This is a genomic window from Anoxybacillus suryakundensis (genome assembly GCF_001418025.1).
In the GTDB taxonomy this organism is placed as follows: Bacteria; Bacillota; Bacilli; order Bacillales; family Anoxybacillaceae; genus Anoxybacillus; species Anoxybacillus tengchongensis.
On record NZ_LIOK01000007.1, the window covers coordinates 57,672 to 169,221 of the forward strand.

General features: G+C 42.5%; 118 protein-coding genes and 2 pseudogenes (1 of these 120 running past the window's edge). 3 read left to right on the forward strand and 117 right to left on the reverse strand.

The window, feature by feature from the left end; translation table 11 throughout:
• The 99 genes and pseudogenes from dapA to ASC42_RS07195 all read right to left on the reverse strand — a co-directional run.
• A protein-coding gene (gene dapA, locus ASC42_RS06705; RefSeq protein WP_055441104.1) for a 4-hydroxy-tetrahydrodipicolinate synthase crosses the window boundary here: on the reverse strand, positions 1–80 show its 5' end (the start). 790 nt of this gene lie to the left of the window's left edge; the window shows 80 of its 870 coding nt (coding positions 1–80); the start codon lies at positions 78–80; its stop codon lies beyond the left edge, outside the window.
• Positions 81–92: 12 nt separating this feature from the next.
• Positions 93–1,322, reverse strand: coding sequence for an aspartate kinase (dapG, locus tag ASC42_RS06710; protein WP_055441105.1), 1,230 nt, complete (start codon positions 1,320–1,322; stop codon positions 93–95).
• A gap of 22 nt (positions 1,323–1,344) precedes the next feature.
• A complete protein-coding gene (asd, locus tag ASC42_RS06715) occupies positions 1,345–2,394 on the reverse strand; it encodes an aspartate-semialdehyde dehydrogenase (protein ID WP_055441106.1) in 1,050 nt (349 codons plus the stop codon).
• A gap of 105 nt (positions 2,395–2,499) precedes the next feature.
• Positions 2,500–3,093 carry a dipicolinate synthase subunit B gene (gene dpaB / locus ASC42_RS06720; protein WP_055441107.1) on the reverse strand — a complete coding sequence of 198 codons (594 nt, stop codon included), beginning with the start codon at positions 3,091–3,093 and terminating at the stop codon, positions 2,500–2,502.
• Positions 3,090–3,992, reverse strand: a complete 903-nt coding sequence (gene dpaA, locus ASC42_RS06725; protein ID WP_245191153.1) for a dipicolinic acid synthetase subunit A — start codon at positions 3,990–3,992, stop codon at positions 3,090–3,092. Before dpaA ends, dpaB begins: the two co-directional genes overlap by 4 nt.
• A 114-nt stretch (positions 3,993–4,106) precedes the next feature.
• A complete protein-coding gene (locus tag ASC42_RS06730; protein WP_004891000.1) occupies positions 4,107–4,343 on the reverse strand; it encodes a YlmC/YmxH family sporulation protein in 237 nt (78 codons plus the stop codon).
• 59 nt (positions 4,344–4,402) lie between these two features.
• A complete protein-coding gene (locus ASC42_RS06735) occupies positions 4,403–5,644 on the reverse strand; it encodes a M16 family metallopeptidase (protein ID WP_055441109.1) in 1,242 nt (413 codons plus the stop codon).
• Positions 5,637–6,599 (reverse strand): polysaccharide deacetylase family protein, encoded by a 963-nt coding sequence (locus ASC42_RS06740; protein WP_055441110.1) that lies wholly within the window; start codon positions 6,597–6,599, stop codon positions 5,637–5,639. The genes ASC42_RS06735 and ASC42_RS06740 overlap by 8 nt, the downstream gene beginning before the upstream one ends.
• Positions 6,600–6,719: 120 nt before the next feature.
• Positions 6,720–8,828, reverse strand: coding sequence for a polyribonucleotide nucleotidyltransferase (gene pnp / locus ASC42_RS06745; RefSeq protein ID WP_055441111.1), 2,109 nt, complete (start codon positions 8,826–8,828; stop codon positions 6,720–6,722).
• Between the two features lie 109 nt (positions 8,829–8,937).
• Positions 8,938–9,207, reverse strand: a complete 270-nt coding sequence (gene rpsO / locus ASC42_RS06750; protein ID WP_004891005.1) for a 30S ribosomal protein S15 — start codon at positions 9,205–9,207, stop codon at positions 8,938–8,940.
• 82 nt (positions 9,208–9,289) lie between these two features.
• Entirely contained in the window at positions 9,290–10,261 is a 972-nt protein-coding gene (ribF, locus tag ASC42_RS06755; RefSeq protein ID WP_055441112.1) for a bifunctional riboflavin kinase/FAD synthetase, read from the reverse strand.
• A 9-nt stretch (positions 10,262–10,270) separates the two neighbouring features.
• Complete coding sequence (gene truB / locus ASC42_RS06760) at positions 10,271–11,167, reverse strand: tRNA pseudouridine(55) synthase TruB (RefSeq protein ID WP_055441113.1); 897 nt, start codon at positions 11,165–11,167, stop codon at positions 10,271–10,273.
• 47 nt (positions 11,168–11,214) lie between these two features.
• Complete coding sequence (gene rbfA / locus ASC42_RS06765) at positions 11,215–11,574, reverse strand: 30S ribosome-binding factor RbfA (RefSeq protein ID WP_003394813.1); 360 nt, start codon at positions 11,572–11,574, stop codon at positions 11,215–11,217.
• Positions 11,575–11,588: 14 nt separating this feature from the next.
• Positions 11,589–11,867 (reverse strand): DUF503 domain-containing protein, encoded by a 279-nt coding sequence (locus tag ASC42_RS06770; protein ID WP_032099683.1) that lies wholly within the window; start codon positions 11,865–11,867, stop codon positions 11,589–11,591.
• Positions 11,864–14,050: a translation initiation factor IF-2 gene (gene infB, locus ASC42_RS06775; protein WP_055441114.1), complete on the reverse strand. Its 2,187-nt coding sequence runs from the start codon at positions 14,048–14,050 to the stop codon at positions 11,864–11,866. The genes ASC42_RS06770 and infB overlap by 4 nt, the downstream gene beginning before the upstream one ends.
• An 18-nt stretch (positions 14,051–14,068) precedes the next feature.
• Entirely contained in the window at positions 14,069–14,368 is a 300-nt protein-coding gene (locus ASC42_RS06780) for a YlxQ family RNA-binding protein (protein WP_055441115.1), read from the reverse strand.
• Positions 14,358–14,642: an RNase P modulator RnpM gene (gene rnpM / locus ASC42_RS06785; RefSeq protein ID WP_009732926.1), complete on the reverse strand. Its 285-nt coding sequence runs from the start codon at positions 14,640–14,642 to the stop codon at positions 14,358–14,360. The genes ASC42_RS06780 and rnpM overlap by 11 nt, the downstream gene beginning before the upstream one ends.
• A 1-nt stretch (position 14,643) precedes the next feature.
• On the reverse strand, positions 14,644–15,747 hold the full coding sequence (nusA, locus tag ASC42_RS06790; protein ID WP_006322329.1) for a transcription termination factor NusA: 1,104 nt from the start codon (positions 15,745–15,747) through the stop codon (positions 14,644–14,646).
• 27 nt (positions 15,748–15,774) lie between these two features.
• The gene (rimP, locus tag ASC42_RS06795; RefSeq protein ID WP_032099687.1) at positions 15,775–16,245 is read right to left on the reverse strand and encodes a ribosome maturation factor RimP; all 471 of its coding nucleotides are present in this window, start codon (positions 16,243–16,245) and stop codon (positions 15,775–15,777) included.
• A gap of 148 nt (positions 16,246–16,393) precedes the next feature.
• Positions 16,394–20,686: a PolC-type DNA polymerase III gene (locus ASC42_RS06800; protein WP_055441116.1), complete on the reverse strand. Its 4,293-nt coding sequence runs from the start codon at positions 20,684–20,686 to the stop codon at positions 16,394–16,396.
• A gap of 104 nt (positions 20,687–20,790) precedes the next feature.
• Complete coding sequence (locus tag ASC42_RS06805) at positions 20,791–22,485, reverse strand: proline--tRNA ligase (RefSeq protein WP_055441117.1); 1,695 nt, start codon at positions 22,483–22,485, stop codon at positions 20,791–20,793.
• 29 nt (positions 22,486–22,514) lie between these two features.
• On the reverse strand, positions 22,515–23,771 hold the full coding sequence (gene rseP, locus ASC42_RS06810; RefSeq protein ID WP_055441118.1) for an RIP metalloprotease RseP: 1,257 nt from the start codon (positions 23,769–23,771) through the stop codon (positions 22,515–22,517).
• A 15-nt stretch (positions 23,772–23,786) separates the two neighbouring features.
• The gene (dxr, locus tag ASC42_RS06815; RefSeq protein ID WP_072242691.1) at positions 23,787–24,932 is read right to left on the reverse strand and encodes a 1-deoxy-D-xylulose-5-phosphate reductoisomerase; all 1,146 of its coding nucleotides are present in this window, start codon (positions 24,930–24,932) and stop codon (positions 23,787–23,789) included.
• Between the two features lie 15 nt (positions 24,933–24,947).
• Positions 24,948–25,715: a phosphatidate cytidylyltransferase gene (locus tag ASC42_RS06820; RefSeq protein ID WP_055441119.1), complete on the reverse strand. Its 768-nt coding sequence runs from the start codon at positions 25,713–25,715 to the stop codon at positions 24,948–24,950.
• 6 nt (positions 25,716–25,721) lie between these two features.
• Entirely contained in the window at positions 25,722–26,486 is a 765-nt protein-coding gene (locus ASC42_RS06825) for an undecaprenyl pyrophosphate synthase (RefSeq protein ID WP_055441120.1), read from the reverse strand.
• 93 nt (positions 26,487–26,579) lie between these two features.
• A complete protein-coding gene (gene frr / locus ASC42_RS06830; RefSeq protein ID WP_055441121.1) occupies positions 26,580–27,131 on the reverse strand; it encodes a ribosome recycling factor in 552 nt (183 codons plus the stop codon).
• A gap of 1 nt (position 27,132) precedes the next feature.
• Positions 27,133–27,855 (reverse strand): UMP kinase, encoded by a 723-nt coding sequence (gene pyrH / locus ASC42_RS06835; RefSeq protein WP_004891026.1) that lies wholly within the window; start codon positions 27,853–27,855, stop codon positions 27,133–27,135.
• Between the two features lie 62 nt (positions 27,856–27,917).
• On the reverse strand, positions 27,918–28,799 hold the full coding sequence (gene tsf / locus ASC42_RS06840; RefSeq protein WP_032099696.1) for a translation elongation factor Ts: 882 nt from the start codon (positions 28,797–28,799) through the stop codon (positions 27,918–27,920).
• Between the two features lie 130 nt (positions 28,800–28,929).
• Positions 28,930–29,637: a 30S ribosomal protein S2 gene (rpsB, locus tag ASC42_RS06845; RefSeq protein WP_032099697.1), complete on the reverse strand. Its 708-nt coding sequence runs from the start codon at positions 29,635–29,637 to the stop codon at positions 28,930–28,932.
• Between the two features lie 139 nt (positions 29,638–29,776).
• The gene (locus tag ASC42_RS06850; RefSeq protein ID WP_032099798.1) at positions 29,777–30,220 is read right to left on the reverse strand and encodes a DUF6115 domain-containing protein; all 444 of its coding nucleotides are present in this window, start codon (positions 30,218–30,220) and stop codon (positions 29,777–29,779) included.
• A 10-nt stretch (positions 30,221–30,230) separates the two neighbouring features.
• The gene (locus tag ASC42_RS06855) at positions 30,231–30,488 is read right to left on the reverse strand and encodes a hypothetical protein (protein ID WP_055441122.1); all 258 of its coding nucleotides are present in this window, start codon (positions 30,486–30,488) and stop codon (positions 30,231–30,233) included.
• Positions 30,489–30,528: 40 nt separating this feature from the next.
• Entirely contained in the window at positions 30,529–31,260 is a 732-nt protein-coding gene (locus ASC42_RS06860) for a FliA/WhiG family RNA polymerase sigma factor (RefSeq protein ID WP_425339070.1), read from the reverse strand.
• Between the two features lie 21 nt (positions 31,261–31,281).
• A complete protein-coding gene (locus tag ASC42_RS06865; RefSeq protein ID WP_055441124.1) occupies positions 31,282–31,596 on the reverse strand; it encodes a hypothetical protein in 315 nt (104 codons plus the stop codon).
• Positions 31,596–32,096, reverse strand: a complete 501-nt coding sequence (locus ASC42_RS06870) for a chemotaxis protein CheD (protein ID WP_055441195.1) — start codon at positions 32,094–32,096, stop codon at positions 31,596–31,598. The genes ASC42_RS06865 and ASC42_RS06870 overlap by 1 nt, the downstream gene beginning before the upstream one ends.
• Entirely contained in the window at positions 32,089–32,724 is a 636-nt protein-coding gene (locus tag ASC42_RS06875; RefSeq protein ID WP_055441125.1) for a chemotaxis protein CheC, read from the reverse strand. Before ASC42_RS06875 ends, ASC42_RS06870 begins: the two co-directional genes overlap by 8 nt.
• A 7-nt stretch (positions 32,725–32,731) precedes the next feature.
• Positions 32,732–33,163 carry a chemotaxis protein CheW gene (locus tag ASC42_RS06880; RefSeq protein WP_055441126.1) on the reverse strand — a complete coding sequence of 144 codons (432 nt, stop codon included), beginning with the start codon at positions 33,161–33,163 and terminating at the stop codon, positions 32,732–32,734.
• Between the two features lie 25 nt (positions 33,164–33,188).
• Positions 33,189–35,195: a chemotaxis protein CheA gene (locus ASC42_RS06885; protein ID WP_055441127.1), complete on the reverse strand. Its 2,007-nt coding sequence runs from the start codon at positions 35,193–35,195 to the stop codon at positions 33,189–33,191.
• 14 nt (positions 35,196–35,209) lie between these two features.
• Positions 35,210–36,280, reverse strand: coding sequence for a protein-glutamate methylesterase/protein-glutamine glutaminase (locus ASC42_RS06890; protein WP_055441128.1), 1,071 nt, complete (start codon positions 36,278–36,280; stop codon positions 35,210–35,212).
• A 12-nt stretch (positions 36,281–36,292) separates the two neighbouring features.
• Positions 36,293–37,162 (reverse strand): MinD/ParA family protein, encoded by an 870-nt coding sequence (locus tag ASC42_RS06895; protein ID WP_055441129.1) that lies wholly within the window; start codon positions 37,160–37,162, stop codon positions 36,293–36,295.
• Positions 37,159–38,259, reverse strand: a complete 1,101-nt coding sequence (gene flhF / locus ASC42_RS06900; RefSeq protein WP_055441130.1) for a flagellar biosynthesis GTPase FlhF — start codon at positions 38,257–38,259, stop codon at positions 37,159–37,161. Before flhF ends, ASC42_RS06895 begins: the two co-directional genes overlap by 4 nt.
• A pseudogene (gene flhA / locus ASC42_RS06905) lies at positions 38,256–40,293 on the reverse strand (flagellar biosynthesis protein FlhA). Before flhA ends, flhF begins: the two are co-directional and overlap by 4 nt.
• Positions 40,294–40,323: 30 nt before the next feature.
• The gene (flhB, locus tag ASC42_RS06910) at positions 40,324–41,406 is read right to left on the reverse strand and encodes a flagellar biosynthesis protein FlhB (RefSeq protein WP_055441131.1); all 1,083 of its coding nucleotides are present in this window, start codon (positions 41,404–41,406) and stop codon (positions 40,324–40,326) included.
• Position 41,407: 1 nt separating this feature from the next.
• The gene (gene fliR / locus ASC42_RS06915) at positions 41,408–42,187 is read right to left on the reverse strand and encodes a flagellar biosynthetic protein FliR (RefSeq protein WP_055441132.1); all 780 of its coding nucleotides are present in this window, start codon (positions 42,185–42,187) and stop codon (positions 41,408–41,410) included.
• The gene (gene fliQ, locus ASC42_RS06920) at positions 42,184–42,453 is read right to left on the reverse strand and encodes a flagellar biosynthesis protein FliQ (protein WP_032099709.1); all 270 of its coding nucleotides are present in this window, start codon (positions 42,451–42,453) and stop codon (positions 42,184–42,186) included. Before fliQ ends, fliR begins: the two co-directional genes overlap by 4 nt.
• Before the next feature lie 14 nt (positions 42,454–42,467).
• A complete protein-coding gene (gene fliP / locus ASC42_RS06925; RefSeq protein ID WP_006323082.1) occupies positions 42,468–43,133 on the reverse strand; it encodes a flagellar type III secretion system pore protein FliP in 666 nt (221 codons plus the stop codon).
• Positions 43,126–43,752 (reverse strand): flagella biosynthesis regulatory protein FliZ, encoded by a 627-nt coding sequence (fliZ, locus tag ASC42_RS06930; RefSeq protein ID WP_055441133.1) that lies wholly within the window; start codon positions 43,750–43,752, stop codon positions 43,126–43,128. The genes fliP and fliZ overlap by 8 nt, the downstream gene beginning before the upstream one ends.
• Positions 43,753–43,764: 12 nt before the next feature.
• On the reverse strand, positions 43,765–44,124 hold the full coding sequence (gene cheY / locus ASC42_RS06935) for a chemotaxis protein CheY (protein WP_003394872.1): 360 nt from the start codon (positions 44,122–44,124) through the stop codon (positions 43,765–43,767).
• A gap of 19 nt (positions 44,125–44,143) precedes the next feature.
• The gene (gene fliY, locus ASC42_RS06940; protein ID WP_055441134.1) at positions 44,144–45,295 is read right to left on the reverse strand and encodes a flagellar motor switch phosphatase FliY; all 1,152 of its coding nucleotides are present in this window, start codon (positions 45,293–45,295) and stop codon (positions 44,144–44,146) included.
• Positions 45,285–46,283 (reverse strand): flagellar motor switch protein FliM, encoded by a 999-nt coding sequence (gene fliM / locus ASC42_RS06945; RefSeq protein WP_055441135.1) that lies wholly within the window; start codon positions 46,281–46,283, stop codon positions 45,285–45,287. The genes fliY and fliM overlap by 11 nt, the downstream gene beginning before the upstream one ends.
• Positions 46,284–46,314: 31 nt before the next feature.
• On the reverse strand, positions 46,315–46,728 hold the full coding sequence (fliL, locus tag ASC42_RS06950) for a flagellar basal body-associated protein FliL (RefSeq protein ID WP_082435701.1): 414 nt from the start codon (positions 46,726–46,728) through the stop codon (positions 46,315–46,317).
• A gap of 1 nt (position 46,729) precedes the next feature.
• Complete coding sequence (locus tag ASC42_RS06955) at positions 46,730–46,957, reverse strand: flagellar FlbD family protein (protein ID WP_009732894.1); 228 nt, start codon at positions 46,955–46,957, stop codon at positions 46,730–46,732.
• Positions 46,958–46,997: 40 nt separating this feature from the next.
• Complete coding sequence (locus ASC42_RS06960) at positions 46,998–48,386, reverse strand: flagellar hook-basal body complex protein (RefSeq protein ID WP_055441137.1); 1,389 nt, start codon at positions 48,384–48,386, stop codon at positions 46,998–47,000.
• Between the two features lie 77 nt (positions 48,387–48,463).
• Positions 48,464–48,826 carry a TIGR02530 family flagellar biosynthesis protein gene (locus ASC42_RS06965; RefSeq protein ID WP_055441138.1) on the reverse strand — a complete coding sequence of 121 codons (363 nt, stop codon included), beginning with the start codon at positions 48,824–48,826 and terminating at the stop codon, positions 48,464–48,466.
• Positions 48,827–48,839: 13 nt separating this feature from the next.
• A complete protein-coding gene (flgD, locus tag ASC42_RS06970; RefSeq protein ID WP_141653504.1) occupies positions 48,840–49,307 on the reverse strand; it encodes a flagellar hook assembly protein FlgD in 468 nt (155 codons plus the stop codon).
• 11 nt (positions 49,308–49,318) lie between these two features.
• The gene (locus ASC42_RS06975; RefSeq protein WP_055441196.1) at positions 49,319–50,563 is read right to left on the reverse strand and encodes a flagellar hook-length control protein FliK; all 1,245 of its coding nucleotides are present in this window, start codon (positions 50,561–50,563) and stop codon (positions 49,319–49,321) included.
• 14 nt (positions 50,564–50,577) lie between these two features.
• The gene (locus tag ASC42_RS06980; RefSeq protein WP_055441140.1) at positions 50,578–51,189 is read right to left on the reverse strand and encodes a MotE family protein; all 612 of its coding nucleotides are present in this window, start codon (positions 51,187–51,189) and stop codon (positions 50,578–50,580) included.
• 6 nt (positions 51,190–51,195) lie between these two features.
• Complete coding sequence (fliJ, locus tag ASC42_RS06985) at positions 51,196–51,639, reverse strand: flagellar export protein FliJ (protein WP_055441141.1); 444 nt, start codon at positions 51,637–51,639, stop codon at positions 51,196–51,198.
• A 7-nt stretch (positions 51,640–51,646) separates the two neighbouring features.
• Entirely contained in the window at positions 51,647–52,960 is a 1,314-nt protein-coding gene (gene fliI / locus ASC42_RS06990; protein WP_055441142.1) for a flagellar protein export ATPase FliI, read from the reverse strand.
• Positions 52,957–53,736 carry a flagellar assembly protein FliH gene (fliH, locus tag ASC42_RS06995; RefSeq protein ID WP_055441143.1) on the reverse strand — a complete coding sequence of 260 codons (780 nt, stop codon included), beginning with the start codon at positions 53,734–53,736 and terminating at the stop codon, positions 52,957–52,959. Before fliH ends, fliI begins: the two co-directional genes overlap by 4 nt.
• Entirely contained in the window at positions 53,720–54,739 is a 1,020-nt protein-coding gene (fliG, locus tag ASC42_RS07000; protein ID WP_055441144.1) for a flagellar motor switch protein FliG, read from the reverse strand. The genes fliH and fliG overlap by 17 nt, the downstream gene beginning before the upstream one ends.
• A gap of 12 nt (positions 54,740–54,751) precedes the next feature.
• On the reverse strand, positions 54,752–56,338 hold the full coding sequence (gene fliF, locus ASC42_RS07005) for a flagellar basal-body MS-ring/collar protein FliF (protein WP_055441145.1): 1,587 nt from the start codon (positions 56,336–56,338) through the stop codon (positions 54,752–54,754).
• A gap of 29 nt (positions 56,339–56,367) precedes the next feature.
• Positions 56,368–56,661 (reverse strand): flagellar hook-basal body complex protein FliE, encoded by a 294-nt coding sequence (fliE, locus tag ASC42_RS07010; RefSeq protein WP_055441146.1) that lies wholly within the window; start codon positions 56,659–56,661, stop codon positions 56,368–56,370.
• A gap of 11 nt (positions 56,662–56,672) precedes the next feature.
• Positions 56,673–57,110: a flagellar basal body rod protein FlgC gene (flgC, locus tag ASC42_RS07015; RefSeq protein ID WP_055441147.1), complete on the reverse strand. Its 438-nt coding sequence runs from the start codon at positions 57,108–57,110 to the stop codon at positions 56,673–56,675.
• A 3-nt stretch (positions 57,111–57,113) separates the two neighbouring features.
• Positions 57,114–57,494: a flagellar basal body rod protein FlgB gene (flgB, locus tag ASC42_RS07020; protein WP_032099727.1), complete on the reverse strand. Its 381-nt coding sequence runs from the start codon at positions 57,492–57,494 to the stop codon at positions 57,114–57,116.
• 141 nt (positions 57,495–57,635) lie between these two features.
• Entirely contained in the window at positions 57,636–58,415 is a 780-nt protein-coding gene (codY, locus tag ASC42_RS07025) for a GTP-sensing pleiotropic transcriptional regulator CodY (protein WP_055441148.1), read from the reverse strand.
• A gap of 12 nt (positions 58,416–58,427) precedes the next feature.
• The gene (hslU, locus tag ASC42_RS07030; RefSeq protein WP_055441149.1) at positions 58,428–59,810 is read right to left on the reverse strand and encodes an ATP-dependent protease ATPase subunit HslU; all 1,383 of its coding nucleotides are present in this window, start codon (positions 59,808–59,810) and stop codon (positions 58,428–58,430) included.
• 13 nt (positions 59,811–59,823) lie between these two features.
• Complete coding sequence (hslV, locus tag ASC42_RS07035; RefSeq protein WP_280790525.1) at positions 59,824–60,372, reverse strand: ATP-dependent protease subunit HslV; 549 nt, start codon at positions 60,370–60,372, stop codon at positions 59,824–59,826.
• A gap of 8 nt (positions 60,373–60,380) precedes the next feature.
• Positions 60,381–61,283, reverse strand: a complete 903-nt coding sequence (gene xerC / locus ASC42_RS07040; RefSeq protein WP_055441151.1) for a tyrosine recombinase XerC — start codon at positions 61,281–61,283, stop codon at positions 60,381–60,383.
• 60 nt (positions 61,284–61,343) lie between these two features.
• Entirely contained in the window at positions 61,344–62,642 is a 1,299-nt protein-coding gene (gene trmFO, locus ASC42_RS07045) for an FADH(2)-oxidizing methylenetetrahydrofolate--tRNA-(uracil(54)-C(5))-methyltransferase TrmFO (RefSeq protein WP_055441152.1), read from the reverse strand.
• A 46-nt stretch (positions 62,643–62,688) separates the two neighbouring features.
• On the reverse strand, positions 62,689–64,758 hold the full coding sequence (gene topA, locus ASC42_RS07050; protein ID WP_055441153.1) for a type I DNA topoisomerase: 2,070 nt from the start codon (positions 64,756–64,758) through the stop codon (positions 62,689–62,691).
• A 104-nt stretch (positions 64,759–64,862) separates the two neighbouring features.
• A complete protein-coding gene (dprA, locus tag ASC42_RS07055) occupies positions 64,863–65,750 on the reverse strand; it encodes a DNA-processing protein DprA (RefSeq protein ID WP_055441154.1) in 888 nt (295 codons plus the stop codon).
• 60 nt (positions 65,751–65,810) lie between these two features.
• Positions 65,811–66,713: a succinate--CoA ligase subunit alpha gene (gene sucD / locus ASC42_RS07060; protein ID WP_055441155.1), complete on the reverse strand. Its 903-nt coding sequence runs from the start codon at positions 66,711–66,713 to the stop codon at positions 65,811–65,813.
• 19 nt (positions 66,714–66,732) lie between these two features.
• The gene (gene sucC / locus ASC42_RS07065) at positions 66,733–67,893 is read right to left on the reverse strand and encodes an ADP-forming succinate--CoA ligase subunit beta (RefSeq protein ID WP_009732872.1); all 1,161 of its coding nucleotides are present in this window, start codon (positions 67,891–67,893) and stop codon (positions 66,733–66,735) included.
• Positions 67,894–68,011: 118 nt separating this feature from the next.
• Positions 68,012–68,278 (reverse strand): EscU/YscU/HrcU family type III secretion system export apparatus switch protein, encoded by a 267-nt coding sequence (locus ASC42_RS07070; protein ID WP_055441156.1) that lies wholly within the window; start codon positions 68,276–68,278, stop codon positions 68,012–68,014.
• On the reverse strand, positions 68,275–69,441 hold the full coding sequence (locus tag ASC42_RS07075) for a hypothetical protein (RefSeq protein WP_055441157.1): 1,167 nt from the start codon (positions 69,439–69,441) through the stop codon (positions 68,275–68,277). The genes ASC42_RS07070 and ASC42_RS07075 overlap by 4 nt, the downstream gene beginning before the upstream one ends.
• A 1-nt stretch (position 69,442) precedes the next feature.
• The gene (locus ASC42_RS07080) at positions 69,443–70,219 is read right to left on the reverse strand and encodes a ribonuclease HII (protein ID WP_280790526.1); all 777 of its coding nucleotides are present in this window, start codon (positions 70,217–70,219) and stop codon (positions 69,443–69,445) included.
• 60 nt (positions 70,220–70,279) lie between these two features.
• Entirely contained in the window at positions 70,280–71,134 is an 855-nt protein-coding gene (gene ylqF / locus ASC42_RS07085; RefSeq protein ID WP_209424230.1) for a ribosome biogenesis GTPase YlqF, read from the reverse strand.
• Between the two features lie 14 nt (positions 71,135–71,148).
• Positions 71,149–71,700 carry a signal peptidase I gene (gene lepB / locus ASC42_RS07090; RefSeq protein WP_055441159.1) on the reverse strand — a complete coding sequence of 184 codons (552 nt, stop codon included), beginning with the start codon at positions 71,698–71,700 and terminating at the stop codon, positions 71,149–71,151.
• 72 nt (positions 71,701–71,772) lie between these two features.
• Positions 71,773–72,117 (reverse strand): 50S ribosomal protein L19, encoded by a 345-nt coding sequence (gene rplS / locus ASC42_RS07095; protein ID WP_003394943.1) that lies wholly within the window; start codon positions 72,115–72,117, stop codon positions 71,773–71,775.
• A gap of 125 nt (positions 72,118–72,242) precedes the next feature.
• Positions 72,243–72,980 carry a tRNA (guanosine(37)-N1)-methyltransferase TrmD gene (trmD, locus tag ASC42_RS07100; RefSeq protein ID WP_055441160.1) on the reverse strand — a complete coding sequence of 246 codons (738 nt, stop codon included), beginning with the start codon at positions 72,978–72,980 and terminating at the stop codon, positions 72,243–72,245.
• The gene (rimM, locus tag ASC42_RS07105) at positions 72,977–73,498 is read right to left on the reverse strand and encodes a ribosome maturation factor RimM (RefSeq protein ID WP_280790527.1); all 522 of its coding nucleotides are present in this window, start codon (positions 73,496–73,498) and stop codon (positions 72,977–72,979) included. The genes trmD and rimM overlap by 4 nt, the downstream gene beginning before the upstream one ends.
• Complete coding sequence (locus ASC42_RS07110) at positions 73,498–73,881, reverse strand: YlqD family protein (protein ID WP_055441162.1); 384 nt, start codon at positions 73,879–73,881, stop codon at positions 73,498–73,500. The genes rimM and ASC42_RS07110 overlap by 1 nt, the downstream gene beginning before the upstream one ends.
• A 48-nt stretch (positions 73,882–73,929) precedes the next feature.
• A complete protein-coding gene (locus tag ASC42_RS07115) occupies positions 73,930–74,157 on the reverse strand; it encodes a KH domain-containing protein (protein ID WP_032099744.1) in 228 nt (75 codons plus the stop codon).
• Positions 74,158–74,160: 3 nt separating this feature from the next.
• Complete coding sequence (gene rpsP / locus ASC42_RS07120) at positions 74,161–74,433, reverse strand: 30S ribosomal protein S16 (RefSeq protein WP_004891099.1); 273 nt, start codon at positions 74,431–74,433, stop codon at positions 74,161–74,163.
• Between the two features lie 95 nt (positions 74,434–74,528).
• Positions 74,529–75,869, reverse strand: a complete 1,341-nt coding sequence (ffh, locus tag ASC42_RS07125) for a signal recognition particle protein (RefSeq protein ID WP_055441163.1) — start codon at positions 75,867–75,869, stop codon at positions 74,529–74,531.
• Between the two features lie 12 nt (positions 75,870–75,881).
• Complete coding sequence (locus tag ASC42_RS07130; RefSeq protein WP_055441164.1) at positions 75,882–76,214, reverse strand: putative DNA-binding protein; 333 nt, start codon at positions 76,212–76,214, stop codon at positions 75,882–75,884.
• Positions 76,215–76,285: 71 nt separating this feature from the next.
• The gene (gene ftsY / locus ASC42_RS07135) at positions 76,286–77,284 is read right to left on the reverse strand and encodes a signal recognition particle-docking protein FtsY (protein WP_055441165.1); all 999 of its coding nucleotides are present in this window, start codon (positions 77,282–77,284) and stop codon (positions 76,286–76,288) included.
• A gap of 6 nt (positions 77,285–77,290) precedes the next feature.
• Positions 77,291–80,851, reverse strand: coding sequence for a chromosome segregation protein SMC (smc, locus tag ASC42_RS07140; RefSeq protein WP_055441166.1), 3,561 nt, complete (start codon positions 80,849–80,851; stop codon positions 77,291–77,293).
• Between the two features lie 58 nt (positions 80,852–80,909).
• Entirely contained in the window at positions 80,910–81,626 is a 717-nt protein-coding gene (gene rnc / locus ASC42_RS07145; RefSeq protein WP_032099748.1) for a ribonuclease III, read from the reverse strand.
• A gap of 69 nt (positions 81,627–81,695) precedes the next feature.
• A complete protein-coding gene (gene acpP, locus ASC42_RS07150) occupies positions 81,696–81,932 on the reverse strand; it encodes an acyl carrier protein (protein WP_055441167.1) in 237 nt (78 codons plus the stop codon).
• A gap of 58 nt (positions 81,933–81,990) precedes the next feature.
• Positions 81,991–82,728 (reverse strand): 3-oxoacyl-[acyl-carrier-protein] reductase, encoded by a 738-nt coding sequence (fabG, locus tag ASC42_RS07155; protein WP_032099749.1) that lies wholly within the window; start codon positions 82,726–82,728, stop codon positions 81,991–81,993.
• Positions 82,729–82,730: 2 nt separating this feature from the next.
• The gene (gene fabD, locus ASC42_RS07160; RefSeq protein ID WP_055441168.1) at positions 82,731–83,672 is read right to left on the reverse strand and encodes an ACP S-malonyltransferase; all 942 of its coding nucleotides are present in this window, start codon (positions 83,670–83,672) and stop codon (positions 82,731–82,733) included.
• 11 nt (positions 83,673–83,683) lie between these two features.
• Positions 83,684–84,673 carry a phosphate acyltransferase PlsX gene (gene plsX, locus ASC42_RS07165; RefSeq protein WP_055441169.1) on the reverse strand — a complete coding sequence of 330 codons (990 nt, stop codon included), beginning with the start codon at positions 84,671–84,673 and terminating at the stop codon, positions 83,684–83,686.
• Positions 84,670–85,254, reverse strand: coding sequence for a transcription factor FapR (gene fapR, locus ASC42_RS07170; protein ID WP_055441170.1), 585 nt, complete (start codon positions 85,252–85,254; stop codon positions 84,670–84,672). Before fapR ends, plsX begins: the two co-directional genes overlap by 4 nt.
• A gap of 75 nt (positions 85,255–85,329) precedes the next feature.
• A complete protein-coding gene (gene recG, locus ASC42_RS07175; protein WP_055441171.1) occupies positions 85,330–87,378 on the reverse strand; it encodes an ATP-dependent DNA helicase RecG in 2,049 nt (682 codons plus the stop codon).
• Positions 87,371–88,258, reverse strand: a complete 888-nt coding sequence (gene sdaAA / locus ASC42_RS07180; protein ID WP_055441172.1) for an L-serine ammonia-lyase, iron-sulfur-dependent, subunit alpha — start codon at positions 88,256–88,258, stop codon at positions 87,371–87,373. The genes recG and sdaAA overlap by 8 nt, the downstream gene beginning before the upstream one ends.
• Positions 88,259–88,282: 24 nt before the next feature.
• Positions 88,283–88,945 (reverse strand): L-serine ammonia-lyase, iron-sulfur-dependent subunit beta, encoded by a 663-nt coding sequence (gene sdaAB, locus ASC42_RS07185; RefSeq protein ID WP_055441173.1) that lies wholly within the window; start codon positions 88,943–88,945, stop codon positions 88,283–88,285.
• 86 nt (positions 88,946–89,031) lie between these two features.
• Positions 89,032–90,690 (reverse strand): DAK2 domain-containing protein, encoded by a 1,659-nt coding sequence (locus ASC42_RS07190; RefSeq protein WP_055441174.1) that lies wholly within the window; start codon positions 90,688–90,690, stop codon positions 89,032–89,034.
• Between the two features lie 17 nt (positions 90,691–90,707).
• On the reverse strand, positions 90,708–91,070 hold the full coding sequence (locus ASC42_RS07195; protein ID WP_055441175.1) for an Asp23/Gls24 family envelope stress response protein: 363 nt from the start codon (positions 91,068–91,070) through the stop codon (positions 90,708–90,710).
• A gap of 220 nt (positions 91,071–91,290) precedes the next feature.
• Here ASC42_RS07195 and rpmB point away from each other — a divergent pair, with 220 nt between their 5' ends.
• The gene (gene rpmB, locus ASC42_RS07200) at positions 91,291–91,476 is read left to right on the forward strand and encodes a 50S ribosomal protein L28 (RefSeq protein ID WP_003394988.1); all 186 of its coding nucleotides are present in this window, start codon (positions 91,291–91,293) and stop codon (positions 91,474–91,476) included.
• 30 nt (positions 91,477–91,506) lie between these two features.
• Here the strand turns inward: rpmB and spoVM are convergent, their stop codons facing one another.
• From spoVM to ASC42_RS07280, 16 genes are all read right to left on the reverse strand, one after another.
• On the reverse strand, positions 91,507–91,587 hold the full coding sequence (spoVM, locus tag ASC42_RS07205) for a stage V sporulation protein SpoVM (RefSeq protein WP_003394991.1): 81 nt from the start codon (positions 91,585–91,587) through the stop codon (positions 91,507–91,509).
• 73 nt (positions 91,588–91,660) lie between these two features.
• Positions 91,661–92,299 (reverse strand): thiamine diphosphokinase, encoded by a 639-nt coding sequence (locus ASC42_RS07210; protein WP_055441176.1) that lies wholly within the window; start codon positions 92,297–92,299, stop codon positions 91,661–91,663.
• A gap of 30 nt (positions 92,300–92,329) precedes the next feature.
• The gene (rpe, locus tag ASC42_RS07215; protein ID WP_055441177.1) at positions 92,330–92,986 is read right to left on the reverse strand and encodes a ribulose-phosphate 3-epimerase; all 657 of its coding nucleotides are present in this window, start codon (positions 92,984–92,986) and stop codon (positions 92,330–92,332) included.
• Between the two features lie 2 nt (positions 92,987–92,988).
• A complete protein-coding gene (rsgA, locus tag ASC42_RS07220) occupies positions 92,989–93,870 on the reverse strand; it encodes a ribosome small subunit-dependent GTPase A (protein WP_055441178.1) in 882 nt (293 codons plus the stop codon).
• 11 nt (positions 93,871–93,881) lie between these two features.
• Positions 93,882–95,807, reverse strand: coding sequence for a Stk1 family PASTA domain-containing Ser/Thr kinase (gene pknB / locus ASC42_RS07225; protein ID WP_055441179.1), 1,926 nt, complete (start codon positions 95,805–95,807; stop codon positions 93,882–93,884).
• Positions 95,808–95,813: 6 nt separating this feature from the next.
• The gene (locus tag ASC42_RS07230; RefSeq protein ID WP_055441180.1) at positions 95,814–96,563 is read right to left on the reverse strand and encodes a Stp1/IreP family PP2C-type Ser/Thr phosphatase; all 750 of its coding nucleotides are present in this window, start codon (positions 96,561–96,563) and stop codon (positions 95,814–95,816) included.
• Between the two features lie 50 nt (positions 96,564–96,613).
• The gene (rlmN, locus tag ASC42_RS07235) at positions 96,614–97,663 is read right to left on the reverse strand and encodes a dual-specificity RNA methyltransferase RlmN (RefSeq protein ID WP_055441181.1); all 1,050 of its coding nucleotides are present in this window, start codon (positions 97,661–97,663) and stop codon (positions 96,614–96,616) included.
• Positions 97,660–99,006 (reverse strand): 16S rRNA (cytosine(967)-C(5))-methyltransferase RsmB, encoded by a 1,347-nt coding sequence (gene rsmB, locus ASC42_RS07240; RefSeq protein ID WP_055441182.1) that lies wholly within the window; start codon positions 99,004–99,006, stop codon positions 97,660–97,662. The genes rlmN and rsmB overlap by 4 nt, the downstream gene beginning before the upstream one ends.
• Positions 98,999–99,943: a methionyl-tRNA formyltransferase gene (gene fmt / locus ASC42_RS07245; protein ID WP_055441183.1), complete on the reverse strand. Its 945-nt coding sequence runs from the start codon at positions 99,941–99,943 to the stop codon at positions 98,999–99,001. Before fmt ends, rsmB begins: the two co-directional genes overlap by 8 nt.
• Positions 99,940–100,413: a peptide deformylase gene (def, locus tag ASC42_RS07250; RefSeq protein WP_055441184.1), complete on the reverse strand. Its 474-nt coding sequence runs from the start codon at positions 100,411–100,413 to the stop codon at positions 99,940–99,942. The genes fmt and def overlap by 4 nt, the downstream gene beginning before the upstream one ends.
• Before the next feature lie 17 nt (positions 100,414–100,430).
• Positions 100,431–102,845 (reverse strand): primosomal protein N', encoded by a 2,415-nt coding sequence (gene priA / locus ASC42_RS07255; protein WP_055441185.1) that lies wholly within the window; start codon positions 102,843–102,845, stop codon positions 100,431–100,433.
• Complete coding sequence (gene coaBC, locus ASC42_RS07260; RefSeq protein ID WP_055441186.1) at positions 102,842–104,044, reverse strand: bifunctional phosphopantothenoylcysteine decarboxylase/phosphopantothenate--cysteine ligase CoaBC; 1,203 nt, start codon at positions 104,042–104,044, stop codon at positions 102,842–102,844. The genes priA and coaBC overlap by 4 nt, the downstream gene beginning before the upstream one ends.
• Positions 104,045–104,112: 68 nt before the next feature.
• Complete coding sequence (gene rpoZ, locus ASC42_RS07265; RefSeq protein ID WP_003395016.1) at positions 104,113–104,322, reverse strand: DNA-directed RNA polymerase subunit omega; 210 nt, start codon at positions 104,320–104,322, stop codon at positions 104,113–104,115.
• A gap of 1 nt (position 104,323) precedes the next feature.
• On the reverse strand, positions 104,324–104,944 hold the full coding sequence (gmk, locus tag ASC42_RS07270) for a guanylate kinase (RefSeq protein WP_209424231.1): 621 nt from the start codon (positions 104,942–104,944) through the stop codon (positions 104,324–104,326).
• A gap of 24 nt (positions 104,945–104,968) precedes the next feature.
• The gene (locus ASC42_RS07275) at positions 104,969–105,847 is read right to left on the reverse strand and encodes a YicC/YloC family endoribonuclease (RefSeq protein WP_055441187.1); all 879 of its coding nucleotides are present in this window, start codon (positions 105,845–105,847) and stop codon (positions 104,969–104,971) included.
• 102 nt (positions 105,848–105,949) lie between these two features.
• On the reverse strand, positions 105,950–108,619 hold the full coding sequence (locus ASC42_RS07280; protein ID WP_055441188.1) for a calcium-transporting P-type ATPase, PMR1-type: 2,670 nt from the start codon (positions 108,617–108,619) through the stop codon (positions 105,950–105,952).
• Between the two features lie 101 nt (positions 108,620–108,720).
• Between ASC42_RS07280 and ASC42_RS07285 the strand changes: the two genes are divergently transcribed.
• Positions 108,721–110,433: an Rqc2 family fibronectin-binding protein gene (locus ASC42_RS07285; RefSeq protein WP_055441189.1), complete on the forward strand. Its 1,713-nt coding sequence runs from the start codon at positions 108,721–108,723 to the stop codon at positions 110,431–110,433.
• Between the two features lie 92 nt (positions 110,434–110,525).
• On the opposite strand, the gene ASC42_RS14040 is transcribed toward ASC42_RS07285, so the two are convergent.
• Both ASC42_RS14040 and ASC42_RS07290 read right to left on the reverse strand, forming a co-directional pair.
• A complete protein-coding gene (locus tag ASC42_RS14040) occupies positions 110,526–110,669 on the reverse strand; it encodes a hypothetical protein (protein WP_167338099.1) in 144 nt (47 codons plus the stop codon).
• 10 nt (positions 110,670–110,679) lie between these two features.
• Positions 110,680–111,093: a hypothetical protein gene (locus ASC42_RS07290; RefSeq protein WP_055441190.1), complete on the reverse strand. Its 414-nt coding sequence runs from the start codon at positions 111,091–111,093 to the stop codon at positions 110,680–110,682.
• Between the two features lie 223 nt (positions 111,094–111,316).
• Between ASC42_RS07290 and ASC42_RS07295 the strand changes: the two are divergent.
• Positions 111,317–111,550, forward strand: a pseudogene (locus tag ASC42_RS07295) (hypothetical protein); the annotation flags it as partial.

Below are 111,550 nucleotides of genomic sequence, written 5' to 3' on the forward strand. Positions count from 1 at the left end.
GTCGTTTTCGCAAAATCGATGTTCCCTTTATTGTCAAATGGGGTGACCATCGCTGTGGCAATTTGACCAAATTGAACCACAATTTTTCACTCCTAACTAAAATCGTATTGTTTCTGTTCGGCAAGTTGAAATGCATCGTGCAATGCATTCACCGCTTCTTTTAAATGTTCTTCTTTCACCAGTACCCAAATGGTTGTATGGCTATCAGCTGATTGTAAAATTTGAATGCCACGTTCGGATAACGCAGTAACAATTTTCGCTGTTACCCCCGGAACACCGGCAATACCTGCCCCAACAGTCGATACTTTCGCGCAACCGCGCGTGACAGTTGGTTCATAGCCAAGCTTTTGCAACGTCGCAATGGCGCGATCTGCCACCTCGCTCGATACGGTATATACGACCCCGTTCGGTGAAATGTTAATGAAGTCGACACTAATTCCTTCGTTCGCCATTGCTTTAAATACTTCCGCTTGTAAATCGTAATGTCCCTCTTTTGCTGGCACTTTAATTTGCGTAATGTTTGAAACGTGAGCAATTCCTGTCACTAATCGCTCTTTCACATCGCTTCCTTTTTTCCCAATCGATGTGACAAGTGTCCCTGGGGCATCAGAATACGTCGAACGAATGCGCAGAGGTACTTTCGCTTGCATCGCAATTTCGACCGCACGTGGATGAATGACTTTCGCCCCTTGATATGCCATATTGCAAATTTCTGTATATGTCACGACATCAAGTGGTCGTGCATTTTCTACAATACGTGGGTCTGCTGTCATCACACCTTCAACGTCGGTAAAAATGTCAATCCATTCCGCACCTAGTGCAGCGCCGAGTGCGGCTGCTGACGTGTCGCTCCCACCGCGTCCAATCGTTGTCACATCTCCGTTTTCAGCAGCACCTTGGAAACCTGCGACAACGACCACATCATGCTCTTTTAGCGCACGCAACAACCGCTCACAACGCATATCGATAATTTTCGCATTCGTATGATCATTGTTCGTGCGAAAGCCTGCTTGTGCTCCGGTAAAGGCTGTCGCTTTGATCCCATGTTTATTTAACATGTTTGTAAAAACGACGCTTGAAATAATTTCCCCACACGCCATTAATAAATCTTTTTCACGGTTTGTCACATATGCATTGGCTCCGTCAATGAGGCTAAGGAGCGTATCCGTTGCATACGGATCCCCTTTTCGCCCCATCGCTGAAACGACGACAACAACTTTATATCCGTCTTCCAACGCTTTTTCAATATGTTTACGCGCTAAATTTCGGCCGTGTTCATCACGAACAGACGTACCGCCAAACTTTTGAACGATAATTTTCAACGTCAACACCTCGATGCTGATTTTACGCTTTCACAATCCCTAATTTTAAAAGACTTTCAGCAATTTGAACAGAGTTCCATGCCGCTCCTTTTAACAAGTTATCAGAAACGATCCATAAATGGAACCCCGTATCGCGATGTAAATCTTTGCGAATACGACCAACGAATACGTCATTTTGTCCTGTTGCATACAACGGCATTGGATAAAGTTGTTCGCTTGGATCGTCTTGCAAGACAACGCCCGGTGCTTCTTTTAGGAGCGACTGGATTTGCTCGACCGTTACTCCTTCTTTTTCTACTTCAATGTAAACGGATTCTGAATGCCCTACCATCACCGGAATGCGTACGCACGTTGCTGCTACTTCCAACTCAGGCATATGCATAATTTTTTTCGTTTCATTAATCATTTTCATTTCTTCAAATGTAAACCCATTATCTTGAAACTTATCAATTTGTGGAATGGCGTTAAATGCAATCGGATAATGTTTACGATCCGATTTCACCGGTAAAATTTCTGGTGTCACTTCTTCTCCATTTAACATATGCGCAGTTTGCGTTTTTAACTCTTCTACCGCTTGTGCTCCTGCTCCTGACACTGCTTGATATGTCGAGACGATCACGCGTTTTAATCCAAATGCTTGACGAATCGGCTCAAGCGCAACGACCATTTGAATCGTTGAGCAGTTCGGATTCGCGATAATGCCGTTATGCCAATGTAAATCGTTTTCATTGACTTCTGGAACGACGAGCGGAACGTTTTCGTCCATGCGAAATGCGCTCGTATTATCAACAACAATTGCCCCTCGTTTTACCGCTTCAGGAGCAAGTTGCTTCGATACCGCTCCTCCTGCACTAAATAATGCGATATGCACGCCTTCAAAGCTTTCTGGCTTTGCTGCTTGCACTTCAATTTCTTCACCTTTAAACATGACTTTTTTTCCAGCTGAACGCTCTGATGAAAGTAAAGATAATTTAGCAATGGGGAAGTTTCTTTTTTCTAACGTTTGCATCATTTGCTGTCCGACAGCTCCTGTCGCGCCAACGACAGCGACATGTAATCCTTTTTGCTCCATCTCTTCTTCTCCTTCCAACTGATAGACAATTTTAATATCATTTATTTTAGCACATTCATTCATAAAGGAGAGACGTTTTTTATAAATTTTCTTGCAACTGTTTATTTATGAGCGACGATATTCAACGATGACGGGCTGAATTTGCCGACCTTCTAGCGCTGCTTCTACTGTATCGAGCAATAAAGACATATGAGCCACCATCGAATTTGGTTTTTTAAATGGATCATCTTGCCCAAATGGAATAAAGTAAATATTTTTTGCCGCCATCAATCGCATTAAATTCACTCCATTTAAACCGAGCGCGTCGTTTGTCGAAATGCCGATCACAACGGGACGATGGTTGCGCATCGTCGCTTTCGCAGCCATTAGTACAGGAGAATCTGTCATTGCGTTCGCTAATTTGCTCATCGAATTTCCAGTTAATGGTGCAATAACCATACAATCAAGCGGTAATTTCGGTCCTAACGGCTCCGCCTTTACAATTGTATCAATGACTTGATGACCTGTCATCTCTTCAAGTTTTTTCACCCATTCTTCTCCTCTGCCAAATCGTGTATTTGTCGATTGTACAGTATAGGAAACGATCGGAATGACGTCTGCCCCTCTAGCAATTAGTTTTTCAATTTCCGGCATCACCGCATCATATGTGCAATGTGATCCCGTTAACCCGAAGCCAATACGCTTTCCTTGTACGTTCATTTTTTATTCTCCTTTCTTTTTTTCAAATCTGCTGAAAGAAGTTGTGCTAATACGTTCGCGACAATTTGTCCCGCTGTTTTCGGGGCGACAATACCAGGAAGCCCTGGAGCTAATAATGCTTGAATGCCGCGTTTTTCCGCATATCGAAAATCCGTTCCGCCCGGTTTTGACGCTAAATCGATAATGAGCGTATGAGCAGGCATTTTCGCAATGACGCTTGCGGTTACAATGGGATGTGGGATCGTATTAATACAAACGTCAATATCTTTCACGTGTTGTTCTAAATCGTTTAAATGAAACGGTTCGAGCGCCATCTCTGCAATGCGCGCTAAATGTTCGGAGCGGCGGGCCCCCACTTTTACTTTCGCTCCTAAAGCCGCAAACGTTCGGGCAACGGTCATACCTACACGACCTAACCCTAAAACAGCAACGCGTGATCCATGAATTGTCACATCTGTATGTTGAATGACCATCATGATCGTTCCTTCTGCCGTAGGAATCGAGTTATAAATAGCGACATCATCCCTTTCGAATAGTTGAACATGTTTTCGTCCGACCGACTTAACGACACGATCTAAATAGTCGTTGGTAATCCCTGAGTAAACGGTACAATGCATCGGGGTCTGGCGGAGTAATTCTTCTGTAAACGTCATTTTTTCGTTTGAAAATACCGTTTGAATTTCACCATCCATACTCGTTCCGTGAACAGGTAAAATGATAGCATCCACTTCGTGGAAATCGACTTCGTGAATTTTCATTTTCGTTACCCCAGCAAAGCCATGGTCTAATTGATCGAAGCCAACAAGTGACAATCTCGCGTCAAGTTCCATCAATTTCCGAATGACTTCAAGCTGCCGAGCGTCCCCACCGATGATCGCAACGTGCATTCCTGTCAGCATGAGTTCATTCACCCTCTTATACATCTAGTTTTTTGCCCATCGTTACTTTCACATCTTATGATATCGGTCATAAAACGGTGAGCGGAAAATGAAAAAAGACACCCCTTCAGGTGTCTAGTCATCGACATCAATTAAAATCATATCAGAGCCGATCTTTTTTACACGACTCCACGGCACGCGTATATCTGTCCCATCTTTCCGAAAACCGAACCATTTTGTTGTCGGAATTAAAAGTGCTTGAATTTGCCCCGTTCGCTCATTGATTTCTAAATCTGTTTGTCCTAGAATACCGAGGCGCTCTGCTCGCTTCATATCGACAATTTCTTTCCCGCTTAATTCACTTAATCGCATACGACGTCCCCCTTTCTTTATCATTGTAGAAAAAAGAGCATAAAAAAATGCCTGCAAGTTTATTGTTGCAGGCTTTTTGGTAATGTTCCTTCCGGACTAATGAGGGCAACGGAAAAGTCGTCTGTAAAAATCGTTTGCGCCATGCGATCAACGCTTTCTTTTGTCACGCGATCAATGCTTTCAATGATTTCATCAAGCGAGCGATGACGACCGAGCAACAGCTCATTTTTTCCATTTCGGCTCATACGACTATTTGTACTTTCTAAACTTAACATTAAGTTCCCTTTCATTTGCTCTTTGCTATTTTCTAACTCTTTTTCGGTAATGCCATCTTGTTTTAGTTGTTCAATCGTTTGTTGAATCGTATCGAATAAAAGATCAAGCTGGTGGCTTCCTGTCCCTCCATAAATCGTGATCATTCCTCCGTCGCGATAGGCGGAATGGTAAGAGAAAACAGAATAAGCTAATCCACGTTGCTCACGAACTTCTTGGAAAAGACGGCTACTCATACTTCCACCTAAAATGTTGTTTAAAATAATTAAACTATAAATATCTTCATGCCCAATTGGCAATCCATTAAATCCAATACATACGTGCGCTTGTTCTGTCTCTTTTTTACGCGCGATTTTATGCGGGTAAAACGTTGGTGCGATATGCGCATCGTTACCTTTTTGTCTCGTAAATGAGCCGAAGTAAGCTTCAACTTGTTGAATGAACGACTCATCGACATTTCCTGCGATTGAAATGACAACACGATCGGGCGTATACGATTCATGCATATATTGTCGTAACGTATCCCCCGTAAACGTCGCTAACGTTTGCTCCGTTCCTAAAATCGGATAGCCGAGCGGATGATTTCCATAACTTGCCTTACTTAATAAGTCATGGACGAGATCATCTGGCGTATCTTCATACATTTTAATTTCTTCGAATACGACATTTTTTTCTTTTTGTAACTCTTCATCTACAAACGTAGAGTGGAAAAACATATCGGCTAGTATATCTAACGCAAATGATGCATGTGTATCTAATACTTTAGCATAGTAGCACGTATATTCTTTTGACGTAAACGCATTGACTTGACCGCCGATGCGATCAAACGATTCCGCAATATCACGAGCTGAACGCGTTTTCGTTCCTTTGAAAAACATATGTTCAAGAAAATGCGAAATGCCATTGTTTTGTTCGTTTTCATTGCGTGATCCTGTGCCGATCCAAATTCCGATCGCTACAGAGCGAACAGTTGGAATATGCTCGAGTACAACTCTTACCCCGTTTTGACACGTATATGTTTTAATCAAGTCCCTTCCTCCTACTTTTTACAATTCTTTCCTCACTTAATAATGTAGACACATTGTCAATTGCGTATTCTTGTTTTTGTAATGATTGAATTAACGGCTCTAACGCCTTTACCGTTGATACAGTCGGATGCATTAAAATCATCGCTCCGTTATGCACTTTTGATGTTACTCGTTCCACTATAACAGAAGGCGATGGTTTTTGCCAATCAATTGTATCGACCGTCCATAAAATCGTGTACATCCCAAGCTCATGGGCGATATATACAACATCATCTCGATAGCTACCGCTTGGTGGAGCGAATAGACGAGGTTGAATACCTGTTGCTGCTTCAATTGCATCGTTCGTTTTGACGATTTGTTCCCGAATCGCTTGTTTACTCATCGTTTTCATATCTGGATGGTTGTACGAATGATTGCCAATTTCATGACCGGCATCAGCAATCATTTTTGCCAGTTGAGGGTTTTCTTTTACCCAACGCCCTTCTAAAAAAAATGTGGCACGTACGTTGTATTTTTCAAGAATATGTAACATGCTCGGGATATGTTCGCTTCCCCAAGCAACGTTAATTAGAAAAGAGACCATCGGTTTATCTGGATGTCCCCGATAAATAGGTGATGGAGGTAAATCCGACAAATGAATAGATGGTGATACTTGTTTATATACAAGCTGTTGTTCAGAAAATGTTCCATTTTGTTTCATTTGCTTATATGATGCCTCAATATCTACTTCTAATCCGTTGTAGCCAGGGATTGCTTTCCATACACGATCAACTTTCGCATTTTGCGCAGGAATGTTATATTGTTTTGCCCGTTCGATAACTTGAATATATAACGGATCACCTTGTTTTGCCACCGTCATATGCCGTAAATCATGGATGTACGTTGTCGTCCACGGATTTTGTACAATTATGGCCGACACACATATGATGATCGTTAAAAAAAACGCTCGCCGCACGCTTCGTCCCCTCCTTTTCTAATAAAGAGGGTATGAGTAAGAGGGACAAGGTAGAACGAGCGCACAAAAATTTTACACACAGCAAAGAAGCCAAGGGGATGCGAACCCAAGGCTCCGGTTTTATTGCTCGGCTTCTTTTTGATCGCGTAACACGGCCTTGCGTGATAAGTTTACACGACCTTGTTTATCAATTTCTGTTACCTTTACTAAAATTTCATCACCGATGGAAACGACATCTTCTACTTTTCCGACGCGTTCCTCCGCTAATTCTGAAATGTGCACAAGACCGTCTTTTCCGCTAAACAATTCGACAAACGCTCCGAATTTTTCAATTCGCTTGACTTTTCCTAAATATACTTGTCCAACTTCCACTTCACGAACGATATCTTCTATGATCTTTTTCGCTTTTTTGTTCATGTCTTCATTTACTGATGAGATGAAAATAGTTCCATCTTGTTCAATATCAATTTTCACGCCAGTTTCTTCAATAATTTTGTTAATTTGTTTTCCGCTTGGACCGATGACGTCACGAATTTTATCCGGATTAATTTGCATCGTTAAAATTTTTGGTGCATATGGTGACAACTCTTTACGCGGTTCACTAATCGTTTGCATCATATGTTTTAAAATTTCGAGGCGACCTTTACGCGCTTGTTGCAACGCTTCTTCTAAAATTTCACGCGACAATCCTTTAATTTTAATATCCATCTGCAAGGCGGTAACTCCCTTTTCCGTACCAGCCACTTTAAAGTCCATGTCACCAAGGTGGTCTTCCATGCCTTGAATGTCCGTTAAAATCGTATAATGTTCGCCACTTTTCACAAGTCCCATCGCAATACCAGCAACCGGTGCTTTAATTGGCACTCCCGCATCCATCATAGCAAGCGTGCTCGCACAAATGCTCGCTTGAGACGTTGAACCGTTTGACTCTAACACTTCGGATACAAGGCGAATCGTATATGGAAACTCTTTTTCAGACGGAATGACTGGTTCAAGCGCGCGTTCACCAAGCGCTCCATGCCCAATTTCCCGACGACCTGGTCCACGCATTGCTCCTGTTTCTCCAACGGAGAATGGCGGGAAGTTGTAGTGATGCATAAACCGTTTCGTTTCTTCAATGCCAAGCCCATCTAAAATTTGCACATCGCCAAGTGCTCCAAGCGTACATACGCTAAGCGCTTGTGTTTGGCCGCGTGTAAACAAGCCGGATCCGTGCGTGCGTGGTAAAAGTCCAACAGCTGACGAAAGTGGGCGAATTTCATCGACTTTTCGTCCGTCTGGGCGTACTTTTTCTTCTGTAATTAAGCGGCGCACTTCTTCTTTCACAAGTTTATATAAAATTTCTTTTACTTGCTTAATCGTTTCTTCGTCTGCTTCTTGCTCTTCATATGAAGCAACAACTTCCGCTTTTAATTGTTCAATCGCTGCTTCACGGGCCAATTTTTCAGGCACTTGAACTGCACGTTTCACTTCGCCTTCGACACGAGCGCGAATATGTGCTTCGAGCTGAGGGTCGAGTTCATAAAGGATCACTTCCATTTTTTCTTTGCCCACTTTTGCCGCGATGTCTTCTTGGAAGGCGATGAGACGCTTAATCTCTTCATGTCCAAACATGATTGCTTCAAGCATGACTTCCTCTGGTACTTCGTTTGCTCCGGCTTCAACCATGTTGATCGCATCTTTTGTCCCTGCAACAACAAGATGCATATCGCTTTGTTCCATTTGTGCGACAGATGGGTTAATGACAAACTCCCCGTTGACGCGACCAACTGTCACTCCTGCAATGGGTCCTTCAAAAGGAATATCAGAAATCGTTAACGCTAACGAAGAACCAAACATGGCTGCCATTTCTGGTGAGCAGTCTTGATCAACGCTCATCACCATGCTGACAACTTGCACTTCATTACGAAATCCTTCTGCAAATAGCGGACGAATCGGGCGGTCGATGAGACGGCTCGCTAAAATCGCTTTTTCGCTTGGACGCCCTTCTCGTTTAATAAATCCCCCCGGAATTTTACCGACAGCGTATAAACGTTCTTCATAATTAACCGTTAACGGAAAAAAATCCACGCTTTTTGGTTCTTTCGACGCTGTGGCTGTGCTCAATACGACCGTATCACCGTAGCGAACTAATACAGCGCCGTTTGCTTGTTTGGCTAATTCGCCAATTTCAACGGTTAACGGCCGACCCGCCCAGTCGATCGAAAACACATGTTTTTCTTGTTCCATATAAACCGAGTACCCCTCTCTATGTACAAATGAAAAATCGTATTTGTTTTAGTATAATCAAATATCGGTGCAAATACTAATAAAAAGCGGGAATGCTCCCGCTTTTTACTTATCGGCGTAATCCGAGTTTGTTAATCAATTCACGATAACGGTTGATGTCTTTGTTTCGTAAGTACGTAAGTAAGTTACGACGACGACCAACCATTTTCAAAAGACCACGACGAGAATGATGGTCTTTACGATGAACGCGTAAATGATCGTTCAAGTTGTTAATTTGCTCTGTAAGGATAGCAACTTGTACTTCAGGAGAACCTGTGTCAGTTTCGTGAATTTTGAACTGGTTGATGATCTCGTTTTTACGCTCTTGTGTTAATGCCATCCTTGTTCACCTCCTCTTTTTTCAGCCCCAATTACCGAGCAAACGGCGGTGACTCGTATTGCCCAGCAATGGTTAACATACATTAAATAGAATACATGTTTTTCCGATAAAATGCAAGGGGATTTTGAAAATATTCGCGTGCCGCTTCAACATCGCGATGAATTTGTTCGATCAGTTCATGTACAGAAGAAAACGCCCGTTCGTCACGCAATCGTTTATGCCATTGGATTGATACGCTCATACCGTAAATGTCTGCTGAAAAATCGAATAAATGCACTTCAATCGTTGGCTCTTTCGGCTGTTCCGTCTGAAATGTCGGCTTATATCCAACGTTACATACTCCCGTCCACATTTGATCGTCGATCGTGACCGTTACCGCATACACCCCGATACGCGGAATGATGTAATCATCGTCAAGCGCAACATTTGCTGTTGGAAATCCGATTGTACGCCCACGTTTATCCCCATGAACTACTGTGCCTGTCACTTCATATAATCGCCCAAGCAAATGTGGCAGTTGCTCCACATCCCCTTTAGCTAAACATTGGCGAATATATGTCGAGCTAATTTTCTCTTCACCAAACATTTGTTTTGGAATGACCGTTTGCGTAAATTGTTCACGGGAATGAAACGGCAATGTTTCCATCGTTCCTTTCCCTAAACGACCGTACGTAAAGTCAAAGCCAGCTACCACATGTTTGACACCAAGCCCAATAATATATTCGTCAACAAATTGTTGCGGTAATAAATGGGCAAATTCAGGCGTAAATTGAACGATGTATAAATAATCTACCCCAAGTTTTGCAATTTGTTTTTCTTTTTCTTTTAAAGGTGTAATAAAACGGACATGTTGTTGTGAGCGTCCAAGTACGACAGACGGATGCGGATGAAACGTCATGACCGCACTTTTGTATTGATGATCATCGGCAATTCGCTTCGCCGTCTGAATAACTTTTTGATGTCCAAGATGAACACCGTCAAAATACCCGAGTGCCATGACGAGCGGATCATCGTTTTTTTGATTTAACGGATGGGACAGCCAAATCGTTTTCATCGTTTTCACCTACAATATTTTTAAAGGTTTCATATAGCTTTGCTTTGTCGGATGAGGCATGTAAATTGCTAACGCTTCGCCTTGCTTGTTTATCATCAATAAATGTGCAGGCATAGAAGAGAGGGCAGGTAAAACCGACCCGTTTTTTACTTTTTTCTCTTCCTCATCGCTCAGTACGTATGTCGGCAAATGGGCTAACGCTCGGTCAATCGGCAAAAGCAACGTATGCGCTGTACCATTTTCTATATGTTGTTCAATGTCAGCAAACGTCACACATTGATCGAGCGTAAACGATCCAGACGCTGTGCGAACGAGATGGGACATATGTGCTGGATATCCAAGCTGTTCGCCTATTTGAACGGCAAGCGTGCGCACATATGTCCCTTTACTACACGTCACTCGAAAACGAAACGATATACGCCCACCTGCAAATACTTGTCTGTTATCGAGAAGTTGCAACTCGTAAATATAGACGTTTCGTTTCGGCCGTTCAACGTCAATCCCTGCCCGTGCGTACTCATACAATTTTTTCCCATTTACTTTTACTGCAGAATACATCGGTGGGATTTGCTCAATTTCCCCTGTCAGTTTATTAAATACATGTTCAATTTCATGACGAGCGATCGGCCGCTCCACCGATTTTATTGAAACAACATCACCCGATGCATCTTCTGTTGTTGTTGCTATCCCCAGCGTCACTTCCCCTTCATACGTTTTTTTCTCTGCTGTTAATAGTTCAACAATTTTCGTCGCTTTGCCGATACAAATCGGCAATACGCCACATACGTCGGGATCGAGCGTTCCTGTATGACCAACTTTTTTCGTTTGGAATAGTTTACGAATACGCATGACACAATCGTGCGACGTCATGCCAGCAGGTTTATGTAACAATAACACTCCGTCCATCACTTCACCTCTAAAATAGCGGAAATGGATAGACCCACGTCTATCCATTATTCTTCTTTATGTTCTTTTTCTTCGGAAATTTGTTTAATTAAACTTTCAATGCGTTGTCCGTAATCGATTGTTTCATCAATTTCAAAGTAAATTTCCGGCGTCTTGCGTAAACGAATACGCTGACCAATTTCTGAACGGATAAATCCCGTTGCTTTTGCTAATCCTTTGAGCGTATTTTTCTTTTGTTCTTCATCTCCAAGAACAGAAATATACACTTTTGCTTGTTGTAAATCGCCCGTTACTCGAACATCCGTTACAGTAACGAAACCGATACGTGGATCTTTCAGTTTGCGTCCGATAATATCACTTAATTCTTTTTTCATTTGTTCGCCTACACGTGTGGCTCGCAAACTCATCATCATCACCTCGATTAAAACCACTCAAATGTTGTAACCGTTCGCTCGATTTCTGGAAACGAATCGATCAATTGCAACGCACGTTGAAGTTCTTGTTCTGTCGCTGTCCGCTCAGCTGTAATAGCTACAATTCCAAGCTTCGTTCGTTGCCATACGTTTTGATAATCTACTTCGGCTACGGATATATTATATTTTTGTTTGAGCCGTGTGACAATGCGTTGCAACACGGCTCGCTTTTGTTTCAATGATTGAACGTCGTAAATGATACATTCACATTCGACGTACCCGATCATTTTCGTGCCACTTCTTGCATGACATATGCTTCAATAATGTCGCCTTCTTTAATATCATTAAAGTTTTTAATCGTTATACCACACTCGTATCCTTGTGCCACTTCTTTCACATCGTCTTTGTAACGTTTTAATGTATCGATTTGTCCTTCATAAACAACGATGCCTTGACGAATGAGGCGAACGCTACTATCGCGCGTAATTTTTCCATCTGTCACATAGCATCCTGCGATCGTGCCGACTTTCGATACTTTAAACGTTTGACGAACTTCTGCTTGACCGATCACTTTTTCTTCGTACTCTGGATCAAGCATACCTTTCATCGCTGCTTCAATTTCTTCGATAACTTTGTAAATGATACGATGGAGACGAATGTCTACTTTTTCTGTTTCTGCTACGCGTTTAGCATTCGCATCCGGACGAACATTAAAGCCGATAACAATCGCATTCGATGCAGATGCAAGCATAATGTCGTACTCTGTTACAGCGCCAACACCAGAGTGAATAATTTTAACGCGTACACCTTCTACTTCAATTTTTTGCAATGCGGCAACAAGCGCCTCAACAGAACCTTGAACATCAGCTTTGACGATAATGTTTAATTCTTTCATTTCGCCTTGTTTAATTTTTTCAAACAAGTCATCTAGGCTCACGCGCGCTTTGACGCTTCGTTGTTGCACAATTTGTTTTTGGGCACGTGCTTCGCCAATTTGACGCGCTTTTTTCTCATCTTCAAATACCATAAAGCGATCGCCCGCTTGCGGTACTTCGTTTAATCCGGTAATTTCGACAGGTGTCGATGGACCTGCTTCTTTCACACGGCGACCGAGATCATTCGTCATCGCCCGCACACGGCCATACGTATAGCCGACAACAATTGGGTCACCGACACGTAACGTACCAGATTGAACGAGAAGGGTAGCAACTGGTCCGCGACCTTTATCTAATTTTGCTTCAATGACCGTTCCTGTCGCACGGCGATTTGGATTTGCTTTTAATTCTTCCATTTCGCTAACAAGCAAAATCATTTCAAGTAAGTTGTCAATTCCTTCTCCTGTTAACGCTGATAATTTACAATAAATTGTATCTCCGCCCCATTCTTCTGGAACGAGTTCGTACTCCATTAATTCTTGCATGACGCGGTCTGGGTTTGCCGTTGGCTTGTCGATTTTATTGACTGCGACGATGATTGGAACTTTTGCGGCTTTCGCATGGTTAATCGCTTCAACTGTTTGTGGCATCACTCCGTCATCTGCTGCGACAACAAGAATGACGATGTCGGTTACTTGCGCTCCGCGTGCACGCATCGTTGTGAACGCTTCGTGACCAGGCGTATCTAAAAACGTAATTTTTTTGCCGTTAACAACGACTTGATATGCACCGATATGTTGCGTAATGCCGCCCGCCTCTTGTTCCGTTACTTTCGTATGACGAATTGAGTCAAGCAACGTTGTTTTTCCGTGGTCAACGTGCCCCATAATCGTGACGACAGGTGGACGCTCGACTAAATCTTCTGGGTTATCAACAATTTCAATCGTCTCAAATTCTGTTTCGTCAACGGTTACTTTTTCTTCGACTTCTACACCGTAATCTGAGCAAATGAGCTCAATCGCATCTTTGTCTAAATCTTTGTTAATTGTTGCAATAATGCCGAGCATAAATAGCTTTTTAATAATTTCAGAAGGTTCTTTACCTAGTTTTTTCGCTAGTTCAGCAACCGTTAATGATCCTTCAAATGTAATTTTTTTCGGAAGCTCTTTTTCCTTTTTCTTTTGCACGTCTTGTTGTTGTGGAGCTTGCTGAGGTTTTTGTTTTTTATTTTTTTTGTTATTAAAAATTTTCTTTTCTTTTTGTTGAATTTGCAAGTCGTGTTTTTTCCCTTCGCGATTTTTTACTACTGCTTTTTTAATTGGCACTTTCGTTTGAATGACTTCATCTTCATCTTCTTCAAACTGTTCTAAAACAGGCTTTTTGACTGGTGCCTTCTTTTCTTCTTTTTTCGCTTCTTGCTTTTGTTCTTGTTTTTGCCCGTTTTTAAATGAACGATCTAATTGCTCAACAACATCTGCTTCAATCATCGTCATATGGTTTGACACATCGATGTTCATTTCTTTTAGTTTATGGATTACGTCTTTACTTGACACATTATGTTTTTTGGCATACTCGTATACACGCATTTTTGACATACATTCACCCCCAAAATGTTAGAGCATCGTTTTCAACTTTTGTGCGAATCCTTCATCCGTAATCGCTACAACAACACGTGCTCCTTTTCCAATCGCCCCACCTAATTCATGACGACTGTCCACGTAATAAAGCGGAACGCGATAAAACGAACATTTATCGGAAATTTTTTTTCTCGTGTTTTCTGACGCATCTTCCGATAAAATGACAAGCTTCACGCGTTTACGCTGAATTTCTTTTACAACAAGCTCTTCTCCCGAAATGACTTTACGCGCCCGATTCGCTAGTCCGAGAAAAGAAGCCCACGGTTTATGATTCATTTGTTTCTCCGTTCTCCTTCTCAGCAAGCTGCAACAACTGTTCGTAAATGGAATCGTCAATGGTCGCTTTTAAATGATGCGCAAGCGTATTTTTCTTTTTGGCAAGTAAAATACATTCTTTACTCAACGTGATGTACGCACCACGCCCTGCTTTTTTTCCCGTCGGGTCAATCGACACATCTCCTTCTTTCGAACGAACGATGCGAATAAGCTCTTTCTTTGGCTTCATTTCCCCTGTAACAACACATTTGCGCATCGGGATTTTTTTCGGCATATTATTCCACCTCACTAATCTCCTCTTCGTCAACTTGGAACGATGATGAAGAACGAGGGTAAATACCTAGTTGCTCCGCTTCAGATTGACTTTTAATATCAATTTTCCAATTTGTTAATTTCGCCGCTAAACGAGCATTTTGCCCACGTTTTCCAATAGCAAGCGATAGTTGATAATCCGGTACAATGACCGTTGTCGCTTTTTCTTCTTCGTTAACGATGACGTCAAGCACTTTAGATGGACTTAGCGCATTGGCTACAAATTCAACCGGATCCGCAGACCAACGAACGATATCGATTTTTTCGCCTTTTAGCTCGTTTACAATCGCTTGTACTCGTTGTCCTTTTGGTCCAACGCATGCACCAACCGGATCGACCTCTGGATTATCAGAATGAACAGAGATTTTTGAGCGATCTCCCGCTTCGCGTGCAACGGACTTAATTTCGACTGTCCCGTCATAAATTTCCGGCACTTCTAATTCAAACAATCGTTTTAATAGTCCTGGATGCGTGCGCGATACGTAAATTTGTGGCCCTTTTGTCGTTTTTTCTACCTTTGTAATGTACACTTTAATGCGATCATGTGGTTTATATGTCTCATTCGGCATTTGTTCGCTGACCGGAAGCAACGCTTCAATTTTACCAAGACTGACGTAAATAAATTTTGAGTCTGTCCGCTGTACAATGCCTGTCATAATGTCTTCTTCACGATCAACAAATTCAGCATAAATGACACCTCGTTCTGCTTCGCGGACGCGCTGCGTGACGACTTGCTTCGCTGTTTGGGCAGCGATGCGTCCGAAATTTTTCGGTGTCACTTCAATTTCAACAACATCTCCTACTTGATAGTTCGGATTGATTCGCTTCGCTTCGTCAAGCGAAATTTCTAAACGTGAATCATACACCTCATCTACGACTTCTTTACGAGCAAATACGCGAATGGTTCCCGTTTCTTGATTAAAGTCAACACGAACGTTTTGCGCTTGATTAAAGTTGCGCTTATAAGCGGACACAATCGCTGCCTCTATCGCTTCAATTAACACTTCTTTACTAATGCCTTTATCGCGCTCAAGCGCCGTTAAAGCATCTAACAACTCTGTATTCATGAACCGGTCGTCCCCCTTTAATGTGAATTAAGAAAAAATGACAGCTAGCCGTGCACTAGCTATTTTTTCATATGGAATCGTGATTGTTTTTTTCTTTGTTTTCACTTTCACTTCTACCGTCACGGTTTGCCCATCAAATGCAGTTAACAATCCTTCAAACTCTTTTTGACCGTCGACTGGCTCATACGTTTTGACGTAAACGTTTTTTCCGACGGCGCGTTCGAAGTCTTTCGCCTTTTTAAGTGGACGCTCTGCCCCTGGTGATGATACTTCTAAAAAGTAATTGTGCGGTATAGGATCAATTTCATCGAGTTTTTCACTTAACTGTTCACTTACGACACCGCATTGATCGATATCAACACCTGTTGGTGAATCAATAAAAATACGCAAAAACCAATTTTTACCCTCTTTCACGTATTCAATATCGACAAGTTCTAATCCCATATGTGTGACAATCGGGGTGACGAGCTCCTCGACGATGTGTGTGACTTTTTTCATATTGGTCCTCCTAACTGCAAGAAAATCCCTTGCAACGGCAAGGAATCTCAAATCAATACGAAAGAGTGGGTCTCCCCACTCTTTGTGTGCATTATCTTTACCATTTCCACTAGAACTATAACATATTGGCAAAAAAATTGCAACTCATTCAAAATAGCGACAATTGATTGTGATCGGGTAGCGACTGTAAGCAACCCCGACTTTCAAGATATTCTAAAATCGTTTTCGATACTTTGCCACGTTGTTGTAAATCTTCTTTCGATAAAAACTCGCCTTCCTCACGAGCACGCACAATGCTGAGGGCAACGTTTGTCCCAAGTCCCGGAATCGCATTAAACGGTGGAATAAGGGAATTGCCGTCAATAATGAACTCCGTTGCTTGTGAACGGTACAAATCAATATTTTTAAATGAAAAGCCCCGTTCGCACATTTCTAGCGCGATTTCAAGTACGGTTAACAAGTTTTTCTCTTTCGCAGACGCATCAAGCCCTTTTGACTGAATTTCCTCAATGCGTTTACGAATCGCCGCAGATCCTTGAATCATGGCGTCTAAATCAAAGTCTTCTGCACGTACGGTAAAATACGATGCGTAATAAAGAAGCGGGTGATGTACTTTAAAGTACGCAATGCGTACCGCCATAAGAACATAGGCCGCTGCGTGCGCTTTCGGGAACATGTATTTAATTTTTTTACATGATTCGATATACCATTCTGGCACATCATGTTTGCGCATTTCTTCTTCAAATTCTGGCGTCAATCCTTTTCCTTTACGAACGGACTCCATAATTTTAAATGCTAATGACGGCTCTAAACCGCGGTAAATTAAATACACCATAATGTCGTCGCGACAGCCGATCACTTCTGATAGCGTACACGTTCCGCTTTGAATAAGCTCTTGCGCATTGCCGAGCCAAACGTCCGTTCCGTGCGATAAGCCTGAAATTTGCACGAGCTCTGAAAACGTTTTTGGCTTTGTTTCTTCTAACATTTGGCGAACGAAGCGCGTACCAAACTCTGGGATACCGAGCGTTCCTGTATTACACATAATTTGTTCAGGTGTCACCCCAAGCGACTCCGTACTACTAAAAATTTTCATCACTTCGGGATCATCGGTCGGAATCGTCTTTGGATCAATTCCACTTAAATCTTGTAACATCCGGATGACTGTCGGATCATCGTGTCCGAGAATATCGAGTTTTAATAAATTGTCGTGAATAGAGTGGAAGTCAAAGTGCGTCGTCCGCCATTCCGCTTCTATATCGTCAGCTGGATATTGAATCGGTGTAAAATCATAAATATCCATGTAATCTGGAACAACGATAATGCCTCCGGGATGTTGCCCTGTCGTTCGTTTCACTCCCGTACATCCGGCTGCTAAACGATCTATTTCTGCTGCACGTACATGAAGGTTTTTATCACTTATATACCCTTTGACAAATCCGTACGCCGTTTTGTCAGCAACAGTACCAATCGTTCCAGCACGATATACGTTATCTTCGCCAAATAGCACTTTCGTATAGTTATGCGCCCGCGGTTGATACTCGCCCGAAAAGTTTAAGTCAATATCTGGAACTTTATCACCTTTAAACCCTAAAAACGTCTCGAACGGAATATCGTGACCATCTTTATTATACCGCGTACCACATTTTGGACAGTCTTTATCTGGTAAGTCAAATCCCGAGCCGACCGAACCATCATCGAAAAACTCGGAATGTTTACAGTTCGGGCAAACGTAATGCGGTGGGAGCGGATTCACCTCTGTGATCTCAGTCATCGTCGCAACAAATGATGAGCCAACTGAACCGCGCGAACCGACAAGATAACCGTCATCAAGCGATTTTTTTACGAGTTTATGAGAGATTAAATAAATGACCGCAAAGCCGTGACCAATGATGCTCTTCAATTCTTTTTCTAACCGTTTTTCAACGATGTCTGGAAGTGGGTCACCATAAATGCTCTTTGCCCGTTCGTAACTCATTCGACGAATTTCTTCGTCCGCTCCCTCAATTCTCGGTGTGTATAACTCATCTTTAATTGGTTTCACGTCTCCAATGAGATCGGCAATTTTTCTTGTATTTGTAATAACAATGTCTTTTGCTTTTTGTTCACCGAGAAACGAAAATGCTTCTAACATTTCGTTTGTTGTACGGAAGTGAACATTTGGGAGTTCATGACGATTTAACGGATTACTACCAGATTGTGAGTGAATTAAAATTTTGCGATAAATTTTATCTTCTTTATTGATATAATGCACGTTTCCTGTGGCGACAACCGGAATGCCGAGCCGTTCGCCAAGCTGCACAATGTTTGTAATAATTTCTTTTAGCGCTTCTTCATCGCGTACATATTCCATTTCAATAAGCGGGGCGTACACTTCTGGCGGATGCACTTCAAGGAAATCATAAAACGGGGCAATCGCCTCTGCTTCTTCGATTCCTTTTTGCATCATCGCCTCAAATAACTCACCTTTCTCGCACCCTGATCCGACTAAAATACCTTCGCGATGTTGTTGTAACACTGAACGAGGAATGCGTGGAACGCGATAAAAATAGTTCACGTGTGAAAATGATACGAGCTTAAATAAATTTTTTAACCCGACTTCATTTTGTACAAGCAACGTAGCATGAAACGGGCGAGATCGTTGAAACGCTCCTTGCTCTTTTGATGCTTCGTTTAGCTGATCAAGATATTGGATTCCTTTTTCATCAAGTTCTTTTAATAAATGAATAAGCAAATACCCTGTCGCTTCTGCATCATAAATAGCACGATGGTGTTGGGTTAATTCAATATTAAACTTTTTACAAAGCGTATTTAAGCGATGGTTTTTTAGCTCGGGATATAGGTAGCGAGCAAGCTCTAATGTATCAATGACCGGATTTGTTACTTTGCCACGATTGATTTTTTTAAATCCTGCATTTAAAAAACCAATATCAAACGTCGCATTATGAGCAACAAGCACACAATTGTCGACCCAATGGTAAAACTTTTCCAATACTTCTTCAACGTCTGGTGCGTCCTTTAACATATCATCTGTAATCTTCGTTAGTTCAATTGTCGTCGCTGAAAGCGGATGATGCGGGTTAGCAAACGATTCAAAACGGTCGATAATTTCTCCGTTTTTCACTTTTACTGCTGCTAACTCAATGATCGTGTCATATACAGCGGAAAGCCCTGTCGTTTCCACGTCAAATACGACAAACGTATCGTCCATGAGCCGGCGATGCGCTTCATTATAAGCAATCGGTACGCCATCATCGACAATATTTGCCTCTAGTCCATATAAAATTTTTACACCGTATTTTTTTCCTGCACTATACGCTTCTGGGAAAGATTGAACAACAGCATGATCCGTAACGGCAATTGCTTCATGTCCCCATTTTTTTGCTTGTTCGACGAGCGTTGTAATCGAAGCAACCGCATCCATTTGACTCATTTGTGTGTGAACGTGCAACTCTACACGCTTTTCTTCGGCTGTATCTTGACGCTCTTTTGGTTTCACTTCATTTAAGTCATTTGCAATAAGCACAAGATCGCGAACGAATGTGTCGTTTTGTACGCTGCCGCGTACTTTCACCCACATACCTTTTTTTACACGTTGCATTAATTCTGCATCTTCTTTATCGCGTGAAAACATTTTTACAAGAATAGAGTTTGTATAGTCTGTCATTTTTAACGTCAATAATGTTCGTCCGCTTTTTAGCTCTTTTGCTTCAGCATCAAACACGTATCCTTGCACAACGACACGACGTTCTTCTTCTACAATTTGATCGAGCGAACGAATATGTTCCTCATCTTTAATTTGATAGCCAATCACAAGCGGACCGCTTTCTTCGGTTACGTTAGCCTGTTCTTGTTTCGGCATCGCTTCGATAAACGCAGCTAGCGCTCGCTCCTCATCTTCTTTTTGTTTTTGTGCTAAAAATTGTTCAAACTGTTGTTCATCGTGTTTCACGTCTGCTTCTAATTGTAAATATGGGAAGCCAAACGAAGCGTACGTCTCAGCAAATATTTCTGCAAATCGCTTTTTTAAAGCAATCGCTTCTGCTTCATTGCGTGCTTGGACAATTACTTTCGTTCCTTTGACGTGCGGTTGCTGCTGTGTCATTAGTGAAAGAAGAGGCGAGCTTTGTTGAATCGTTTCCACAAACATCGGCCAATACGATATGACGTCTTCGTCGGTAAACGTTTGATCTTCCGCTTCAATCGTGCATTGCACATGAGCGATGTGACGAAACTGTTCGATTAATCGTTTACGAAATTCCGCATATACATCCGCCCGTAAAATCGCTGGAAATTGAAAATAAAAATGCCAACATTTCGTTCTTTTATCGACAACTACTTTGTTAATCTGTCCATGTGCTAAGTCATTCGCAATATTAGACGAAGACAGTTGTAGCTGTTGCAACAAAATAGAAAATCTTTCTTTTTGTTCTTCTCTCATCGTTGTTCGTTACAAAAAGATGTAACGGTGCACCTCCCTTTCTTTATTTCTCCATCGTTTGGGGGTGATAGACGACAGAAAGAGGGGAAGACCCCTCTTATCGCTTATAAGTAACGGCGCAACGTTTCAACTAATTGCGACACATGTACTTCTTCTGTTTCGCCTGTTTTGCGAACTTTTACTTCAACTATTCCTTCGCTCGCCCGCTTTCCAATCGTGACGCGTACAGGTAAACCGATTAAATCGCTGTCAGCGAATTTCACACCTGGGCGCTCGGCACGATCATCATACAACACTTCAAACCCTTCTTGTTGCAAACGGATGTACCATTCATCTGCGAGTTTTCGTTGCTCGTCCACTTTCGGATTGACAGAAATAAGATGCACATGGAACGGGGCAACAGCTGTTGGCCAAATAAGCCCATGCTCATCGTTATATTGTTCAGCGATGGCTGCAAGCGTACGAGATACGCCGATGCCATAACATCCCATAATCATCGGTTGCATGCGTCCATTTTCATCTAAATACGTTGCATTCATCGCTTCGCTATAACGTGTTCCTAGTTTAAATACGTGACCAACTTCAATGCCACGCGCAAAACGAATCGCTCCTTTTCCATCTGGCGACGGATCCCCTTCTTGAATGAAACGAACGTCCGCATATTGCGCAACAAAATCACGATCTGGGTTAACCCCTTTATAATGATAGTGTGCTTCATTGGCTCCGCATACACCGTTGACAATCGCTTTTACTGCATGATCCGCTAAAACAAGTACGTCGTCGCTCACACCAATTGGACCAAGCGAACCAACTTCACAGTTCATCACTTGTTTTGTTTCTTCTGGCGTTGCTAATTCCGCAACCGTTGCTTCTAATATATTTTTTACTTTCACATCATTCACTTCATGGTCGCCACGTGCAAGAACAAGTACATAGCGATCGTCTACTTTAAATAATAACGACTTGATACATTTTTCTTTTGGTACTTGCAGAAATTGACTTACTTCTTCAATCGAACGTTGTTCCGGTGTATGCACTTTTTCAAGCGGGGCATGCGGTTCATCGCTTCGCTCATACGTCGTAATGACTGGCGCCATTTCGATATTCGCTGCATAATCAGAACAATCTGAGTATGCAATTGTATCTTCTCCGACATCGGATAAAACCATAAATTCATGCGTATCTTTTCCGCCCATGGCGCCAGAATCAGCAATGACAGCGCGGAAATTTAATCCGCAACGACGGAACACATTGGCATAAGCTTCGTACATTTTATTGTATACTTCATCTAAACTTTCTTGTGAAGCATGGAACGAATACGCATCTTTCATAATAAACTCACGGCCACGAAGCAAACCGAAACGCGGGCGTTTTTCATCACGAAACTTTGTTTGAATTTGGTAAAGCGTAAGTGGCAAACGTTTGTACGATTTCACTTCATCGCGAACAAGTGCCGTAATAACTTCTTCATGTGTTGCACCGAGCGCAAAGTCGCGATCATGGCGATCTTTTAAACGCATTAATTCTGGTCCATATGAATACCAGCGACCTGACTCTTGCCATAGCTCTGCTTGTTGTAGCGCTGGCATGAACAGTTCGATAGCACCTGCACGATCCATTTCTTCACGAATGATCGCTTCAATTTTTTGTAATACACGTTTACCAAGTGGTAAAAAGCTATATACTCCACTCGCGTTTTGGCGAATGAAACCAGCGCGAAGCAGCAGTTGATGACTTTTAATTTCTGCATCTGCTGGCACTTCACGCAATGTAGGAATAAACGACATACTTTGTTTCATCTTTTTTTAGCACCTCTTACTTCATTGATTTATAGGAAAAATTTTTGAATATCATTCCACGTAACAACAAGCATAAGCAACATTAGAAGGGCAAAACCGATAAAATGCACAATTCCTTCTTTTTGGCGATCAATTGGCTTTCCACGCAACGCCTCAATCGCAAAAAACGTTAAGCGTCCCCCATCAAGCGCCGGAAGCGGAAGTAAGTTGATAATCCCTAGGTTAATGCTTAAAATAGCTCCCCATTTCATTAAGTAATACACGCCAGATTGAGCGACTTTATGTGTGGAAACGGCAATGCCTACAGGTCCAGATAGCATATCAAATGAAAATTTCCCCGTCAATAAATGACCTAGACCAACGATAATTTCTTTTGTCCAATAGTACGTTTCTAGCGCTCCTTGTTTGATCGCCCCAACAACCGATTTTTCCATCGGTCCATATACACCGATCAGCCCGATCGTCTCCCCTTCTATCGTTTTCTTTTCTGGTGTAACAGTGAGATCGATCATTTGGCCGTTGCGCTTCACTTGAAATTGGAGCGGTTTTTCTGGGCTTTTTCGAATCATTGTAACAACATCTGTCCATGAAGACATCGGCTGTCCGTCAATCGAAATGACAATATCACCTTGTTTCAATCCTGCTTGACGCGCAGCACCGTCTTCTGTCAATTCACCAACAATCGGTTTATCGACAGGGTAACCTTGTAATAGCCCAATAACAATAAAGATGACAAGCGCTAAGATGAAATTCATTAGCGGACCAGCGAAAATAGCCATTGCCCGCTGTCCGAGCGTTTTTGAACCGAATTGACGATCATACGGTGCTATTTGTACTTCTTCGCGATCAATAACGATGTACGCTGGATCGCTTAGCTCAAAGCGTTGTAAACGATCATCCTCATTCTCGTAACCTTCAATATATAGCCCACGTTCAAAGTCTGCACGTTCCACCTCGATGATTTTCGCATCTTCATATTCATCTTTATGATTGACGATTACTTTCTTCACTTTACCGTCTGAATGAAACAATAAACCGACAACTTGCCCGCGCTTAACGTCAATCATCTCAGGGTCTTCGCCAGCCATGCGCACAAAACCGCCAAGTGGAAGTAGACGAATGGTGTACGTCGTTTCCCCTTTTTTCATCGAAAACACTTTTGGACCAAATCCAATTGCAAACTCGCGGCATAAAATACCTGCCCGCTTAGCGAAAATAAAGTGGCCTAATTCATGAAAAAACACAAGCGCACCAAAAATAATAAGAAAAGCAATAACCGTCTCCAAAGTTTCAACCACCTTTTACATGTGTAGTGATTTTACATATCGTCTCGTTTCAAGATCGACTGCACGAATCGTCTCAAGGTTCGGATGAGCAATCGGTACGTGTCGCTCCATCGCTTTTTCAATGCATTGTTCAATCGCTAGAAACGATATTCGTCCAGCTAAAAAGGCCGCCACCGCTTCTTCATTGGCGGCGTTTAATACCGTTGGCATCGTCCCGCCTATCTTTCCAGCTTCATAAGCAAATTGTAAACAACGAAACCGGTTCATGTCCACTTTTTGAAAATGCAACGTGGCTACTTGTGCTAAGTTCAGTCGCTCAATATGTAGCGGAAAACGGTCAGGATATGTTAATGCATATTGAATCGGTACGCGCATATCTGGCGTTCCGAGTTGAGCAATGACACTTCCATCATGAAATTGTACCATCGAATGAATAATGCTTTCTTTATGTAAAAGGACGTCAATTTGTTCATACGGTAATTGGAATAACCAGTGTGCTTCGATCACTTCGAGTCCTTTGTTCATCATCGTTGCAGAATCGATTGTAATTTTTGCTCCCATCGACCAATTCGGGTGTTTCAACGCTTCTTCCACGGTGACGTGTTGTAGTTGTTCGCGAGTCCGATCGCGAAAACTACCACCAGATGCCGTTAAAATAATACACTCAATATTTTTTTGTCGCTCTCCTTGCAAGCATTGAAAGATAGCAGAATGCTCACTATCGACAGGCAAAATGGTTACGCCGTAGTCAGCAGCGTGTTTCATGACAAGATGACCTGCGGTAACTAACGTTTCTTTATTTGCTAACGCAATCGTTTTTTTCGCCTCAATCGCTCGTAACGTAGGTACTAATCCAACGCTTCCGACAACCGCATTGACGACAATGTCTGCTTCTTGAACCGTTGCTACTTCAACGAGACCATCTTCGCCGGAAACGATGCGCACTCGCCCTATATATTCGCTTTGTAGCATATGTGCATCTTCTTTGTGAGCAATACATACGACTTTCGGTGAAAATTGCTCAATAATATGTCGAGCTTGCTCTATATTTCGCCCAGCGGAAAAAGCGACGAGACGAAACGCATCGGGATGGGCGCGAATCACATCTAACGTTTGCATGCCGATTGAGCCCGTCGCTCCTAATAAACTAATTGCTCGCAAAAGCCCCACTCCTTTTTACGCAATAAGGTAAAACAAATGCAAAATTGGCAAAACAAATAACAAACTATCGAAGCGATCTAAAATGCCACCATGTCCTGGCAAAATAGCTCCTGAATCCTTTACTCCATAGTGACGTTTAAATGCCGATTCCACTAAATCACCAAGCTGTCCGAAAACGGATAAAATGACCGTCGCAATGAGTAACATGAGGAAAGACGGTGCAAATGGCGATAGCCACTCATACACGCTCACGACAACAAGGGCACACAAAACCCCACCAATAGCACCTTCCACTGTTTTGTTTGGGCTAATATGCTCCCATAGCTTTCGTTTTCCGAACGCACGACCAACAAAGTACGCTCCGCTATCCGTTGCCCAAATTAAAAAAAGCGCATAAAAAATGTACGACAAACCGGCTTCACGCACTTGAACAAAAGAATAAAAACCAACCCCTACATATAAGACAGCGACAATCATAAATGCTACATCATCAAATGTAAATGCATTTTTTGATATGACCGTATAAATGAGCAACAAAAAGAGCCCAACGACGAGGATCCATATATTTATCATATGTTCATATGGATATAAAAAGAGCCATAATGTAAGAAAACTAACAATGCTCGGGAACGAAAAAAGCGATATGCGTTTCATGCGAATAAGCTCAAATAAGCCAACCGTAGCTAGTATATACGTTAACACTAAAAATGGCCATCTGCCATATATGACGATCGGTAAAAAGACTGAAGCTGCAATCACTGCTGTCACGATTCTTTGTTTCATACGAAATTATACGCCTCCAAACCGGCGGCTTCGTTGTTGAAATTCATATACCGCCTGTAAAAAATGTTGTTCTGTGAAGTCTGGCCATAATACGTCTGTAAACCAAAATTCTGTATAAGCCAATTGCCAAAGCATGAAATTACTTAAACGAATCTCTCCGCTTGTGCGAATGAGTAAATCGGGATCTGGTAAATCGTTTGTCATTAAATATGAATGGAACATCTCTTCATTCACATCGCTTGCTTGAATCATTCCATTTTGCACATCATCAACAAGCTTTTGAACGGCATACACAATTTCCGCACGACTTCCGTAGTTTAACGCAAAATTTAAAATTAAGCCCGTATTTTGTTTTGTCTCTTCGATTGCTTTATCGACTGCACGTAACGTATGTAAAGGTAGTTGATCTTTATGTCCCATGACGCGTACTTGTACGTTTTCTGCGATTAACTCTGGCAAAAATGTATTCAAAAACTGCTCAGGCAACTGCATTAAATAATCGACTTCCGTTTTCGGTCGTTTCCAATTTTCTGTTGAAAACGCGTATAACGTTAACACGTTCACACCGAGTTCGTTCGCAAAGCGCGTGATTTTCCGTACCGTTTGCATGCCCTCATAATGTCCAGCCATACGTGGCAACGCGCGTTTTTTCGCCCATCGTCCGTTCCCGTCCATGATGATTGCCACATGCGCAGGAATCGGTCCTTGTAAAATTGTTTCTTTCTCATATCCTTCTTCTTTGTTTTTCCATCTTTTCATCTTTTCAAACATAAGCGCGTGTCCTCCAGCTTTGATCCAACATGATTAGGCTGTGCGCCCTATTTCGTAATTATAACAAAAAACCCTCTATAAACATAGAGGGACTTATACTTCCATTACTTCTTTCTCTTTTTCTTTCGTGATCACATCAATTTTTGCGATATGATCGTCTGTTAATTTTTGAATGTCTTCTGTATAGCCACGCAACTCGTCTTCTGTAATTTCGCCATTTTTCTCTAGCTTTTTCAACTCATCGTTTGCATCGCGACGAATGTTGCGCACAGCGACTTTCGCTTCTTCAGCATATTTTTTTACTAACTTTACAAGCTCACGACGGCGCTCTTCCGTTAGTGGCGGAATGGAAATACGAATGACTGAACCGTCGTTTGAAGGCGTTAATCCTAAATCAGATGCTAAAATAGCTTTTTCAATTTCCTTCAATACAGATTTGTCATACGGCTGAATAACAAGAAGGCGCGCTTCTGGCACTTGAATGCCTGCTAACTGAATAATTGGTGTCGGCATGCCGTAGTAATCTACTGTAATTTTTTCTAGCAACGCTGGATTTGCACGACCTGCGCGAATTGTTGTGAGTTCACGCGAAAAAGCTTGAACTGCTTTATCCATTTTTTCTTTCGCGTTCGTTAATACTTGCATCTTATTTCCCCCTTACAATTGTTCCAATATTTTCGCCTAATACGGCACGTTTAATATTTCCTTCTTCCATAATGGAGAAAACAATAAGTGGAATATCGTTATCCATACATAACGATGAAGCGGTGGAATCCATGACACCTAATCCTTGTTTGATTACATCCAAGTAGGATAGTTCATCGTACTTTACTGCATTTTTGTCTACTTTTGGATCAGCGCTATATACACCATCTACGTTGTTTTTCGCCATTAAAATGACATCCGCTTCAATTTCTGCAGCACGAAGCGCGGCTGTCGTATCTGTCGAGAAGTACGGATTCCCTGTTCCTGCTGCAAAAATGACGACACGTTTTTTCTCTAAGTGACGAATCGCTCTTCGACGAATGTAAGGCTCTGCCACTTGACGCATTTCAATAGACGTTTGCACGCGCGTTTGCACACCAAGTTGCTCTAGGCTGTCTTGCAAAGCAAGCGAGTTCATTACTGTTGCTAGCATGCCCATATAATCGGCTGTGGCACGATCCATTCCCATTTCACTGCCGATTTTACCGCGCCAAATATTCCCACCGCCAACAACGACCGCCACTTCAACTCCAAGTTCTGCTACCTCTTTTACTTGTTGCGCAATGGATTTAATGACAGACGGATTAATGCCAAATCCTTGATCACCAGCTAACGCTTCACCGCTTAATTTTAAAACGACACGTTTATATTTTGGGCTTTTCATTGTAAACCTCCATACCGTTCTCTAAAAATAGGGAACACATATGTGTTCCCTATTTGTATTCATTACTTACGAACTTGGCTCATAACTTCTTCAGCGAAGTTATCTTGACGCTTTTCAATACCTTCGCCTACTTCGTAACGGATGAAGCTTTTTACAGTCGCACCATTAGATTCTACAAATTGGCGTACTTTGACGTCTGGATTTTTTACAAAGCTTTGCTCAAGTAAGCAAATGTCTTCAAAGAATTTGCCTAAGCGGCCTTCAACCATTTTTTCAACGATATTTTCTGGTTTTCCTTCATTCAATGCTTGTTGTTTTAACACTTCGCGCTCACGAGCGATTTCTTCCGCGGATACTTCATCGCGAGAGACGTATTTTGGATTAATCGCAGCAATGTGCATCGCTACATCTTTTGCAATGTCGCTATTTGTTGTACCTTCTAATACTGTTAATACGGCAATGCGACCACCCATGTGTAAATATGCACCGAACGCTGCATTATTATCTTTTTCTACAACTGCAAAGCGACGTAACGTAATTTTTTCGCCAATTTTAGCGATCGCTGCGTTAATATGTTCTTCTACTGTCGCACCGTTGTCCATTTTTTGTTGCAACGCTTCTTCTACTGTTGCAGGCTTATGTTTTAATAAATGATCTGCTAATTCTTTTACTAATGTTTTAAACCCTTCGTTTTTCGCAACGAAGTCTGTTTCAGAGTTTACTTCTAAAATGACAGCTGTATTTCCATCAACTTCAATTAATGTTGTTCCTTCAGCTGCAATGCGATCTGCTTTTTTCGCTGCCTTCGCCATTCCTTTTTCACGAAGCCAGTCGATCGCTTTTTCCATATCACCGTTTGTTTCTGTTAACGCTTTTTTGCAGTCCATCATTCCTGCGCCAGTTTTTTCGCGCAATTCTTTTACCATTTGAGCAGTAATTGCCATATGAAACATCCTCCTTTTTTATGTGCCAAATCGTATGTACACAAACCGAAACGGTTCGTATGCTTATTATGCCCGATTTTCTTAAAAAAAGGTGATAAAAGGCTCCCCCCTCTTATCACCTTTCACATGCTTACTCAGCTGTGACAACGGCTTCTTCGCCTTGTTTTGCTTCTAAAATCGCATCAGCAATTTTAGATGTAAGAAGTTTCACAGCGCGAATCGCATCGTCGTTCGCAGGAATGACGTAGTCGATTTCGTCTGGATCACAGTTTGTATCCACGATTCCGATGATCGGAATGTTTAATTTACGAGCTTCTGCAACGGCAATGCGCTCTTTGCGTGGGTCGATGACAAATAATGCATCTGGCAATTCTTTCATTTCTTTAATACCGCCTAAAAACTTTTCAAGACGCTCTAACTCTTTCTTTAGTTTTACCACTTCTTTTTTAGGCAATACATCGAATGTGCCATCTTCAGCCATTCTTTCGATTTCTTTTAAGCGTTTAATACGTTTTTGAATAGTTGCAAAGTTTGTTAACGTTCCACCTAACCAACGTTGGTTCACGTAGAACATGCCAGAGCGTTCTGCTTCTTCTTTCACAGAATCTTGCGCTTGTTTTTTCGTACCGACGAATAAAATTTTACCACCGTTTTCCGCAAGTTCTTTGACGAAGTTATACGCTTCTTCTACTTTTTTCACTGTTTTTTGTAAGTCAATGATATAAATACCATTGCGCTCAGTGAAAATGTACTTTTTCATTTTCGGGTTCCAGCGACGTGTTTGATGCCCGAAGTGAACCCCTGCTTCAAGCAATTGTTTCATTGAAATGACAGACATCTTTCATCCTCCTATACGGTTTTTTTCCTCCGCTCACGTCATTTTTAAGCAAGACTGTAAGGCAGCACCGTTGCTTAAATCGATGAGCGTGTGTATTCACACCAAATAGAACTATATCATAATTAAAAAGCACATTCAACTACTTTTGGTGAAATTTAAGCAAAAGCTCCATTTCTGTTTTGCCACGTTTGAGCGTCTTCGCAATCTCATCGATCGTTCTTCCTTGTTGTTGAAGCTTTAATGCTTCTGAAACAAGCGATTCAAGCGATTGCTCTTCCTTTGGCGCAGTTGACGATAACTCGATGCGGTCAACAACATGCTCAACCGGAGGAGACATTTGTTCTTTTCGCAATGAACGAGAATGTTGGCGAATAGTCGATGATGTAATTTGTTTAACAAATCGTTCATTTTCTTCTTTGAACTGCATTAAATATGTTGTCATCATCGTTTCCATTTCGCGAATAAGCTCCGCTTGCTCTCTTTCCGTCTCTTTAATTTTCATCCATTTTAAAGATAAAAGGATGATAAGAAAGAGAGAAATACCATGCAACACGAAGCTAACAAACCATAAAAACGTTGTCATATCATCCCTCTTATCCGGTAAAATCAATATGCGTTCCTTTGTAAGGGTGTTTGCTTTTTTCTTTCTTCTCAGATTGCTTTTTCCATTTAGAACGTTCGCTTTGTTCGGCTTTCGTCACTTGCTGCCGAATACGCTCGTCTTGTTTTTTCATTTCTGTTGCAAGCTGTTGCTGAGCAAGCTGTCCATACTGTTGCATATGTTCTTGCCACTTCCCGAGCTCATGCGTTTTCGGCAACGCTACTTGTAACTCGACTAACTTTAAGCTCATTGTTTCACTTCCTTCATAAAAGTTGTTTGATGAAGGACTGTCATATCGCTTGCTCAATCAGTTTGCGCATTTTAAATAAAGCTTTGGCGTGAATTTGGGAAATCCGTGACGTCGACAGTCCCATAATATGCCCGATTTCTGTAAACGTCAGTTCCTCTCTGTAAAACAAACTAATGACTAACTGTTCTTTTTCATTCAATTGTTGTATGACATTTGCTAGTTGAGCAATTTGTTCTTCTCGCAATATGTGCTCTTCAGGCGATGGCGATCGGTCATCACGTATCGTAAACGATGATTGATCATCGTCATCGTCAAATGGTCGCTCATCAAGCGATAAAACATTCGCGAAAAACTGCTCATTCATGACTGCGTATACTTCGTCTTCTGATATATTTAACGCGTGAGCCACTTCTTTGGCACTAACGTCACGCATATGCAGTTGTTGTAACTGCTCGATTGTCGCTTCAATTTTCTTCGCTTTTTCTCGTACGCTTCGGGGAAGCCAATCTTCTTTGCGCAAACCATCTAAAATGGCGCCACGAATACGAAATGAAGCATACGTGTCAAACTTTAAATCACGCGAAGGATCGAATTTTTCTAGCGCATCGTATAAACCGAGTAACGCTAAACTTTTCAAATCTTCTTTTTTCACGCTTTTCGGAAGGGATGAAGCCATACGTTGTACGTGATAATCGACAAGTGGCATATACTTTTCAATCAGTTGGTTGCCCGCCTCGCGATCGCGAGCATCAATCCACTTTTGCCAGCACAATATATCATCCCCCCTAAGCTACTATTTCTCTTCGTGACTCAATAATTGACGAATATACTCGGCTACTTTTTGTTGCTCTTCTTCGCTTAAGTCTTCAATCATCTGCTCAACTTCGGTGTCATTCCGTTGCACAAACGAAACGTTCGATGCTGATTCATCTCTTTGGATAAATCCGATCATCCAGCGAACAATAAATGCGAAAACAAAGAAAACAACAAAGGCAATGAAAGCCCGTATTGTAGATGTCCATATGCTATTTTGCAATAGTGAAGAAAAAAAGGCGATCATACAGCCGAATAAAGCAAAGCCAATGTTAAATTTCCATGTACCAGCCATTACATTTCCCGTACCCCTTGATTTACTGTTCGAATGAGCAATATACCTGTTTTCGGATGAAATTCAATCGTCCGTCCGCTACTTCCTCCGACATCTTCAGCAACAATCGGAATGCGAAAGCGTTGAAGCTGCTGGCGAACAGCCTCAACGTTGCGCGGTCCGATACGCATCATATCCGTCGTCCCTGTGCGAAACTGAAACATTTGTGCACCACCAGCCATTTTTGCTTTCAAATGACCGTTTCGTCCTCCTGCCTCAATGACGCGCCGGATCAGCTCCTCAATCGCGGTGTCGGCATATTTCGCCACATTCATGTTTTCGGATTTTGCTAACGATGAATCAGGTAACATCACATGCGCCATCCCGGCCACTTCTTTTGTTAAATCATATACGACCACACCAACGCACGAGCCAAGCCCACATGTGCGAATGACATGCGGTGCCTTGACAATATTCATGTCAGCAATCCCGACTTTCACCACTTGAACAATTTCACTCATCATGTTCCACACCTAAAGCTCGAAAGATGATATGAAATGATTCAGGGTCAGGAAGTAAGAAAAAGTGGCCATTGACGCGATCATCCGGCTGATGTTCCTCGTGAATTGCTGTATCAACGACGATGACATGATCACCGACGCGCGACATTTCAATTAATCCATAGCTTAGAATTGCACCGATCATATCAATGCTGAGCGCCGGAACAGATGGATGTAAATTTAAATTGGTAAAGTCCGATAAAGATGATAAATACGAACCGGCTAAAATGTTGCCCAGCTCTTGCAATGCAGATAACGATAGCTCTGAACAATCTTGTTCTAATTTAAACTGTTCGTCGCCAGTCATTTGTTGAATAAATCGTTCCGCCTGCTCAATCGATAGTACAAAAAACATATTGCCAGGTGCATCTCCTTCAATACGCAAAAAAACAGCAGCAACGACATTGTCAGCTCCCCCGACAATGTCCATCATTTCGTCAAAAGAAATGATGCGCACATCAGGAATCGTCATTTCAATTCTTTTATTTAACAGTTTTGATAACGCCGTTGCTGCATGGCCCGCACCGATATTGCCAATCTCTTTTAGTATGTCCATATGGACGGCATCCATCCGTTCAAAATATGACATGGACGATTTATCCTTTCTCTGTTTTTAATACTTTTTCTAAGTTTAATAAAATAAATAGACGCTTTCCAATTTTTACGACACCATTAATATAATCCGCTGTTGTTGCATCAACTACTTCTGGCGGCGGTTCAATGGCGTCCGTTGAAATATCAACGACATCGTTTGCCGCATCAACAATTAAACCAACTTCCATATCATCAAGCGCAACGATAATGACGCGCGTATGGTCGGAAAATGTCGCTTCTTCTAACCCAAACCGCATGCGTAAATCAATAATCGGTGTAACGACTCCACGCAAATTAATGACGCCCTTAACATATTTCGGAACGCGAGGAACGCGTGTAATATGTTGAATTTTTTCAATCGAGCGCACTTGTTGGACTGGAATTGCGTATTCTTCGTCTTTTAGTTGAAAAATAATCACTTTCAGTTCAGCCACATTAAATTCCCCCTCTCGCTTGCTCCTACTTAATTAACGCATTGCAGTCAATAATGAGCGCAACTTGTCCGTCACCTAAAATGGTTGCCCCAGAAATAGCAAATACGGACGTTAAGTAGTTGCCAAGCGATTTTAACACCACTTCTTGTTGACCAATAAATGAATCGACGACAAGTCCAGCCATTTTCTCACCTTTACGCACAATGACGACCGATAAGAAATCGTCTTCTTCCTTGATGACCGGCACTTCAAAAATATCTCTTAAGAATAAAAGCGGTACAACTTTCCCACGAAAATCAATCACTTTTTGATTATGGGCATGTAAAATATCTTCTTTTTTCACAATGGCTGTCTCGATAATCGATGACAACGGAATCGCATATTTTTCATTTTGAATTTCAACTAACATAACTGAGATAATAGATAGTGTAAGCGGTAGCTGAATCGAAAAGACCGAACCGACCCCTTCTTCCGAGTCAATGGATACTGATCCACCAAGCGATTCAATCGTACTTTTTACAACATCTAATCCGACACCGCGTCCTGAAATGTCAGATACTTTATCCGCTGTTGAAAAACCTGAAGCAAAAATAAGTTCATATACTTGTTTGTCTGTTAAATTGGCTGCGTTTTGTTCCGAGATAATGCCTTTACTAATGGCTTTTTTCAGCACTTTTTCACGACTAATGCCCGCACCGTCGTCTTCGATTTCAATAAATACATGATTGCCGCTATGATATGCTTTGAGCTTGACTGTTCCTTCTTCCGGTTTTCCTTTCTCTCGGCGCACATCTGGCGTTTCAATGCCATGATCGATAGCATTGCGCAACAAGTGAACGAGCGGGTCGCCAATTTCATCAATTACTGTGCGATCGAGCTCCGTTTCTGCTCCGATAATTTCAAGATTAATTTTCTTCCCTAAATCGCGAGCTAATTGACGAACCATTCGCGGAAAGCGGTTAAATACCGTTTCAACAGGTACCATGCGCATATTTAAAATAATGTTTTGCAAGTCTCCCGAAATGCGCGACATCCGTTCAACTGTTTCGTGTAATTCAGGGTTGTTTAACTCACGCGAAATTTGTTCTAGTCGGCCGCGATCAATGACAAGTTCTTCAAATAAGTTCATTAATACATCAAGGCGCTCAATATTGACGCGAATCGTTTTGTTGCTTACTTGCTTTCCAGTCGCTTTTTCTTCTTGTCCTTCTTGTTTTTTCTCCGCGACTTGTTCCACTGTTTTCGGCTCTTCTTTTTGTTCCACCGGTTTTTCGTGGGCATTTTCCTGCGCAACAGGTCTATGTAAATCAACCGGTTGGACGTTTACTTCTTCTACTTCAGATACTTTCATAATGCGCTTTTGTAACTCATCTTGTGATACTTTTGTCACTACCGTCACAACAAATTGATCGTCAAACTGTTCGGCCTCAAGCATTTCAACGGTCGGAACAGACTTGATCACTTCACCGATTTGTTCAATCACTTCAAAAATCATAAATACGCGGGCAGCTTTTAATAAACAGTCAGAGCGCAGTTTAATTGCAACCTCATAACTGTGGAACCCTTGTTCAGCTGACTGTTTTAAAATCGTGTATTCAAACTCATCGTATGTTTGTTCATATGTTGGGGTGCTTTTTTGTGCTACAACGACTTCTCCTTTTTCAATTTGCTTTAACTGCGCAACAACTTCTGTAACGTCACGTTTTCCATCTCCACCTTCTGCAATGGAAACGACCATCGCTTCTAAATCGTCAACAGCGCGAAAAATGACGTCAAGCAGTTCAGGCGTCACCGCAATTTTCCCATTACGAATCGCATCAAGTACATTTTCCATTTGATGTGTTAAATTGGCTAAGTCCTCAAATCCCATCGTTGCTGACATTCCTTTTAACGTATGGGCGGAGCGGAAAATTTCATTAACGATCGACACATCGTCTGGATTTTTTTCAAGTTCTAGCAGTTGCTCGTTAATTGTTTGTAAATGCTCTTTACTTTCATCAATAAACACTTCGAGGTATTGACTCATGTCCATTGTTCCTATCCCCCTCAAACTTGTACGTGTTTCATTACCGCTTCAGCAATATCGTCCACGTGAACGATCTCATCAACAACGTTTGCAGCAATGGCTGACTTAGGCATGCCGAATACAACGGAAGATTCGGCAGATTCTGCAATGACAAACGTCTTACCCGAAGACTTTAATTGTTTTAATCCTGCTGTACCGTCTGAACCCATGCCTGTCATAATAACAGCGATTTTCTCGTAATCTGTTAAGGCGCTTAGCGATTCAAACATCACGTCAACAGAAGGTCGATGACCATTGCGCGGTGCTGCTTCATCCAAGTGGATGGCTAGCGACATCCCTACACGTTTCACATGTAAGTGTTTTCCTCCTGGTGCGATATACGCTGTCCCCTTTTGAATAATTTCACCATCCTCTGCCTCTTTGACGCGAATGTGACATAATGAATCAAGTCGGGTCGCTAACGACTTTGTAAACCCTTTTGGCATATGTTGAACAACTAAAATCGGTGCGTCAATCGTTGCTGGAAATTTTGTTAATACGTGTTGAAGCGCACGCGGTCCACCTGTTGATGTACCGATCGCGATGATTTTTTTCTTTCCACTTACATTTTGTCGTTCACTTACCTCTATTTTACTATATTGCTTTTGTGGCAACATAGACATTTTTTGTTTTGTTTTCACCGTTCGTAAATTCGCTTCGCTTGCCAAAAGAACTTTTTCGATCATTTTATCTTTAATTTTATATAAATCTAGCGAGATCGCTCCGGAAGGCTTCGCAATAAAGTCAACCGCCCCATATTGCAACGCTAAAATCGTATTTTCTGCCCCTTCTGTCGTCGTGCTTGAGATCATAACGACAGGAAGAGGTCGTTTTTGCATTATATGCTTTAACGTTTCAAGCCCGTTCATGACAGGCATCTCAACATCTAGCGTCACGACATCCGGATTGAATTGCTCAATTTTTTGTAACGCTTCTTGTCCGTCACGTGCTGTACCGACAACGTGCAACCGCGGATGTTCGGACAAAAAATCACTAATTAATTTTCGCATAAAAGCAGAGTCATCAACGACGAGCACTTTTGCTTTCTTCACAGCGATGATAACCTACCTTTCCAAAAAGTATTGACGTAGCTTAGCAAAGAAGTGAAACGGACGTTTCGTTTGCTCCTCGTGTTCTTCTTTTACTAAGTAGCGCTCCGTCATTTGCATAAGCGCCTTACTCGCCTTCGCACTCGGGTCAAATAAAAGAAAGGGCGTTTGCCGAATAACTGCGGTGCTTACTGTTCGGTCTTCGGGTATATATCCTAATGCATGTAATTGTTTTCCTAAAAACCGTTTCGCCACTTGTTTTAAACGTTGCAACGTTTCTGTTCCTTCTTTATCCGAACGTGCGCGATTGACTAACACATAAATCGGAAGTTGCGGATCTGCTAAATGAATGTACTTCATTGTTGCATATGCATCTGTTAAAGCAGTCGGCTCAGGTGTCGTTACGATGAAAATATCATCCACGGCCTTGAGCAACTGAAGACGATCTTCAGACATACCCGCTCCCATATCGAAAATGAGATAGTCGTATTGCTCGGAAACAAGCTGTAATTGTTCAATAAAATATTCGACTTTTTGCTCATCCATATGAAAAATTTCTGTTAATCCCGTTCCCCCCGCAATAAACGACAACTGCTCTGGTCCTGTTTTTATAATATCATGAATGGTGACGTCTGGACGAAAAATATCGATGATCGTACGAGAAGATGTATGTCCAAGCAAAATATCAATATTCCCCATACCAATATCCATATCAAATAACAATACATGTTTTCCTCGTTGGCGCAATGCTAAGGAAAAGTTTAACGAAACGTTCGACTTTCCAACGCCACCTTTGCCACTCAATACAGCAATCGCTTTCGTTTCTGCTTCATGTTGCATTTTTTTCACACGTAAACGTAAGCTTTCCGCTTGATCTCTCATCATCGTTGCTCGACCCCAGTAACCATATTTGCCACAAGCTGTGGAGTAGCTTCAACAATATCATCAGGTACGTTTTGCCCGTGCGTCATATACGCTGCACCGATGCCGCACTGGATCATCATATTTAACATCGCTCCGTGTCGACTCGTTTCATCGACTTTCGTAAAAATAAATTTATGAATCGGAATAATGGAAAACTGTGTGTAAATGTCTTTCATATCTCGCCATTTTGCTGTAAGCGACAATACAAGAAACGTTTCCATTTCTTCATTAAAATCAATCATTTCTTTTAAATCGTTCACATATTGGGCATTGCGAAAATTTCGTCCAGCTGTATCAATAAATATAATATCGTATGACGCGAGCTTTTCTTTCGCTTGACGAAAATCGTCGAGATTGTAACATACTTCAAGTGGAACATTCAAAATTTTAGCATATGTTTTTAACTGATCAATTGCCGCAATACGATACGTATCTGTCGTAATAAACGCTGCTTTTTTTCGATGTTTAATGACACAATCGGCAGCCATTTTCGCAAGTGTTGTCGTTTTACCAACACCCGTCGGTCCGACAACGTTCACGAATTTTTTTTGAAACGACATGCCGCCAAACGAAAGAGAAGATAATGCTTGAACGATTTCTTCATGAAGCCATTGCTTCACTTCTTCATACGACGCATTTGCTCCAGACGTGTACCAACGTTGCAACAAGGTAGACATAAACATAGCTCGCACATCATCGCTTATTTCTTGATCGATTAAATGCCCATCGATCATCTTTAACGGGGTTGGATAAAGTTCTCCTCCATGTGACAACTGATGAATCGTTGCCTTTAATTCATGAATTTCTTTTAATAGCTGTTCATCACGCATCGGTTCTGTGCGCTCTTTTCGTTTTTCTTTTATTTTTTGAACAGGCGGAGTGGCTGGTTTCGGATCAACAGCAGCAATCACTTCGATATTTTTCCGGGCAAACAACCCAAGAAAACCTTTTTTGTGTACAACTTTCGAGTTTAAAATGACGGCATCATTGCCGAGCTCAGCTCGAATCATTTTCATCGCTTCTGGCATTGATGAAGCCACAAACTTTTTCACCTTCATTCCACATTCACCACCCCAACACTTTGAACTTCCACATTGGCTTCAAGTTCATTATACGACAATACCGGAACGTGACGGAAATATCGCTCCGTTAATTGTCTCACATACATGCGCACAGCCGGTGAGCAAAGCAAAATAGGCGATTGATCTTGAAAAGGAAATTGCTCAATTTGCATCGCAATCGCTTCAATAATTGCTTGTGAAACAACGGGATCGAGCGCTAAATAATTACCGTGCTCCGTTTGTTGCACACCTTCTGCAATCATTTTTTCAACTTTCCCTGATAACGTAATGACACGTAACGGTTGACCTTCAACCACATATTGGCTCGTAATTTGACGGGCGAGTGCTTGACGAACGTATTCTGTTAAAAGATCTGGATCTGTCGTCATCCGAGCAAAATCCGCAAGCGTCTCAAAAATGACCGGCAAATTGCGAATCGATACTTTTTCACGTAATAAATTCGCCAGCACTTTTTGAATGTCGCCTACCGATAACGGATTTGGTGTCACTTCTTCAACTAAAATAGGATACGATTCTTTCACATGATCAATGAGCTGCTTCGTTTCTTGACGGCCGAGCAACTCATGCGCATGCGCTTTTAACAGCTCGGTTATATGTGTTGATACGACAGACGGAGGATCAACAACTGTATATCCAAACATTTCAGCTCGTTCTTTCATTTCTTCAGAGATCCATTTTGCCGGTAAGCCGAACGCTGGCTCAACTGTATCGATTCCTTCAATCGAATCATCTTCAATGCCTGGGCTCATCGCCAAATAATGATCAAGCAGCAATTCCCCTCGTGCCACTTCATTTCCTTTAATTTTTAGTCGATATTCATTCGGTTGCAGTTGAATGTTATCGCGAATACGAACAACGGGAATCACGATACCAAGCTCTAAAGCGAGCTGACGGCGGATCATCACGATACGATCTAGCAAATCCCCACCTTGATTAGCATCAGCGAGCGGAATTAAGCCGTATCCAAACTCGAACTCAATCGGATCAACGCTTAATAAACTAACAACACTTTCTGGGCTTTTCATTTGATCCATTTCTATTTCTTCTTCTGTTTCTTCCGGTGTTGTTTCAGACACATGCGCTTGTTTTGTTAATTGATATGCTCCAAAAGCAAGCAAAGCCGCGATCGGCATCGTTAACAAATCATAAATGGGCGTCAACAATCCGAGTAAAAAAAATCGTCCCTGCTGTGACATATAGCATTTTCGGATAAGCAAACAGCTGCCGCATAATGTCGGCACCTAAGTTATCATCGGAAGCGGCACGCGTGACGACAATCCCTGTCGCAGTTGAAATTAATAGCGCTGGAATTTGGCTAACGATTCCATCTCCAACAGTTAATAATGTGTATCTCCTTGCCGCTTCCCCAATATCCATGCCTTGCTGTACCATCCCGATGACAATTCCGAATAGCATATTAATTAGAACAATAATAATTCCTGCGATGGCATCACCTTTAACGAATTTGCTTGCTCCGTCCATCGCACCATAAAAATCAGCTTCTTGCGCAACTTTTTCGCGTCGTTCTCTCGCTTGTTGTTCAGAGATGATGCCCGCATTTAAATCTGCATCAATACTCATTTGTTTTCCGGGCATCGCATCGAGCGTAAAGCGCGCCGCAACTTCAGATACGCGCTCTGCCCCTTTTGTGATGACAACGAATTGAATAATAATTAAAATTAAAAACACGACGAAACCAACAACAACATTTCCACCAATAACGAACGTTCCAAACGTTTCAACAACTCCTCCTGCTTCTCCTTTACTTAAAATCGAACGAGTCGTTGAAACGTTTAAACCGAGGCGAAATAATGTAAGCAAAAGGAGAAGCGAAGGGAAGATCGAAAATTGGAGCGGTTCGCGCATATTCATTGATGTTAAGAGAACGAGCAACGCAAGAGAAATATTCATAATGATGAGGACGCTAAGCAACCATGATGGTAGAGGAATGATGAGCATCGCTACAATTAATACAACCATAAGTAATACAGATAAGTCCCTTGCCGACATAAACGTTCTCTCCTGTCTACATACATGAAATTAAAGTTTATTTTTCGTTTTATAGACGTACGCTAAAATTTCCGCCACCGCTTTAAAAAACACTTCTGGAATGACCATCCCGACATCTGTTTGATCGTATAATGCGCGAGCGAGCGGACGATTTTCAACGATCATGACATCGTTTTTTTTAGCAATATCTTTTATTTTTTGCGCCATATAGTCTGCCCCTTTAGCGACAATGATTGGGGCATCTGCTTGTTGTTCATCATACTTTAACGCAACTGCAAAATGTGTCGGGTTTGTAATGACGACATCTGCTTTCGGTACTTCTTGCATCATGCGGCGCATCGCCATTTCCCGTTGCTTTTGCTTAATGCGCGATTTAATTAACGGGTCACCTTCTGTCTTTTTGTATTCATCTTTAATGTCTTGCTTTGACATACGAATATTTTTTTCAAAATCGTACCGTTGATACAAATAATCGAACATTGAAAGAAACAGTAAAGCGACAGAAGCAGCAATCCCCATTTGAATCGTTAAACGTCCAAGCGTGGCCGCAATCGCTCCAATCGACTTATGAGATAGCGATAAAATATCGTCGATGTGTAGCCATAAAACAGAAAAAGTGACAACACCAACAAACAATACTTTTAAAATGGACTTTAACAATTCCACAAGCGCACGAAGTGAAAATATGCGCTTAAACCCTTGGATCGGATCGAGTTTACTTAATTTCATTTGCAACGGTTCGGTCGTGAATAAAAAACCAACTTGCACAAAATTAGCAAATAGCGCCGCAGCGATGGCGGCTAAAAAAATTGGTCCAACGAGCATAGCAAGTTGTCGCAAAAGATCAACGAAAATAAGCTGCACAGAATCGACCGTGACGTCCATAAAAAAGTAATGTTGAAACGACTGGCGAAATAGCCGCACAACCGCATCTCCCCATACGCCCGAAGAAAACGAGAGAACGAGGAAAACAACGAGCATTAAAAAGGCAGCGGTCGCATCCGCACTTTTTGCTACTTGTCCTTTTTTACGCACTTCTTGCCGCTTTCTCGGCGTTGCTTTTTCTGTTTTTTCTCCGGCGAAAAACTGCAAATCAACGGACAGCCAACTCACGTTACGCGCCTCCTAATAGTTTCATCATGTTGCGCATCGACATAAAAGTGAGTTCAAACAGTTGTTTGGTGACGACAAACATGCTTGAAAATACAATGACAAACAAAACAAAGCTAACGATAATTTTTACAGGTAGACCAATGACAAAAATGTTCATTTGTGGAACGGTGCGCGCTACAATGCCAAGCGCTACATCAACTAAAAATAAACAACCGACAATCGGAATGGCCATTTGCAATGCAATCACAAACATCGCCTGAAATAAACGAACAACTTGTTCTGCAATTTGTCCATTCCCGAAAGAAATGAGATGATCGAGCGGAACGAACTGATAGCTATAAAAAATACCGTCTAACAACAAATGATGTCCATTGACGGCAAGCAAAAAAAACAAAGCAAGCGTGTATAAATATTGTCCCATTAATGGGCTTTGGGCGCCTGTTTGCGGATCGATAACGTTTGCAATCGCAAATCCCATTTGGAAATCAATGAATCCGCCTGCAATTTGAATCGCTGACATAATCATAAAAGCCACAAGCCCAATAAGTAGCCCGACCAGCACTTCTTTCATTAGCAGCATCATATACGTTCCGTCAATATTTAATGGTTTTGGATCGAGTGAAAAAAACATCAGCCAACTGATAAAAAAAGCAAAACCGATTTTATGAACGCTTGGTATGTTTCGATACGAGAAAAGCGGCATCGTCACAAAGAATGAAGCGACGCGCGCAAAAATGAGCAAAAATGTCGGTACATACGTGTATAGCTCCATACGCTTCATCCTACAAATTTACTTAAGTTATTAAAAATGTTGTATGCATATGAAATCATGCGCGAAAGCATCCACGGTCCGAAGAAGACGAGACCGAGTAATACCGCAACAATTTTCGGTACAAATGCTAACGTTTGTTCTTGAATTTGCGTTGTCGCTTGCAAAATGCTTACAAACAAGCCGACTGCAAGGGCAAGCAACATGAGCGGACCGCATATGACAAGCACCATATATACACCGCGTTCCGCCACTTGAATAACAAAATCGGGACTCATTTTTCCCACCTACTTTAAAAGCTTTCTAATAATGATTTCACGACTAAATACCAACCGTCCACCAAGACAAACAATAAAATTTTAAACGGCAACGAAATCATGACCGGCGGTAACATCATCATCCCCATCGACATTAATACACTGGCGACAATCATATCAATGACTAAAAACGGGATGAATAACATAAAGCCGATTTGAAACGCTGTTTTTAATTCGCTAATCGCAAAAGCGGGAACGAGCGCTGACATCGGAATGTCTTGTACCGTTTTCGGTTGTTCAGCCCCTGCGTAGCTTAAAAATAAAGCTAAGTCTTTTTGACGCGTATGTTTACTCATAAATTCTTTTAGCGGTGCTTCAGCTCGTTCATAAGCTTGCTCTAAATTAATTTTTTCATCAAACAATGGCTGCAAGGCGTCACGATTTATTTGTTGAAACGTCGGCGCCATAATAAAAAATGTTAAAAATAGCGACAGTCCGATAATAACTTGGTTTGGCGGCATTTGTTGCGTGCCGAGCGCTGTTCTAACAAACGATAAAACAATGACGATGCGCGTAAACGATGTCACCATAATTAAAATGCCTGGCGCAATGGACAAGACCGTCAAGAGCAATAACAGTTTGACGGATGTGGCTACGTTTTCAGGCGCACTATTATTAAAAAACTGCATGACTTCATTCATGTGAATCCCTTTCTTTTTCGAGCGCTCTCATCGCCTGTTTTCGCTTTTCAGCCAACTGTTGTAATTCTCGATCAAACAATTGGCGAAAGCGAGGTTCGTTTGTTTTTCGTTGCAAAAGCGATTGGAGCGATTTCCATACGTTCGTATCAAGCAATGAATCAAGACGCGCTTCATGTTGCTTAAGCAACTCCTCAATTTCTTGTTCATCTGTAATTTCTTTTAATAAGTGAATCGATTCACCTACACCGACAACAAATACGCGTCGACCGACTTTCACGATTTGAATCGTTCGATTCGTTCCTAAACTTGTCCCACCTAAATGTTGGATAAGCCCTTTTCGCTCATAAAATCGGTTTTGTTTATTTAACCATTTTAAAAGCGCATATAACAAAAATACAACAAAAGCCGTTGCAAAAATGAGTTTGACAAAGTCCCAAATTGTAATGGGAGACGGCTGGGCAACGATTTCCGATTCCGTTGCCTTGTCTGTTTGTTGTTCTTTACACTTTTCTGGATGCTCTACACATTCTTTTACGCTATTCGTTTGTTCTGCAAAAGCAGGAGAAACTGCTTGCAGAACAACGAACGCGCACAACATGATGATGCGAATATAGCGCAATGAATTCCACCTCTAACCGAGCGTTTTGTTAATCGCTTCAATGACGCGATCTGCTTGGAACGGCTTGACAATAAAATCTTTTGCTCCTGCTTGAATGGCATCAATAACCATCGCTTGTTGCCCCATGGCTGAACACATAATGACTTTGGCGTTGCTGTCAATTTTTTTAATTTCTTTCAGCGCCGTAATGCCATCCATCTCTGGCATCGTAATGTCCATTGTGACTAAGTCTGGGCGAAACTCTTTATATTTTTCGACCGCTTGCGCCCCATCAGCTGCTTCCGCGACGACTTCGTGCCCATTTTTCGTTAAAATATCTTTAATCATCATTCTCATAAATGCTGCATCATCAACAATTAAAATTCTCGCCATTCTCCAAAAACCTCCCGAATTATCGTAATTTGTTTAACCGATCGCTTTGGCTAATAATGCTCGTCACACGCACGCCGAAATTTTCATCGATGACGACAACTTCACCTTTCGCGATCAATTTGTTATTAACTAAAATGTCAACCGGTTCACCAGCCAGCTTATCAAGTTCAATGATGGAACCTGACGATAAACTTAAAATGTCTTGTACAGAGCGCTTCGTGCGCCCGAGTTCCACCGTCACCTGCAGCGGGATATCAAGCAACATGTCGAGATTGCGCGATTCCGCTTCTGGCAATGGCGCTGGTTCAAAACTTGCAAAAGCAACAGGCTGGACGTTGACAGGCTGCTGTACTGCTCCCACTCCAACATGTTGAGGAGCTTCTTTTTGCGTTTGTTGAGCCGGTGAAGACGCTGGTTGCGCTTGTACGGATGGCGCGGTTTGACGTGGCTCGTTCGTATTTATTGTAGCTGATGTTTGTGTCTTTGTACTAGACGGATTTAATAAATTTTCGACTAATTCTTTCGCAAAATGAATCGGCAACAATTGCATAATGTTAGAATCAATTAAGTTTCCTACTTTTAAACGGAACGATACTTTTACAAGCACGTCGTCCGGCGGTAAATATTCAAATCCTTCGCCTTCCGATAAATCAAGCAAGTGTAAGCTTGGTGGTGAAATATCAACTTTTTTACTAAAAATTGTGGACATCGATGTCGCAGCCGAACCCATCATTTGGTTCATCGCTTCTTGTACAGCACTCAGTTGAATTTCGTCCATAAAGGCAGGCGGATTTGTACCATCTCCCCCCATCATTAAATCTGCGATAATCGCGGCATCAGATTGCTTAATGACAAGTAAATTCGTTCCTAAAAATCCTTCCGTATAGCTAACTTGAATCGCAACGTACGGATGTGGAAACTCTTCTGCTACGCGCGTACGTTCAATGAGTGAAACGTTCGGCGTCGTAATTTCAACCTTTTGATTTAATAACATCGATAACGCTGTCGCTGAACTGCCAAATGAAATATTTCCAATTTCACCAAGCGCATCTTGTTCAATTGGTGTCAATACTTCATCGATCGACATTGTACTAGACGGCATCGGGTCTTCATCAATTCCTCGCAACAACGCATCAATCTCATCTTGAGATAACATATCGTCACTCATCATCGCCGTCTTCCCCCTTTATTACATCTAAAATTTGTACTGCTAATCGTTTATTCATTTTTCCTGGCTGCCCAATAAATTTCGGCACATCTCCTACCTTAATGATGAGCGGATCGCGCACTGTTTGATCGAGTTGAATGACATCACCAACGGAAAGTTGTAAAAACTCTTGGACGGAGATGCTTGATTTACCAAGCTCTGCGATCATCGGCACTTTCGTTTGCTTTAATCGCTTTTGTAGCGTCGCAACTTCTTCTGGTTCACGCTCTTTTTTTTGCGTTTGCATCCAATAATGAACAGATAACTTCGGGATAATCGGCTCTAATACAACGTGTGGGATACAAATATTAATCATTCCACTCGTATCACCAATTTGTGTATTTAAAGAAATAACAACAACCGTTTCATTTGGTGACACCATTTGTAAAAATTGTGGATTGACTTCAAAATCTGTGAGCATCGGATCGATATCCGCCACAGACTCCCACGCTTCACGCAAGTTGCTAAACGCTTTTTCAAACAAACTGGACATAATTTTTGTTTCAATTTCAGTTAAATTTTCGATTTTGTTTAAACTTACCCCTCTGCCTCCCAATACGCGATCAAGCATCGCATAGGCGATGTTTGGGTTGACTTCTAACAGTACGCGTCCATCAAGAGGTGGAACTTCAAACACTGTTAAAATCGTCATTTTCGGAATGGAGCGAATAAACTCTTCATATGGCAATTGGTCAGCCGATGCGACTGAAATTTGCACGTATGTGCGCAACTGCGCAGAAAAAAACGTCGTTAACAATCGAGCAAAGTTTTCATGTATGCGCGTTAAACTGCGAATTTGGTCTTTTGAAAACCGTAACGCCCGTTTAAAGTCATACACTTTCACTTTTTTCTCTGCTTCTTCCTTTTTCAGCTCATCCGCGCTCATCTCTCCAGCAGATAGCGCCGCAAGCAAGGCATCAATTTCACTTTGTGATAAAACTTCTCCTGACACCGTTCTCACCTCCTACTCCTATTCATTTTATTTACTGGAGAATAAAGGAGGTTATATAAATTTTCTCAACTTTTCCTTCTTGCATAAGTTCATTTATGCGTTCGCGCAGTTTTTTCTCTAAAAGAAGCTTTCCTTGTTTTCCTTTGAACTGCTCCGCTGTCATCTCTGATAGCTCTTCAATAATAATGTTTTTAATTTGAAAATCACGTTTTTCCGCTTCTTCTTTTGCTTTTTCGCTATCTGTTTGAATTTTAAACGCAATTTTTATAAAACTTCCGTCCATTAAATTTGTCATCATTTCCGGTACATCAAACGAACTGGCGACAATTTCATCAACCGTCGGTTCTTTTGGTTCGTCATTCCCCATGAACTTCATGACAACAACAAGGGCGACGACGCTAACAAGCGTAATCACTCCCATAACAATTAACATGATTTTTAACATTTTATTGTCCTTCAACGTCGGATCCCTCCGCATCTCTCCTTAATCCGAGAACAGAAATGTTACGATAAAACGTTTCTACTAATAACATAACATCTTCCACAGACTCCCGCACGACAAACTTTTTGCCATTCGTTAATGTAATGGTCGTGTCTGGGAACGCTTCAACTTGCTCTATGTAAATGGCGTTTAACGTAAAAGGTTTACCGTTTAACCGCGTTAATCGAATCATTATGTATCGGGGGCAAACGCCCCCGTCCCCCCTTTATTTATTATTTCTTCAAGTTGACAAGCTCTTGTAAAATTTCATCCGACGTTGTAATGATGCGCGTATTCGCTTGGAATCCGCGTTGGGCAACGATCATTTCTGTAAACTCTTCAGATAGATCGACGTTCGACATTTCAAGCGCACCGGAAATAATTTCACCTGCGCCGTTTAAACCAGGTCGTGATAACTCATTAATTGTCAACCCGTTGGCATTTCGGTCGAGCTTACCAGAGTTGTTTGTTTCTTTAAACGTATTTCCTCCCATTTTCTCTAAACCGCTCGGATTCGGAAATTGTGCTAATAAAATTTGTCCTGCAATTTTTAATTGCCCAGAACTATCAATAAATGTCACTTTTCCGTCCGCCGTAATCCCGAAACTTTTCGCCGTCTTCGGAATTTGAATTAATCCCGGTTCAAAGCTTGTCACATTTCCGTATTTCGGCTCGCTGTAGTCTTGTAACACTTGTTGGACACTTTCGACGAACCCGCTAATTCCTTCTAAATAAGGACCCATCATTTTTTCAGCTTCCGCTAACGTATCCGGCCAATCGGCCTCGTTTTCTGGAAGGAGCGGAACAGGATTGATACTTGCTTTAGGGGATACGCGGTCATTAAAATAACTTCCGGCCGCAGCAAGCGTTGTATCGTTCGGATCTGTCTTCCCTGTTATTTTTTCATTTAGATTTTTTAGTTCATTATTAAAATTTTTGATAAAATTAATAAAATCTGTTTGTGTAGTTGGGTTGTTATCAGGATCTTTAGTAAATTCATCTTTCCATTTTTTTATAAAGTTTACAAGACCATTCGTGCTATTCAGAAATGCATCCAAATCACGTCTTGCTTGAGCCACATGAGGAGCATTTGTAATCACCGTATCTACATCTTTAATCGCTGCTTCCCCAATTAAATATTGTCCGTCCGAATTAACGATATAACCGTATTCATCTAAATAAAAGTTACCAGCACGTGTAAAGCTTAAGTTAAAAACACGATCAATCGGAACTCCTGTATTCACTTTATTTGTTCCTAATTTCCCAGCTGGTCCATCCATACTAATTAGCGTTACATCATTAATCGATCCAACAACGAAAAAGCCGTCGCCACCAAGCGCTAAGTCAAGCGGACGTGATGTCGTTTGCGTCGAGCCTTGCGTATGAATGGTTTCGATCGAACCGAGCCCGCTTCCTAATCCGATTTGTTTTCCGTTAATTCCCCCGCGTGTCCCTGTTGATGATGTCGCGGCTGAAATTTGTTGCGAAACGAGATCTTTAAATGTGACGCGCGCTTTTTTGTAGCCATACGTGTTGACGTTAGAAATATTGTTACCAATGACGTCTAATTTATATTGAAAGTTACGAATACCACCAATTCCAGTAAACATGGAACGTAACATAATAATCCTCTCCTTTTCGTTGTTTGAGCGGCTTCTGTCATTCCGCACGCTCAAAGGCTTCCTGTAAAGGTCCAGCCTTATATAATAATGGCTCCGTTAATGTTTGTAAACAACTGGCTCTGTGCTTCTTCACGATGCATCGCTGTAATGACCGTTTGATTCACAGCGCTCACGATTAAGGCAGCTTCATCTGTAATGACGAGCGAGTCGCGCACACCTTTTTGTTTTGCTTCGACAATTTTTTGTCCGATCATCGCCCATTGTTCCTCGTTAATGTGAATATTTCGTTCTTGTAACCGCTGCTGGGCATGTTTGCTTATTTTTAATGCTTTTCCTGCTTCAGCAAGCGCATCGCGAAACGATTGCCGCTCCGTTGAAACGGCCGCCTGTTTTTGCGACGGAATCAATGGGGTGTGCGGAAAAAACTGAATGCGATTCATTTTTTCACCTCCTTTATTGCGACACTTTTGTGACGCGAGAGGCCAACACCATCTCCCCTTGATCAAGCTCTAACCATACGTCTGTCCCTTTTTGAACGACAGCTTTCACCACACCGCTTTGTTCATTCCATGTGACAGTTTTACCAATCCATTCGCTATATTGAGCGAGCGACGGTGTAGATTGTTGTTGAATAAGCTTTTGCAATGCATCTAATGTGCCTGCAAGTTTTTCAGATGTGCCCGTTTGTGTCTCAATAAATTTGCTCATCATATTCGACATATTGACCATTTGTTCAAGCGATGAGAAGTTTGCCATTTGTGAAATAAATTCACGGTCTTCCATCGGATTTAACGGATCTTGATGTTGCAATTGAGCAATTAAAATTTTTAAAAAGTCATCTTTCCCTAACGAGCTTTTCCCCGTCTCACGTTGTGCGACTTGGCGTTGTGATAAAAGCAAACTCGGATCGATCGTTGCCACGTACATCACCTCTACATATCAAAATGAAACCACTCTTTTAGCCACTCATCAAAAGATTGATCAGGTTGCTTTTTTTCTTCTTTTTGCTGTTCTTGCTGCTGTTGCTGCTGTTTTTGTTGATGGAAAGAATGGTCGCGAAATTTCGTTTGATCAAATACATTGAATTGCTCTACCGTAATACGATCGGCAATGTGCGCAAGCTGATGAATATGTTGTTCCACTAACTGCTTCGCTGCTTCAGTTGATGTAATCATTTTTGCAGTTAGCTTCCCTTTTTGCTCAATGAGTTTAATCGTTACATGTCCTAAATGTTCAGGATGTAAACGAATAAGCAGTTGCGTATTGCCATTTTTCCACTTCGTCAACTGGCTCGAACGAATGATTCGCTCAAACTGCGCAACAAACGGAGTTTCATTCGTCATATCAATTGTTCGTAGTTCAAACGGTACATGCTTATCGTTTGATTGTTGCGCAACATGTGCCTGTGCCATCTGTTCGGACGGACGAGCAATCGGTTGCTTACGCTGTTGTGGTAATGGTGCAACTTCTTTTTGTACAGGTTGCCAAGATTGTTCTTGTAAACGTGCAACCACAAATTTCATACCAGATGTCGTTTTTTCACTATCAACAGTCGACAATAAAGCACGCGGATGTTCTATAACTTTTTGCATCAGTTCTGTCTCTACTTGTCCCACATGACGCTGTGTCTTTTCATAGTCGCCTAACTCGATTAATTTTTGCAACATATCTTTCAGCGTATTGCTTTGTTCATCGTTTGTTCCGAACATGTTGCGAAGCGTTGCACGTGCATGTTCAATAATCGGTTCTGGAATCGTCCATTGCTTTTGCTCAAGTTGAAACAAAGCGATGATGAGCATCAGTTCATCTTTTTCATCCCGATCGTCTTGTGGTGAAAACATCGTTTCAAACGGCTGACCATCTGAAAATGGTTGAATGATTTGCTCTTTCGTTTCCTCTGGTAAAAGAGAAAGAAACGATTGTATCATTTCATTTGATAATATTTGTTTGTCTGCGTATCCATCATGAAGCGGAAGTTCGGCAAACCATTGCTGCAACTGCTCCCAATCGATTCGTTGCACCGTTTCTGGCTGTTCCGATAGTGATTGTAACGATGGGGACGTTTGACGCAACGAAGAAAGCAACTGAGCAAACGCATGTCCATCGCCCATTTCAACAGTCGTCTGTTGATTTAATCCACTAAATGGAGCCATAAAAGAAACTCCAGCGATATTCATTTCTTCACCTCCTTTCAATTGTTCGCTTTTTTCGCAAGAAGGCTCGTATATTTTGCTGCGTTTGTTGCATCCATTTTTTCTAAAATGGCCGCCGCTTTGTCTGTTTTAAGCTTGGACAATAAATTAACCGCTTCTTGATCGGACATTTGTGGAATAATTTCTGCAGCTTTTTTCGGTGTCATCGTTTCATACATTTTCACAACGTCTACACGCGTACCATTCGTCTGCTCAGTCGTAGGCGTTGTTGTTGGCTCCTGCGCTTGTTCTTTTTCCGCTTGTAAGCGTGCGATTTCTTGCTTCAGCGCATCTATTTCCGCTTCTTTTTCTTTGAGCGCATCATTCGCTTTTTTTAGTTGTTTTTCTTTTTCAACAATCGCTGCTTTTAATTCAACAATTTGTTCTTGTAGTTTCTTTTTTTCATTTGCTTCTGTTCCCTCAATCCATTGGGAAACAAACGGCAATTGACTTGCATATTTTTTTCCTTGTTCAAATACGTTAATGCCAGAGAACGTTAAAATTAACAAAACGACAGAAATCGTAAATAAAAGCGGAATAAAAACGACAAAAAGAAACCATTGAAACTTGCTCGTTTTTTTCGTCTCTTCTCCTTTTTCAAACTGTTCCATCGATGCTCACCTTGTTTCTCGATAACAATATTGTTGTATAGAAATATCGTCCATTTGTTTTTGTTCAGCTATTCGCATTTGCGTTGCTATCATTTCGTCATGCTTTTCTTTTATTTTTTCGTATTTTTTCACTTCGACATTCAATTCAACTAATTTTAGTTGTTTCAACTCCATATGCTGACGTGCTTGCATAACAAGATGCTGATAATGGTCGATGACCCGCTGCAAGTTGCTCATAAAATGTTGAAACGAGCGAATATGTTGAATCGCTAGCCCCGATTGTAATTGTTGTTTATGTTGTTCTTCATACTCTTCTTTTTGTTTTAAAAAATGGTATAGTTTTTCTGCCACTTCTTCAAATCGGGTGCGCGCTTCTTCATATTCATGTAACGCTTTTTGTTTTTCATGTTCTTTTAAATGTAAAATTTTCGTGAATTTAAATGGTGTCATCGTTTATTCACCCTTGTTCAATAAGTTGAAACAACTGTTGAACACTTTCATTTATTGTGTACGATTCATGCACATCTTGTTTTAAAAACGAAATCATTTTTGGATAATAACGAATGGCTTCATCGATTTCTCGCGATGAGCCACGCTTATACGCACCAATTTGAATTAAATCTTCAGATTGAACGTATGTCGCTAATAACTCACGCAATTTTTCCGCTACTTTTCGATGTTCTGGCGTCACGATGTAGTTCATGACTCGACTGACGCTTTTCAATACGTTAATCGCTGGATACTGACCTTTATTAGCTAGTTGACGTTCTAATACGAAATGCCCATCTAAAATGCCTCGAACTGTATCAGCAATCGGTTCATTCATATCATCGCCGTCAACGAGTACCGTATAAAAAGCGGTAATTGTTCCGTGCTCATTCGTCCCAGTCCGCTCAAGCAACTTCGGTAAAATCGCGAAAACAGACGGTGTATATCCTTTCGTCGTCGGCGGCTCACCGACAGCTAATCCGACTTCACGTTGCGCCATCGCCACGCGCGTAACTGAGTCCATCATAAACATGACGTTTAGCCCTTGATCACGAAAATATTCAGCAATGGCTGTTGCTGTATACGCCCCTTTAATGCGCATGAGGGCAGGCTGATCAGATGTCGCGACAACGACAATAGACCGTTCTAATCCTTCTGGACCGAGATCGCGCTCGATAAACTCGCGCACTTCACGGCCACGTTCGCCGATCAGCGCAATCACGTTTAAATCTGCGTTTGTGTTGCGAGCAATCATTCCCATTAACGTACTTTTTCCCACACCAGATCCAGCAAAAATGCCGACACGCTGCCCTTTTCCAACTGTCAATAAACTGTCGATCATTTTCACGCCGACTTCAATCGGTTCTGAGATTGGTGGTCGCGTCATCGGATTTGGCGGTTGACGGTCGATTGGAACAGCCGTCAATCCTTTCGGAAGAGGACGATCGTCAAGCGGAGCTCCTAACGCATCAATAACACGTCCAACAAGCGATGAACCGACTTTGATGTCGAGCGGAGCGCCTGTTGCTTCTACGATGCAACCAGGGGCGATGTCTTGAACGGTTGCATACGGCATTAAAAGCACATATTCATCACGAAAGCCGACAACTTCCGCTTGAATTTTTTTCTTTTTTTTATGACCGATATGAATGTAGCACACATCGCCAATCGAACTTTCTGGTCCTTTCGCTTCGATCATTAAGCCGATGACGCGTGTGACTTTGCCAAATCGTTTATATGGATCGAGCAACTCGATTTCATTGATCAGTGCTTGCCAGTTCATTCGCTCGCCCCCTCGATTCGCTCAAGCAATTGTTGCTTCAGTTGCTCCAGTTGCGTATCAACACTTGCATCAATACGACCGAACGGCGATTCGACGATACAGCTTGTTTCAGCTAATGTTTCATCAGGATAAATAAACAAATGAACGTCTTGGCTAAATAATGCTTTCAACTCATCTTTTTGGCGAATGACGACATCATAGTAAGTCGGGTGAATATATATTTTCACTTCTTCATGTTCTCGTACTTCTTTTATCACTTGTTTCACAAGCCCAAGAAAATGTTCTTTGTTTTCAGCAAGACGTTCCCCAATGATCCGCTCCGCTACTTTGCAAGCGACAAGTAAAATCGTTTCATCAGCCGATTCGAGTATATGATAAAACTGCTCATTAGCTGATTGTACGATCTTTTTCGCCTCACCAATCGCCTCCATATATTGCTGAAGCCCGTCTTTTCGTCCTTGTTCGAAGCCGATCGCGTATCCTTCTTGACGTGCTTGTTCAATCCATTCGTTTCGTTCTTCTTCCCATTGTTTTTGTTCTTCAGCTATTTGTTGTTGAACAGAGGCGTAATACATGTCGGCTTCTTGACGAATATGCGCTGCTTGTTGTTCCGCTTGCTCAATTAACATTTCCACATGTTGTAGCGTCATTTCGTCATGTTGCTCATGTTCTTCTTGTTGCATGTCGGGTAGCACTTTTTTCACTTGAATAACCGCTCGTTGCTCCGAACACGTTCGAGCAAACGGGGCTTTAATGACTTTAGACAATAATATCATCTCCTCCGCCACGAGCGACGACGATTTCACCCGCTTCTTCGAGACGACGAATCACTGCAACAATACGCGATTGCGCTTCTTCTACGTCGCGAAGGCGAACAGGCCCCATAAACTCCATCTCTTCTTTAAACGTTTCTGCCATGCGTGAAGACATGTTGCGAAATACAACTTCTTTTACTTCGTCGCTAGACACTTTCAATGCAAGCAATAAGTCGGCATTGTCCACTTCGCGAATGACGCGTTGAATCGCACGGTTATCAAGCGTAACGATATCTTCAAATACAAACATGCGCTTTTTAATTTCTTCTGCTAATTCTGGGTCTTGAATCTCAAGCGCATCTAAAATCGTTCGCTCAGTTGCACGATCGACACCGTTTAACACTTCAACAACAGCCTCAATACCACCTGTTTGCGTGTAATCCTGTACAACTGTCGTCGATAATTTCCGTTCAAGCACTTGTTCGACTTCATTAATCATTTCCGGTGATGTGCGATCCATTAAGGCGATGCGACGAGCGACATCCGCTTGCATTTCTTGTGGCAGCGCCGATAAAATTTGACCAGCCTGCGTTGGTTCTAAATACGATAGCACGAGCGCAATCGTTTGTGGATGTTCATTTTGTAAAAAGTTTAAAATTTGCGCTGGGTCCGCCTTGCGTGCAAAATCAAACGGACGCACTTGCAAAGCAGATGTTAAGCGATTAATAATGTTCATCGCCTGCTCTGGTCCGAGCGCTTTTTCAAGCACTTGTTTTGCATAGGCAATGCCGCCTTGTGAAATGTAATCTTGCGCTAAGGCGATTTGGTGAAACTCTTCTAAAATCGTTTCTTTTTTCTCAGCGTCCACTTGGCGAACGCTAGAAATTTCAAGCGTCAATTTTTCAATTTCTTCTTCAGATAAATGTTTATATACAGATGCTGAAACGTCTGGTCCTAATGAAATGAGGAGAATGGCCGCTTTTTGTTTTCCTGTTAATTCGCCTTTTTGATCGCGTTTTGCCATATAATCCCCCCCTTATTCCTCTGCAAGCCATGTGCGTAATAATTTCGCAAACTCTTCTGGCTTTTCTTTTGCAAGTTTTTCAAGTTGCTTGCGGCGCAATGTGGCTTCTGTTTCGGCTTCCTCGTTTACATCTGGAATGTGTACTGCCACTTGTTCTTCTTGTAATGACAGTTCGTCCATTTCTTCTTTTTTGCGTCTACGCAACCATAAAAAGACGAGTGCTCCAATAATCAAGGCGAGTACACCGCTACCAGCAACGTATACCCATGTCGGAATAGTCGATGTTTGTTCGTCAAACTGCACTTTTCCGTTAAACGGTTGCACAGAAACAACAACGCGATTTTGTAAATCGGCATCCGTCCATTGTCCTGCAATGTCTTTATCGACCGATGTTCGCACAATCGTTCCTAAAATTTTTGTCATATCATCAACCGTTTGAGCAGGAAGCGAGTTTGGATCGTTCGGTTTTGGTGGTTCAATCATCACTTGAATGCCTAAATCTTTTACTTTATAAGGACTTGCAACAATTTCTCTTTTTATTCTATTAACCTCGTTATTAATTGTTTCCTCAATCCGTTCATAATCCCCGTTTGTTTCGCCATTGGCTCCTTGATAGCCAGGCACAGCGTTTTCACCTGTTCCTGTCGTGCCACCTGGTTGAGCTCCTTTACCGGAAAACGTCTCCGTAATGCGCTGTACGCTTACGGCGATGCCTTCCATATTTTCTTTATCTACCGGTTCAACAAGCTCTTCATGACGGTTTTCTTGTGTAAAATCAACATCTGCTGTCACAGAAACGACGACTTTATCTTGTCCGATCATCATTCCTAACATTTGTTGAACACGACGTTGAATGTCGCGTTCGATTTGTTGTTTTATTTCATACTGTTCAGCAAATGTTTTGCCAGACGAAAAATTTTCTTCATTTTTTAAGTCAAAGTACTCAAAATATTGATTCATAATGACGATATTTTCAGTAGGAAGGTTCGGCACGCTTTTGGAAACAAGGTGATATAGCGATTTAATTTGCTGTTCGTTAAATTTATATCCCGCCTTTGTTTTCAAAACGATGGATGCAGATGCCTCTTCCTGTTGGTCACCAACAAATATGGTCGGCTGGGGTAGATTAATCATCACTTTCGCATCTTCTACCCCGTCGATACTTTTTATTAAATTGGCGAGCTCTGTTTGCATTGCCTCAATTTTCAACACGTTAAATTCATTATCCGTCATACCGAAGCCAGAGTTTTTTCCGAAAAATGAATAATCAATACTCCCGCTATCCGGAATACCTTCTGCAGCTAATTCCACTTTTAACGTGTTGACAAGCTGTTCAGGCACTAAAATCGTCGTGCCGTTATCGGTAATTTGCGACTTAATCCCCCGCTGGTCAAGCGTCGCTTTAATTTGTCCCGCTTCTTGCGGCGATAAATTGCTGTAGAGAGGAACAAAATTCGTTCGCGTCGCAAAAAAAGCGGTAAGCGCAACGGCAACGATCAACAGCCCAACAAGTCCTAAAGTCATCAATTTTTGCTGTTTTGTTCTCTCGCTCCAAAACAATTTTAATCGTTCTATCGCTTGTTTTAATCGCTCGTTCATATGCTTCCTCCGCTATCTCTTGAGGTCCATTATACTTGCATTCTCATCACTTCTTGATATGCTTCAATGACTTTATTGCGCACTTCAATCGCTAATTGAAGCGATACGCTCGCTTTTTGTGAAGCAATCATCACATTGTGCAAATCAACGTTTTCTCCTTTTGCTAACTTTGTTGTCAACTGGTCTGACTCAATTTGTTGTTTATTGACTTCATGAATCGCTTCTTTTAAAAATTGTGAAAACGCCCGTTGTGCTTCCGCAGGCTTTATCGCTTGCTGCTGTACAGCTGGTGATAAAGCTGTACGTTGAATGCGATCAATCATCGTTTATCCCCCTATTTTCCGATTTCTAACGCCTTCATTAACATCCCTTTCGTTGCATTTAACACCGTCACATTTGCTTCGTACGAGCGCGTGGTGCTCATTAAATCGACCATTTCTTTTAACGGATCGACGTTCGGTAATTGTACATATCCGTTTTCATCTGCATCGGGATGAGATGGGTCATATACAAGTTTAAATGGTGTTTGATCCTCAACAATTTTCGTCACTTTCACTCCGCCTGTCGATCGCTCGTTCATTGCTTGGCTTAAAACGGAAGAAAATGACTCGTTTGGTTGCATCACAACCATTTTGCGACGATATGGCTGCCACTTCCCATCGACCATTTTTGCTCGTGTCGTATCGACGTTGGCCATGTTTGCTGAAATGACATCCATACGCAACCGCTGGGCAGTTAACGCAGAGGCGGATACATTGAAACTTTGAAACATGTATTATTTTCCTCCCTTAATGACCGTTTTCAAAGAGTTAAACTTTCCGTTTAATCGTTCAACTAAAGCGTTATAATAAATTTGGTTTTGCGCTAAATCCGACATTTCTTTATCTAAATCGACATTGTTGTTATTATGATTGTAAACGAGATCGTTTTTAGTTGTCACGAAAAATTTGTTTGTACTTCCTTTAAACTCAAAATGGCGTGGATCCGTACGATACGCTTGTAACGCTTGCTGAAATTCGGTCCGAAATTGCACATCTTTTGCTTGAAAGTTTGGTGTATCGACATTCGCAATGTTGTTTGCGATCACTTTTTGTTTCAACGATGAGTAATTTAATCCTTGTTCTAATATTTGGAATGTATTTGAGAACAATTTCACGACATATTCCTCCCCATAGAGACACCGTTCGACACCTTTATTGTAAAAAATTATTTATATAATGTATATAGGGAACATTGGACTATTTTTCACATACTTTAACAAAAGAGGCATCTTTGCGAGAAAGATGCCTTCTTATGCTTAATGATGTTTTAATTTCTCGAGTTCTGTTAAAAACTTATCGTTTAATACTTTAATGTACGTTCCTTTCATGCCGAGGGAACGAGATTCAATGACTCCCGCACTTTCTAGTTTGCGAAGCGCATTGACAATGACTGAGCGTGTGATGCCGACGCGGTCAGCAATTTTACTTGCCACAAGCAAGCCTTCTGTCCCATCTAACTCTTCAAAAATATGCTCAATTGCTTCTAATTCACTATATGAAAGGGAGCTAATCGCCATTTGAACAACCGCTTTGCTGCGCGCTTCTTCTTCAATTTCTTCTGCTTTTTCACGTAAAATTTCCATTCCAACAACTGTTGCTCCGTATTCTGCTAAAATTAAATCGTCATCATGAAACTCTTTATCTAAGCGGGATAAAATGAGCGTTCCTAGACGCTCACCGCCGCCGATAATCGGTACAATCGTCGTTAAACCATTTTTAAATAAGTCTTTATTTTCAACCGGAAATGCCGTATACTCACTATTAATATCAAGGTTTGGCGATGTTTCTGTAATGTTAAATAAATTTTTCGTATACTCTTCTGGGAATTGACGATCCGCTAACATTTTTTTCATTCGTTCGTTTTCAATCGTTTGTTTAATCGCAAAGCCAAGCAACTTTCCGCGACGGCTGACGACGAAGACGTTCGCCTCGATCACTTCGCAAAGTGTTTCCGCCATCTCTTTAAAGTTTACAGGCTTTCCAGCCGCATTTTGTAGCATCGCATTAATTTTTCTCGTTTTTTCAAGTAAATTCATATCGCATCCTCCTTATAAAATAAATTCGCTTAAATCTTTATTTCGTACAATGTTTCCTAATTTCTTTTCAACGTATTGTGGAGTAATAACAACCTTTTCTAAATGAACATCCGGTGCTTCATACAATAAGTCTTCTAACAATTTTTCCATAATCGTATGAAGACGACGTGCTCCAATGTTATCAGTTTGTTGATTTACTTCAAAAGCGACTTCCGCAATTTTACGAATAGCATCGTCAGAAAATTCAAGTTGTATACCTTCTGTCGCAAGTAAAGCAACATACTGCTTTAAAAGCGCGTTGTTCGGTTCAACTAATATTTTGACGAAATCATCGACGGTGAGTTTCGTCAATTCCACGCGAATCGGAAAACGACCTTGCAATTCTGGGATTAAATCAGATGGTTTTGCCATATGGAACGCTCCAGCAGCAATAAATAAAATATAGTCCGTTTTGACTGGTCCGTATTTCGTCATAACGGTCGAGCCTTCAACAATCGGTAAAATGTCGCGTTGCACACCTTCGCGCGAAACGTCAGCTGATGCCCCTGTCTGTCCTTTGCGCGCAATTTTGTCAATCTCGTCAATAAAAATAATGCCAGACTGTTCTGCTAAACGAATCGCTTCTTGTGTCACTTCGTCCATATCAATGAGCTTTTGTGCTTCTTCATTTGCAAGTACATGACGGGCTTCTTTTACTTTTAATTTCCGCTTTTTTCGTTTTTTCGGCATAAAGCTACTGAGCATATCTTGCATATTTACACCCATTTGCTCCATGCCCGCTCCTTGGAATAAATCAAACATAATCGGTTGTTGTTCTTCTATTTCAACCGTCACTATTTCGTTTTCTAATTGCCCATTTGCTAATTGCCAAGCAACTTGTCTTCGTCTTTCAGCAAGTTGTTGATCGTCGTTTCCGTTCGTCGTTTGTTGTTCGGCCGCACCGCCAAATAAAAGTTCAAACGGATTTTTCATCGGTTGTTTCGTTTTCCCAGGTACAAGCAGTTCAACAAGTCGTTTGTTCGCTAATTGCTCCGCTTGTTCTTTTACTTCGTTCATTTTTTTCTCTTTTACGATGCGTACAGATGTTTCAACGAGATCGCGTACCATCGACTCAACATCGCGACCGACATAACCGACTTCCGTAAATTTTGTTGCCTCTACTTTTACGAATGGAGCACCGACAAGTTTCGCTAATCGCCGAGCAATTTCTGTTTTTCCAACACCTGTTGGTCCAATCATTAAAATATTTTTCGGCACGACTTCATCGCGCAACTTTTCATCTAATAAACTGCGACGATAACGATTTCTTAACGCAATCGCGACCGCTTTTTTCGCTTCATGCTGACCGACGATAAATTGATCAAGCTTTTCAACAATTTGTTTTGGCGTTAACATGCCGCTCCCCCCTCTACAGCTCTTCGACAATAATGCAATCGTTTGTGTACACGCAAATATCGCTCGCTACTTTTAATGCAGCTTGTGCAATTTGCTTTGCTGTTAAATGTTCGCCTGCATACGCTTTTAACGCTCTACCAGCCGCTAACGCATAGTTGCCACCGGAACCGATCGCCAAAATATCATCATCTGGTTCAATGACTTCACCTGTTCCAGAAATGAGCAGTACATGCGTGGCATCCATGACGATTAGCATCGCTTCTAATCGCCGCAACACTTTATCGCTCCGCCACTCTTTCGCTAACTCCACCGCTGCCCGTTGTAAGTTTCCGTTGTATTCTTCTAACTTTCCTTCAAACATTTCAAACAGTGTAAATGCATCTGCTACGGCTCCCGCAAAACCTGCTAACACTTTACCATGAAAAAGTTTACGAATTTTTCGGGCTGTATGTTTCATTACTACGGCATTGCCGAATGTCACTTGACCATCGCCCGCCATCGCTCCTTTTCCTTGATGGCGAATGGCAAATATCGTCGTCGCATGAAATTGACTCATAAACATCCTCCTTTTTATGCACGCGGATGGGAATGTAAATAAACATAGCGCAAATGATCTTTCGTTACATGTGTATACACTTGCGTTGATGAAAGATGCGCATGACCTAACAATTCTTGCACGGAACGTAAATCAGCCCCTTCATTCAACAAGTGTGTCGCAAACGTATGACGAAACACATGAGGGCTTACTTTTAAAGAAAGAGCAGCCTGTTCGACGATCTCGTTTAAAATATGACGTACCCCTCTTGGCGTTAACGCTCCCCCACGCGCATTTAAAAAAAGTATATCAGTCGGTGTCTTCGCTTTACTTGCTAGTTGCTGACGTCCGTCTTGTATATATCGCTCAAGCGCTTCTTTTGCATACGTACCAAACGGGACATATCGCTGTTTATTTCCTTTTCCATAAATTAAAATCGTACATACAGAAAAATCAATGTGCGACAGGCGAATGTTACAACATTCACTTACACGAATACCTGTGGCATATAATAGTTCAATGAGCGCTTGATTTCGTTGACCGATCGCTGTATTTAAATCATTGACAACAAACAGCTGTTCTAATTCATCTGGATACAAAAAATGCGGAATTCTCTGTTCTTTTTTCGGCAACGATGCAAGCGCAAATGGATTTTCTAAAACGATTTTTTCGCGTAACAAAAATTTGTAAAAGCTGCGCAAGCTCGACACTTTTCGGGCAATCGAACGGCTTGATTGCTTTCGTTCATGAAGCTCTGTTAAAAACAAGCGAACGTCGCTATAAGACACCTCATGTAACCCTTTTATTTGTTCGCGCTCCATAAATTCAAAAAATTCACCAATATCATGCTTATAACACGCAATTGTATATTCTGAATAATTTTTTTCTATTTGTAAATATTCAACGAACAAATTTAACGTAAAATTCACATTTTCCATTCGATCACCCCATAAGAGCTACTAAATAGTAGCACAATTTAGTAGCTCTTGCAACGAATTTCACAACTTTTTTAAAAAATTCTGAATTGTTCTTAATGCTCGTTCCGCATATTGTTCATTTTTTTTCTTTTTATCTTTGATCGGTTCATCAAGTGGAGCGAATAAGCCAAAATTCGCGTTCATTGGTTGAAAATGTTTTGGGTTCGCTGATGTAATATAGTGCGCCATGCTGCCGATTGCTGTTTCTTGCGGAAACACAACAAGCTCTTTTCCAAGCACATAATGCGCGGCGTTAATCCCTGCCACAAGTCCTGATGCGGCTGACTCAACATATCCTTCGACACCGGTCATTTGTCCTGCGAAAAATAAATCTTCCCTTTCCTTATATTGATACGTCGGTTTTAATAGTTTCGGCGAATTAATAAACGTATTGCGATGCATGACGCCGTAACGCACAATTTCTGCTTGTTCAAGCCCTGGAATGAGCCGGATGACTTCTTTTTGTGCGCCCCATTTCAAATGGGTCTGGAAACCGACAATGTTATATAACGTTCCAGCGGCATCATCTTGACGAAGCTGCACGACTGCAAAAGGACGCTTGCCTGTACGCGGATCTTCTAAGCCGACAGGTTTCATCGGTCCAAACAGCAACGTCTTTTTCCCACGCCGTGCCATCACTTCAATCGGCATGCACCCTTCAAAATAAATTTCTTTTTCAAACTCTTTTAAAGGAACGGTTTCAGCAGAAATGAGCGCATCGTAAAACCGCTCAAATTCCTCTTCTGTCATCGGACAGTTAATATACGCCGCTTCGCCTTTGTCATAGCGAGATTTTATATACACTTTTTCCATATTGATACTCTCTTTTTCAACAATTGGTGCTGCGGCATCGTAAAAATATAAATATTCTTCGCCTGTTAACGCTTGAAGTTGCTCGGAAAGGGGCTGCGATGTTAACGGACCTGTCGCAATAATTGTCGGACCTGTTGGGATCGTTGTCACCTCTTCGCGCACAACAGTCACATTCGGATGATTCGCTACCATTTCTGTTACTTTTGCGGCAAATTCATGACGGTCAACAGCTAAAGCGCCACCAGCTGGTACAGAACAAGAGTCCGCTGCTTTCATAATAACAGAATCTAATCGGCGCATTTCTTCTTTCAACACACCGACCGCATTCGTTAACGTATTTGCTCGCAAAGAGTTGCTACATACAAGCTCAGCAAATTTATCAGTATGATGAGCTGGCGTTTGTTTAACCGGACGCATTTCATACAATTTTACACGAATGCCGCGCTTTGCGAGTTGCCATGCAGCTTCACTTCCTGCTAATCCTGCTCCAATCACTGTTACTTCCATACAATAGTCCCTCCTCGATAAAATGGGTGAGGGTATGCGCCTCACCTTACTGTTGTTCGTTATATTCACATTGCGTACATTGAATGTGCACGCTTTTTTTCCCTTTTTTCTCAACAAGCATGCCGCCGCACTTTGGACACGGTCGACTGATCGGTTTATCCCACGAAACGAAATCGCATGTTGGAAAACGATCGCACCCATAAAACATGCGTTTCTTTTTACTTTTTCGTTCAACGATGTTTCCTTCATGACAAAGTGGACATTTCACACCGATTTCTTTGACGATCGCTTTTGTATTGCGACATTGCGGGAAGTTCGAACAAGCAATAAACTTTCCGAACCGCCCCATTTTGTATACCATCGGGCTTCCGCATACGTCACAATCTACATCTGCTGATTCATCGGCTATTTCTACTTTCTCCATTTCTACTTCAGCAATTTTTAACCGTTTTTCAAACTCGTGATAAAATTCATCAATAATGCGCACCCACTCAATTTTTCCTTCTTCGATATCGTCTAAGTTTTTTTCCATTTTTGCTGTAAATTCGACATCTAAAATTTCCGGAAAAAATTGCATCATTAAATCAAGTACAATTTCGCCAAGTTCCGTTGGCACAAATCGCTTATTTTCAAGCGTCACGTAATTGCGCTTTTGAATCGTATCGAGCGTCGGGGCATACGTCGATGGGCGACCGATGCCAAGCTCTTCTAATGTTTTCACAAGGCGAGCTTCCGTATAACGTGGTGGGGGCTGCGTAAAATGTTGTTTTCCTTCGATATCTTTGCTAAACACGCGCTCTCCTTCCACAAAATCTGGCAATAGTCGCTGTTGTTCATCTTTCGGATCGTCCGTTCCTTCGACATACACTTTCATGAAGCCCGGAAACTTGACTGTCGAACCTGTCGCACGAAAGACGACTGAGCCGTTTGAAAGTTCGATCGCTACTGTATCCAGTACAGCTGGCGCCATTTGGCTCGCGATAAAGCGCTCCCAAATGAGTTTATATAGCTGATACTGATCGCGTGTCACATACGGTTTAATCGCGCTAGGATGACGCCAAACGGACGTTGGACGAATGGCTTCGTGCGCATCTTGCGCGTTCGCTTTTTGTTTTTCTTTTCTTTTTTCTGTTGCTACATATGATGTGCCGAACGTCTGTTCAATATACTGTATCGCTTCTTGTTGAGCGCTTTCTGATATACGCGTCGAGTCTGTACGCATATATGTAATTAAACCAACAGTCCCTTCGCTTCCAAGGTCAATTCCTTCATATAGTTGTTGGGCGACCATCATCGTTTTTTTCGTGCGAAAATTTAATTTCCGAGCCGCCTCTTGTTGTAATGACGATGTAATGAACGGGGCAACAGGATTGCGCTTTCGCTCTTTTTTCGTTACCGCTGTCACAACAAATTCATTGCCTTGAATATGGCTTAATACATGTTGGACATCTTGTTCTGTTTTTAAATCGAACGTTTCACTATCAAGGCGATAAAATTGCGCTTCAAATACATCATTGCCTTTAACAAACGTTCCTTGAATCGTCCAATATTCTTCAGGCTGGAACGATTGAATTTCTTTTTCTCGATCAATAATTAAGCGAAGGGCAACAGATTGCACGCGTCCTGCACTTAATCCTTTTTTAACTTTTTTCCAAAGCAGTGGGCTAATGTTGTAGCCGACAAGGCGATCGAGCACGCGCCGCGCTTGTTGAGCGTGAACTAAATGCATATTAATGGCGCGCGGCTGTTCGAATGATTGTTTAATGGCATCTTTCGTAATTTCGTTAAATACGACACGACATGGCGAGTCCGTATTTAAGTCAAGTAAATGTGCTAAATGCCATGCAATCGCTTCTCCTTCACGATCCGGGTCGGCGGCAAGAAATACTTTTTTTGCCTTTTTTGCTGCCGCCTTCAGCTCTTTAATCACGGAGCCTTTTCCACGAATCGTAATATACTTCGGTTCATAATCATTTTGTATATCAACGCCCATTTGGCTTTTCGGCAAATCGCGCACGTGACCCATCGATGCTTTTACTTTATACTTTTTTCCTAAATATCTTTCAATCGTTTTCGCCTTTGCTGGCGACTCTACAATGACTAAGTAGTCTGACATCATTTTGTCCTCCCTCAAGAGGTAATTCGTAAAGTAAAATCTTCATTATTATTAATGATGATTCGTTCATTTGTCAAACATCATTTTTCGATTTTTTCTTTCGTTCATGTAAAAAGGTGTCGAAATTCTTCCGAAATATCCTCACTTGACAGTATTAATTTCGCTCCTTGCTGAATTAATCGATTCGTCCCAAGCGCCTCTTTTGTTGTGATGTCGCCAGGAATCGCAAACACTTCTCTCCCTTGTTGGAGCGCAAAATGAGCAGTAATAAGAGAACCGCTTCGCTCTTTCGCTTGTACGACAAGCGTACCGAGCGATAAACCGCTAATGATGCGATTGCGCATTGGAAAATGCCAAGTTTGTGGACGAACAAACGGTGGACATTCGGAAATAATTAATTGCGTTGTCGCTAATTGTCGAAATAATGATTCATTTTCAGGTGGGTACATATAATGTAGTCCACCAGCAATGACACCAATCGTCTCACCACAGTATTTCAAACATAACCGATGGGCTTCCGCATCGATGCCTTTGGCTAACCCGCTCACAACGACCCAACCGTTTTGAATCAGTGGCGGGAGTACGATGTGCATCGCTGTAATTCCTTGCCGAGTTGGTGTTCTTGTTCCGACGACACTAATCATTTTTTTTCGCTTAAGCAATGCCACATTGCCTTTCGCATATAGTACCCACGGTGGATCATATATATGTTTTAGCCACTCCGGGTAGCTATCGTCCTTTATTGTTACAATATGAATGTTTTGTTCCTCATATGTTTTTATCATACGTTTCAACTTGTGACAATGCAAATCATGGAAAAAAACAGTGAAATGTTTTTGAGAAATCGGCAGTAATTGTTGGAGTTGATGAGAAGGAAGTTGAAAAATGGAGGCAAGCGATGGATCAACATGAAGCAGTCGTGCGATACTTTTCCATCCAATGCCTCGACAATGATGTAAATGAATAAGCCGCTCGCGAACCGTATCGTACATTATATTCCTCCTTTTTTATAAAAATCGTCCTAAGGCTTGTTCCTTAGGACGATTGGACGATTAATGTGTTTTACATTTTTCGTATAAGCCGCGCTCTTTTAGTAAAGAAATGAGCGTTTCGCCGATCACAGACGGCGTTTCAGCCACTTTAATGCCGCACGCAGTCATCGTTTGAATTTTTTCTGCGGCTGTCCCTTTGCCGCCAGAAATGATCGCACCAGCGTGTCCCATACGCTTTCCTGGAGGCGCTGTTTGTCCACCGATAAAGCCGACAACCGGTTTTGTCATGTTCGCTTTCACCCATTCTGCTGCTTCTTCTTCTGCTGTTCCACCAATTTCACCGATCATAATGACCGCATACGTGTCTTCATCTTCGTTAAACGCTTTTAATACGTCAATGAAGTTTGTTCCGTTGACTGGGTCACCGCCGATACCAACTGCTGTCGATTGACCGATGCCCGCTTGTGTTAATTGATGTACCGCTTCATACGTTAACGTACCAGAACGCGAAACGATGCCGACATGACCTTTTTTATGAATGTAACCTGGCATAATGCCGATTTTGCATTCTTCTGGAGTGATGACACCAGGGCAGTTTGGACCAATTAAGCGCGTTTTCTTGCCTTCCATGTAGCGCTTCACTTTAACCATATCTAACACAGGAATGCCTTCTGTAATACAAACAACTAAGTCGATTTCTGCATCGACAGCTTCCATAATCGCATCTGCTGCAAATGCCGGTGGAACGTAAATAACTGAGGCGTTCGCTCCCGTTTTTTCAACCGCTTCTGAAACCGTATCAAACACAGGCACACCTTCTACTTCTGTACCGCCTTTTCCAGGTGTCACCCCGCCGACGATGTTTGTGCCGTACTCGATCATTTGTTTTGTATGGAACAATCCTTGTGAACCTGTAATTCCTTGTACGATTACTTTCGTCTCTTTATTAACAAAAACGCTCACGTTTCTCCCATCCCTTCTATTAGCTTACTAGCGAAACGATTTTTTGCGCGCCGTCTGCCATCGATTCAGCCGCTGTAATGTTTAGCCCAGACTGTTCTAAAATCTTTTTCCCTAATTCGACGTTCGTTCCTTCTAAACGAACGACAAGCGGAAGATTTAAGCCGACTTGTTTTGTCGCTTCAACGATGCCGTTTGCAATGACGTCACATTTCATAATGCCCCCGAAAATGTTAACGAAAATGCCTTTTACTTTCGGGTCAGATAAAATGATTTTAAACGCTTCTGTTACTTTTTCTGTCGTCGCACCGCCACCAACGTCTAAAAAGTTTGCTGGCTCCCCACCGTAATATTTAATAATGTCCATTGTTGCCATCGCTAAGCCCGCACCGTTTACCATGCAGCCGATGTTTCCGTCAAGAGAAATATAGTTTAAATCGTATTTGGACGCTTCAATTTCTTTTGGATCTTCTTCATCTAAATCGCGGTATTCTAAAATGTCTTTATGACGATATAGCGCGTTAGAATCAAAGTTGAGCTTTGCATCAAGCGCCATCACTTTTCCGTCGCCCGTCACAACGAGCGGGTTAATTTCAGCAATGGAGCAGTCTTTTTCAACGAACACTTGATATAAACCTAACATAAATTTGACCGCTTGATTGACAAGCTCTTTTGGAATGTTGATGTTAAACGCCATGCGACGCGCTTGAAACGCTTGTAAACCGACAGCTGGATCGATGTACTCTTTAAAAATTTTCTCTGGCGTTTTTGCTGCGACTTCTTCAATTTCTGTTCCGCCTTCTTCTGATCCCATTAAAACAACGCGAGACGTTGCACGATCGACAACAAGTCCGATGTAATATTCTTTTTTAATGTCGCATCCTTCTTCGATTAAAAGGCGCTTCACTTCTTTTCCTTCTGGACCTGTTTGGTGTGTGACAAGCACTTTTCCTAATAGCTCACTCGCGTATGTACGAACTTCTTCTAAACTTTTTGCGACTTTTACTCCCCCTGCTTTTCCGCGACCGCCGGCATGAATTTGTGCTTTGACGACACAAACACTACTGCCGAGCTCTTTCGCTGCCTCGACCGCTTCTTCAACCGTAAATGCTACACGGCCGTTCGGTACGCTCACTCCGTAGCTTCTGAGGATCTCTTTTCCTTGATACTCATGAATATTCATACCCCATCCTCCTATGTATAAAAATAAAAGTACTAGCGCTTTCATTGTATAATGATACTTTGTCAGTTGTCTACCATTTAGACAGAAAATTCTTTAACAAAAGAAAAAGAAGCGACGGTCACGAGCGCTCCTCTACCTTCTTTTCTATTTGATAAATAAATGCAAATACTTCAGCAACGACTTTGTACAGCTCTTCTGGAATCGTCTCATTTAACTGCAGTTGTCCGAGCATCGCAGCAAGTGTTTCATCTTCGTAAATCGGAATGTCATATTGTTTCGCCCGTTCAATGATGCGGTCGGCAACCATTCCTTCTCCTTTTGCTACAACGACCGGGGCAATATGTTGTTCGTCGTACGATAAAGCAACGGCTCGCTTTCGTTTCATATGCGATAATCCACTCCTTTATACGAAAATGGTTCAACAGGTAATCGTTTGCTTCGCTTGTTCATCGGCGGTTTAACGGAAACAGCAGAAAGCGTGTATCCATGTTCAGCAAGCTTCTCCTTTAGTGACGGCTCAAGGGCAGATGCATACAATTCTACACGGGGCGTGTCGTTGATGATCGAAATATGAACGATGCGTTGTTGAATGTGAACGTCTACAATCGTTTCTTTTAACGTCGCCATCGTCAAATAAAATAAAATGCGACAATAGTCTGTATCCATTTTTCCATTTTCTCGTTGTTTTCCACGCCATTGAATGGTCACATCAGTTGCATGCGTCCCGATGAGTAACGGAAATTGAGTAAATATATGTTGGAGAGAATGGTCATTTGTTGATAAAAACTGATATGCTTTCATCCGATCAAGTAATGAGGTGATCTCCGCTTTTAACTCACCTGTTGCTTCTTCTGCTGCTTTTTGCAGTAAAACGATCCATTCTTCTTGTTGTTTCATCGTCTTTTCCAACAGTTGATGAATTTGTTCAGGCGAAAAAGAAGAAAGCGTCGGCATATGGCGTAAATAGGAAGAAAGTGTCGCTAACGTTCCTTTTGGATGAGCGCGATCAATGAGCACCGCAAGCATAAGCCGTTGTTCATATAGCGGCTTATCATGCTGTAAAGTGACGAACGCACGAAACACATCATCACGAAGCGGCAAATTGTGCATAAATAGCCATTTGACTGCTTGAGCTTCCTTTTCGCCACCTGTTTGTAACCATTGTCGAATAAGGGCCATGTCATGCTTTTTAAACGAAAATGATTCATCCATCATCCAGCGAATGAGCGCCTTCGTTTGCTCATTCATCGGTAAACGAAAATGGCGGATGACGCTTTCTTCATCTGTAAGTTTTTCTGTAGGTGGCAATATTTTCAGCTCAAGCGGAAATGTCTTTTGCACGTGAAACGTATATGTGCCACCTTCTTTGACAGGCGACTGCAGTTCAGCTGTAAGTGTATGACTTCCAACCCGAACGAGCGCTGTTCGGTCTTCGTTTATTTTTTCGATTTTTCCATAGATGATGTCGCCAACTTGAAACGTCGGTACTTTTGGTACACGTATCGTTTGTGCATCATCAAATAATGTGCGTAGCCATTGAACGTTCATTTCATTCTCCTCGCTTTAATCGCTCGCGAATCGGGGCAAACGAACGACGATGCTCTTCCATGACTCCATATCGTTCAATCGCTTGTAAGTGCGCTTTCGTTCCGTATCCCATATGTTGTTCAAATCCATATTGCGGATATGTTTCACCTAGTTGCTTCATCATGCGATCGCGCGTCACTTTCGCTATAATGGAGCTTGCTGCAATGGATATACTATGTGCATCTCCTTTTACAATGGATGTTTGTGGAATCGATAGCGGGAGGCTCATGGCATCGATAAGCAAATGTTCTGGAACGATGGAAAGCGATTGAACGGCTTGCACCATCGCTTTTTTCGTCGCTTCATAAATGTTTAGCTCGTCAATTTCGCGAGCGCTGACAACGCCAATGCCGATCGCAAGCGCTGTTTGTTGGATGATAGAAAATAATTGTTCACGTTTTGTTTCCGATAGTTTTTTTGAATCATCTACATGCGGGAGATATGCGTCTTTTGGCAAAATAACGGCTGCAGCAACGACCGGACCAGCTAATGGCCCCCGCCCTACTTCATCTATGCCCGCAATGTATTGAATCCCTTTGCCGTATAACGCTTGCTCATATTGCAACATATGCAAACAACGTTCTCGTTCGCGTTTTTCTTCTTCTTTTTGCTTATACCATTGTTGAATGAGACGTTGAACGCCTTTTCGTTCATCGTGCAATAGTTGTTGAAACCATTCATCTGTTTCATCGTGAATCGTTTGTAGCCTTTTTTTTATTTCTTGTATATTCACCGTCATCACTCCTTACACCTTATATCGACAAATAAACAAAAAAATAAAGGCTCGCTTATGCGAACCTTACGGGCGGTCAAAACTAAGTCGGCCTAATTTTTCTGTACGAATATCGCGCAACACAAGCTCAGCGACTTTATCGTAGTCGACGACGCCACCGACAGCTAAACAGCCACGCTTTTTTCCGATTTCGTCAAATAGTTGAACGATGTCCTCTGGAATATGCGAAAGCACATATCGTTCTTTTAAACGATCGGGATAATAAATAGCTAAAAAACGTAACGCATAAACAGCAACGTCTTGCAAATTTAAAATCGTATCTTTAATCGCTCCCGTCGTCGCAAGCTTTAATCCGACTTCTTCATCTTCAAATTTCGGCCATAAAATCCCTGGTGTATCGAGTAGCTCAAGCTCCTTGCCGACTTTAATCCATTGTTGCGCTTTCGTCACTCCCGGGGTATCGCCTGTTTTGGCGATATGTTTTCCTGCGAGTCGGTTAATAAGCGTTGATTTTCCGACGTTTGGAATGCCGACAATTAACGCACGCATCGCCCGTGGACGTTTAATCCCCTTGGCAAGCATTTTTTCAAATTTTGGGCGTAACCGCTCTTTTGCTACTGCTACAATTTGTTTGACGCCTGTTCCGCTTTGTGAGTCGATCGGAAGCGCTTCAATTTGTTGCGCAGCGAAAAAGTCAATCCATTGTTTTGTGACGTCTGGATCAGCCATATCGGCTTTATTTAATAACATGATGCGCGGTTTGTTCGCCACAATTTCATCAATTAGCGGATTGCGCGATGAAATAGGGATGCGGGCGTCCACTAGTTCAAATACGATATCAATGAGCTTTAGCTTTTCTGTTACTTCCCGTTTCGCTTTTGCCATGTGGCCAGGGAACCATTGAATCGTCATCGTTGCCACCTACTTTTATTATGTTATTCAACAATGCGAGCATCAGAAAGAGGCCAATAGACGACCGACGTTTTGCCTACGACTTTTTCCATCGGAATAAATCCAATATGGCGACTATCTTTACTATACCGACGATTATCCCCAAGCACAAATAAATGACCTTCTGGAACCGTTTTTTGTCCCCATAGTTCTTCGAGTGTAAACGACTCCGTTAATGGGCCATCAAACAGTTGTTTTTTCTCCTCATCTAAGTAAGGTTCTTTGTAAGGCTTTCCGTTGACGTATAACGTATCGTTTTTATATTCGATCCGATCGCCTGGCAACCCAATGACGCGTTTAATATAATCTTTTCCTTCTTCGGCGTGAAACACAATAATATCAAATCGTTCTGGTTCGCCAATTTTGTATGCCATTTTATTAACGATCATCCGGTCTTGGTTATGTAACGTCGGCATCATCGACTCCCCTTCAACGATAATCGGGGCAAAAATAAAGTAGCGAATGCCTCCTGCTAACGCTACGGCAATCAAAATTGCTTTCAACCATTCAAACCATTCGTTTTTTTGTTTTTCCATCCTTCTCCCACCTATATGATACATGTTGAAAAAGGAGCTTGATGATCAAGCTCCTCGCAATCATTTCGTTTGTTAGATGATTTCTTTGATGCGTGCTGCTTTACCGCGGAGTTGACGCAAGTAATACAATTTCGCGCGACGAACTTTACCGCGACGAACAACTTCTAATTTAGCAATCTTCGGCGTGTGTAATGGGAATGTACGCTCAACACCTACACCGTAAGATACTTTACGAACTGTAAATGTTTCGCTAATTCCACCACCACGACGCTTGATAACCACGCCCTCAAATACTTGGATACGTTCACGGTTTCCTTCAACAACTTTCACGTGAACGCGCACTGTGTCACCAGGGCGGAATTCAGGAAGATCGTTACGTAGTTGTTCTTTTGTAATTTCTTGAATTAAATGATGCATCATCTTCATCTCCTTCCAACAGATGCTCATGCCTATGTTTATCGTTCATAGCAGCGGAACATCGTTTTACGTGCGACGTAAGTCACAACGTTTATACTAGCATAAAGATGTACCGGATGCAAGAGTTACCGCTTATTTTTTTCCCATTGTTCAATCCATTTTTTTTGTTGTTCCGTTAGTTCATACGTCTCCAGCAAGTCTGGCCGGCGCAGCCATGTGCGGCGCAACGATTCTTTTTGACGCCACTCTTCAATTAAACGGTGATTACCTGAAAGAAGAACATCTGGTACTTTCATGCCACGAAAATCGGCAGGGCGTGTATAATGTGGATGCTCAAGCAAGCCAGAGCTATACGAATCGTGTACGGGCGAATGTTCATTGCCAAGCACACCAGGAAGCAGACGAACAACGCTGTCGATGACGACCATCGCTGCGAGTTCTCCGCCTGTTAAGACATAATCTCCAATGGAAATTTCGTCTGTGACAAGATGCTCACGAATGCGCTCGTCGTAGCCTTCATAATGTCCGCAAATAAAAATGATATGCTGTTCTTTAGCAAGTTCCTCTGCTTTTTTTTGCGTGTAACGTTCACCTTGTGGACAAAGTAAAATAATGCGCGGACGATGGTCGCTTTGTTTCGTTAAATGATCGACAGCATCGAAAATCGGTTGCGGTTTTAATACCATGCCTGCGCCCCCGCCGTAAGGATAGTCGTCTACCGTTTGATGTTTATTATCGGCAAATTCACGAAAATTGACGAGTTGAAACGTGACCGCTCCTTTTTCTTGTGCGCGCTTTAAAATTGACTCGTTGAACACACCAGTAAACATTGTTGGAAATAAGGTGAGCACATCAATTTTCATTCGTCAAGCAGTCCTTCCATCACATGAATCGTAATCGTTTTGTTTTCTACATCGACTTGTTTGACGACATCTGCAATGTATGGGATTAACACATCCCCACCTTTTTTTCGTTTGACGACCCATACGTCATTAGCGCCTGGTGTTAGGATTTCTTTTACTTCGCCAATCGTTTCACCATCTTCGGTCACGACTGTACAACCGATAATTTCGTGAAAATAATATTCTCCTTCGTTAAGCGGTTGTAATTGGGTTTCTGGTACTTTAATGATTGCCCCTTTAAACTGTTCGACTAAGTTAATGTTGTCGTATCCTTCAAACGTTAATAAATCAAACGTCTTATGAACCCGATGGCTCGCCACTTTGACTTCAATTGGCGGCTTGTTTTCCATAAAAATATATAGCACATTTCCGACTTTATACCGCTCTTCTGCAAAATCTGTGCGTGAAATGACGCGCACTTCACCGCGAATGCCATGCGTATTGACAATTTTTCCGACATGAAACCATTTCACAACGATCACTCCTCGCGTATATCGACAACGATTCCATCTTCAATAACAATCGTTTTTTGAGGCGTCCAACGCGCACCGATATGAATGTCGATGATCGCCTCTACCTCTCGTTCTTTTATTTCGCTCCCTATCGGTAATATGCGCAATTGTTCGAGCAGGAAATCAAGTTCCGCTATTTTTTGACGGCGAACTTGCATTTCTCGTTCAAACTTTTCTTTAATTTGTTTCGATGGAAAGGATGTTTGCTTTTCCATTCGTTTTTGTTCAAAGATGAGCTGTTCACATTGTTGTTCAAGTTGCTGTTTTTGTTTTGTAAATTGTTGCATAAGTTGTTGCTTGCTTTTTTCTGTCAATCGTTGCTTCACTTCAATCGTTTGAATGATTTTCATGGCGCACCGCCTTTCTGAACGAAAAAAGGGGAGGTGTCTCCCTCTCCCTTACTCTTCGATGCGTACGTCTATTCGCTTCTTCGACTCATTTGCTGCTTGAACAACGGTGCGAATGGCTTGAATCATTCGCCCGTTTTTTCCGATCACTTTTCCAACGTCTTCTTGGTGAAGCGCAATCGCATATGTGATCGACTGTTGTTGTTCCGTTTCGCGAATGACGACGCATTCCGGATGATCGACAAGTGACCGAACAATTGTCTCAAGCAACGTCTTCATATATTACTTTCCGTACTTTAAGTTGTGGAATTTTTCTAAAATTCCTTGTTTTGAAAGCAAGTTGCGCACCGTGTCAGATGGTTTTGCACCGTTTTGCAACCATTTTAATGCAAGTTCTTCGTTAATTTTAATTTCTGCAGGCTCTGTTAACGGATTGTATGTGCCGATTGTTTCGATGAAACGACCGTCACGTGGAGAACGAGAGTCTGCAACAACGATACGATAGAATGGTGATTTTTTTGCACCCATACGTTTTAAACGAATTTTTACTGCCATGATCATAGCACCTCCGAAAATATTTCACACAAGATAGTATATTAGCAATAAACGTTTTGTTTGTAAAGTGTTTTTTCTTAACACCGTTATTTTGTTTACATGAACGGGAAGCGGAATCCTTTCTTTTTCCCTTTTGGCATTGTTGTCATCATTTTCATCATTTTTTTCATTTCGTCAAACTGTTTTAACAACCGATTGACGTCTTGAACTGTCGTTCCGCTTCCTTTGGCAATTCGCTTTTTGCGACTTGAGTTAATGATGTCTGGATTCATTTTTTCTTCTTTTGTCATCGAACGAATGATCGCTTCAACGCGGCTAATTTGTTTTTCGTCAATTTGTAAGTTGTTTAAGCCTTTTACTTTGTTTGCACCCGGAAGCATTTTTAAAATTTCATCGAGCGGGCCGAGTTTACGCACTTGCCCAAGCTGTTCTAAAAAGTCGTCAAGTGTAAATGATGCGGTGCGCATTTTTTGCTCGAGCTCTTTTGCTTTTTCTTCATCGACGGCCGCTTGCGCTTTCTCGATGAGCGTCAACACATCGCCCATCCCTAAAATACGCGATGCCATCCGCTCCGGATGAAACGGCTCAAGCGCATCGAGTTTTTCGCCCATACCGACAAATTTAATTGGCGTGTTCGTGACTGCTTTAATCGATAATGCTGCTCCGCCGCGCGTATCACCGTCGAGTTTTGTCAAAATGACGCCCGTTAGCCCAAGCTGTTCGTTAAAGCTTTGCGCGACGTTGACCGCATCTTGTCCTGTCATCGCATCGACGACGAGGAAAATTTCATCGGGTTTCGTCACTTCTTTGATTTGTTTTAATTCGTCCATGAGCGCTTCGTCAATGTGCAATCGCCCTGCGGTATCGATTAATACGTAATCATGATGTTCTTCTTTTGCTTTTGCGATTGCTTGCTTAGCAATTTCAATCGGGCTCACTTGATCGCCAAGCGAAAACACAGGAATGTTCAGCTGTTTGCCTAACGTCTCAAGCTGCTTGATCGCTGCTGGGCGATAAATGTCAGCTGCGACGAGCAACGGTTTACGGTTATGTTTTTTGCGCAATAAGTTTGCTAATTTCCCCGTCGTTGTCGTTTTCCCTGCCCCTTGCAAACCGACCATCATAACGACCGTTGGCGGACGGCTCGCTACGGCAATTTTGCTGTTTTCTCCCCCCATCAGCTCCGTCAATTCTTCTTTCACGACTTTAATGACTTGCTGTCCTGGGGTTAAGCTTTTCATTACCTCTTGTCCGATAGCTCGCTCGCTTACTTTTTTTACAAAGTCTTTGACGACTTTAAAATTGACATCCGCTTCTAATAGCGCTAGCCGCACTTCGCGCATCATTTCCTTTACATCGGCTTCCGTGACTTTGCCTTTGCCACGAATTTTATTCATGACATGTTGCAGACGGTCGGCCAATCCTTCAAATGCCATCGTTACCGCCCCCTACTCTAATTTCTCCAACTCCACAACGATCCTCATCAACTCTTCATCGTTCGGATAGCGTTCGGCTATATGCGCTTTTAATCGATGTAATAGCTTGTGCCGTTGCTGAAACTTTTGAAAGAGCAATAGCTTTTGCTCATAATCTTCTAGCATCGCTTCCGTTCGTTTAATGTTATCATATACAGCTTGACGACTCACTTCGTACTCTTCGGCAATTTCACCGAGGGAGTAATCGTCTAAGTAATAAAGGGACATATAGTTCCGTTGCTTCGGCGTCAACAACGATTGATAAAAATCGTATAAATAGTTCATTCTCGTTGTTTTTTCTAGCATGAAACTCCCCCCTGTTAAGTGAAACGCCTTTACATGACTTTAGTGTATATGTTTTAGCCGATGCTGTCAAGTCATTCTCCTTGCGTCTCTTCTCGTTCCATAAACGTTGAAAATAATCCGTACACGAATTGTTCAGCGTTAAACGGCTCTAAGTCGTCCATTTTTTCTCCTAAACCAACAAACTTCACCGGAATGTTTAACTCATGGCGGATCGCTAACACAATGCCACCTTTGGCTGTTCCATCTAATTTCGTGAGCACAATGCCGGTAACGTTCGTTGCTTCTTTAAACGTTTTCGCCTGGCTCATCGCATTTTGTCCTGTCGTTGCATCTAACACAAGCAACACTTCATGCGGTGCGCCCGGCACTTCCCGTTCAATGACGCGCTTCACTTTTTCTAGCTCTTTCATTAAATTCACTTTATTTTGTAAGCGCCCAGCAGTGTCGCACAATAAAATGTCAACGTTTCGTGATTTTGCTGCTTGAATGGCATCGTACATGACCGCAGCAGGATCTGAGCCTGCCGATTGTTTAATCACTTCGACGCCAACGCGCTCGCCCCATACTTCAAGCTGTTCAATCGCACCGGCACGGAACGTATCGCCTGCAGCAAGCATCACTTTTTTTCCTTCGTTTTTTAATTTGTATGCCAACTTTCCAATTGTCGTTGTTTTTCCGACACCGTTGACACCGACGAATAAAATGACCGTTAAACCGTTTGGCTGAATGTTTAGTTCTGTCGTTTCGTCCCCGCTTGCTTGATATATGTCAATGAGTTTTTCGGAAATGACGCTATACATTTCTTTTGGATCTTGAATGTTGCGGCGTTTTACTTCCATTTTCAACTCATCAATAAAATCCATCACCGTTGCAACACCGACGTCTGAAGCAATTAAAATTTCTTCTAGCTCTTCAAAAAACTCGTCGTCCACTTTCCGATAACGAGCGATTAAATCATTTACTTTTCCAGCGAATGAGTCGCGCGTTTTTTCTAAGCCGCGCTTAAACTTTTCCGTTACGGTATCCGCTTGTTTTGCAATTTTTTCTTTTAATTTTTTAAAAAAGCTCATCGTTTTTCATCCTTTCCTTTCAGCTGCTTCTTCGAGTCGAACGGAAACAAGTTTCGATACACCTGATTGTTGCATCGTTACTCCGTATAGTACATCCGCTTCTTCCATCGTTCCTTTTCGATGCGTAATGACGATAAATTGCGTTTCGCTGCTAAATTTTTTCAAATATTTCGCATATCGTTGCACGTTTGCTTCATCGAGTGCGGCTTCTACTTCATCGAGCACGCAAAACGGAACAGGGCGAACGTTTAAAATAGCAAATAAAAGAGCAATCGCCGTCAACGCCCGCTCACCGCCTGATAATAAGCTTAAATGTTGTAGTTTTTTTCCTGGCGGTTGGGCAACAATATCGACGCCGGTATGAAGCAAGTCGCTCGGATCCGTCAGTTGCAAATCCGCCTTGCCTCCTCCAAACAATTCGACGAACACACGAGCAAATTGAGCGCGAATTTGTTCAAACGTCGTCGCAAATCTTCGTTTCATTTCATCGTCCATTTCGTCAATGACTTGATACAATGTATCTTTCGCTCGCTGTAAATCTTCTTTTTGTTCCGTTAAAAAGCGATGACGCTCTGACACTCGTTCATATTCCTCAATCGCTCCAAGGTTGACCGTTCCAAGCTCGTCGATGGCGAGTTGAATGAGTTTTACTTTTTTCCGCGCTTCTTGCGCTGGAATTGTTAGTGGAAACGCTTCTTTTGCAGCTTCAAATGACAATTTATATTCTTCGCGAAGTTTGTTTAGCAGGTGATCAAGCTCCATATCAAAGCGAGCGAGCTTCACTTCTTCGTCTTTTAACGTATCGGTTAGTTGTTTATGTTGACGTTTCAATTCTTTTATTTCTTTTTCGAACTGTTCAAGCTTCGTTTGATAGTCTAGTCGCTGTTCACGTCGGCTTGCGATGAGCTGAATCGTTTCTTCTTTTTGCTTCATTTTTTCTTCGCATATTCGTTCGAGTTGTTGCTCATCTTCCGTTTGTTCATTCATATGATAGAGAAGTTGGTTGCGCTCATGCTCCATTTGTGCACGAGTTCGCTTTGTTTCTTCCCATTCTTCGATGAGTCGGCGCACGTGTTGCTCTTCGTTTCTCACATGTTCTTGCTTTTCGGCGAGCGCCACTTTCAAAGCGGTAAGCTGTTCTTGCATTTGTTCTTTCGATTGTTGCTCGATTTGTTTTTTCTCTGTCCATTGCTTGACTTGTTCGTCAATGTCGGCAATTTTTTGCTCGAGCGTCTCAAGCAATTGCACAACATGATGAAGGCGAGCAGTAAGCTCTTGCTTTTCTTCTTCAAGCGTTTGTCGTTCATAACGATATACAGCGAGTCGCTCGTCCATATGCTTTTTGTGAAGATCGAGTTCCATCCATGCGCTTTTTTCTTCTTGTAGCGCCATACGGCTCGCTTCTAGTTCGGTATAAAGCGCTGTTCGTTTTTGCTCAGCCTTTGCAATCGCTTCTTTTTCGCGTTGCACGAGCTGTTCAAGCTCTAGCGTTTTTCGCTCAGCATCGCGCCAGTTTGCTATCACTTCTTCTAGCTCACGGGCACGACTTAATAACGAACTTGTCTGTTTATTTACCGTTCCCCCCGTCATCGCTCCACCAGGATTCACAACGTCTCCTTCAAGCGTGACGAGACGGTAACGATATTGCAATTGGCGTGCAAGCTCATTTGCCCCTTTTAAATCGCGTGTAATAATGACCGTTCCAAGAATGTTTGTCATAATTTGTTCGTACGTTGCGTCATATGAAATTAAATCGGAAGCGACACCCACGTAAGCTGGATGTTTGGCAATGTCCGCACGCACCGATGAAGGAAGCGTTTTTCGTTGAATGACGTTGAGCGGCAAAAATGTCGCCCGCCCATATTTATTTTGCTTTAAAAATTGAATGGCTGCGCGAGCGCTTTGTTCATTTTCCACAACAATATGTTGCGCAGCTCCTCCAAGCGCTACTTCGATCGCTGTCTCTAGCTCTGAAGGCACCGTCATCAGCTCAACGACTGCTCCATGAATGCCTAAGAGGCGATCTTTCGCTTTTAACACTTCTTTTACGCCTTGGAAAAATCCGGCGTACTCTTGTTGCATCGCTTCAAGCATTTCTTTTTTTGATTTTATTTTTTGTACATATTGATATGCTTCGTATAACGTTACTTCTTTTTTGCGATATTGTTCTTTTCGCATCGTTAATTGGTGTTCTTCTGCTTGAAGCGTTTGTTCTTGCTTATTGATGCGCTCTTGTAGTTTTTGAATGAGTTGTTGTTTTTGCTCCCATTGTTCGACGATGTGCTCGTATGCTTGAATATGTTCATCGTTTGCAGCGATGAGTTGCCGTTGTTTTTCTTCGTTTTTTTGTAGCTGTGTCTCGATATGCATCCGTTCATTTTTTAACGTCGCTTGCTCATGAACGAGATCAATATATTCGCTTTTTAATCGCTCAATTTCCGCCTCCGCTTTTGGACCGTAAGCGGAAAGGACATTATTTTGTTCTTTTAATTGTGTTTGAAGCATCCGCACATCTGTTTGAAGCTGTTGAAGCAACTTCTTTTTTTCGGCAATCGTCGCTTCCAGTATGCGTTCGCGCTCAGCAAGTTGCGCGATCGTCTGTTCGATTTGTTGTTGTTGCTTATGAGCATTGTTTTTTCGCTCTTTTAATAATTGTTTTTTCCCTTCCATTTTTTCGAGCCCTTCACTCACAAGCAATAACACTTGTTGTAAGCCGTCAATCGATTCATCAAGCGCTGTCAGTTCATGGCGCAACTGAGCGATATGTGCTTCTTCTTTCTGTAACGTTGTCGCTAGTTCCATCTCGTTTTGTTCATGTAAAGCGAGTTGTGCTTTAAGCGCTTCCCACTTTTCATGTAGCTGTTCAATTTCATAGACGATTAAGCCGACTTCATACGTCTGTAATTGTTCTTTTTTCTCAATATATTCTTTCGCAATCGACGCTTGTTGTTTCAACGGCTCAAGCTGTTGGTTTAATTCATGTAAAATATCTTGCACGCGCTGCAAATGATCTTCTGTTTCACTCAGCTTGTGTTCAGCCTTTTTTTTCCTCATTTTATATTTTAACACACCTGCCGCATCTTCAAAAATCATGCGCCGATCTTCTGCTTTACTACTTAAAATTTCTTCTACTTTTCCTTGGCTAATGATTGAGAAAGCTTCGCGTCCGACACCTGAATCCATAAACAAATCGACAATATCTTTTAAGCGACAAGGTTGCTTGTTAATAAAAAATTCACTATCGCCTGAGCGATAGACGCGTCTTGTGACGCTTACTTCTTCGTATTCGAGCGGCAAAAATTGATCGCTATTGTCGAGCGTTAGCGTCACTTCAGCGACATTTAACGGTTTTCGCGATTCACTTCCTGAGAAGATGACGTCTTCCATTTTTGCTCCGCGAAGCGACTTCGCCGATTGTTCCCCGAGCACCCAACGAATCGCATCTGTAATGTTGCTTTTCCCGCTTCCGTTCGGACCGACAATTGCCGTCATACCCGGAACAAAGTCGATAGAAATGCGATCTGCAAAAGATTTAAATCCGATAGCTTCTAAACGTTTGAGGAACACATATATCCCCCTTTATCTAAAGATGTGACAGTAAACAAGGCTGTCCTTTCGCACCGGATCAGCCTTGTTGTAATTGTTTTAGCTTAGCTAATGCCATTTGTGCGGCGCGTTGCTCTGCCTCTTTTTTCGAGCGCCCGACTCCAATGCCAAGCTCTTCGCCATTTAACGATACGCGCGATACGAATTCTTTATTATGGGCAGGACCTTTTTCTTGTAAAATTTTATATTCTAAAACTCCGCTGCCATCACGTTGTACAAGTTCTTGCAGTTGACTTTTGTAATCCATCACATGAGAAAAAGCACCTTGGCGAATTTTCGGGAACATCGTTTTCTCTAAAAATTGTACGACTGCTTCAATCCCTTGATCTAAATAAAGTGCCCCGATAAACGCTTCAAACACGTCCGCTAACAACGACGGACGCATGCGCCCTCCTGTTAGCTCTTCTCCTTTTCCGAGCAAGACGAGATCGCCAAACGATAACGCATGAGCGAACGTAACGAGCGATGGTTCACAAACAATCGCTGCGCGCAATTTCGTTAGCTCCCCTTCGCTCATTTGTGGAAACTGTTCAAATAAATATTGAGAAACGGTCAATTCAAGAACAGCATCTCCTAAAAATTCAAGGCGCTCATTATCTTCATGTAGCCGCTTCCGATGCTCATTCACATATGATGAATGGGTAAATGCTTGAATAAGCAATTTCTCATTGCGAAAAAAAATGCCGATTTGTTCTTGAAACTGTTTAAATTTCACGTACGGTCGTTGCTTCGACATGCATATGAACCCCCAACTATAAACGTAAAAAGCATAGAAAGCCCCGCTTACAAAACGGGACTTTACTTATTATGATAGACGGCTTTTTATGTAGTTTACTGCGTCACCGACAGTAACAATTTTCTCCGCCTCTTCATCTGAAATTTCCATATCAAATTCATCTTCTAATTCCATAACAAGCTCAACGACATCAAGCGAATCTGCTCCTAAATCTTCTTTAAATGAAGATTCAAGCGTTACTTGTGACTCCTCAACACCAAGGCGATCAACAATAATTTTCGTTACACGCTCGAACACATCTGCCATTTTATTCACCTCCCCTCAAGTCATTATACTGAATTATATCAGAAAATAAAACGAATTTTTACATGACCATGCCGCCATCAACATGAATCGTTTGCCCTGTCATATAGCTTGCCCCATCTGAGACGAGAAACGCTACGACATGCGCAATATCTTGTGGATTTCCAAAGCGAGCGAGCGGAATTTGTTGCAGCATCGCTTGGCGCACATCTTCGCTTAATTGATCGGTCATATCTGTCGTAATAAATCCAGGCGCAACGGCATTTACCGTAATGTTTCGGCTCGCAAGCTCTTTTGCGGCTGTTTTTGTTAGCCCGATGACACCTGCTTTTGCAGCAACATAGTTTGCTTGCCCAGGATTACCGCTTACGCCGACAATGGACGCCACGTTTACAATTCGACCGTATCGTTGTTTCATCATTGGACGCGTCACCGCTTTTGTACATAAAAAGACACCTTTTAAGTTCGTATTAATGACCGCATCCCATTCTTCTTCTTTCATGCGCATAAGCAAGTTGTCGCGCGTAATGCCTGCATTGTTAACTAAAATATCGACGCGCCCCCAACGCTCAAGCACTTCTTTCACCATGCGCTCGACCGCTTCGCTGTTTGCGACATCCGCCTGTACAGCGAACGCTTCGCCACCATGCTCGACAATTTGAGCGACAACTTCATTTGCTTTCGTTTCACTTCCCGCATAATTGACCGCTACTTTTGCGCCAAGACGAGCGAGATGCAAAGCAATTTCGCGCCCAATGCCACGTGACGCTCCTGTCACAATCGCTACTTTTCCTTCCATCTTTATTCCCCTTTCACCGCAGCCACCGTCGCTATAAACGAAGCTTCATCAAAAATCGAATAGACGTTGACATGACGGTTTATTTTTTTCACAAGACCGCTTAATACTTTTCCAGGACCGATTTCAATAAACGTATCTACACCTAAATCAATCATCGTTTGTATAGATTGCTCCCAACGAACTGGCGAATACAATTGTTCAACGAGACGATGTTTGATTTCCGTCGGATCTGTCATCGGCTCAGCCGTCACGTTCGAAATGACAGGCACTTTACTTAGTTGAAACGACAATGTGTTAAGCACCGCTGAAAACTGTTGTGCTGCTGGCTTCATTAAAACGGAATGAAACGGCCCGCTTACTTCAAGTGGAATGATCCGCTTCGCCTCTTTTTCTTTTGCAAGTTGCGATGCTCGCTCGACCGCTTCTTTTGCCCCTGAAATGACAATTTGTCCCGGACAGTTTAAGTTTGCTAATTGAACAGGTGATGATTCCGTTGATACTTCATCGACAACTTGTTGCAATAACGCTTCATCCATACCAAGCACCGCAGCCATCGTTCCTTGTCCTGACGGCACTGCCTTTTCCATCAATTCTCCGCGCTTGCGTACCGCATATACAGCGTCGGAAAACGACAACACAGATGCCGCAACGAGCGCGCTATATTCTCCGAGACTATGTCCTGCGACATAATGTGGAGCAATCCCTGCTTCTTTTACTTTTTGCAAAAATGCGATGCTTGTCGTTAATAATGCCGGTTGGGCATTTTCAGTTTTTGTTAATATGTCTTGTGGACCTTCAAAAATGAGCTGTGACAAAGAAATTTGCAATCGTTCATCCGCTTGGCGAAAAACAGCAGCTACTGCTTCATCTTTTTCCGCCCATTCTTTCCCCATGCCGACCGTTTGTGAACCTTGTCCTGGAAAAATAAATGCGATTTTCCCCATCATGCCACCTCTTATTGTTTTATTTCAGCTACGGATTGTTTCACCGTTTGTACAACGTCATTGGCAACCATTTCGCGCGCTTGGCGTACCGCATGAAAAATAGCGTGAGCATCGGATGAGCCATGTGCTTTAATGACTGGTGCTCGTAAACCGAACAGTGCTGCACCACCATATTCTGCATAATCCATTTTTTTCTTCAATTGCATAAGCTGTGGTTTCAATGCAAGCGCCGCCATTTTGCTAACGACATTGCTTGTCAATGCTGATTTTAACATTGAGAAAACAGCGATTGCCGTTCCTTCGATCGTTTTTAGCGCGACGTTGCCGGTAAACCCGTCAGTAACAACGACATCCGCTACTCCTTCTAATAAGTCGCGCGCTTCCACGTTTCCGACAAAGTTTAACGACGTCTGTTGTATGAGTTGAAACGCCTTTTTTGCTAATTCATTTCCTTTTTGATCCTCTGTTCCGACATTTAATAAACCGATGCGTGGGCGACTAATGCCACGCACTTTTTCAGCGTATGCCGCACCCATGAGCGCATATTGCAATAAATGTTCTGGACGAGCATCAACGTTTGCTCCAACATCTAACAATACAAATCCTTTTCCATCAATCGTTGGCAACGTCGGCGCAAGCGCAGGACGATCAATGCCATCAATACGGCCGACGATAAACAACCCTGCAGCCATTAAAGCGCCCGTATTCCCTGCAGAAATGCACGCATCTGCACGTCCTTCACTTACTTCGTTTGCCATTAATACCATGGACGCCTCTTTTTTGCGGCGAACAGCACGGACTGGCTCATCTGTTGCTTCAATCACTTGTTCGGTATGAATAATGGATAGTCGTTCATCATTTGTTATGTACGGGCGAATGAGCGTCTCATTCCCGACAAGCGTAATTTCGATATCTGGAAAGTGCTCAATCGCCTTTTGTGCACCGATCACGACTTCTTTCGGTGCGTGATCGCCTCCCATGGCATCGATCGCGATTTTCATCTTTCTTCTCCGTCCTTTTTAACAACGTTTGAGCGATACATATGAAATTCTCCTTGAAAAACAAGTTCTTGTCCTACGTAACTATTTACTTCGACGACGGTGCGCCCATTTTCGTTTAAATTTTTCACTTTCGCTTTGGCGACGACGCGCTCGCCTTCTTTGACAGGGCGCATAAAACGAATGTTCGCCTTTGCCGTTAATGCGAGTTCATCATCAATAACTGCTACAGCGAGCGAATTCGCTTGGGCAAATAAATGATGCCCTCGTGCAATTTGATTACGTTTAAATACATGTTCTTGTTTGACATCAAAAATCGAAATCGCACTTTCATCTAATTGCATATCAATAATTTCCCCGATGACTTCTTCAATAGGCAACGACTTTACTTCGTCAGCGAATGTGCGTTCAGCGACATGTTTAATGCGCTCGCGCAACTCCGGAATCGATAGTTCTAGGCGATCGAGGCGGATCGTTTGAATGCTGACTGAAAATTTTTCGGCAAGCTGTTCATCCGTAATAAAAGGATTTTCTTCAATCGTTGCTTGCAGTAATCGTTGCCGTTCTCGTTTATTTCTTCTCATGTTCGATCCACCATCCGAATTATTACTAGGTACTAATAGTAGTATATAACACCCAAAGTGACATTTCAACAACTTTTAATCTAATTTTTCGCCGTTTAAAACGCCCGATTGTTGTAAATGTTCACGAAGTAGCGCATATGTTTCATGGCGCCAAAACGAAGGCGAAGTAATGAGGCGCGCTGCATCTTGTCGCGCCACTTCTAAAATGCGATAATCGTGAACAAGATCGCCAAGGCGAAACTCAGGCATGCCGCTTTGCTTCGTTCCGAAAAAGTCGCCCGGTCCACGCAGCTCTAAATCTTTTTCAGACAATACAAAGCCGTCGTTTGTTTCTGTCATAATGCGCATTCGCTCTTTTCCGGTTTCTGATTTTGGATCGGCGACTAAAATACAGTACGACTGCGCTTGTCCGCGCCCAACGCGCCCGCGCAACTGGTGAAGTTGGGCAAGACCGAAACGATCCGCATCGTAAATCACCATGACCGTTGCATTTGGAACGTTTACGCCGACCTCAACAACCGTTGTAGAAACTAAAATATGGATGTCGTTTGCGCTAAAGGCGCGCATCACTTCTTCTTTTTCTTCTGAAGATAAACGACCGTGCATCAATCCAATGCGATAACGTCCTTTATAATAGTGCGTCAGCATCGCATGCACATCAATGGCGTTTTGAACATCAAGTTTTTCTGATTCTTCAATGAGCGGGCAAATGATGTATGCTTGATGACCTGCATCGACTTGTTTAGCAATAAATTGAAATACACGTTCAAGCATATCATGTTTTACCCAATATGTTTCAATTTTTTTTCTTCCTTTTGGCATTTCATCAATGACGGACACGTCCATTTCTCCAAAGGCCGTAATCGCAAGCGTGCGTGGAATAGGTGTCGCCGTCATAAATAATACATCGGGTGATTGGCCTTTTTCACGTAAAATACGTCTCTGTTCGACACCAAAACGATGTTGTTCATCTGTGATGACAACACCAAGTTTCGCAAAATTGACATCGTCTTGAATGAGCGCGTGCGTACCGACAACAATGTGAACGTCGCCTGCTGCGAGTTTTTCGAGTAGCTGTTTACGCCTTTTTCCTTTTACCGAACTCGTCAACAGTTCGACACGAATGCCCATCGGTGCAAGTAGCGAACAAAGTGATTCAGCATGTTGCTCAGCTAAAATTTCTGTCGGTACCATTAACGCTCCTTGATACCCTGATAAATACACTGCGTATAATACAATAGCAGCAACGACTGTTTTTCCCGAACCGACATCGCCTTGTAATAGGCGATTCATGCGGTATGGTGATTTTAAATCTTGCACAATTTCACGCACAACGCGCTGTTGGGCGTTCGTTAACGGAAAAGGAAGCGACTGAATAAAAGTATGAAGCTGCTCATCGGAAAAGTGATGCGCAATGCCCGGTGACTGTTCGCGACGATATTTTTTCAACGCTTGCATTTTTAATTGAAAAAGTAAAAACTCTTCATAAACGAGACGACGCCGCGCTTGTTTCAGTTGCTCGTGCGAAAGCGGCATATGAATAGCTCGTATCGCATCACGTTTTGATATGAGCCGATATGTTTGCAGCAACTCGTTCGGCAACGGGTCGACAATCGCATCACCGTATTGTTGCAAAGCGAGCGCAATAAAACGTCGCATACCTTTCACCGTGACATCGCCACGCGTTGAATAAACCGGTTCAATTTCTTTTTGCTGTTTCATTTCCCCGGTGTGCAGTTGTTGCACTGTGATCGTTTGTCGATGTTTATCCCACTTGCCTGTAATCGTTACCGTTTCGTGTAAAGCAAGCTTCTTTTTCAAATACGGTTGGTTAAAACAAACGGCGGTCACTAAAAACCGGTCCACAAGTACACGAAACGTTAAACGTGACTTTTTTCGGCTATAGTACGTCAGCACAGGCTCGCTATATACTTTGCCAACAATCGTTATTTTTTCATCGTGCTTTGCTTCTTCTAATGAACACATGCGATAGTCTTCATAACGAAAAGGGAAATGATATAACAGTTGTTCAATTGTATGAATTCCCATCTCATAAAGCGTAGCCGCCGTCTCTTCTCCAATTCCTTTAATCGCTGTGACTGTTTGTTGTAGTACGTCACTCACGTTTCTCATTCGGCTTGCCGAAAATGCTCGCTTCTAATTTACGAGCGGTCGGCGTCGCCGCTAACCCTCCTTGTGCTGTTTCTTTTAATGCAATAGGCATCGTTTGACCGATGCGGAACATCGCTTCAATGACTTCATCGCACGGAATGCGACTTTGTATCCCAGCAAGTGCCATATCAGCAGCAATCATCGCATTTGCTGCTCCGATCGCATTTCGTTTCACACACGGTACTTCCACTAACCCTGCAACGGGGTCACAGACGAGCCCAAGCATATTTTTTAAGGCGATCGCCATCGCTTCTGCCGCTTGTCTTGGTGTACCACCAGCCATTTCGACAAGCGCCGCCGCTGCCATGCCTGCTGCTGAGCCGACTTCCGCCTGACAACCTCCTGCCGCCCCGGAAATCGATGCGTTGTTTGCAACAACGAATCCGAACGCACCAGCTGTAAATAAAAACTCAACCATTTGTTCACGCGTCGGCTTCAGTTTTTCTTTCACTGCAAATAACGTACCTGGGACGACACCAGCCGATCCTGCTGTCGGGGTAGCACAAATCATTCCCATCGCCGCGTTCACTTCGTTCGTCGCCATCGCTTTGCTGACGGCATCTAAAATCGTTTCTCCCGATAAAAATTGACCGCGTGCAATATATTGTTGTAAAAGAGGCGCATCGCCGCCCGTTAACCCGGAATGCGAACGAACGCCTGCTAATCCGCGTATGACGGCTTGTTCCATCACTTGTAAGTTTTTCTCCATTTGCGCAACGATATCCTCTCGACTGCGCTCGGTCACTTCCATTTCTTGGCGAATCATCACTTCAGCAATTTTTATTTGTTCCCGTTCCGCTCGTTCCACAAGTTCTGCTACATTTCGAAACATCGTTATCTCCCCTTTGCACCGCGCTTACTCGACAATTTTTGTTACGTCAATGATATGTGGTAGCGCTTTTAATTGTTCGACAATCGCATCGTCAATATTTTGATCGACTTCAATCGTCATTAACGCTTGTTTTCCTTTTTCTTTCCGCGAGACTTCCATGTGACCGATGTTGATAGCATATTTCGCTAACACGTTAGCGACCCCTGCGATCGCTCCATAACGATCGTTATGCATAATTAAAAGGGCAGGGTGATGACCAGAAAGCTTTAGTTCGAAACCGTTTAGCTCAATAATTTCAATTTTTCCACCGCCAATTGAAATGCCGACAAGCTCTAATTCGCCTTGTTCGTCGCCGAGACGAATTTTTGCGGTATTTGGGTGAGGCGGAATCGCTTCTTCTTCATGAAACGTGATGCGAATATCTTCTTGTTTGGCGATGTGTAACGATGTTTTCATTCGTTCATCAAACGTATCAAAATTTAATAAGCCGCCAACGATGGCAACATCTGTCCCGTGTCCTTTGTACGTCTCAGCGAATGAACCGTAAAAGAAAATATCGGCCCATGCTGGCTTTCTCCCAAATAAATTGCGCGCTACTTTGCCAATGCGTACCGCTCCTGCCGTATGCGAACTTGACGGACCGATCATAATCGGACCGATAATGTCAAATACACTGCGATATTTCACGTTTTGTTCTCCCCTTTGTCATCTTCATGAAAAAGAAGGGGAACACTCCCCTTCTTTCATCATATGTGAATGATAGCGATCTCGCTTTATTCAATCGCAAAAATAAATGGATATAGCGGTTGGCCACCTTGATGCGTTTCTACTTCGACATGCGGGAATTGTTGTTCGACAAATTGAACGACGTGTGCGAGTTGTTCTTCTGTCGCATCTTCTCCAAAGAGAATCGTTAAAATCTCATCTTCCTCGCTAACCATATGTGTAAGTAACGTTTCAACGACATACGTAAGCTCTTTGTCGGATACGACAATTTTTCCATCGGCAATTCCCATATAATCATCTTTTTCGATTTCGACACCATCAATATTTGTATCGCGTACAGCAAACGTCACTTGTCCTGTTTTTACGCGAGCAAGCGCCTCCGTCATCGCTTTCTCATTGTCTTCTTTTGTCGCAGAAGGGTTAAAGGAAAGCAGAGCAGTCATGCCTTGTGGTACTGTTTTTGATGGAATGACGACCACATCACATGAAGCGACAGAAGCAGCTTGTTGAGCTGCTAAAATAATATTTTTATTGTTTGGCAAAACAAATACCGTTTGGGCATTTACTTCCTCAATTGCCTTCACGATGTCTTCTGTGCTTGGATTCATCGTTTGTCCACCTTCGATGACCGCATGAGCACCGATGCTTGTAAATAATTCGGCAATGCCGTCCCCCATCGCCACCGCAACGATGCCGTATGGGATGCGCTCTTGTTTTTTCGGCGGCTGCATCTCTTGGTGAACGATATTTGCATGCTGTTCACGCATGTTTTCGATTTTAATGTTAATTAAACTCCCGTAGCGTTGTGCGTATGTGAGCACTTCACCTGGTTGCTCCGCATGAATGTGTACTTTCACTAATTCGTCATCTGCAATGACAAGGAGCGAATCACCGAAGCGGCTTAAATCTTGACGAAATGCATCTTCATGAAACGGATGTTTCGCTACTTTATCTTGCTCAAATTTCACCATAAATTCTGTACAATATCCAAATTCAATATCATCTGCACTTAGATGACTTTGAACGTTGCGATGATGTTCTGTGCGGACGAGCTGTTCCATTGACAATGCTTCTGTTTCTGCAATCGTTTCACCTTTTAAAGCAGCTAAAAATCCTTCATATACAAATACGAGGCCTTGTCCACCGCTGTCGACGACACCTACTTCTTTTAAAACAGGAAGTAAATCAGGCGTCCGCTTCAACGATGCTTTTGCTTCTTTTAACACTTCCGTCATCACAACGACGATATCCGTTTCTTTTTTCGCCACAGCTACTGCGCGCTTTGCTGCGTCTTTTGCAACGGTTAAAATTGTGCCTTCAACTGGCTTCATGACCGCTTTATATGCCGTTTGTACACCCGCTTCAAGCGCCGCCGCAAACTCTTTGCTGTTAATTTCGCTTTTTTGTTCAATCGCTTTCGCAAATCCACGGAATAATTGCGATAAAATGACGCCTGAATTTCCGCGCGCGCCCATTAATAATCCCTTCGCTAGCGCACCTGCCACTTTTCCGATATGGTCAGATACGTGATTTTTTACTTCTTTCGCACCAGACGTCATCGACAAATTCATGTTCGTTCCTGTATCCCCATCTGGAACGGGAAACACGTTTAATGCATCTACTGTTTTTGCATTGTTCGCTAAATGTGTCGCGCCTTGCAACACCATTTGTGCAAAGCGTTTCCCATCTAATGTTGTCATTGTCACAGACTAGTTCCTCCTCACTACGGATTCGTGACACGAACCCCTTGAACATAGATGTTAATCGAATGAACAGATAAACCTAACGTTTTATCTAACGTATACTTCACTTTCGTTTGTACGTTATGGGCAACTTCAGAGATTTTCGTACCGTAGCTAACGATGACGTATAAATCGATGTGCACTTCATCGTTTTCTTGGCGAACAACAATACCTTTTGCGAAATTTTCACGACGTAAAATTTCAGCAATCCCATCTTTCAATTGATTTTTTGATGCCATGCCGACAATGCCGTAACAATCGACCGCGGCTCCTCCAGCAATTGCTGCAATGACATCGTTGCTAATTTCAACACGACCGTATTTCGTTTGTAATTCAATGGACATCGCTCAAGTCCCCTTTCTTGTTAGGTAGCTAACGCCATTGTACTATACTCGGCTTATTTTTAAAAGTTCCTACCCATAGTATATTTACCCGAAATAGAAAACAGATGTCAAGGTTATTTTCTTGAAAGAGTATGTCGGAAGTATTGCAATCCGTTTTTATGTATGATAAATTATAGTAGTGTTTTGAGCACGTAGTTTGGCAAGTGAGGAGGGAAACAAAATGGCAAAATGCTTTGTGACTGGTAAGAAAAAATCATTCGGAAACGCTCGTTCTCACGCAATGAATGCGAGCCGCCGCACATGGAAAGCAAACCTTCAAAAAGTTCGCATTTTAGTTGACGGAAAGCCAAAGCGCGTTTGGGTTTCTGCTCGCGCATTAAAATCCGGAAAAGTAGAACGTGTGTAATAGAAAAAAGCACCAATCATTTGGTGCTTTTTATCCTTTTTTGAACGAATTTAACATCGCTCGCACAATTCCACCTAAAAACTTCGGCAACTTAATCGTATAAAACTTCACTATGATTCCCTCCCCTACTGTGCACACTCTTCTACTAATATATTCATCTCCGCACAAATCGTACCTCGAAGCGTTATTTTTCATCCTTGCTTCTTATCATCATTAATATGCCTTCAGTAAACGAAAAAGTACCAAAATGATGGATGAGTTCGTTACTTACGCATAATGTTGATCCGAGCTGTATATCGTGCGCATCGAGCGAATATTTAAACCCGCGGAGCGTTAAAGCACGAATCGGAGTCATTGGGATAAATGAAATATACGAATAGTCGCCTTCATTTTCTACGATATGTTCGCCGCTTCGGTAAAGCGTAACGACATTTTGACGATCAATCAATTCAATTTGTCCGTCTTTTCCTTTAAACAAAAGCTGGACGTTTCCGAATAAATGATCAAGTCGTCCCCCCGTTCCTCCAAACACGCGAATTTTTGTCGCTTGTTGTTCAAGCGCCCAATCAAGCGCAATGTCTGTATCTGTTTGATCTTTTTCCGCTGGCCATATGTCGATGTGAGGTAATTTTTTTTTTAATTGTTGTAACTCTTGTTCATCTATAGAGTCAAAATCGCCAAACGCTCGTTTTGGTATGATTCCCGCATCGAGTAACGATAAAACGCCACGATCTACCCCTACCCAACATACGTCTTCTCCATCATATGCTTGCAAATAAGGTAAAAAGCTTGTTGGCCCTCCTGCTACAAGATGAATAATCAATTGGCTCCCCTCCTAAGAAAGAAGGATGTGTCAAGATGACACACCCTCGCGAATAGCGCGAATTGCTTTGGCACGATCTTTTTGATTATAAATGGCTGATCCTGCAACGAGAACGTTCGCTCCGGCTTCGACACAAAGTTTTGCGGTTTTAGCTTGAATACCGCCGTCGACTTCAATTTCAACAGAAATTCCACGCTCGCGAATGAGTGTTGAAAACGCATGAATTTTTGGGAGCACGGCTGGAATAAATGATTGTCCACCAAAGCCCGGATTGACCGTCATAAATAAAACGAGGTCAATGTCTTCAACCAAATGTTCAATCAGCGAAATCGGTGTATGCGGATTTAACGCTACTCCTGCTTTTACACCATGTTCTTTAATGAGATGAATGGTGCGATGTAAATGCGGACACGCTTCAACGTGTACTGTTAAATAGTCTGCTCCTGCTTTCGCAAACGTCGGGATATAACGATCGGGTTGTTCGATCATTAAATGAACGTCGAGCGGCAATGTTGTTACAGGTCGAATCGCTTCCACGATGAGCGGGCCGATGGTAATATTCGGGACGAAATGCCCGTCCATGACATCGACGTGAATGTAATCCGCTCCCCCACGCTCAACATCGATAATTTCTTCGCCAAGTTTAGCGAAATTGGCAGATAAAATGGATGGTGCAATTTTAACCATGTTTAATACCTCGGCTTTCGTTCTTTGATTTCCTCGATAAAGCTCACGTAATGTTCGTAACGATAAGAAGGAATGTCTCCCGAGGCTAACGCCTCTTTCACCGCACATTTCGGCTCAGCTGTATGCGTACAACCGCGGAACTTACAATCGGCACTTCTAGCTACAAAATCTGGAAAGCAAAGCGGCAATTGTTCGAGTTCGATCTCATCGAATTCTAGTGCGCTAAATCCCGGCGTATCTGCGACAAAACCGCCTCCGATTTCGATTAACTCAACATGTCTTGTCGTATGTTTTCCACGTCCAAGATGATGGGAAATGTCCCCTGTTTTTAACTGTAAGTCCGGACGTAACGCATTGAGTAAAGACGACTTCCCAACACCAGATTGCCCAGCAAATACGGACACTTTTCCTTCCAAGTAAGGCAATAACACGTCAACTCCTGCACGCGTCTTGACAGATACTTCTAACACGTCATATCCAATTTGACGGTAGTCGCGAATATATTGTTCGATGCGCGGCTTCGTTTCATCGTCGACTAAATCCATTTTGCTTACAACAATAACGGGGCGAATATGTTTTGCTTCAATGAGTACGAGAAAGCGGTCAAGTAATCCTGGGCTAAAATCCGGCTCGACGGCTGAAAACACCAAAATCGCTTGATCAATATTTGCGATTGGCGGGCGAACAAGTTCATTTTTCCGCTCAAATACATCTAATATGTAGCCTTCTCGTTCATTTTCCGCCTGAAAAGAAACGTAGTCGCCGACAAGCGGCGTCACTTTCCGCTTCCGAAACACTCCGCGACCACGACATTGATATACTTGACCGTCACTTAATACGTAATAAAAACCGCTTAGCGCTTTAATAATTTTTCCTTCTGCCATACCTTCCTCCTTTAAGGTGTTGTTGGATATGGAACGATACCTTCACGTACTGTCGTGCCATTGACAACGACGCGATATCTTCCTTGTTTCCCTTGTTGAATGACAAATTCGACACGTTCCTTTACATCATTTGTTAAGCGATAACGTTTGTATGGTTGAGCAAATGAATGGTTTTCATCTTCAATATATAATTCTGCCATGACTGGTTCATTCACATCAACAGGCGGTTCATACGGAATGTCAATTTCTTGAGTGACTTTCTTTGTCTGGATCGGCTCTTTTCCGAGGGAAATAACGACCGTAACAGTCGCCCCTTTTTCCAATCTTGCATTCGCTTGTGGCGTTTGAGAAATAACGAGCCCTTTTTCGACTGTATCAGAATATTGCTGTTTGACGATCACGTACAATTGTTGGTCTGCTGCATAATCGCGCACACTTTTTTCCGTGTATCCTGTTAAGTCTTTTAAAATAATTTTTTCTTGCCCAAGGCTTACTGTGAAACGCACTTCTGTTTCTTCTGGCACAACTTTTTCACCTGGAAGCGGAAATTGCTCAATGATCGTTCCTGCAGGTTCGTCGCTATACACTTCCTTTTTATCGATAAGCAAATATTTTTCCGCTCGTAATTGTGGCTCGACATCAGCGATTTGCTCACCAACATAATTTTTGAACTCGATTTTTTTCTTTCCGATACTTTTGTAAATTGTCACCGCTGTTCCTACTTTTACGACTTTTCCAGCCTTTGGATTTGTGCGAATGACGTAACCTTCTGCAATATCATCGTGTTCTTCTTCAACCGTCTTTTCAATTTTCAAACCTAACGACGTCAATTGTGTAATCGCATCATCATAATTTTTGTTTGTGACATCGGGCACAGTTACATCTTTTGGAAAAAATAAATCTGGAAGCCATGTGACCGCACTCACCCCAGCACTAATGAACAACAAAAGAAACACTGTCCATGCAACAAGCCATTTTTTCGGGCGCTTCTTCTTTGGAGCAACGTCTTCTTGTCTTTCTTGTGGAGGAGAAGCGGCCGATTTGACAATTGGAATAATTTTCGTCTCTTCATCATCGTCTTCTATAGGTAACGTAAACTTCGCTTCGTTCATACGCTCCGGTGAAAGAGCGGTACGAATATGTTGTTGCATGTCTAATGCGCTATTGTAGCGATGCAACAAATTTTTTGCTGTTGCTTTTAACACAATGTTTTCTACACTTTGCGGAATATTCGGATTCCATCGTCGCACAGACGGTGTTTCTGTTTGCAAATGTTTCAATACAATCGCCACAGCAGATTCGCCAGAGAACGGCAATTGGCCTGTTAATAGTTCAAACATGACGATACCGAGCGAATAAATATCCGATTTTTCCGTCGCCATCCCACCTTTAGCTTGCTCAGGCGACAAATAATGAACGGAGCCTAAAACGGAATTCGTTTGGGTAATTGTCGTTGAACTTAAAGCAACCGCGATACCGAAGTCTGTAATTTTTAATGTTCCATCTTCTGCCACCAAAATATTTTGTGGCTTAATGTCGCGATGAATGACCCCGTTTTGATGGGCGTGAGCCACTGCTCCTGTTAATTGATCCATCATGCGCAACACTTCTTGCACAGGGAGGGGAGCATGTTGCTGAATATATTGTTTTAACGTACATCCACGCACATATTCCATAACCATATAATAAATACCGTCATCTTCTCCGATATCATAAATCGTGACAATATTTTCATGGTTTAAGCTTGTTGCGGCTTGTGCTTCGCGGCGAAAACGTTTAATAAATAGTTCATCGTTTGCAAAATCTAAACGTAACACTTTTACGGCAACATCGCGATCTAAAATGATATCTCTAGCTAAATAAACGTTCGCCATGCCACCGCCACCAATGAGTTGCAAAATTTTATAGCGACCGTTTAACCGTTTGCCGATGAGCACGAGCGATCACCTACTTTCATCCACATCTGCAAATTGTACGATCGCTAACGTAATATTATCTTCCCCACCGTGCTCATTTGCGACATCAATGAGCGCCTGCGCTTTTTCTTCAAGCGAGCGATCAGATGTCAATATGTCGACCATCGTCGATTCCGATACTTTATTAGAAAGTCCGTCGGAACAAAGCAATAACATATCTCCTTCTTCGACAGTCACTGTTTTCACGTCTAGCTGAATCGTCTGTTCTGTTCCGAGCGCACGCAATAGTACATGTTTACGCGGATGATATTCTGCATCTTCTTTCGATAGTTGCCCGCTTTTCACTAGCTCATTAACAAGAGAATGGTCTTCTGTCATTTGTTGAAAACCATTTGTATTTAACAAATAGCAACGACTATCACCAATGTGCCCGATCGTCGCAAACTGGTTTGTACAAATGGCAGCAACAACGGTTGTACCCATCCCTTGACAATGATCGTTCGTTTGGGAGTGATGAAAGAGCGATTCGTTTACTTTCATCACATGTTCTTTTAGCCACGTTTCTGCTTGTTTTGGCGACGTCATTTCATCTGTTTCTTCCCAAAATTGTTTTAATTGTGTCATCGTCATTTCACTCGCCACATCACCGGCCAGATGACCACCCATCCCGTCAGCGACAACGGCTAAATAGTTGCCTGCTTTATTGATAAAAACACCGCCGTTATCTTCATTATGCGACCTAATTTTACCGACATCCGTTTGAAACACCGCCTTCATACATGCACGATACTCACGCGAGTATCGCTTCCTCCCTTCTGCTGTCCCGTTTACGCTTTCGTTTCTTCTTTTCTTTCTTTTGCACGCAGTTGTCCGCATGCTGCATCAATATCATGCCCTTGTTCACGACGAATCGTGACGTTAATGCCGTGTTTTTTTAACGTTTTTTCAAACGCAAAAATTTGTTCACGCGGCGTACGAACATAGTTGCGTTCAGGTACGTAGTTGACTGGAATTAAATTGACATGGCATTTTAATCCTTTAATCAGCTCCGCAAGCTCTTCTGCATGTTCAATTTGATCGTTCACACCGCCAAATAAACCATATTCAAATGTGACGCGTCTCCCGGTTTTTTCAATGTAATAGCGCACCGCCTCCATTAATTCCGGCAATTTATAAGCGCGGTTAATCGGCATCAGTTTCGAGCGCAATTCCGTATTCGGTGCATGAAGCGAAATCGCAAAATTAATTTGCATATTTTCATCAGCGAATTGGTAAATTTTCGGGATAATACCGCTTGTCGATACGGTAATATGACGCGCGCCAATATGCAGCCCTTTCGGATGATTAACAATTTTTAAAAACTTGAGCAGCTCGTCATAGTTATCGAACGGTTCACCTATTCCCATCACGACGATGCTACTTACGCGTTCGTTCGTTTCATCGAGCGCTTTTTGCACTTTGACAACTTGAGCAACAATTTCACCTGCTTGTAAATTGCGCTTTAATCCGCCTAATGTCGAAGCGCAAAACGTACAGCCAATTCGGCAACCGACTTGAGTCGTGACACAAATCGAATTGCCGTAATCATGGCGCATAAGCACCGTTTCAATCGAATAGCCGTCATGAAGCTCAAATAAAAACTTCATTGTTCCGTCTTTTGATGTTTGCTGCACGAGCGTTTTTAATGTCGTGATGACAAAATGTTCATCTAACCGCTCACGTAGCGCTTTTGGAATATTCGTCATGTCTTCAAATGATGTCACCCGTTTTTTATATAGCCATTCAAAAATTTGTGTGGCGCGAAACGGCTTTTCTCCTTGCTGTTCCACCCAACTTTGTAAGTCTTCTAAACGCAGGGAGTAAATGGATGGTTTCATGTTATGTCACCTTTCTTTTTCAATGTTGCGATAAAAAATCCATCGCTAAATACGTAATGTGGAAGCAATTGCAACATACCGTCATGAACATACGATGCAACTGAAGATGGCAGGCGTGAAGCAAGCGTTTCGTCGCAATCATATTCGGGATGTTCATCTAAAAACTGAGCGATGACTTGCTCATTTTCTTCACGATCAACGGTACATGTGCTATATACAAGCGTTCCACCGCGTTTTAAAAGTGGGGCAATCGCTCGTAAAATATTTAGTTGAACGCTCGCAAGTTGCTCAATATCTTTTTCGCTTTTCGCATATTTAATTTCCGGCTTCCGACGAATGACACCGAGCCCTGAACAAGGGGCATCAACTAATATACGATCAAACGTTTCAGCGACAAATTGCGTATGCGCTTGACGGCTATCGAGCTGTTTCGCTTCTATATTCGACAAGCCTAAACGCTTTGCCTGCTGTTCAATGAGCTTTACTTTATGATCGTGAATATCTAATGCAACGACACGACCTTTATTGTTCATTCGTTCTGCCATATGTGTCGTCTTTCCGCCTGGAGCCGCGCAACAGTCTAACACGACGTCTGTTTCCGTCGGAGAAAGGGCGTAAGCAACAAGCATTGAGCTTTCATCTTGAATCGTAATGAGCCCTTCTTGAAACACGCTCGTTTTCGCTGCATTTCCTTTTATGATTTTGATTCCAATCGGCACAACCGAAGAAGGAACGGCTTCAACTCCTTCTTCTTTTAGGCGAGCGATCACTTCTTCAACGGTTGTGCGCATGACGTTCACTCGTGCCGTTTGTTCAGGCGGTAAGTTGTTCACTTCACACATCTGTTTCGTCTCATCGAAGCCGAACTGTTCAATCCAACGCCGCACAAGCCAAAGCGGATGGCTCGTTGCGATTGCTAAACGTTCACTCTCGTTTTTCATTTCATCGAACGATCGCAATCCTTGACGCTGAACGGAACGTAATATGCCGTTTACGAGCGAAGCAATACCGCGATGGCCACGACGTTTCGCAATTTCCACCGCTTCAAATAATACCGCACGATCAGGGATGCGGTCTAAATATACCATTTGATAAAGCGACAAGCGAAGCAATATGCGCACCCACGGTTCGATTTTTCCTTTGATAAACGGCTGTAAATAGTAATCGAGCGTATCGCGACGCTGAATCGTTCCGTATACTAATTCTGTTAACAGTGCCACGTCTTGAGCGGATAATTCGTTCGTTTCAATGACGTGATGTAACGACAAGTTGCTATATGCTCGTTTTTTTTCAATGTCCTCTAACACATGTAGCGCCAATTGGCGCACGTTTTTTTTACTCATTCGCCCCTCCTAATACTGTTCCAATTGAAATCGTCGTTCCGCGCAAAAAGTCAGTGGCGCTCATTTTTCGTTTTCCGGCTGGCTGCAGTTCCGTAATTTTTATTGCTGTCTCATTTCCGGTTGCAACGATGATACCATCTTGCTCAACAGCGACAATCGTACCCGGCTTCGCTTGTGAAGAAGATTGCACTTTTTCTCCCCACCAAATTTTCCAACGCTCATCGCCATATGTCGTATAGGCAACAGGCCACGGATTCATGCCGCGAATATGGTTGTAAATGTCTTCACCTGTTTTCGTCCAATCGATTCGTTCTTGTTCAGGCTTAATGTTGTACGCAAATGTCGCATGTTCATCATCTTGCTTGATCGGTGTGATGTCGCCTCGAAACAGTTTCGGAAGCGTCTCAGAAAGAAGTTTCGCTCCCGCTTCGCTTAGTTTGTCGTGCAACGTTCCGACCGTGTCGCGCTCATTAATTGGCACTTCTACTTGCGTTAATATGTCGCCTGCATCTAGCTTTTCAACCATGTACATAATTGTAATGCCCGTTTTCTTTTTTCCTTGTAAAATGGCGTAATGAATCGGAGCACCTCCGCGCAACTCTGGCAAAAGCGACGCGTGCACATTAATGCAACCGTACGTTGGTGCTTCGAGGAGCGGTTTCGGTAAAATTTGTCCGAATGCAGCGGTCACAATCAAATCAGGCTGTAGAGCGATTACTTCCTCGTATTGTTCTTTCTCACGAATTTTCGTCGGTTGTAGTACCGGAATGCCGTACGATTCAGCTGTCACTTTCACAGGCGGCGGAGTTAATTGTTGTTTTCGTCCTTTCGGTTTATCTGGTTGCGTCACGACGCCGACGACGTTATAGCCGTCTTTTATTAGTTGCTCTAAAATCGGAACCGCAAAATCAGGTGTTCCCATAAACACAATGTTCATCCTTCGAACTCTCCTTCTTCATAATAACGAATCACTTTTGACGTAAATAATATGCCATGTAAATGGTCGATCTCATGTTGTAACGCGCGTGCTAAAAAGCCAGTCGCTTCGATTTCGAACGGGCGACCGCGGCGATTTTGCGCACGTACTTTCACGTATTGGAAGCGTTTCACTTCCCCAAATAATCCCGGAAAACTTAAACATCCTTCTGGCCCGATTTGTTCGCCACTTTGTTCGATGATGACAGGATTAATGAATTCCATGCGCCCATGACGGTCGCCAATGTCAACAATCGCAATTTGTTGAGCGATGCCGATTTGTGGAGCGGCTAAGCCGACCCCATCGGCCGCAAGCATCGTATCGTACATGTCGTTTAATAGCTTCGTCAATTTTCGGTCAAATACGGTGACTGGCTGACAAGCGGTTTCTAAAATTGGTGCAGGATATGTTACAATCGGTAAAATAGCCAAAACATCTCCTCCCTTATTTACATCATCATATATGGATTTAAATCAATCGTAATCGTCACATCGCCGCGCGCCATGTCACGCTGATAATGTTCAACAATCGTGCGGAGCGCTGTCGTTAAGTTCGCTTCTCGCTTGTATTTTATCATGCATTGGTAACGATATCTATCGTTCATGCGCGCAATCGGGGAAGCGACAGGTCCTAGCACAATGGCTTCAGGGGAAAGATGTTTTTTCACGTGTGTAGCAATTTTTTCGGCTACGCTTACTCCTTTGAGCGGATCGACATGGGATACGGTAATGAGCGTTAAATAGTAAAACGGCGGATACCCGTGTTTTTTTCGGGTGATCATTTCGCGCTCATAAAACGCTTCAAAATGATGATCGGCTGCTAGTTGAATGCTGTAATGTTCAGGCGTGTACGTTTGAATGACGACTTCTCCCGGCAAATGATGCCGTCCGGCTCTACCGCTCACTTGTGTTAGTAGTTGAAACGTTTTTTCTGCCGCTCGAAAGTCAGGCACATGAAGCATTGTGTCAGCCGCTAATACGCCAACTAATGTGACGTTCGGAAAATCGAGTCCTTTCGCAATCATTTGCGTGCCCAGTAAAATGTCAGCATTCCCTTCCCCAAATTCATTTAGCAATCGTTCGTGTGCTCCTTTACGGCTCGTTGTATCGACATCCATGCGAATGACGCGTGCATGAGGTAAAAGCTTTGTTAATTCTTCTTCCACTTTTTGTGTTCCTGTTCCGAAAAAACGAATATGTTCGCTTTGACAAGCAGGACAATGTGAAGACATACGCTGTTCGTATCCACAATAATGACATTTCAGTTGTTGTTGAACGCGATGGTATGTAAGCGAAATATCGCAATGCGGGCATTGAATCACATGACCGCAGTCCCGACACATGACAAAAGATGAATAGCCACGACGATTTAAAAATAAAACGGATTGTTCTCCTTTTTGTAAACGCTCCGTTAATTTTTCAAATAAGAGCCGAGAAAACATCGAACGGTTTCCTGCCCGCAATTCTTCGCGCATATCGACAATCTCAACAGGTGGAAGCGCATGATCGTTCATTCGTCTCGTTAACGTAACTTGTTTATATACTCCTTTTTTTGCGCGCGCAAACGATTCAAGCGATGGGGTAGCGCTGCCGAGCACAATCGGACAGCGATGGTAACGGCCGCGAAAAATGGCAACATCGCGAGCGTGATAGCGCGGTGATTCTTCTTGTTTGTAGCTCGTTTCATGCTCTTCATCGATAATAATGATGCCAATGTTTTCAAACGGAGCGAAAATGGCAGAGCGCGCCCCGACGACAAGTTGCACTTCTTTTCGTTGAATTTTCCGCCATTCGTCATACTTTTCTCCGGGCGATAGACCACTATGGAGAACGGCTACTTTGGAGCCGAATCGTTCTTTAAACCGCCTCACCATTTGTGGTGTCAGTGAGATTTCTGGTACGAGCACAATCGCTTCTTTTCCTTTTTTTAAGACGAGATCAATCGCTTGCATATATACTTCTGTTTTCCCACTTCCAGTGACACCGTACATTAAAAAGACGTCGTGTACGTTTTGCTCAATCGCTTGTCCGATCGTATGTAGCGCTTTGCGTTGTTCATCTGTTAAAGCGAGTGGTTTTGTTTTTGGAAATGGGCGATTCGCATACGGATCACGATATATTTCTTTTTCTTTCACAGCGACAAGTTGTTTTTTGATAAGTGTTTGAACGGTTGCCCATGTGCTATTTGTTTCACTCAGCAACTGTTTTAACGGTAAAGCGCGCGCCACAAGCAATCGCTCGAGTATTTGTTTTTGTTTCATTGCGCGCGTTGAGAGCGATGTGAGTATATGTGTGACGTGTTCATCACTTGCACATAATTCAACCCATTTTTCTGTTTTTATTTTTCCTTTTTCTTCAACTCGGTAAACAACTTCAATATGACCGTTTGCAATTTCCTTTTGCAACAGGCGCACGTATGGGGTTTTTTCGACATCGCTCCATGGAATGATGAGACGGTCACGAAATAGCGCGCGTACGTTTTCATGGACGAGTGGCATATATTGTTCGATGAGCCGAATATCCTTTTCATATTTCGCTTTCATCGCGGCAGGTAACATCGCTTGAAAGGCAGATACCATGAAGCATAGTGTCGTTTCTGTTAGCCATTTCCCTAATTGAAGTAATTCCTCGTTTAATACAGGAACAACATCAAAAAGGGAATGAATCGGCTTTAATTGTTCTATCGGCATATCGGTCGTTTCTTTCACTTCAATGACAAACCCTTGTAAGAGTCTAGTTCCAAATGGTACGACAACGCGCATCCCAGCTTGTACGATGCCAACAAGTTCAGGCGGGATGATGTAATCAAACGGGCGATCCGTTTGACTCGCTGGAATATCAACGATGACAGAAGCAATCGTCATAAGCGTCCCTCAATTTCACGATGAACTTCACGTAAAATTTCTTTTGCCACTTCCGATTTTGGTAAAAGCGGAAGTTGTTTTTCGGTGCCGTCTCGTTTAAATAGCGTTACAATGTTCGTATCCGTTCCGAATCCCGCCCCTTCTTGCACGACGTTATTTGCGACAATCATATCGGCGTTTTTGCGGGCAAGCTTGTCTTTGGCATATCGTTCGACATCATTCGTCTCTGCCGCAAAACCGACTAAAAATTGATGCGTTTTTTGTTTACCGAGCGTTTGTAAAATATCGACGGTTCGTTCTAAAACGACAGTATAGTCCTCTTGTTGTTTTTTTATTTTATTGTCCGCAACATATTTTGGACGATAATCTGCTACTGCCGCTGTTTTAATGACGATGTCGCTATCGTGAAAATGGTTCATCACGTTTTCATACATGTCTTGCGCGCTTTCCACACGAATCGTCTGTACGCCTGCAGGACTAGGAAGCGATGTCGGACCAGAAATGAGCACGACATCGGCTCCAAAATCGCGCGCCGCTTCGGCGAGTGCATATCCCATTTTCCCAGTCGAATGATTGCTGAAAAAACGGACAGGGTCAAGTTTTTCACGGGTCGGACCAGCGGTCACTAACACTTTTTTTCCTTTTAATATCTCGTTTGTTGCGAAATGTTGTTCAAGCAAAGCGACGATCGTTTCCGGCTCTTCTAATCGTCCTTTTCCAACGTAACCGCACGCAAGCATCCCTTCCGCCGGTTCAATGAAGCGATAACCGAATGACTGCAATGTACGCATATTTTGTTGCACAGCTGGGTGTTCATACATATGAACGTTCATCGCTGGGGCAATCCAAACCGGTGCTTTTGTCGCAAGTAAAATGGTTGTCACCATATTATCGGCTAGTCCGTGTGCAAGCTTTGCGATCGAGTTTGCGGTCGCAGGGGCAACGAGTACGACATGTGCCCAATCAGCTAAATCAATATGCGCAATGACGTTCGGCTTTTTTTCATCAAATGTATCGACGTACACCTCGTTTTTTGATAACGCTTGGAACGTAAGCGGTGTAACAAATTGACAAGCCGCTTCCGTCATGACGACTTTCACGTTCGCTCCCGCTTGTACAAGTTTGCTTGTGAGCGCTGCCGCTTTGTATACGGCAATGCCGCCTGTAACGCATAACAATATGTTTTTTTGTTGAAGCATCGACGTTGCCCCTTTCATACGGTATTTGTAAAAAAATAACAACCTAAAACTAGGTTGTCGTAAATAGTTTATTGCGTTGCTTCCTCTTCGCTAACGACTTCAATATGACCTGCCGCAATTTCTTCTAACGCTTTGCCGACAAATTTTTTCGACACAGGTTTTTCGATCGTTAAATCGTTTTTTACTTGTAATTGGCGTGCACGCTTCGCCGCCACTGTGACAAGCGTATATTTTGAATCTAATTTTGTCATAAGTAAGTCAATCGAAGGATATAACATGTCACTCAGCCTCCAACATCTTTTTATATCGTTGTGCGACGCGTTCACGCCGGCAATGTTCAGCCGTCACAATCGCTTTAATGCGTTCACACGCAAGTTCAACTTGATCGTTTTCAACGACGTAATCGTACGCATCCATCATTTCTAGCTCTTCTTTCGCTGCCTTTAATCGATCGCGAATGAGCTCTTCTGATTCTGTTCCGCGCATTTCAATTCGTTTACGCAATTCGCTTAAACTTGGCGGAGCGAGGAAAATAAAGAGCGCCTCTGGAAACACTTTACGAACTTGCATCGCCCCTTGCACTTCAATTTCTAAAAAGACGTCTTTTCCTTCTTGCAACGTTTTTTCCACGTACTCAATTGGCGTACCGTAGTAATTCCCAACATATTCCGCCCATTCTAGCAATTCATTTTGGCGAATCATTTGTTCAAACTGTTCGCGCGTTTTGAAAAAGTAATCGACACCGTCCACTTCGCCTTCACGCGGTTTGCGCGTCGTGACGGAAATCGAATATTGTAATTGAATGTCTGGCTGTGAAAATAATGCTTTTCGCACTGTCCCTTTTCCAACGCCGGACGGTCCTGATAAAACGATTAATAACCCTCGTTCTTTCACGTTCATCCCTACCCTTCTATAATAAACAAACTACTCCACATTTTGCACTTGTTCTTTAATTTTTTCAAGGGCACTTTTCATGTTAACGACTTCAGAGGCGATGTGGCCATCGTTTGCTTTGGAGCCGATCGTATTCATTTCGCGGTTGAGCTCTTGGACGAGAAAGTCGAGCTTTCGTCCGACTGCTCCCCCTTCAGAAACGATGCGACGAAACTGTTCAATATGGCTATATATACGTTTTAATTCCTCATGAATATCGACTTTTTCTGCAAATAATGCGACTTCTGTTAATAGCCGTTGCTCATCCACGATACCTTGCACAAATTCATGCACTCGTTTATGTATGCGATCGCGATAAGAAGCGACGACCGTTGGGGCAAGCTGTTCAATGCGACGCGCGCTTTTTTCAATCGCCTCAAGTTGCGCAAGCATATCTGCTAATAGCGCCTTCCCTTCTTGTTCGCGCATATGTTTCAGCTGTTCGACCGCTTCTTTTGCCGCTTCTAAAAGCAAAGAAAGAAGCGCATCATTTTGTAACGGCTGTTCTGTCATTTCCACCGCATCCGATAGCATGTGTACAACATCTCGAAGCGATATATCGTCTTTCAAATGAAACCGACTGCGCACATCGTGAAGCATCCGATAATACGCATCAACAAGTTGCCAATCGACATGAAGCGTTCGTTCAACGAGCTGTTCTCCTTCAATCGTGACAAACACCTCGACACGTCCACGTGCAATATGTTCTGTAATCACTCTTTTTATTTTATCTTCAAACATCATCCACTGTCTAGGTATGCGGATCGAAATTTCGCAAAAACGGTGATTGACTGATTTCATTTCCACCGTAATGCGTACGTTTTCATCTTCTCTTTTTCCTCGACCAAATCCTGTCATACTCACGATCATATTCTCACATCCATTGCTACATTGTCGACAATAAAAGAAGGTAATAGATGACTCCATTACCTTCTCTCATTATAGCACATATCACTATATAGCGAAAACATTTCATGAACGACGACGCGTGAATAGCGAACCTGCCAGTAAAAATGTCGGAATGGACGATAAACCAACAATCAACAACCAATCCGTGAGCGGAAGCGACATCGTATGGAAAATCGGTTGTAGCGGCGGATAATAAATAACGACAAGCAGCAATAAAAGTGACGATAAAACAGCAAACAATAAATACGTATTTTCAAATGGATTGCGGTCAAATACGGAACGCTCGCTTCGACAATCAAAAACGTGAATAAGCTGAGCGAGTACGAGCGTCGCAAAGGCGACCGTCTGCGCATACGTTAAATTCTCCGGATGACGCGTATGCACAACGAGAAACGCGATAAGCGTCACCATGCCGATCAGAAAGCCACGGCTAACAATTTTCCATCCGAGCCCGCGCGCAAATACCCCTTCTTTCGGATGGCGTGGCGGCCGCTTCATGACATTTTCTTCTGCCCGATCTAATCCGAGCGCCATCGCAGGAAGCCCGTCTGTCACAAGATTGACCCATAAAATTTGAATCGGTACAAGCGGAAGCGGAAGAGCTAAAATCATCGCAAACAACATGACTAAAATTTCTCCAACGTTTGAGGCGAGCAAGTAGCGAATAAATTTGCGAATGTTTTCGTAAATGTTTCGTCCTTCTTCAATCGCTGCTTTAATGGTTGCAAAGTTATCGTCTAACAAAACGAGCGAGGCGGCTTCTTTTGAGACGTCTGTTCCTGTAATCCCCATCGCAATGCCGATGTTGGCTGTTTTAATCGCAGGAGCATCATTGACGCCATCACCTGTCATCGCGACAATATGCCCTCTTTTTTGTAACGCTTGTACGATTTTCAATTTATCGTCTGGCGATACGCGCGCAAAAACATATACATCTTCCACAACGTCTTCTAATTCATCGACAGACAGTTGTGATAACGTCTTTCCGTCCATCACTTTTCCGTTCGGCGGCAACATGTGTAGTTGCTGGGCAATCGCTTTGGCTGTTAAAATATGATCCCCTGTAATCATGACCGTTTTAATGCCTGCTTTTTTACATTCGGCAATTGCTTGTTTCACTTCTTTGCGCGGCGGGTCGATCATTCCTTGTAAACCAATAAACGTTAAATCGCTTTCCGCTTTCGTTTCATCATTGATTGCTTCGGTGAGCGAAAGCGGACGATAGGCGATGGCAATCGTGCGCAACGCTTGTGAGGCGAGCATATTGACCGTTTGTTGCACCGTTTTTCGTTCTTGGTCACGAAGCAGTTTTGCTTGACCGTCCATATATATGAAGCGGCAACGTTCAAGCAACATATCTGGCGCTCCTTTTGTGACAATCCAGCGCCGATTAGAGCGGTCTTTGACGATGACGGTCATCATTTTGCGCGTTGAATCAAATGGAAATTCATGTTCAATCGTAAATTCGGCCGCGATTTTTTCTTTCGTCCATCCGGCTTTCGCCGCCGCGACAACGAGCGCTCCCTCAGTCGGATCGCCAGCAATCATATACGTTTTTCCTTTTTTCTTCAGTTCCGCATGATTGCATAGCGCACCGAACAATAACATTTGTTGCAACGATGTGTCTATTTTTTCTTGTTTCCCGTTTAACAAAAACGTTCCTTTTGGTTCATAGCCCGTCCCGCTGACCGTCCATAATCGGTTATTCACCCATACGTGTGTGACCGTCATTTGATTTTCTGTCATCGTTCCTGTTTTATCGGAACAAATGACCGACGCACATCCGAGCGTCTCAACGGCCGGCAGTTTGCGCACGATGGCGTTTCGTTTCATCATTCGCTGGACGCCGAGCGCCAACACGACGGTAACGATGGCAGGCAACCCTTCCGGAATCGCGGCAACCGCAAGCGATACCCCAGCTAAAAACATGTCATATAACGCATGACCTTGCCATACACCGAGCACGACAACGAGCGCCGTCAGCGCTAAAGCGATGACAATTAAAATTTTGCCGAGCTGTTCAAGCTTCCGCTGCAATGGCGTCATGATCGTTTGTGCAGACTGCAATAAATGGGCAATTTGCCCCATCGCTGTATTCATTCCTGTCGCCACAACGATCCCGATCCCGCTTCCTTTCGTCACGAGCGTCCCCATAAACGCCATATTTGTCCGATCGCCTAACGAAACGTCTTGCGCAAGTGGCGCGGTTTGTTTTTCGACAGGAAGCGATTCACCCGTCAACGATGATTCTTCGATATATAGCCCTTTCGCTTCCACGAGGCGAACGTCAGCCCCGATGCGATCGCCGCTCGTAAATTTTACAATATCGCCAACGACAAGATCGGCAGATGGTACTTTCATCCATTCGCCATCACGCAAAACGAGCGATTCTGGGGCAGATAGTTTTTTTAACGCTTCAAGCGACTTTTCCGCACGTCGCTCTTGTATAAATCCTAAACATGCGTTAATGATGACGATCGCCACGATCGCGACCGCATCAATGTATTCGCCGAGTACGGCGGAAATCGCTGTTGCTGCCAATAAGACGAGCACCATAAAATCTTGAAACTGCCCGACAAATTGTTTGAACGCAGACGGCTTTTTTTCTTCTGATAACTCATTTTTCCCAAACTGTTTTAACCGCTTTTTCGCTTCTTTTTCCGTTAATCCGAAACCGATCGTTGTATTTACTTGTTGTTCGACTTGTTCCACACGCAGTCCGTGCCAGCTCATTTCTTTCCCCCTTCCGCTTGTCTTATCTATGACAGCTTATTCAGGCATGTACAAAAAAATGATATGGTATAATGAAAAGAAAAAAGAGAAAGGTGTTTTTTATGTCGTTTGACGGAGTATTTACATACGCGATGACAAAAGAATTGCAGCGCACGCTTGTCGGGGGGCGCATTTCAAAAATTTATCAGCCGTTTCCATCCGAATTAGTGCTTCACGTTCGCTCGCACGGAAGCAATTATAAGTTGTTGTTATGTGCGCATCCGACTTACGCCCGCGTTCATTTAACAAACGAGACGTACGATAACCCGCATGAGCCACCGATGTTTTGTATGCTTTTGCGCAAACATATTGAAGGCGGCGTCATTGAAGCAATTACACAAGTCGATTTCGATCGCATGATCATCATTCACGTAAAATCAAGAAATGAGCTCGGTGATATATGTACAAAACAGCTGATCATCGAAATTATGGGCCGCCACAGCAACATCATTCTCGTCGATGAACAGACGAACACAATTATCGATAGCATCAAACATCTTTCACCTGCTGTAAATCGCTACCGAACGGTGCTACCTGGGGCGCCTTACATTGCGCCGCCATCGCACGACAAACTGAATCCGCTTGAAGCGACAGAAGAAACAGTGTTAAAAAAAATCGATTTCCTCGCCGGAAAATTAGCGGATCAACTCGTCGCCACATTTATGGGCATCTCCCCGCTATTTGCGCGCGAAGCTATTCATCGGGCAGGGCTTGCCAACCGCACGACATTGCCGAAAAGTTTTATATCGCTAATCGAAAATGTGCGAAACGAAAATTTTACTCCGTGTACGTACACAAACGGACAAAAAGAAATATTTTACGCCTTGCCACTTATGCATATCGAAGGAAAAGTGAAACATTTTCCGACGTTAAGCGACATGCTTGATCGTTTTTATTTCGGCAAAGCGGAACGCGACCGGGTCAAACAACAGGCGCACGATTTAGAACGATTTGTCGCGAATGAAAAAGAGAAAAACGAGAAAAAGCTCGCGAAGTTAAAACAAACGTTAGAAGAAGCAAAACAAGCGGAGCAATATCGACTATATGGGGAACTGCTCACGGCAAACCTTTATGCAATGAAGCGAGGAATGAAAGAAATGGAAGTAATCAATTACTACGACGAAAACGGTGCAACGATCATCATCCCGCTTGATGAACAAAAAACGCCGTCCGAAAACGCGCAAAACTATTTTCAAAAATACCAAAAAGCGAAAAATTCGCTTGCGATTGTCCAAGAACAAATCGAACGAACGAAAGAAGAAATCGTATATTTCGATACGCTATTGCAACAGCTCGAAACCGCCTCGCCGAAAGACATTGACGACATTCGCGACGAATTAATCGAACAAGGATATTTACGCGCTAAGGCGACAAAACAAAAAAAACAAAAGCCGCGCACGATCGAACTCGAGCGCTACATATCAAGCGACGGAACGGAGATCTTTGTCGGCAAAAACAATAAACAAAACGACTATTTAACAAACAAATTCGCCAGCAAAGACGACATTTGGCTGCACACGAAAGACATCCCTGGCTCCCACGTCGTCATTCGCAGCAAACAACCGTCACAACAGACGATTATAGAAGCTGCTCACTTAGCCGCTTACTTCAGCAAAGCGCGCCACTCGAGCTCCGTCCCAGTCGACTACACGCGCGTCCGCTACGTCAAAAAACCGAGCGGCGCCAAACCGGGCTTTGTCATTTACGAAAACCAACAAACGATCTACGTCACGCCGGATGAGGAGTTGGTCTTGAGGATGAAAAAACCCGTCTAGATAAGGCGGGTTTTTCATTTACAACTTGTAGCGAAGATCTATAAAATACAAAAATTTTACAAAATAAGTATAGTGCTCTTTCATTTAAGCACTCACGATTCCTTTTTATTTTTTATCTCCTTTAACAACTCGATAATTGTATCATTTTGGCTTTTTATTGTTTTAAAAGTTTTTTCTATTGTACTAGTTGAAAAAAAAATGATGATAATTAAAGCTATCCCGACAATCCAGTCCATTAAATCCCCCCTATTTTACTTTAATAGTACAGTTTTTATAACCTGAACCAGATTGACAAGAATTATAAGATACTGTACCAGTTGCATAGTCAAAAGGAGTCACAACAGGACTTGAATTCGACAAACTAATCTCTATTCTTGAACCATCACTAAACTCAATATATTTCTTTCCTTCAGTTAAACTAACAACTAGGTATTCTCTTTTTTTATCAAGTTCGTCTGGCTTTTGACTATCTAAAAGTTCACCATTTCTCACTTTTTCTACAAGCTTACTCGCGGTTTCTTCATCAATTCCCATCTGTAAAAAATTCTCTCTGACTTGTTCAAGTTGCTCATCCGAAACTATTGTTTGTGCACTTGTATGTCGCGAACTTATAACCAACCCAAAAAACATACAAAAAATAAAAAGAATATACTTTCTCATTTTTCCACCTCCTACCTTGAATATTATCAAGTATTTTATTTTTTATCGATTAATGAACACTTAAGTTATGAAAAAACTTTTATAACAATATATTACTATTTTACATGGACAATATATGTACTTAAAGAAAAAAATTCAAAAATTTTTTGTCGTATGTCCTGTTCAATCTCTCTCTTTTTGTCGAATGATGATATAATAGAAAAGAAAAAAGGAGGTGAATGTGGTGGAACAGTTGTTGCAACGCATTTTTGATGAGCTGGCATTTTTACGCGCAAACATGGCAACGAAAGAGGACGTCGCTATGTTGACAAATGACATTCGCGCATTAGAAAGCCGCGTCAGCCATATCGAACAGACAATGGCCACAAAGGACGATATTGCAAGCATCGAACAACGTATGGCAACGAAAGACGATATCGCAAGCATCGAACAACGTATGGCAACGAAAGACGATATC

Excerpts from the sequence above, each read along its gene's own strand:
- asd (WP_055441106.1), bottom strand. The coding sequence starts at position 2,394 with ATGGAGCAAAAAGGATTACATGTCGCTGTCGTTGGCGCGACAGGAGCT.
- dpaB (WP_055441107.1), bottom strand. The coding sequence starts at position 3,093 with ATGAACGTACAAGGAAAGCGTATTGGCTTCGGGTTAACGGGATCACAT.
- dpaA (WP_245191153.1), bottom strand. The coding sequence starts at position 3,992 with ATGCTGACAGGAATGCACGTTGCGATCATCGGTGGGGACGCTCGGCAG.
- ASC42_RS06730 (WP_004891000.1), bottom strand. The coding sequence starts at position 4,343 with ATGCGATTAAGTGAATTAAGCGGGAAAGAAATTGTCGATATGAAGCGA.
- pnp (WP_055441111.1), bottom strand. The coding sequence starts at position 8,828 with ATGGAACAAGAAAAACATGTGTTTTCGATCGACTGGGCGGGTCGGCCG.
- rpsO (WP_004891005.1), bottom strand. The coding sequence starts at position 9,207 with ATGGCATTAACACAAGAGCGTAAAAACGAGATCATCAACCAGTTCAAA.
- ribF (WP_055441112.1), bottom strand. The coding sequence starts at position 10,261 with ATGAAAACGATTTGGCTGTCCCATCCGTTAAATCAAAAAAACGATGAT.
- truB (WP_055441113.1), bottom strand. The coding sequence starts at position 11,167 with ATGGACGGAGTGTTATTGTTACATAAACCTGCTGGCATGACGTCGCAC.
- rbfA (WP_003394813.1), bottom strand. The coding sequence starts at position 11,574 with ATGAGTTTGCGAGCCACACGTGTAGGCGAACAAATGAAAAAAGAATTA.
- ASC42_RS06770 (WP_032099683.1), bottom strand. The coding sequence starts at position 11,867 with ATGATCGGGTACGTCGAATGTGAATGTATCATTTACGACGTTCAATCA.
- infB (WP_055441114.1), bottom strand. The coding sequence starts at position 14,050 with ATGTCAAAAATGCGTGTATACGAGTATGCCAAAAAACATAATGTGTCA.
- ASC42_RS06780 (WP_055441115.1), bottom strand. The coding sequence starts at position 14,368 with ATGAATCATAAACCGTGGGCTTCTTTTCTCGGACTAGCGAATCGGGCG.
- rnpM (WP_009732926.1), bottom strand. The coding sequence starts at position 14,642 with ATGCCGAAAAAAATCCCGATGCGCAAATGTGTTGTTACAGGGGAAATG.
- nusA (WP_006322329.1), bottom strand. The coding sequence starts at position 15,747 with ATGAATACAGAGTTGTTAGATGCTTTAACGGCGCTTGAGCGCGATAAA.
- rimP (WP_032099687.1), bottom strand. The coding sequence starts at position 16,245 with ATGAAAAAAGTCACACACATCGTCGAGGAGCTCGTCACCCCGATTGTC.
- ASC42_RS06800 (WP_055441116.1), bottom strand. The coding sequence starts at position 20,686 with ATGAGAGAAGAACAAAAAGAAAGATTTTCTATTTTGTTGCAACAGCTA.
- ASC42_RS06805 (WP_055441117.1), bottom strand. The coding sequence starts at position 22,485 with ATGAAACAAAGTATGTCGTTTATTCCTACATTGCGTGAAGTGCCAGCA.
- ASC42_RS06820 (WP_055441119.1), bottom strand. The coding sequence starts at position 25,715 with ATGAAACAAAGAATCGTGACAGCAGTGATTGCAGCTTCAGTCTTTTTA.
- ASC42_RS06825 (WP_055441120.1), bottom strand. The coding sequence starts at position 26,486 with ATGTTTGAAAAGATGAAAAGATGGAAAAACAAAGAAGAAGGATATGAG.
- frr (WP_055441121.1), bottom strand. The coding sequence starts at position 27,131 with ATGCAAGTATTAACGAACGCGAAAGAAAAAATGGATAAAGCAGTTCAA.
- pyrH (WP_004891026.1), bottom strand. The coding sequence starts at position 27,855 with ATGAAAAGCCCAAAATATAAACGTGTCGTTTTAAAATTAAGCGGTGAA.
- tsf (WP_032099696.1), bottom strand. The coding sequence starts at position 28,799 with ATGGCAATTACTGCTCAAATGGTAAAAGAATTGCGCGAAAAAACTGGC.
- rpsB (WP_032099697.1), bottom strand. The coding sequence starts at position 29,637 with ATGTCTGTCATTTCAATGAAACAATTGCTTGAAGCAGGGGTTCACTTC.
- ASC42_RS06850 (WP_032099798.1), bottom strand. The coding sequence starts at position 30,220 with ATGACAACGTTTTTATGGTTTGTTAGCTTCGTGTTGCATGGTATTTCT.
- ASC42_RS06855 (WP_055441122.1), bottom strand. The coding sequence starts at position 30,488 with ATGAGCTTAAAGTTAGTCGAGTTACAAGTAGCGTTGCCGAAAACGCAT.
- ASC42_RS06865 (WP_055441124.1), bottom strand. The coding sequence starts at position 31,596 with ATGGCTGGTACATGGAAATTTAACATTGGCTTTGCTTTATTCGGCTGT.
- ASC42_RS06870 (WP_055441195.1), bottom strand. The coding sequence starts at position 32,096 with ATGAGTGAAATTGTTCAAGTGGTGAAAGTCGGGATTGCTGACATGAAT.
- ASC42_RS06875 (WP_055441125.1), bottom strand. The coding sequence starts at position 32,724 with ATGTCATATTTTGAACGGATGGATGCCGTCCATATGGACATACTAAAA.
- ASC42_RS06885 (WP_055441127.1), bottom strand. The coding sequence starts at position 35,195 with ATGGACATGAGTCAATACCTCGAAGTGTTTATTGATGAAAGTAAAGAG.
- ASC42_RS06895 (WP_055441129.1), bottom strand. The coding sequence starts at position 37,162 with ATGATGAGAGATCAAGCGGAAAGCTTACGTTTACGTGTGAAAAAAATG.
- flhF (WP_055441130.1), bottom strand. The coding sequence starts at position 38,259 with ATGAAGGTGAAAAAGTTTGTGGCTTCATCAATGCCAGAAGCGATGAAA.
- fliR (WP_055441132.1), bottom strand. The coding sequence starts at position 42,187 with ATGAAGCGTATGGAGCTATACACGTATGTACCGACATTTTTGCTCATT.
- fliQ (WP_032099709.1), bottom strand. The coding sequence starts at position 42,453 with ATGAGTCCCGATTTTGTTATTCAAGTGGCGGAACGCGGTGTATATATG.
- fliP (WP_006323082.1), bottom strand. The coding sequence starts at position 43,133 with ATGAATGAAGTCATGCAGTTTTTTAATAATAGTGCGCCTGAAAACGTA.
- cheY (WP_003394872.1), bottom strand. The coding sequence starts at position 44,124 with ATGGCGAGAATTTTAATTGTTGATGATGCAGCATTTATGAGAATGATG.
- fliY (WP_055441134.1), bottom strand. The coding sequence starts at position 45,295 with ATGATGAGTGACGATATGTTATCTCAAGATGAGATTGATGCGTTGTTG.
- fliL (WP_082435701.1), bottom strand. The coding sequence starts at position 46,728 with ATGTTAAAAATCATGTTAATTGTTATGGGAGTGATTACGCTTGTTAGC.
- ASC42_RS06955 (WP_009732894.1), bottom strand. The coding sequence starts at position 46,957 with ATGATTCGATTAACGCGGTTAAACGGTAAACCTTTTACGTTAAACGCC.
- ASC42_RS06960 (WP_055441137.1), bottom strand. The coding sequence starts at position 48,386 with ATGTTACGTTCCATGTTTACTGGAATTGGTGGTATTCGTAACTTTCAA.
- ASC42_RS06965 (WP_055441138.1), bottom strand. The coding sequence starts at position 48,826 with ATGAATCGCATTCAGTTTTTTCCGCACACCCCATTGATTCCGTCGCAA.
- ASC42_RS06975 (WP_055441196.1), bottom strand. The coding sequence starts at position 50,563 with ATGAATATCGCTGGAGTTTCTTTTATGGCTCCATTTAGTGGATTAAAT.
- ASC42_RS06980 (WP_055441140.1), bottom strand. The coding sequence starts at position 51,189 with ATGGAACAGTTTGAAAAAGGAGAAGAGACGAAAAAAACGAGCAAGTTT.
- fliJ (WP_055441141.1), bottom strand. The coding sequence starts at position 51,639 with ATGACACCATTTAAATTCACGAAAATTTTACATTTAAAAGAACATGAA.
- fliI (WP_055441142.1), bottom strand. The coding sequence starts at position 52,960 with ATGAACTGGCAAGCACTGATCAATGAAATCGAGTTGCTCGATCCATAT.
- fliH (WP_055441143.1), bottom strand. The coding sequence starts at position 53,736 with ATGATATTATTGTCTAAAGTCATTAAAGCCCCGTTTGCTCGAACGTGT.
- fliG (WP_055441144.1), bottom strand. The coding sequence starts at position 54,739 with ATGGCAAAACGCGATCAAAAAGGCGAATTAACAGGAAAACAAAAAGCG.
- fliF (WP_055441145.1), bottom strand. The coding sequence starts at position 56,338 with ATGAACGAGCGATTAAAACAAGCGATAGAACGATTAAAATTGTTTTGG.
- fliE (WP_055441146.1), bottom strand. The coding sequence starts at position 56,661 with ATGATTGATCGCATTCAACGTACAGCTTTATCACCAGCTGTACAGCAG.
- flgC (WP_055441147.1), bottom strand. The coding sequence starts at position 57,110 with ATGTTTCAAAGTTTCAATGTATCCGCCTCTGCGTTAACTGCCCAGCGG.
- codY (WP_055441148.1), bottom strand. The coding sequence starts at position 58,415 with ATGAATTTACTTGAAAAAACGAGAAAAATTAATGCGATGCTACAAAAT.
- hslU (WP_055441149.1), bottom strand. The coding sequence starts at position 59,810 with ATGTTAACGCCAAAACAAATTGTTGAAAAGCTTGATCAATTTATCGTC.
- hslV (WP_280790525.1), bottom strand. The coding sequence starts at position 60,372 with ATGTTTATGAGTCAATTTCATGCGACGACGATATTTGCCATTCGCCAT.
- xerC (WP_055441151.1), bottom strand. The coding sequence starts at position 61,283 with ATGGAAAATGTGAATTTTACGTTAAATTTGTTCGTTGAATATTTACAA.
- trmFO (WP_055441152.1), bottom strand. The coding sequence starts at position 62,642 with ATGGAAGTAACAGTGATTGGAGCAGGATTAGCAGGAAGTGAAGCTGCA.
- topA (WP_055441153.1), bottom strand. The coding sequence starts at position 64,758 with ATGTCAGACTACTTAGTCATTGTAGAGTCGCCAGCAAAGGCGAAAACG.
- dprA (WP_055441154.1), bottom strand. The coding sequence starts at position 65,750 with ATGTACGATACGGTTCGCGAGCGGCTTATTCATTTACATCATTGTCGA.
- sucC (WP_009732872.1), bottom strand. The coding sequence starts at position 67,893 with ATGAATATTCATGAGTATCAAGGAAAAGAGATCCTCAGAAGCTACGGA.
- ASC42_RS07070 (WP_055441156.1), bottom strand. The coding sequence starts at position 68,278 with ATGAAACGAAAGCGAGCCGTTGCTTTATCGTACGACGAACAACATATT.
- ASC42_RS07075 (WP_055441157.1), bottom strand. The coding sequence starts at position 69,441 with ATGAACGTTCAATGGCTACGCACATTATTTGATGATGCACAAACGATA.
- ASC42_RS07080 (WP_280790526.1), bottom strand. The coding sequence starts at position 70,219 with ATGACGGTGAATATACAAGAAATAAAAAAAAGGCTACAAACGATTCAC.
- lepB (WP_055441159.1), bottom strand. The coding sequence starts at position 71,700 with ATGGAAAAACAAAAAAACGAATGGTTTGAATGGTTGAAAGCAATTTTG.
- rplS (WP_003394943.1), bottom strand. The coding sequence starts at position 72,117 with ATGCATCATTTAATTCAAGAAATTACAAAAGAACAACTACGTAACGAT.
- trmD (WP_055441160.1), bottom strand. The coding sequence starts at position 72,980 with ATGAAAATTGATGTGCTCACCTTATTTCCAACAATGTTTACTGGTGTG.
- ASC42_RS07110 (WP_055441162.1), bottom strand. The coding sequence starts at position 73,881 with ATGAAAATCATTCAAACGATTGAAGTGAAGCAACGATTGACAGAAAAA.
- ASC42_RS07115 (WP_032099744.1), bottom strand. The coding sequence starts at position 74,157 with ATGAAGACGTTGCTTGAGACAATTGTTCGGTCACTTGTCGATCATCCG.
- rpsP (WP_004891099.1), bottom strand. The coding sequence starts at position 74,433 with ATGGCAGTAAAAATTCGTTTAAAACGTATGGGTGCAAAAAAATCACCA.
- ffh (WP_055441163.1), bottom strand. The coding sequence starts at position 75,869 with ATGGCATTTGAAGGATTGGCCGACCGTCTGCAACATGTCATGAATAAA.
- ASC42_RS07130 (WP_055441164.1), bottom strand. The coding sequence starts at position 76,214 with ATGCTAGAAAAAACAACGAGAATGAACTATTTATACGATTTTTATCAA.
- ftsY (WP_055441165.1), bottom strand. The coding sequence starts at position 77,284 with ATGAGCTTTTTTAAAAAATTAAAAGAAAAAATTGCAAAACAAGCGGAT.
- rnc (WP_032099748.1), bottom strand. The coding sequence starts at position 81,626 with ATGTCGAAGCAACGACCGTACGTGAAATTTAAACAGTTTCAAGAACAA.
- acpP (WP_055441167.1), bottom strand. The coding sequence starts at position 81,932 with ATGGCAGATGTGTTCGAGCGTGTAACGAAAATTATTGTTGATCGCCTT.
- fabG (WP_032099749.1), bottom strand. The coding sequence starts at position 82,728 with ATGGAAGGAAAAGTAGCGATTGTGACAGGAGCGTCACGTGGCATTGGG.
- fabD (WP_055441168.1), bottom strand. The coding sequence starts at position 83,672 with ATGGGGAAAATCGCATTTATTTTTCCAGGACAAGGTTCACAAACGGTC.
- plsX (WP_055441169.1), bottom strand. The coding sequence starts at position 84,673 with ATGAAAATCGCGATCGATGCCATGGGAGGCGATCACGCACCGAAAGAA.
- fapR (WP_055441170.1), bottom strand. The coding sequence starts at position 85,254 with ATGAGAAGAAATAAACGAGAACGGCAACGATTACTGCAAGCAACGATT.
- sdaAA (WP_055441172.1), bottom strand. The coding sequence starts at position 88,258 with ATGTTTCGAAATGTAGCAGAACTTGTGGAACGAGCGGAACGGGAACAA.
- ASC42_RS07195 (WP_055441175.1), bottom strand. The coding sequence starts at position 91,070 with ATGTCCATTGAATTACAAACGAAATACGGTCGTGTTGAAATTAGCAAC.
- rpmB (WP_003394988.1), top strand. The coding sequence starts at position 91,291 with ATGGCAAAATGCTTTGTGACTGGTAAGAAAAAATCATTCGGAAACGCT.
- rpe (WP_055441177.1), bottom strand. The coding sequence starts at position 92,986 with ATGGTTAAAATTGCACCATCCATTTTATCTGCCAATTTCGCTAAACTT.
- rsgA (WP_055441178.1), bottom strand. The coding sequence starts at position 93,870 with ATGGCAGAAGGAAAAATTATTAAAGCGCTAAGCGGTTTTTATTACGTA.
- ASC42_RS07230 (WP_055441180.1), bottom strand. The coding sequence starts at position 96,563 with ATGAAGGCGGTGTTTCAAACGGATGTCGGTAAAATTAGGTCGCATAAT.
- rlmN (WP_055441181.1), bottom strand. The coding sequence starts at position 97,663 with ATGAAACCATCCATTTACTCCCTGCGTTTAGAAGACTTACAAAGTTGG.
- rsmB (WP_055441182.1), bottom strand. The coding sequence starts at position 99,006 with ATGAGTAAAAAAAACGTGCGCCAATTGGCGCTACATGTGTTAGAGGAC.
- fmt (WP_055441183.1), bottom strand. The coding sequence starts at position 99,943 with ATGAACATTGTGTTTATGGGAACACCTGATTTTGCGGTTCCGATTTTA.
- priA (WP_055441185.1), bottom strand. The coding sequence starts at position 102,845 with ATGACGATTGCTTCTGTCATCGTTGATATTCCAGCGAGTCAAACGGAT.
- coaBC (WP_055441186.1), bottom strand. The coding sequence starts at position 104,044 with ATGCTTCAACAAAAAAACATATTGTTATGCGTTACAGGCGGCATTGCC.
- rpoZ (WP_003395016.1), bottom strand. The coding sequence starts at position 104,322 with ATGTTATATCCTTCGATTGACTTACTTATGACAAAATTAGATTCAAAA.
- gmk (WP_209424231.1), bottom strand. The coding sequence starts at position 104,944 with ATGAACGTGAAAGAACGAGGGTTATTAATCGTTTTATCAGGACCGTCC.
- ASC42_RS07275 (WP_055441187.1), bottom strand. The coding sequence starts at position 105,847 with ATGATCGTGAGTATGACAGGATTTGGTCGAGGAAAAAGAGAAGATGAA.
- ASC42_RS07280 (WP_055441188.1), bottom strand. The coding sequence starts at position 108,619 with ATGAGCTGGCACGGACTGCGTGTGGAACAAGTCGAACAACAAGTAAAT.
- ASC42_RS07285 (WP_055441189.1), top strand. The coding sequence starts at position 108,721 with ATGTCGTTTGACGGAGTATTTACATACGCGATGACAAAAGAATTGCAG.
- ASC42_RS14040 (WP_167338099.1), bottom strand. The coding sequence starts at position 110,669 with ATGGACTGGATTGTCGGGATAGCTTTAATTATCATCATTTTTTTTTCA.
- ASC42_RS07290 (WP_055441190.1), bottom strand. The coding sequence starts at position 111,093 with ATGAGAAAGTATATTCTTTTTATTTTTTGTATGTTTTTTGGGTTGGTT.